This is a genomic window from Streptomyces sp. NPDC093252, from assembly GCF_040683675.1.
Classification (GTDB): domain Bacteria; phylum Actinomycetota; class Actinomycetes; order Streptomycetales; family Streptomycetaceae; genus Streptomyces.
This window is the reverse complement of the sequence record NZ_JBFBEM010000005.1, coordinates 286,869-398,488: the sequence shown is the minus strand read 5'-3', so window position 1 is coordinate 398,488 and position 111,620 is coordinate 286,869. Positions and strand designations below refer to the sequence as shown.

The window sequence follows — 111,620 nt, the reverse complement described above, 5'->3', positions numbered from 1 at the left end:
TCGCGATCCTCACCATGCTGGGCGGCGCCATCGTGGCCATCACCCAGACCGACATCAAGCGGCTGCTGGCCTACTCGTCCATCGCGCACGCCGGATTCATCCTCGCCGGTGTCATCGCGACCAACCCCGACGGCATCTCCTCGGTGCTGTTCTATCTGGCCGCGTACTCCTTCGTCACGGTCGGCGCCTTCGCCGTGGTGACCCTGGTGCGCGATGCGGGCGGCGAGGCCACGCACCTGTCCAAATGGGCGGGGCTGGGCCGGAGATCACCGCTGGTCGCGGCGGTCTTCGCGGTGTTCCTGCTGGCCTTCGCCGGTATCCCGCTGACCTCCGGCTTCGCCGGGAAGTTCGCCGTGTTCAAGGCGGCGGCGGAGGGCGGGGCCGCGCCGCTGGTGGTGGTCGGTGTGATCTCGTCGGCCATCGCCGCGTTCTTCTACATCCGGGTGATCGTGCTGATGTTCTTCAGCGAGCCGCGGCCCGAGGGCCCGACGGTCGCCGTCCCGTCGCCGCTGACCATGACGGCGATCGGGGTCGGGGTCGCGGTCACGGTGGTGCTGGGGGTGGCGCCGCAGTACTTCCTGGATCTGGCGGGGACCGCGGGGGTGTTCGTGCGCTGAGGCGCGGGGGCTCGGGGCGCGGGCGCACCTGAGGTGCGGCGGTGCCGAGGCGCGGGGACTCGAAGGCGCGGCCGTGCCGAGGTGCGGGAGCACTGAGATGCGGCGGCGCCGACCGGGTGGTTCGTGCGGGCGGGTCCCGGCCTCCGGTTTTGCGCGGGCAGGACCCGGCTTTCAGTTCCGTGCTGCGGGCGGGTCCCGGCTTCCAGGGGAGCCGGGACCCGCCCGTTTTTCGGCGTCCGGCGAGGGTGGCCGGTTCCGGCGGAGCCGGATGGCCGGAGTGGGTCTGTGGATAACTCCGGCGGTGTCAGTGCAGGGGCCTATCGTGGACGCAGTGGTCGAAGCACGACGTACGGGGGCACGGCGATGCGTGGGACGGGCGGGATCGGTGGTATGGCGGCGGTAGCCGACAGCGAGGCGCTGGAGACGCTCCGCAAGGTCTTCGGGTACGAGGCCTTCCGGGGCGAGCAGGAAGCCGTGATCGAGCATGTGGTGTCCGGCGGGGACGCCGTGGTGCTGATGCCGACCGGCGGCGGAAAATCCCTCTGCTATCAGATCCCCTCCCTGGTCAGAGAGGGCACGGGCATTGTCGTCTCCCCGCTGATCGCCCTGATGCAGGACCAGGTGGACGCGCTGCGGGCGCTGGGGGTGAACGCCGGGTTCATCAACTCCACGCAGGACTTCGACGAGCGGCGGGTGGTGGAGGCCGAGTACCTCGCCGGGGAGCTGGACCTGCTCTATCTGGCGCCGGAGCGGCTGCGGCTGGACGCCACGCTGAATCTGCTGTCGCGCGGCCGGATCTCCGTCTTCGCGATCGACGAGGCGCACTGCGTGGCGCAGTGGGGCCATGACTTCCGGCCCGACTATCTGGCGCTGTCGGTGCTCGGCGAGCGCTGGCCGGACGTCCCCCGCATCGCGCTCACGGCCACCGCGACCCGGGCCACCCACCAGGAGATCACCCAGCGCCTCGGCATGCCCGACGCGCGGCACTTCGAGGCCAGCTTCGACCGGCCCAACATCCAGTACCGGATCGTCCCCAAGGCCGACCCCAAGAAGCAGCTCCTGGGCTTTCTGCGGGAGGAGCACGCGGGCGACGCGGGCATCGTGTACTGCCTGTCGCGCAACTCGGTGGAGAAGACCGCCGAGTTCCTCTCCCGCAACGGCGTCGAGGCGGTGCCGTACCACGCGGGGCTGGACGCCGGGACCCGCGCGGCGCACCAGTCGCGGTTCCTGCGCGAGGACGGCCTCGTGGTGGTGGCGACCATCGCCTTCGGCATGGGCATCGACAAGCCGGACGTCCGGTTCGTGGCCCATCTGGACCTGCCGAAGTCGGTGGAGGGTTACTACCAGGAGACCGGCCGCGCGGGCCGCGACGGTCTGCCGTCCACGGCCTGGATGGCGTACGGGCTCAATGACGTCATCCAGCAGCGCAAGCTGATCCAGTCCGGCGAGGGCGACGAGGCGTTCCGGCGGCGCGCGCAGGCGCACCTGGACGCGATGCTCGCCCTGTGCGAGACGGCGGCCTGCCGGCGCGGGCAACTGCTCGCCTACTTCGGCCAGGAGCCCGGCGCGGTCGGCTGCGGCAACTGCGACACCTGTCTGACCCCGCCGGAGACCTGGGACGGCACGGTGGCGGCCCAGAAGGTGCTGTCGACGGTGGTGCGGTTGCAGCGGGAGCGGGGGCAGAAGTTCGGGGCCGTGCAGATCGTGGACATCCTGCTCGGCAAGCGGACGGCCAAGGTGATCCAGTTCGACCACGACCAGCTCTCGGTGTTCGGCATCGGCGAGGAGATGGAGGAGGGCGAGTGGCGGGGCGTGGTCCGGCAGCTCCTGGCCCAGGGCCTGCTGGCGGTCGAGGGCGACTACGGCACGCTGGTGCTGACCGAGGCGAGCGGCGAGGTGCTGCGGCGGGAGCGCGAGGTGCCGCTGCGCAAGGAGCCGAAGAAGGTACCAGCGGCCCGGTCCGGGGGCTCCCGGGGCGAGCGCAAGGGGAAGTCCTCGGCGGCGGCCGAACTGCCGCAGGCGCTGGCACCGGCGTTCGAGGCACTGCGCGCCTGGCGCGCCGAGCAGGCCAGGGAGCAGGGCGTTCCGGCGTACGTCATCTTCCATGACGCCACGCTGCGGGAGATCGCGACCCAGTGGCCCGGGTCGGTGCGGGAGCTGGGCGGGATCAGCGGGGTGGGCGAGAAGAAGCTCGCCACGTACGGGGAGGGTGTGCTGGAGGTATTGGGGGGGCTGGAGCGGCCGGGGGAGAGCGCGGGGGCGGATACCGGTGCCGGTGTGAGTGCCGGTGCTGCCGGTGTGGTGGCCGGTGCCGGTGGTGCGGCCGGTGCTGGGGCCGGGCGTGGCTCCAGACCCGCCTCCGGGGCCGGGGCTGCGTCCGGTGGGGACGAGCTGTGGCCCGACGAGGAGATGGAGCCGGAGCCGGACGACTGGGCGTAGGGCGGGTCCGACGGATCTTCGCGGGCGCCGCGACGCCCGGCACGCCCCAGGGGCCGGTCCGGTGGAGCTGCTGCTCGCCGCCCGGAGGGCTGACCCTTGTCGGCGGGCTCAGCCCAGGGCGTTCAGCCCCGGCAGGAACGTGATGATCAGGGGCAGGAGCGGGACCAGCGCGGCGGCGGTCGTGGTCAGGGCGCGGCGGCGGCGGTTCAGGCGGGGCTTCGGCTCCAGCAGCCGGTCGACGCGCTCGCCCAGCAGCCGGTGGCTGGAGGAGCAGGACAGCACACCCCGGTGCTGGTTCAGCTCGATCAGCGCGAGGGCGGTGGTGAGGTGGCCGCAGCGGCGTGAGGCGGTGTCGTCGGCGGCCAGCTCCACCAGTCGCCGGGTCTGGTCGCAGAAGTGGGCGAACAGCGGAACCCGGGGGAAGCCGGTGGCCAGCGCGGTGGACAGATGCAGCAGCCAGTCGTGGTGGGCGCGGGCGTGACCGCGCTCATGGGTGAGGACGGCGTCGAGCTGGTGGTCGGTGAGCTTGTGCAGGGCGCCGGTGGTCACCACGAGCTGGGGCGGATGGCCCGGCAGCCACCAGGCGTCCGGGTAGTCGTCCTCCAGCACCAGCAGCGGGCCTCGCGAGCGGGGCAGCCCGGCGGGCAGCTCGGGGGCGCGTTCGCGCAGATGGGCGCGGGTGGTGCCGCGCCGTCGGCGGACCTCGACCAGTTCCCGGGCGAGCATCGCGGTGGTCCAGGCCGCGCCGCAGGCCAGCAGCACGGTGAGGACCACGGCCCAGACCGGCGCGGCCGACAGATCGTAGGCGGCGGTGACGGCCGGGGGCGCCGGGGCGAAGACATGGTCGCGGACGGTCTGGAAGACGGCCGCCGCGCCCAGCGTCAGCGCGGTGAGACAGCTCAGCAGGACCGTGGCGACCAGGCACTGCCACACCCACAGCCCGACCACCGGCTCCCGCTCGGGCCACTCGGCCCGGGTCAGCGCACGGGGTGCCGGCACGGCGGCCATCAGGCCGACGACGGTCAGCAGGAGGAGGGTGACGGTCATCCCAGGGTCTCCGGATCCTGGTCGGGACGGGCGGCGGCTCGGGCGGGCGGGGCGGGGCGGACAGGGCGAGTGAGGGGCAGGCGATGAGATGGCGTGGATCATGAGGACGGAGCGGACGATGCGGAGCACCCCACACAGGTCACTCACATGCGCGCCGCCGCCCAGTATGACGGCCCCGGGCCCCTGGAGTCAGCCGTCGGAACGGGGAAACCCCTCACCCCCTCATGACCTCCCCGCGACCACCGCCCCCGCGGCCACCGTGCCGTCGACCACCGTTCCCTCGACCTCGCCCAGCCCCACCCGCAGACCGTTCTGCCCCGGGGCCCAGCCCGTCAGCGTCACCACGTCCCCGTCCTCCAGGAAGGTCCGTCCGCCGCCGGGCAGCTCCAGCCGGTCGCGGCCGTTCCAGGTCAGCTCCAGCAGACAGCCCCGCTCGCGCTCGCCGGGTCCGCTGACCGTGCCGGAGGCGTAGAGGTCGCCGGTGCGCAGCGAGGCCCCGTTCACCGTGAGGTGGGCGAGCTGCTGGGCGGCGGTCCAGTACATGGTGGAGAAGGGCGGCTCGGAGACGACATGGCCGTTGATCGCGACGGACAGCCGCAGGTCGTATCCGTTCGGCTCCTCGTCGCGGTCGTCGAGATACGGCAGCGGTGGATGGGTGCGCTCGGGCGGGGCGATCCGGGCCTGCTCCAGCGCGTCCAGCGGAGTGATCCACGCCGAGATCGACGTGGCGAAGGACTTGCCGAGGAACGGGCCCAGGGGCACGGTCTCCCAGGACTGGATGTCCCGGGCCGACCAGTCGTTGAGCAGGCAGAGCCCGAAGACGTGGTCGCGGAAGGCGCTCTGCGCCACCGGGCTGCCCAGGGCGCTCGGCACGCCCACCACGAAACCGACCTCGGCCTCGATGTCCAGGCGGGTGGTGGGGCCGAAGACCGGTGCCGGGTCGGCGGGGGACGTGTGCTGCCCCGACGGCCGTACGACGTCCGTGCCCGAGACGACGACCGTCCCGGCGCGGCCGTGGTAGCCGATGGGGAGGTGCTTCCAGTTCGGGGGGAGGGAGTCGGGGGCGCCGGGGCGGAAGATCCGGCCGACAGTGCGGGCGTGGTTCTCGGAGGAGTAGAAGTCGACGTAGTCGGCGACCTCGAAGGGCAGGTGCAGGCGCACCGAGGACAGCGGGTACAGCAGCGGGGCGATCACCTCGCGGTGCGCGGGCACGGTCACCCAGGCGGTCAGCGCCCGCCGCACGTCCGACCAGGTGGTACGTCCGGCGGCGAGCAGCGGGCCGAGGGTGGGGCGGGCGAGGAGCGCGGCGTAGGGGGAGCCCAGGGCGTGGGCGGCGGCCCCGGCGTCCAGGACCCGGTCACCGAGCCGGACCCCGACGCTCCGCCCACCCGCACCCGTACCCGTACCGGCACCCGTACCCGTACCTGTACCGGCACCCGTACCCGTACCGGCATCCGCCCCGGCCGGTGAGAAGACGCCGTAGGGGAGATTGTGCGGCCCGAAGGGGTGGCCCTCCGGGATGTCGAAGGGGTCGCCCCCATCCGCGCGGGAGGGGTCACTGTCGGGGACGCCGATGGGTGGCATGCGGTCTGCCTCGCTCTCGTCTGCCGGAAGGGGTGCCGAGCCGGTGCCGCGCCGGGCCACCGGCCACGGTACGTCGTCTCCCTACCCCCGCCCCTCATGATCTAGAACGCCCGAGAGATTCAGAAATGTCATGAAAGGAGCCCACTCCAGCGAATACCCGCCCACCCGGACACCCGCACACCCGGCATCCCTGCGGAGCGCGCCCCCCTTCGCAGAGCGCCCCTCACAGGGAGCACCTCCCCCCGAGCAACTCCTGAGTGCTCCCCGAGCACCCCCCCCCGAGGACCCCCAAGCACCCCCTGAACGTCTCCGGAACGCTCCGGGAACGCCCCGGGGACGCCCCCCGGCCCCTCGCGGAGCGACCCCCTCTGAGTGAAAAGCGGACCCGTTTTCAGCAGTCGTCCCGGGCGCCCGCCGAGTGAAAGGCCGCATGGTACAGGGGAGTTGACCGGGGCGGGCGGGTCGTCGGGGAAGCCGGCCGACGTCCGGTTCGGGCCGGGTCGGGGCCGCGCGATGTCCGTATTCTCTGATCATGGCCGCACCCACCGCATATGCCGCACGCACCGCGCGCATGACGTTCGCCCTTGTCGCCACCGACCTCGACGGCACTCTGCTGCGCGGTGACGACACCTTCTCCGACCGCTCGCTGGCCGCGCTGGCGCGGACCGCCGAGGCCGGTGCCCGGCATCTGGTGGTGACCGGTCGCCCGGCCCCCCGGGTGCGCCCGCTCCTGGAACGCCTGGGCAGCACCGGTCTCGCGGTGTGCGGCCAGGGCGCGCAACTGTACGACGCGGGCGCGGACCGCCTGCTGTGGTCGGTCACCCTGGACCGGGAACTGGCGGAGACCGCGATCGGCAAGATCGAGGCCGAGGTCGGGGAGGTGTACGCGGCGGTCGACCAGGACGGCGTGGACGGGCTCACCCTGATCGAGCCGGGCTATCTGATGCCGCACCCGACCCTGCCCGCCGTCCGCGTAGGGCGCCGGGCCGAGCTGTGGGCGGAGCCGATCAGCAAGGTGCTGCTGCGCCACCCGGACCTCACCGACGACGAGTTGGCGTCGGTGGCCCGCGCGGTGGTCGGTTCCCTGGCGACGGTCACCATGTCGGGTCCGGGGACCGTCGAACTCCAGCCGTGCGGGGTGACCAAGGCGACCGGGCTGGCGCTGGCGGCCGGGCGGCTGGGGGTGCGGGCGGAGCACACCATCGCGTTCGGGGACATGCCCAATGACATTCCGATGTTCGACTGGGCCGGATATGGCGTGGCGATGGCCAATGCCCATCCCGAACTGAAGGCGGTGGCCGACGAGGTCACCACATCGAACGAGGACGACGGCATCGCCGTCGTCCTCGAACGGGTCTTCCCCCGGCGGCTGCCCCAACAGTCGCCCGGGAATCCATGAATGCGTTGATCCCGAATCGCGAATGCCGCATGGGGAATTCAAGAATGCGGCATTCGGCCCGTCTGCGCTTTGCGGGCCCCAACCCGCAAAGCGCAGTGGATCAGTAGGCGCCGAAGACGTTGTCGATCGACCCGTACCGGTCCGCCGCGTAGTTGCAGGCGGCGACGATGTTCGCGATCGGGTCGTACGGGTCGTAGACCGTCCCGGAGACGTGGTACGCGGCGAAGGTCGGGTCGATCACCTGGAGCAGGCCCTTGGACGGGGTGCCGGCGGCGGCGTTGGAGTCCCAGTTGTTGACGGCGGCCGGGTTGCCGGACGACTCGCGCATCACATTGCGGTGGATGCCGTCGTAGCTGCCGGGGATGCCGTTCTGCCGCATGACGTCGAGGGCCTGGCGGATCCAGCCGTCGAGGGTGTTCGGGTAGGCCGAGGTGGCCGCCGAGACGACGGTCGGGGTGGCGGCGGTGGCGGTGGTGGCGCCGATGATCGGCAGGGCAAGCACGGCGGCGCCGGTACCGGCGACGGCCAGTCGGCGGGCGATGCGGCGGACCCGGGTGGAGCGGTGCGCGGACCCGGGAAGGGCGGACACGGGAGCGGACAGGGGAAGGGACATGGGAACGGTTCCTCTCCTACGCCTGCGAGGTGAGCTGTCGGGTTCGGGCGGGGAGGTGCCCGGCCGGCCCTTGCGGGCACGGCTTCACCCCGAGCCGCGCCAGGACGTCAAGACGTCCGGCCCGGCGACTTACCTGGGTCCCCCGCTCCTGCCGTGGATCTAGTGAGTTGGTGCGGGCGGTGGCAGGACTAGGCGTCCGCCCGACTGGCCGGGAACGTATGCGAGAGCGGATGTCCGAAACAAGTGGTGGAATCACAGATCGCCGCTTCTGATCTTTATCCCGCCATCTGCCGCACATGATCCTTTGCGGCTGGAAAGGTTCAACTCGTGCGATGGGGAAGGTGAATCGGGGTGCGGCGGCGGAACGGCTCCGGATCGGGGGGAGGTGGATGCGAGTGAGTCAAGTCACGCCCGTGCGCAAGAGTGGTAAATCGGGCAATGCTCCCAAGTCCCTATTAACCAGCGGTGCGTGGAATCCGACGTTCCCAGGTGCGGTGGAAGATCACCTCGCGGCCGAGGGTGCAAATCACCTCATTAACGGTCAAAAACTCCGTCGCCGTGCAGGTGATCTCCGACCGGGCCCGGACCCTGGTGTCCCAGGCCGCGTCCGGCCGGTGCAGCCGGATCGTCCGGTCCGACCGGGTCCGCGCCGACAGCGCGTCGCTGTCCCGGATCGTGTACGACTCCAGCGCCTCCTCCGTGACCTCCAGACCGTCCGGATGCACCTCGGTGCCGCCCGGCCCCGGTGCGACCTCCAGCCGCCACTCGCCCCGGGCCACGTCCCGCACCACCAGCCGCCCGGGGCGCGGCTCGTCCAGCGTGACCGGGGAGACCACCCCGAGCGGCCCCGCCTGCTCCGCCTCCCCCTCGGGCCCGCCGCCGCTCCCCGGCCCCCGCTCCGGCTCCCGCACCGGCAGCTCCAGCGCGCTGCCCGCCGGGTCCAGGACGAACCCGGCCTCGGAGCCGGGCTGCGGCCACACCCACGGCCAGTACGCGGACGAGACGGCCAGCCGCACCCGGTGCCCCGGCGCGAACACATGCCCCGCCGCCCCCAGCTCGAAGGCCACCTCCTCCGTCGTGCCCGGCGGCCACGGCACCGCCCGGTCCCGCCCCGCCCGCGCGCAGAGGTTCAGCACCCCCCGGGTCACCAGCACCGAGGAGCCGTCCGGGGCGACATCGCACAGCCGCGCGATCACCTGCCCCCGCTCCACCTCGCAGCGCAGCCGCAGCCGCACCCGGGGCCGCCCCAGGACCCGGATCCCGCTGCCGCCGGCCGGGAACTCGAAGCAGACCGACCGCCCGTCCTCCGCCCGCTGGTCCGGCGGCAGATCGGCATCGCCCCCGCGCGGCAGGAAGGCCCCCGCGTCGACCCCGGTGTGCATCGGGGACCGTACGGCCGCGGGGGCGCCCTGGAGGGCGTACACGACCGGGGTGATGTGCGGGGAGGGCCAGGCGGGCTCGGCGGTCCAGGGGCCCGGCAGGGACCCGCGGGAGGGGGTCAGGCAGGCGCGCAGGGGCGGATCGGCGCTGACGCCGGTGTCCCGGCCCTTGAGCCAGTGGTCCCACCAGCGCAGGGTCTCCTGGAGGAAGCCGATCGCCGGGCCGGGCGGGCGGCCCCGGTCGGGGTACTCGTGCGGCCAGGGCCCGAGCAGCCCGCGCACCCGGGCCGCCGGAAGGTGCTCCACCAGCCGCAGCACGGTGTCCCGGTACGGGTCGTGCAGCCCGCCGACCGCGAGGACCGCCGCCCGGATCGCGCCATAGTCCTCGCGCACCGCGCCGGCCGCCCTCCAGTACCCGTCACGGAGCTGATGGCCCAGCCAGGTGTGCAGGGGCGGCTCCAGGGCGTCCAGCCGGTACTGCCACAGGTCACGCCAGCCGTCCCCCAGGTACCGGGGGTCCGGCGGGCGGGCGGCGAGCGCCAGGGAGCGCGCCGCCCAGTGGGGCAGATCCGCCGCCTGGACGGAACCTCCCGCGTACTGCCCGTCGTTGTCGTAGTGGTCGTCCGTGGCGCAGACGCTGACGACCGCCTTGAGCGGTCCCGGTGCCAGGGCCGCCGTCCGCAGCGCGAGGGAGCCGCCCCACGAGATGCCGATCATGCCGACCCCGCCGTCGCACCACGGCCGCGCCGCCAGCCACTCCACCACCTCGGCGGCGTCCGCCGCGTCCGCCGAGGGCCCGTCCCCGGGTACGCCCCCGCTGTTGCCGTGCCCGCGCGCGTCGACCCGGACGCTCGCGTAGCCGTGGCCCGCGTACCAGGGGTGGCGCTGGGCGTCGCGGGCGGCGGTCGCGTCGGTCAGCCGGAAGGGAAGGTGTTCGAGCAGCGCCGGTACGGGGGCGGCGGTGACCGGCCGCCATACGCGCGCGTAGAGCAGCGTCCCGTCGCTTAGCGGGATCCGGAGGTCGTCGTGGGTCGTCTCGTAGGGGAAGGAGGTACGGATGCGCACCGGACCGGACATGGGACTGCCCTCGGCTGGACGGCAGCGCAGGAGGGAGAGGCTCAGCGGGGTGGCTGAAAATGATGCGGTCGGCTCTCGGTATCGAGGGGCAGTCCGCGACACTTCTCCCTATTGCTCTGCAATTCAATAAATATCCGCTCGTATCAGGTGATCAAAAACATACCGGGCCTGATCCGATACCGCCCGTGCTGCGCGGTGGGCGGCATCGGTGATCGAAACATGACCGGATACGCTGACGTGAGTGATGGCAGCGATCAATCGACATACCGGGTAATCGCCAGTAGGCACCAGTAGACACCAGCAGACAGGAGACCCTCGTGACCGTCGTCGGGCCGTTCGGGCTGAGCGTGCGGGACCAGGTTCTGGAAGCAGATGTCCAGGCCGGATTGGTGGCTGTCGAGGAAGGGCTGCTAGAGGCCACCAAGAGCGAGGTGCCGTTCATCACGGAGGCCGCGCAGCACCTGGTGCGGGCCGGTGGCAAAAGATTCCGGCCACTGCTGGTGATGCTCTCCGCCCAGTTCGGCGACCCCTATGCGCCCGGGGTCGTCCCCTCCGCCGTCGTCGTCGAACTGACCCATCTGGCCACGCTCTACCACGACGACGTGATGGACGAGGCCGCCGTCCGGCGCGGGGTGCCCAGCGCCAACACCCGCTGGGGCAACTCGGTCGCCGTGCTCACAGGTGACTTTCTCTTCGCGCGCGCGTCGCACATCCTCGCCGACCTCGGGCCGGAGGCCGTCCGGGTGCAGGCCGAGGCGTTCGAGCGACTGGTCACCGGCCAGATCCTGGAGACCGCGGGCCCCGCCGACGGCCGCGACCCGGTCGACCACTACCTCGATGTGCTCGGCGGCAAGACCGGCTCCCTGGTCGCCGTCTCCTGCCGGTTCGGCGCGATGATGTCCGGCGCCGACGACTCCGTCGTCGATGTCCTCACCCAGTACGGCGAGCGGCTCGGCGTCGCCTTCCAGCTCGCCGACGACGTCCTCGACATCGCCTCCGACAGCCATGAGTCGGGCAAGACCCCGGGCACCGATCTGCGCGAGGGCATCCCCACCATGCCGGTGCTGCGGCTGCGCGAACGCGCCCAGCGCCTGGGCCTCGCCGAGGACCTCGCCCTGTGCGCACTGCTCGACTCCGACCTCACCGACGACGCCCGCCACACCGAGGCGCTCACCGCGCTGCGCGCCCACCCGGCCCTGGAGCAGGCCCGGCGGGACACCGTCCGCTACGCCGAGGAGGCGCGGGCGGCCCTGGCACCGCTGCGGGAGTGCGACGCGCGGGGGGCGCTGGAGGAGTTGTGCGACGCGGTGGTGCATCGCGCGGGGTAGGGGAGTAGGGGGCGGGGCAGAGCGGCCGGTCGGCGGTGAGCCCTGTCCTCGGCGGTGCGCGGCCCTTGAGGCTGCCTCGGCCCTCACGCTGCCGCGACCTGCGGCAGCGCCCCGACCCTTACGGGTGGGAGTAGCCGTGGGCGCCCGGTGTCATACCGGGGCAGTACGCGGAGTTGGCTCTGGGGAGTGACGCCTCATCGCCGGTGATTTGGTCAGATGGTGAGTACGGAAACACACCACTCCTCACCGGTTCGGGTGAGAATGGCGGCTCAGGGTGGACGAGTGTACGGACGCGACAAGACGGAGAGCCGCCGCCGACACGGAGGTAGGGCACACATGGCACCGTACGAATCCGACGACAGCACGACCGGCGCGGGCATCGACGACCAGCGCGCGGGGCGGCGCAAGAAGGCCGCTCGGTACATCGTCCCGGTCGCGGTGACGGGGGTGGCGGCGGCGACCATCGGACTGGTTCCCGCCATCGCCGACTCCGGCAGCCCCGACCTCCCCGAGATCAGCGCGGAGCAGCTCATCCAGCGGATCGCCGAGTCGGACACCGAGCAGTTGTCCGGCACGGTGAAGATCACCACCGACCTCGGCCTGCCCAACCTCGGCGGGCTGGAGAGCGGTCTGCTCTCCGGCGCCACCGGCTCCGGCGGTGACGAGTCCGGCTCCTCGGCCGACCCGCAGTCCAAGCTCACCGCGCTGGCCGCCGGTACCCACACCCTGCGGGTCGCGGTGGACGGCCCCGACAGGCAGAAGCTGTCCCTGCTGGAGGACGCAGCGGAGTACAGCGTCATCCACAACGGCGACGACGTCTGGGGCTACGACAGCGCCTCCAACGAGGTCTACCACTCGGCGTCCGCCGAGGGTGCCGAGGACGGGAAGGACGTCCCGGCCACCCCGAAGGACTTCGCCGAGGAGGCCCTGAAGGCGGTCGACGACACCACCTCGGTCACCGTCGACGGCACCGCCCAGGTCGCCGGGCGCGACGCCTACAAGCTGGTCGTCAAGCCCCGCCAGTCCGGCTCGACGGTCGGCCAGATCACCATCGCGGTGGACTCGAAGACGTACACCCCGCTCAAGTTCACCCTCACCCCGGCCGCCGGTGGGGCGGCGGTGGTCGACGCCGGGTTCACCCAGGTCGACTTCGCCCGCCCGGCCGCCTCGACCTTCGACTTCACCCCGCCCGAGGGCGCGAAGGTCACCGAGGAGTCCGATCTGCCGGCGGCGGGGTCCGGGTCCGAGCAGCCGAAGTCCGAGGAGGACTTCGGCAAGGGCCTCGACGGGGCGAAGGTGCTCGGCGAGGGCTGGAACGCCATAGCGGTCCTGGACACCGGCGGCCAGGGCGTCCCGTCCGGCGCCGGGGCCGGCCAGTTCGGCGGCTTCCTGGACTCCCTCGGCGACCAGGTCAGCGGCAAGTTCGGGGAGGGCACGGTCTTCAAGACTCGGCTCATCAACGCCCTGATCACCGACGACGGCACGGTCTATGTGGGCGCGGTCACCCAGGACGCGCTGGTGAAGGCGGCCGATTCGGGGCAGTAAGCAGCAGCGGCGGCGATCGGGCGCGGTCGATAGGCAGCGGCAGCGGCGATCGGGCGGGTTCGATTCGGAGCGCGCCCGGTCGGGCGGGTCGGGCGCGGCGGGTCGGGCGAGGCCGGTCGTGAGGCGAGGACGAGCGGGGCCGGGTCCACGATCCCGGCCACGACGACGAGGACCGGCGAGGACTGACCAGGACCGGCGAGGACCGGCGAGGACAACCGGGGGAGGCCGGATGGCGGAGGCGTCCGCAAGGGGACCGCGGCGGGAGCGCGCAGGGGAGGGTGACCGGGGTGCCGGGGGCGTGCAGGGTGCTGTGCGTACGCAGGGTGCTGCCGGGACCGGTGCCCAAGGCGCCGAGGGGATCATCCAGACCCGCGCGCTGACCAAGCGCTACCGCGGCGGGCAGCTCGCCGTGGACGCCCTCGATCTGACCGTCCCGACGGGCAGCGTCTTCGGCTTCCTCGGCCCCAACGGCTCCGGCAAGACCACCACCATCCGCATGCTGATGGGCCTGATCGAGCCCACCTCGGGCACGGCGCGGATCCTGGGGCGGCCCATGCCCCGGGCCACCCGCGCCGTGCTCCCGCACGTCGGCGCCCTGATCGAGGGCCCCGCCCTCTACGGCTTCCTCTCCGGCCGCGACAACCTGCTCCGCTACGACGCCGCCGACCCGGCCGCCGACCCCCGCACCCGGCGGGCCCGGGTGGGCGCGGCGCTGGAGCGGGTCGGGCTCGCGGCGGCGGCCGGCAAGAAGGCCAAGGCGTACTCGCTCGGGATGAAACAGCGGCTCGGGCTGGCCGCCGCCCTGCTCCAGCCCCGCCGCCTGCTGGTGCTGGACGAGCCGACCAACGGGCTCGACCCCCAGGGCATGCGGGAGATCCGCGCCCTGATCCGCGAGCTGGCCTCCGACGGCACCACGGTCTTCCTCTCCTCCCACCTCCTGGACGAGATCGAGCAGGTCTGCACCCATGCCGCCGTGATGGCCCAGGGGCGGCTGATCACCCAGGGGCTGGTGGCCGATCTGTCCGCCGGGGCGCGGGGCCGACTGGTCGTCCTCACCCCGGACCCGGGGGACGCGGCCCGGGTGCTCAAGGAGCGGGGGGTGGGGGATGTGGTTGTGGAGGACGACAGGGTTTCGGGGGAGCCCCCTGAGGGGGAACTCGCCGATCTCAACGCCGCGCTGGTCGCGGCCGGGGTGCGGGTGCGCGGTTTCACCGTGGAGCGCGCCTCGCTGGAGGACGCGTTCGTGGCGCTGACGGGGGAGGGTTTCGATGTCGCGGGCTGAGACGGCCGCGGAGGGTGGCGGGGGTGATGCGGGAGTGGGGGCCGATGCCGGGGTCGGGGCCGACGCTGGGATGCAGGTCGACGCCGGGGTGGGGGCCGATGATGCCGGGGTGAAGGTCGATGGTGGGGTGAAGGCCGATGGTGGGATGAAGGCTCACGCCGGGGTCGGGGCCGACGCAGGGGTGCAGGCCGGCGCCGGAGGCGATGCCGGGAGGGTGGTGGCCGTGCGGGGGCCCGGTCCGTTGTGGACGTTCGGGTTGCTGCGCAGTGAGCTGGTCGTCACCTTTCGCCGGTGGCGCACGATCGCGCTGCTCGGCGTCCTGGCCGCCGTGCCGGTCCTCGTCGGGATCGCGGTCCGGATCGAGACCGGCGACGGGTCCTCGCTGGGCGGCGGGGGAGGCGGCGGCGAGGGACCCGCCTTCATCTCGCAGATCACCAACAACGGGCTCTTCCTGGTCTTCACCGCCCTGGCCGCCACCCTGCCGTTCTTTCTTCCGATGGCCGTGGGGGTGGTGGCGGGCGACGCCATCGCGGGCGAGGCGAGCGCCGGGACCCTGCGCTATCTGCTGGTCGCCCCGGCGGGCCGGACGAGACTCCTGCTCACCAAGTTCGCCACCGTGATCGCCTTCTGTCTGGCCGCGACCCTGACGGTGGCGGTGTCCGCGCTGGCCGTGGGGGCGCTGCTGTTCCCGATGGGGGAGCTGACGACGATCTCCGGGACCCGGATCGGTTTCGCCGAGGGGCTCGGGCGGGCTCTGCTGATCGCTCTGGTGGTCGCCGCGTCACTGGTGGGCGTGGCGGCGCTGGGGCTGTTCGTGTCCACGCTCACCGGCAGCGGGATCGCGGCGATGGCGACGACGGTCGGGCTGCTGATCACCGTGCAGATCCTCGGCCAGATACCGCAGCTCGACGCGCTCCACCCGTACTTCTTCTCCCACTACTGGCTGTCCTTCGCCGACCTCATGCGGGAACCGGTGTACTGGGACGAGCTGGTCAAGAACCTGGGCCTCCAGGCGCTGTACGCGGCGGTGTTCGGATCGGCGGCGTGGGCCCGGTTCGCGGCGAAGGACGTGACGTCGTGAGAGCGCGGGGCGGGCGGGAGGCGGCGGACGCGCCCTACGCCGCCCCCTCCTCGTAGGGGAAGCGGGCGAGCGGGGCCTCCTGGGCGAAGAAGGTCTTGGCCCGTGCCAGGGCCCCGGTGTCGGTGCGGACATCGCCCGGCTTGCTGCCGTTGCCCAGCAGGACCCCGCCGAACCGCATCCGCATATACGCCGCCGAGTGGTGCAGGGCGCCGATCAGCGGGTCCGCCACCTCGGACTCCTCGTGCGCCAGCACCGTCACACCCCACAGGGTGCGGTCGGCCATCGTCTCGTGGAAGTCGATACCGGGGGTGCGCAGCCAGCCCGACCAGTGGTCGAGGTAGCGCTTCATCGGCGCGGACAGGGTGTACCAGTACAGCGGGGAGGCGATCACGACGTCCGTCGCCGCGAGGGTGGCGTCCAGCAGGGTGGCGAGCGCGCCCTCGGCGGGGCGGGCGTGGTCGCTGTCGTGCCGCAGATCCTCGAACTCCGGGACATCGAGGTCGGCGAGGTCGATCCAGCGCTGCTCGACATCGGCGGGCAGTTGCGCGGCGGCCTCGCGGGCCAGCAGTTCGGTGTTGCCGTCGGCACGGCTGCTGCCGAGGACGAAGAGGAAGCGGCGGGCGGTCATGACGTCTCCCGGGTCGGCGGGGTCCCCGTGCGGCTGTCCACGGGGAACGGTCGTGGCGGCGAGCGGGCTCCGCGGTGATGCTCCAGGGCCCCTAATCCGCGTACGGCAATTAAGCGCATCTGCATTATGTGCATACGCATTCAGTGTCTGTCCACCGTCATGCCCTCCACTGCCGCGCCACCGCCAGCAGCAGGTCCTCCCGCCCGTGCGGTGCGACGAGTTGGAGCCCGGCCGGGCAGCCGTCGTCGTCGAACCCGGCCGGGAGGGTGATCGCCGGATGGCCGCTGAGGTTGAACGCCCAGGTCAGCTCGGTGGAGTAGCGGTCGCCGGGACCGTCGTGGCCGTGTGGGGCGAGGGGGACGGCCGGGGTGAGGAGCAGCTCCGTGCGGCTGAAGAGGGTGGCGAGGCGCCGGTCGTTGGTGGCGCGGAGGCGGTGCGCCGGGGCGGGGTCGGCGCCCGGGGTGCGCAGCGCCAGCCAGGCTGGGGCCGGATCGACCAGGCGCAGGGCGGCGGGCGGGGCGGTCAGCCGCAGGACGCCCAGGTCGGCGAGGCGGAGGGCGGCGGCACGGGCGAGGGCCAGGGGCTCGGGATCGGGCGTGGCGAACCCGAGGTCGGGGGACCAGAGGGCGGGGATGCCCGATGCCGGGTTCGGGGATGGGGGGCGGGGGGAGGGCGCGTGCGGCGCCGGGTCCGGGGGCTGGGGGGAAGGCGCGTCCGGCGCCGGGTCCGGGGGCGGGACGGTGGGTGCACGGGGTGCCGGGACTGGGGGGCGGAGGGTGGGTGCACCCGAGGCCGGGTTCGGGGAGTGGGGGGCGGGTGCACTCGGCGCCAGGTCCGGGGGCGGGGCTGCGGGAGCACGGGGCGCTGGGTCCGGGGAGTGGACGGCTGGTCCGCTCGGTGCAAGTCCCGTGGGCCGCAGGGCTGGTGCGTCCGAGGCGAGTCCCGCAGGACGGACGGTGGGTGTGTCCGAGGCAAGTCCCGGAGGCCGGACAGTCGGCGTACCCGGCGGGACCCGGAGTGGCAGCGGATCTCCCGGCGGGGCGCCGGACACCACCGACCAGTACAGCGCGGCGTCCCCCGGGCAGCGGGCCAGCACGCCCGGGGCGGTGAGGCCGGTGGGGTCGCTGACCGGGAGCCGTCCGTTGGTGGTCTTCAGGCCCAGCACCCCGCACCAGGCCGCCGGGATCCGGATCGACCCCGCCCCGTCGGCGCCGGTCGCCAGGGGTACCAGCCCCGCCGCCACCGCCGCCGCGGCCCCCGCCGACGAGCCGCCCGGCGTCCGGTCCGCCCGCCAGGGGTTGACCGTACGGCCGTACCGGCCGAGCCCCCAGGTCTGCCATGCCGTGCCCGGCCCGGGGACGGAGGTGGCACCCACCGGTATCGCCCCGGCACCGGCCAGCGCCCGCGCGTCCGCCGCGCGCAGCCCGCCGCGCCGCCCCTTCACCGCGAACGGCACCCCGGCCAGCGGTCCCGCCGATCCGGCGCGGGCCTCCGCGTCCACCTCCGCCGCCCGCCGCAGCGCCTCGTCCGCCCACACCTCGGTGAACGCGCTCAGCGCCGGGTCGGTCCGCTCGATCCGGTCGAGGGCCGCCGACACGGCGTCCACCGCGCGGGTGACACCGGAACGGACGGCCGCAGCGATCTCATGGGCGCAGTCCATGGTGCAGGTCATGGCGTGGTTCACGGGCTCCATGCGGCCCCTTCCTACCGGCACCGACGGCCCGGGGGCCAGTTCTTGGGACGAGGCTGTGACGCCCCGGTGACGCCTGCGGTCCGGCCGGGGCGGGACACTCGACACAGGTGTGCGCGGAAGGCTCGCGGACACATCCGAGTGAGGGAAGCGATGTCTCGACCCAGCCGCGAGCAGCAGCGGGAAACCCAGCACGCCGCCGACGAACCGGCCCCCGCCTCCACGGCGACCCCGATCGAGGTACGGGTACCCGGCCCCGGCGGCGACGGCGCCCTTGTCGGGGGAGTGCGGATCACCGCGGTACCCGGTCAGCCGCTCCAGCGGACCGTGCTCGACCATCTCCACCGCGCCGCGCGGGCCGCCGGCCACCCCGTCCTGGCGACCGTCCACGACGAGCGCACCGGCTATGTCATCCCGCTCCGGGTCGACCCCGACGGCACCAGCCAGCTCGCCGCAGACCCGGTCCCCCTGCCCCCGACGCCGCAGCCCTTCCCGCCGCCGACCCCGCTCGGCGAGAACACCCCGACCTTCCCGCTGCGCGCCGCGCCCGGCACCGTCGCGGCTCCGACGGGCGAGTTCGGACCACCCCCGGTCATGCCTCCGGTCATGCACCCGGTCATGTCCTCAGCCATGCCCCCAGCCATGCCACCGGCCACGCACCCGGAGCGGGACCGGGGCGCGAACGACGTACCGGCGCCCCCCGCTCCCCCCTCCGTGCCCCCCGCTCACCCCTCCGCGCCCCCGGCAACACCCACCGCCGCCCCCGCCACCCCCTCCACCCCCAAACACCCCCTCCGCCCCCTCCTCCCCCCGCACGATCTCGCGCTCGACCCCGACCCGGTGCCGACGCCGACGCCGCCGCGCGGGTTCGACGCGGTCGCCGAGGCGGTACTGGACGACCGGCCGCCCGCCGCCACCCCGCTCGCGGGGCCGATGACCCTGATCGGGGACGCGGTCAAGGAGGGCCGGGCGCAGGACGCGGCGACGCTGGCGGAGCGGGCGCTGACCGAGGCGTCCGCCACGCTCGGCGCCGACCACGCCGAGGTCCGCAGGCTCGCCGGGCTCGCCGCCTATGTTGCCTATCTGGCCGGGGAGCCCGAGCGGGCGTTCCGGCTCTCCCTGGACCTCGCGCGCGGCTACGCCGGTGCCGGGGAGGCGGAGTCCGCGTACGGGAACGTCCAGAGCGCGGCGACGGCGTGGCGGGCGGTGCGGGACGCCGGGCGCGGACTGGAGCTGGGGCGGGAACTGATCGCCGTATGGGCGGAGCTGGCGGCCGAGCCCGGGGGGCCGGCCGCCGTGGACGGGGAGGAACTGGACGGGGCGCGGGCGCGCATGGACCGGCTGACCGCCCGCGCGGCGGCAGCCGCCGCGAGCCGGTGACGGCCGCCGCCAGCCGGTGGCGGGCGCGCCGCGAGCCGGACACGGGCGCCGCGAGCCGGTGGCGGGCGCGCCGCGAGCCGGTGGCGGTGACGGGTGCCCCAGCCGGTAGCGGACGCGCCCGGCCGGTGACGGACGCGCCCGGTCGCTGACGCCCCGCCCGGTTCCGGTGGCCCCGGGTCAGTCCGAGAGGTCCCAGATCGCGTGGGCTATCGCGTCGGAGTTCCGGTTGAGCGCGGTGTCGTTGACGCTGGCGGTCGTGTCGCAGGACGAGTGGTAGCAACTGTCGAAGGCACGGCCCGCCGTACCACCCCACTTGGTGGCCTGGGCGGCGCTCTTGACCCGGCTGGCGCCGGTGAAGAGACCGCCGACCGGTATGCCCGCGTTCTTGAACGAGGCATGGTCGGAGCGGCCGTCACCCTCCGTCTCGATCTCGGTCGGGACCCCGAGACCGGCGAAGTACGTCTTGAAGCTCTGCTCGATCGCGGGGTCGTCGTCGTAGACGAAGTAGCCGGCGTTGGTCGAGGAGATCATGTCGAAGTTGAGATAGCCGTCGATGCGGGCGCGGTCGGCGGCCGTGAGGCTGTTGACGTAGTAACGCGAGCCGACCAGCCCGAGTTCCTCGGCGCCCCACCAGGCGAACCGCAGATGCTTCACCGGCTGGTACCCGGCGCGGGAGACGGCGAGGGCGGTCTCCAGGACGGCGGCCGAACCGGAGGCGTTGTCGTTGATCCCGGGCCCGGAGGTCACGCTGTCCAGATGGGCGCCGGCCATCACCACCTGCTCCGGGTCGCCGCCGGGCCAGTCCGCGATCAGGTTGTAGCCGGTCCGGCCGGACGAGGTGAACTGCTGGATCGTGGTGGTGAACCCGGCCGCGTCCAGCTTGGCCTTCACATAGTCCAGCGAGGCCCGGTAGCCGGTCCGGCCGTGCGCTCTGTTGCCGCCGTTGGCGGTGGCTATGGACTGGAACTGGGTGAGATGCGCCTTGACGTTCGCGAGGGGGATGTCCGGCGCGGCGAGCACCGAAGGCCCGGGGGAGGCGGGAGCGGCACCGGCGAGGGATCCACCGGTGAGCACGGTCGCGACCGCGACGACGGCAGCCGTGGCCGCCCGCCCGGAAACGGAGAGCTTCATGTGGGGGCTCCGAATTCCGTGGGGAACCCTGTGGGGTGACCACAGGGATTCCACAGTGAATGGGGTGCCTGGATGGTGAAGCTGAGGCTGATTCTCCGTCAAGGGACGTATTCGGCCATGCGTTTGAATGGGGCCCGGAGATCGACTCTCTGTCCACCCGGGGTCCGCCAAGCCACGCAGAACTCATTCCCCTCCCCGAGGTCCCCGAGGTCCTCCAGATCCCCCGAGGCCCCCAGATCCCCCGAGGTCCCCCAGGCCCCCCAGATCCCCCGGGATCAGCTAAGCCACGCAGAACTCATTCCCCTCCGGGTCCCGCATGAGCACCCACGTCCCCGCGGCCTCCCGTACCTCCCGCAGCACCCCCGCCCCCAGCTCCGTCAGCCGTGCCACCTCGGCGGTCCGCCGGTCGGGGCCGGGGTGCAGATCGAGATGGATCCGGTTCTTGCCGGACTTCTCCTCCGGCACGCGCTGGAAGAGGATCCGCCGACCGAGCCCGGTCCCCGACTCCCCGTCGTACGGATCGTCCGGATGCCGTACGGCGACCAGGTCCCGGAAGGCCAGCCGGCCGTGGAACTCCGCGGTGGCCTCGCGGGACAGCGCGCCCAGCTCCAGCAGGCGCCGGATGAGCGCGTCGTTGTCCTCCACGGTGTAGTGCAGGGCGGCGCCCCAGAAGTCGGCCTGGGCGTGGGGGTCGGCGCAGTCGACGACGAGTTTCCAGTGGATCGGCCCGGGGGCCTGCGGTGCGTCGGTCATGTGACCCTCTCTGCCTGGAGTTGCTGACGGCCGGCGGCCCCGGCGTCTTCGCCCGTTACGAGGTGCCGCGCGGCCCCGTCGGCCCGGGCGGCCCGCAGCCGCCTGCCGGAAGGGCTGGAACTCGCCGTCGCCGACGCCGAGCCGACCACCGTACGCGAGGTGCGCGACGCGCTCTTCCTGCTCACCGCCGACCGGGCGCACGGCCGCCCGGCCGCCCGGCGGATCCCGCGGGCACACCGGGCACACCGGGCACAGCGGGCAGTTGGCGGAGAGTAAGGGAAGGCAGCGGAAAGTATGGAGTCAGTGGGGGGAGGCGGCTGTCGTCGGGGTGGGGCGGGGGGACGCCGGTGCGGCGGTGGCGGGGCCCGTCTCCGCCGCCTCCCGGGCGTCGTACGCCGCCCGGGCCGTCGCCACCTCCTGCCGGTGCTCCTCGGTCCAGGTCACCAGGGACTGGATGGTGGCGTGCAGGGTCTTGCCGAGGGAGGTCAGCTCGTAGTCGACGCGCGGCGGCACCACCGGGTGGACCGTCCGCCGGACCAGGCCGTCGCGCTCCAGTTGGCGCAGGGTGACGGTCAGCATCCGCTGGCTGACCCCGTCGATCTCCCGGCGCAGTTCGGTGAAGCGCAGTCGCCGGTTGTCCAGCAGGGCGATCACCAGGAGCGACCACTTGTCGGCGATCCGGTCCAGGATCTGGCGTACCTCGCAGTCCTCGCGGGTGTCCCACTGGAACGGATCCGCGTCGCCGTAGTCCACGGTGCTGTCGCAGTAACTGGGTGACTTCGAAGTGCCTTCTTCCATGTCGCCCGATGATGCCGCATTCTGGCCATGGTTACAAGAGAGAACTGACCCTCACTCTCGTAACCGCCCTATTCCTTCTTCTCCTCATCAAGGAGTCCCCATGGGCACCCGTGCCTGGGCCCTGCTGCTCGTGCTCTGCGGAACGATCTTTCTGGAGGGCATCGATGTCGCCATGCTGGGGATCGCGATCCCCTCCATCCGGGCCGATCTCGGCCTGACCACCGGCGCCGCCGCCTGGGTGATGAGTGCCTATGTGCTCGGCTACGCCGGGTTCACCCTGCTCGGCGGCCGGTCCGCCGATCTGCTGGGGCGGCGCCGGATGTTCCTGGGCGGACTGGTCGTCTTCCTGGTCTTCTCCGGCCTCGGCGGCGTCGGCACCGAGGGCTGGATGCTGATCGTGTCCCGGTTCGTGACCGGCATGGCCGCCGCCTTCATGACCCCCGCCGCGCTCTCCCTGATCACCACCTCCTACCGCGAGGGCCCGGAGCGCAACAAGGCGCTGCTGATCTTCGCGGGTACCGGCGCGGGCGGCTTCTCGCTCGGTCTGGTGATCGGCGGACTGCTCACCCAGGTCGGCTGGCGCTGGGTCTTCTTCGCGCCGGTGCTCCTGGCGGCGGTGATCCTGGTGGCCGCGCTGCGCCTGGTACCGGCCGACAGCGCGACGACGGCCGAAGCCCGCCGGGGAGGCTTCGACATCGTCGGCGCGGTCACCGCCGCCGGGGCCATGCTGCTCGCCGCCTACACCGTCGTACGGCTGGAGCACGGGCTGGACGGCTGGCCGCTCACCCTGGCCGCCGGGCTCGGGGCGGTGGCGTTCGGGGTGGTGTTCACCGGGGTCGAGCGGCGGACCGGGACACCGCTGGTGCGGCTCGGCATCCTGCGCAACAAGGCGATGGTCCGGGCGGATCTGGGGGCGCTGCTGTTCCTCGGCGCGTTCTTCGGCTTCCAGTTCGTGGCGACGCTCTACCTCCAGGAACTGCGCGGCTGGTCCTCGCTCCAGACCGCCGTCGCCCTGGTCGCCATGGGCGTCGACGCGGTCCTCGCCCCGACCCTCACCCCGCGCCTGGTCAACCGCTACGGCAACGCCAAGGTCGTCCTCGGCGGCTTCCTGCTCGCGGTCGTCGCCTACGCGATGTTCCTGCCGGTGGGCATGGACTGGACGTACGCGGCCATGTTCCCGACCTTCATCCTCGCCGGGGTCGCCTTCGCGCTGGCCTACGGGCCGCTGACCATCGCGGCGACGGACGGGGTCGCCGAGCACGAACAGGGCCTCGCGGGCGGACTGCTCACCACGGCGACGCAGTTCGGCTCGGCGGTCGGGATCTCCGCGGTCACCGCCGTCTACGGCTTGGCGTCGGCCGGGGCGGACGCCGGATCGGCGGAGCGGCTGTCGGCGTTCCGGGTGGCGCTCTCGGTGCCGGTGGTGATGGTGGTGCTCGGGGCGCTGGTCGCGGCCCTGAGCGTGCGCGCCGCCCGCCGGGAGGTGCGCAGCGCGTCCCAGGTCAGCATGGACAGCGCCAGCCAGACCAGCGCGAACCCGGCCCAGCGCTCGGAGGGCATGGCCTCCCGGAAGTAGAGGACGCCCAGCAGGAACTGGAAGACCGGGGCGAGGTACTGGAGCAGGCCCAGGGTCGACAGGGGCACGCGGATCGCCGCCGCGCCGAAGCAGATCAGCGGCAGCGCGGTCACCACACCGGTCGCCGCGAGCAGCGCCGCGTGCCCCGCGCCCTCGGCGCCGAACGTCGACTCGCCCCGGCTGCCCAGCCAGAGCAGAAAGCCCAGCGCGGGCAGGAACTGCACGGCGGTCTCGGCGGCCAGCGACTCCAGGCCGCCGAGATTGACCTTCTTCTTCGCCAGTCCATAGGTGGCGAAGGAGAAGGCGAGGACCAGCGAGATCCAGGGCGGTCGCCCATAGCCGACGGCGAGCACGACGACCGCGGCGAAACCGACCCCGACCGCCGCCCACTGCACCGGGCGCAGCCGCTCCTTGAGCAGCAGCACCCCGATCGCGATGGTGACCAGCGGATTGATGAAGTAGCCGAGGGACGCCTCCACGACCTGGTCGTTGTTCACGGCCCAGATGTAGACGCCCCAGTTGACGCTGATGGTGGCGGCGGCGATGGCGACCAGCCCGAGCTTGCGGGGCTGGCGCACCAGTTCGACGGCCCATGCCCAGCGCCGTACGACCAGCAGCACCACCGCGACCACGCCCAGCGACCACACCATCCGGTGGGCCAGGATCTCCAGGGCGCCGGAGGGTTCCAGCAGCGGCCAGAAGAGGGGGACCAGCCCCCACATGCCATACGCGGCGAAACCGTTCAGCAGCCCTATGTGCCGCTCGCTCCGCCCGCTGCCGCTGCCGCTGCTGCTGCCCCCTGTGCCCTTCGGGTTCCCCGTCACGGGCCGCCTCCCTTGCGCCTCACCCGGCCGCCGGCCCGCTGTGCCCGGCCTGCTCTGTCGGCCCGGCCGCGCCGGGTCTCGGACGACGGTAGCGCCGGGCCGGGCCCGCTGTCATGTCTGTACCGGAATACGGTCATGACAGATGAGGGGGAGGGGGGTGGCCGGGGTGGTCCCGGGAGGGGGAGCGCGGGAGTGGGGAGTGCGGGAGTGCGGGAGTGCGGTAGTGGGGAGTGGGGAGTGCCGGAGTGGGTCAGTCCTTGAGCGCGGCGGCGACCCCCTTCGCCACCGCCTCCGCCAGCGGGGTCGTCGGGCGACCCGCCAGTCGGGACAGCTCCGTGCTCCCGCCCGCCAGCTCGCCCTTCCCGATGGACACATCCACCCCGGCCAGCATCGCCGCGAACGGCTCCGGCAGCCCGGCCCCGGTCAGGATGGAGGTCAGGGCATCGGGGGTGACGTTCGTGTACCCGATCTCCCGCCCGGTCGCCCGGCTCAGCTCGGCCGCGTACTCGGCCATGCTCCAGGCGGTGTCCCCGAAGAGTTCGTACGCCTTGCCCTCGTGCCCCTCGCCGGTCAGTACGGCGACCGCGGCGGCGGCGTAGTCGGCGCGGGCGGCGGAGGCGATCCGGCCGTCACCGGCGGCGGCGACCACGGCGTTGTGCGCCAGCACCGGGGCGAGGTTCTCGGTGTAGACCTCGTGGTACCAGCCGTTGCGCAGCAGGACATGGGGCAGGCCCGAGTCCCGGATGACCCGCTCGGTGCCGCGATGGTCGTCGGCGAGGGCGGCGGTCAGGCTCGCGGGGGCGCTGGTGTACGCCAGCAGCGCGACCCCGGCGCTCCGGGCGGCGTCCACGACGACCCTGTGCTGGGCGACCCGGCCCTTGTCGAACTCGTTGCCCGAGATCAGCAGCACCTTGTCGCCGGGGGAGAACAGGTGGTCGAAGGTCTCGGGGACGTTGTAGTCGGCGACGGCGAGGCGTACGCCGCGGGCCGCGAGGTCGGCGGCCCTGGCCTCGTCGCGCACGACGGCGGTGATCCGCCCGGCCGGCACCCGCTCCAGCAGTTGGGTGACGACGAGGCGGCCGAGGTGGCCGGTGGCTCCGGTGACGACGATGCTCATGGGGTGCTCCCGTGGGTCCCGTAGGGGGTGGTCGAACTGGTTCCGCTGCTCGCTCCTCACCCTAGGAAGGGCACTACCTTTTCGTAAGTACCCACCTTGAAGTAAGGTACCGGCGTGTCGGTAAGCAGGGTAAGCAAGGTGGGTGAGGTGAGGGCGGTGGGTGCCGTGGGCGCGGTGGGCGAGAGCGGGAAGGCGGCGTCGCGCGGCGCGGGCGAGGAGATGTGCCCGTACCGGCTGGTCCTGGAGCATGTGACCAGCCGCTGGGGCGTTCTGGTGCTGATCGCGCTGCTCGACCGCCCGCACCGCTTCAGCGAGTTGCGCCGGGCGATCGACGGGGTCCGGCGGGTCAGCGAGAAGATGCTGACCCAGACCCTCCAGACCCTGGAGCGGGACGGCCTCGTCCATCGCGACGCCCAGTTGGTGATCCCGCCCCGCGTCGACTACTCCCTCACCCCGCTGGGCCGCGAGGCCGCCGAACAGGTGCGGACGCTGGCGCTGTGGACGGAGCGGCGGATGGAGGCGGTGGAGGAGGCGCGGGAGCGGTACGACGGGGCGCGGGAGCAGCATGACGGGGCGCGGCACGGCGCCGGATAGGGCCGTGCCCGTGCCTGTGCCGGTGTGAGTCCGGGGCCGGGGGCGTGGGGTGGTCGGGTTTGGCTGCAAAGGGGCAAAGGGGCGGGCCCGGGTGCGCCGTACAGCACAGCAGCACCCGGGCCCGCCGCTTCATCGCCGGTCGGGTCGGCTACCCCACGACCGTCCAGGTGTCCCCGCCCGCCAGCAGTGCGGCGAGGTCGCCCTTGCCGTTCTGTTCGACGGCGGTGTCGAGCTGCTCGGTCATCTGGTCGTCGTAGACCGGCCGGTCCACGGAGCGCAGCACGCCGATGGGGGTGTGGTGCAGGGTGTCCGGGTCGGCGAGCCGGGACAGCGCGAACGCCGTCGTCGGCGACGCGGCATGCGCGTCATGGACCAGGATGTCCCCCTCGTTCTCCGGGGTGACATCGACGACCCGCAGATCACCGGTGAGCGGATCGCGGACGACCCCCCGTGCGCCGTCGGCCCCGAAGCGGATCGGACGGCCGTGCTCCAGCCGGATCACCGCCTCCTCGGCCCGCTGCTTGTCCTTGAGGGCGTCGAAGGCGCCGTCGTTGAAGATGTTGCAGTTCTGGTAGATCTCGATGAGGGCCGTGCCGGGGTGGGCGGCGGCCTCGCGCAGCACCTGGGTGAGGTGCTTGCGGTCGGAGTCGATGGTGCGGGCGACGAAGGACGCCTCGGCGCCGATCGCCAGCGACACCGGGTTGAAGGGCGCGTCCAGCGAGCCCATCGGCGTCGACTTGGTGATCTTCCCGACCTCGGAGGTGGGGGAGTACTGGCCCTTGGTCAGCCCGTAGATCCGGTTGTTGAAGAGCAGGATCTTGAGGTTGACGTTGCGCCGCAGGGCGTGGATGAGGTGGTTGCCGCCGATGGACAGGGCGTCGCCGTCGCCGGTGACGACCCAGACGGACAGATCGCGGCGCGAGGTGGCGAGCCCGGTGGCGATGGCGGGGGCGCGGCCGTGGATCGAGTGCATCCCGTAGGTGTTCATGTAGTACGGGAAGCGGGAGGAGCAGCCGATGCCGGAGACGAAGACGATGTTCTCCTTGGCGAGGCCCAGTTCGGGCATGAAGCCCTGCACGGCGGCGAGGATCGCGTAGTCACCGCAGCCGGGGCACCAGCGCACTTCCTGATCGGACTTGAAGTCCTTCATGGACTGTCTGGCCTCGGCCTTGGGGACGAGCGAGAGTGCCTCGATCGTGCCCGTGCCCGTGCCTTCCGTGGTCGTCTCAGCCATCGATGGCCTCCTTGAGCGCCGTGGCGAGCTGTTCGGCCTTGAACGGCATGCCGTTCACCTGGTTGTAGCTGTGCGCGTCGACCAGGTACTTCGCCCGGATCAGGGTGGCGAGCTGGCCGAGGTTCATCTCGGGGATCACGACCTTGTCGTAACGCTGGAGGACCTCGCCCAGGTTCCTCGGGAAGGGGTTGAGATGGCGCAGATGGGCCTGCGCGATCGGCAGCCCCGCGGTGCGCAGCCGTCGGACGGCGGCGGTGATCGGCCCGTACGTCGACCCCCAGCCCAGGACCAGGGTGCGGGCGCCGTCCGGGTCGTCGGTCTCGATGTCCGGGACCTCGATCCCGTCGATCTTCGCCTGCCGGGTGCGGACCATGAAGTCGTGGTTGGCGGGGTCGTACGAGATGTTGCCCGTGCCGTCCTGCTTCTCGATGCCGCCGATGCGGTGCTCCAGACCGGGCGTGCCGGGGACGGCCCAGGGGCGGGCCAGGGTCTGCGGGTCGCGCTTGTACGGCCAGAAGACGTCGGTGCCGTCGTCCAGGGTGTGGTTGGGGCCCTGGGCGAACTGCACCGTCAGATCCGGCAGTTCCTCCGGCTCCGGGATGCGCCAGGGCTCGGAGCCGTTGGCGAGGTAGCCGTCGCTGAGCAGCAGCACCGGGGTGCGGTAGGCCAGCGCGATCCGGGCGGCCTCGATGGCGGCGTCGAAGCAGTCGGCCGGGGTGCGCGGGGCGACGATCGGCACCGGCGCCTCGCCGTTGCGCCCGTACATCGCCTGGAGGAGGTCGGCCTGCTCGGTCTTGGTGGGCAGCCCGGTGGAGGGGCCGCCGCGCTGGATGTCCACGATCAGCAGCGGCAGCTCCATCGAGACCGCCAGCCCGATGGTCTCCGACTTCAGGGCGACGCCGGGACCGCTGGTGGTGGTGACGGCGAGAGAGCCGCCGAAGGCGGCTCCCAGGGCGGCTCCCACACCGGCGATCTCGTCCTCCGCCTGGAAGGTGCGCACCCCGAAGTTCTTGTGCCGGCTCAGCTCGTGCAGCACGTCCGAGGCCGGGGTGATCGGGTACGAGCCCAGATAGAGCGGCAGATCGGCCTGGCGGGACGCGGCGATGAGCCCGTAGGCCAGGGCGAGGTTGCCCGAGATGTTGCGGTAGGTGCCGGTGGGGAAGGCGGTGGAGGCGGGCGCGACCTCGTAGGAGACCGCGAAGTCCTCCGTCGTCTCCCCGAAGTTCCAGCCCGCGCGGAACGCCGCGATGTTCGCCGCCGCGATCTCCGGCTTCTTGGCGAACTTCGAGGTCAGGAACTGCTCGGTGCCCTCCGTCGGCCGGTGGTACATCCACGAGAGGAGCCCCAGCGCGAACATGTTCTTGCTGCGCTCGGCCTCCTTGCGGGACAGGGCGAAGTCCTTGAGGGCCTCCACGGTCAGCGTGGTCAGCGGCACCGGGTGCAGGTGGTAGCCGTCCAGCGAACCGTCCTCCAGCGGGTTGCTGGCGTAGCCGACCTTCTGCATGGCCCGCTTGGTGAACTCGTCCGTGTTGACGATGATCTCCGCGCCGCGCGGCAGATCCCCCACGTTCGCCTTCAGCGCCGCCGGATTCATGGCGACCAGGACATTGGGGGCGTCACCGGGGGTGAGGATGTCGTGGTCGGCGAAGTGGAGCTGGAAGGACGAGACACCGGGCAGGGTTCCGGCGGGCGCGCGGATCTCGGCCGGAAAGTTCGGCAGGGTGGACAGGTCGTTGCCGAAGGACGCGGTCTCCGAGGTGAACCGGTCGCCGGTGAGCTGCATGCCGTCACCGGAGTCCCCCGCGAACCTGATGATCACCCGGTCCAGCCGGCGGACGTCCTTCCCTCCCGCCGGTTTGCGCTGCTCTCCCACGACGGTTCCGTCGGCCTGTTCCTTCTCGCTACTGACCTGGCTGGTCACTGAACGGGACCTCCTTCGCGGCGGCTGTCGGGTACGGCCCTCCCGCAGGCCCACCCAGGATCAACCCTACGTCCGCCGGGGTCGCCCGCTCGGGGCCATTCGCATGATGAACACCCCTTTGAGCGCCCTATTGCGCCTCGGGGCGCGTCCGCCGCGCGGGAGCCGGGGGATTCGGGCGCTCTCAGGAATTGAGATACGTCAGCACGGCCAGCACCCGCCGATGGTCCCCCTCGCTCGGCGACAGGCCCAGCTTCAGAAAGATATTGCTGACGTGCTTCTCCACGGCACCGTCGCTCACCACGAGCTGCTTCGCGATGGCGGAGTTCGTCCGCCCCTCCGCCATCAGCCCCAGCACCTCCCGCTCCCGCGGCGTCAGCCCCGCGAGCACATCCTGCTTCCGGGACCGCCCGAGCAACTGCGCGACCACCTCCGGGTCCAGCGCCGTCCCGCCCTCCGCGACCCGCACCACCGCGTCGACGAACTCCCTGACCTCCGCCACCCGGTCCTTCAGCAGATACCCGACCCCCCGGCTCGACCCGGCCAGCAACTCCGTCGCGTACCGCTCCTCCACGTACTGCGACAGCACCAGCACCCCCAGCCCCGGGTGCGACTTCCGCAACCGCACGGCCGCCCGTACGCCCTCGTCGGTGTGCGTCGGCGGCATCCGCACGTCCGCCACCACGACGTCCGGCAGCCCGCCCTCCGCGTCCAGCTCGGTCACGGTCTTGATCAACGCCTCCGCGTCACCGACCCCGGCGACCACATCGTGCCCCCGGTCGGTCAGCAGCCGGGTCAGTCCCTCCCGCAGCAGTACCGAATCCTCGGCGATGACCACCCGCACTCTGTCCTCCACGATCCTCGGCCCCCCGCCCGCCCCCGCCGTTCCCCGGCGACCGGCTTCGTCTCCTGCATGAACAAGTCCAGCCAACTGGACGGGTCCAGCATTACAGAGTGCGGTGGGGTGGGGTGATCCCCGGTGGGGTGGTCTTGGGTGGGGGGTGGTGGTGGTTGGGTGCGGGTGGGTGGGGGCTGGTCGCGCAGTTCCTCCCCCAGGGGGGTACCCCCGGCGCCCCTGGGGGGTGGGTGGACCGGGGTGGGGTGGTACGAGGGGTTGGGTGGGGTGTCCGGGTGCCGCGGAGCGGGTCTCAGCGGCGCCAGGGGAGTTCCGCCGTGATCCGGGTGGGGCCGCCCTCGGGGGAGTCGACGACCAGGATTCCGTCCACCGCGTCGAGCCGCCCCGCGAGACCGGCGAGGCCGGAACCCGCGTCGGAGTCGGCGCCGCCCACCCCGTCGTCCGTGACCTGGAGCATCAGCCGGTTCTCCACCCGCCACACATCCACCCACGCCGACCTGGCCCGGGAGTGCTTGCTGATGTTCTGGAGCAGCTCGGACACCGTGAAGTACGCGATCCCCTCGATGGCCGGCGCCGGACGCTCCACCAGATCCACATCCACCCGCACCGGCACCGCGCACCGCGAGGCCACCGACGACAGCGCCGCGTCCAGCCCCCGGTCCGTCAGCACCGCCGGGTGGATGCCCCGGGCCAGATCCCGCAGCTCCTGCAACGCCGTCTTCACCTCACCGTGCGCCTCGTCCACCATCCGCGCCGCCGCCTGCGGGTCCTCGGACAGCTTCTCCTTCGCCAGCCCCAGATCCATCGCCAGATTGACGAGCCGGGCCTGCGCCCCGTCGTGCAGATCCCGCTCGATGCGCCGCAGATCGGCCGCCGCGGTGTCCACCACGACCCCGCGGTCCGACTCCAGCTCCACCACCCGTGTCGCCAGCCGCGACGCACCCAGCAGACCGTGCACCATCAGCCGGTCCACCGTCGTCAGTGCCCGCACGATCCACGGCGCCGCCAGCACGAACAGCAGCCCCACGGCCCCCGTCACCGCGATCTCGAAGGGGTTGTCCAGGTACACCTGGTGCGTGTCGTCGCCGTAGAGCTGGATGCCGTCCTGCCCGCCGTACATGGGCAGGACCCAGAACCACAGGGGATAGGTCACCAGGCTCCAGCCCGTCACCCACACCGTGAGCGCCACGCTGAACGAGAAGACCGCCCACGGGAGCTGGAGTACCGAGTACAGCAGCGCCCGCCACGACGCCCCGTCCTTCAGCGCGGCCCACATCCATCCCATCGCGCCGCCCTTGCGGACCCGCAGCGGCTCCGGCGCGGCCACCTCCAGCCGCAGCAGTCCCCGGGCCCGTACCCGCTCCAGCGCGCCCAGGCCCCGGGCGCCGGCCAGGGTCCCCGCCAGCACCGGGATGCCGAGGAACGTCACCAGCAGGCCCACCCCCAGCGAGAACATCGTCACCGCGTAGGTGAACAGCGCGATGCTGATCGGCAGGCTGAGCAGCACATAGAGGAACTCCCGCCAGGCCCGCCCCCCGAACGGCGCCCGCAGCCCGACCGGCACCCGCCCGCCCCGGCGTCCGTACCCGGCCCCGTACTCGTGCCCGTACTCCGTTGTGGTCATCGGTGTCGTCCCGTCCCGTTCCTTCGCTACCGATCTGGGCTTGCTCTCGTATCCGTTCCTGCGCCACCAGCCTCCTCTGCGCCCGGCCCCCGGACCATGGAGCGCGTCGGCCTCTTGAGAGGGGGGTTTTCCCTACCTTGGGGGCGGAGGCGGAGCGGAGGTGGGGCGGGCGCGGGGGCGGATGGTGGGGTGGGGGGACGGGCCTGGCCTCACTCCGTCCTCCCGGGTCTCACCCCGTCCTCCCGGGTCTCACTCCCTCCCCCCGGGTCTCACCCCGTCCCAGTGCCCGCCCGCGGCGCACCCACCCTCAGCCCTTCCGCTCCCGCCACGGCAGTTCCGCGGTGATCGTCGTGGGCCCGCCCTCGGGGGAGTCGATGATGAACAGCCCGTCCACCGCGCCCAGCCGCTCCGCCAGGCCCCGCATCCCCGTACCGCCGTCCAGGCTCGCGCCGCCCCGGCCGTCGTCCGTGACCTGGATGAGCAGCCGCTCCTCGGAACGCCACACCTCCACCGCCGCCGACCGCGCCGCGCTGTGCTTGCTGACGTTCTGGAGCAGCTCGGAGACCGTGAAGTAGGCGATGCCCTCGATGGCCTCGGCCGGTCTCGCCGTCAGATCGACCGTCACCTTCACCGGCACCGTGCACCGCGAGGCGACCGAGGACAGCGCCGCGTCCAGCCCCCGGTCGGTCAGCACCGCCGGATGGATGCCCCGGGCCAGATCCCGCAGCTCCTGGAGGGCGAGCTTCACCTCGCCGTGCGCCTCGGAGACCATCTCCGCCGCCGTGTCCGGGTCCTCCAGCAGCTTCTCCTTGGCCAGCCCCAGCCCCATCGCCAGATTGACGAGCCGGGCCTGTGCCCCGTCGTGCAGATCCCGCTCGATGCGCCGCAGATCGGCCGCCGCCGTGTCGACCACGACCCCGCGGTCCGACTCCAGCTCCGCGATCCGCCGCTCCAGCTCGTCCGAGGGCGACAGCAGCCCGCGCACCATCGCCCGGTCCACATTGGCCAGGCCCCGCGCGATGAACGGCAGCACCGGCCACAGCACGAACAGCGACACCAGGGTGATGACGAAGGTGAGGATGCCCCAGGGCAGCCGTATGACGTCGTAGAGGAAGGTCCGCCAGCCGACCGGGTCCTTGATCATCATCCACATCTGCGCGAGGAAGCCGCCCTCCCGCTGCCCGCGCCAGCGCAGCCGGCTCGGCTCCTCCACCCGCACACCGAGCAGGGCCCTGGCCCGCGCCCGCTCCAGTCTGCCGAGCCGGCGCGCGCCCATCAGCCCCACCGCGAGCAGCGGGAGGCCGACCACGGTGACGGTCAGCAGGGCGCCGGTGGACAGCACGGTGATCGTGTAGACGAAGCCGACGAGGGCCATGGGCAGGTTGATCAGGAGATGCGCGATCTCCTTCCAGGTGTGCTTGTCGTAGCCCAGGCGGGGCGGCGGCAGCCGGTTGCCCAGCTCTTTCCCGCCGCCCGCACCCCGGTCGACCCGGTCGGCCAGATTGGTCCGGTCGACCCGGTCGGTCCGGTCATCGGCGGCCCGGTCGGCCCGGTCGGCTCCATCGCTCCGGTCGCTCCGGTCGCTCCAGCCGGTCGCGGTGCTGTCGGCAGACGGGATTCGTTCGGTCATGACAGCCAGCGTGCCTGCCGGGCGACTCCCGCGCCATGAGGTGGGCCGCACGCTTGGACTGAGGAAAACCCCACCCCCGCGTCCCACCCTCACCACCCGACCCCCGACAGGCTGCTTACCGTGCCTTTAGCAGGGCCTAGACTCCCGTGCGTGCAGATCGTCGAACGGTGACGCACACAGTGTTCGTACAGCAGGACACGACCCACACCAGATCGAGCAGAAGTTCGAACAATGGGTCGATCGACAGCTCGATCAACAGGTCGAGCAACAGGCCGAGGCCAGGGAACAGCCGAGGCCAGGGAGCGAGGGACGGACGTGAGGCAACCGACCGTCGAACCGACCGAGGTCGTCGCGGCGGACTACTTCCAGTCCTACTCGGTCGTCGGACTGCTCGCCGCGGTCGGCGTGCTCTTCGTCGCCATCGCCTTCGGCGCCGGACGGCTGCTGCGCCCCGTCGTCCCGACGCCCGAGAAGCTGATGACGTACGAGTGTGGCGTCGACCCGGTCGGCGAGGGCTGGGCCCACACCCAGGTCCGCTACTACGTCTACGCCTTCCTCTACGTCATCTTCGCCGTCGACTCGATCTTCCTCTTCCCCTGGGCGACCGTCTTCGCCGATCCCGGCTACGGCGCGACCACGCTGGTCGAGATGTTCATCTTCCTCGGCTTCCTCGCCGTGGGACTGCTCTACGCCTACAAGAAGGGGGTCCTGACATGGACGTGACCCCACCTCCGGGGGAGCCGCGCGAACCGGCACCGGCACCAGTACCGGCACCAGTACCGGCACCAGTACTGGCACCAGTTCCGGCATCGGCACCGGCACCGGTACCGACTCCGGCGCTGTCACTGGAGCCCAAGCGCCTCGGCGCCCTCGCCCGGCTCGCCCCCGAGCCGATGAAGGTCGTCCTCAACTGGGGCCGCCGCTACTCCCTCTGGGTCTTCAACTTCGGCCTCGCCTGCTGCGCCATCGAGTTCATCGCCGCCTCCATGGCCCGGCACGACTTCATCCGGCTCGGCGTCATCCCCTTCGCGCCGGGCCCCCGCCAGGCCGACCTGATGGTCGTCTCCGGCACGGTCACCGACAAGATGGCCCCCGCCGTCAAACGCCTGTACGAGCAGATGCCCGAGCCCAAGTACGTCATCTCCTTCGGCGCCTGCTCCAACTGCGGCGGCCCCTACTGGGACTCCTACTCCGTCACCAAGGGCGTCGACCAGATCATCCCCGTCGACGTCTACGTCCCCGGCTGCCCGCCCCGCCCCGAGGCGCTCCTCCAGGGCATCCTCAAGCTCCAGGAGAAGATCGCCCGCGAGTCCTTGGGCGAGCGCTACGCGAACCCCGGAACCGGCGAGCCCTACGCGAACCCCGGAACCGGCCCCTCCGTCGCCGCCCTCCAGAGCGGCCTGGTCGCCCCGCCGACCGGCGCGGGAGCCCTGCCGACCGGCGAGGGGGAACCCCGGTGACCGCCGTCGGCTGGCTCCCGGCGGACACCGAGGACCTGTTCGGCCCGGACGCGACCGCCGAGGAGTCCTACGACCTCCTCACCGTCGACGTACCCCCCGCCACCTGGACCGAGGCCCTGCGCACCGCCCGCGACCAACTGGACTGCCGCTACTTCGACTGGCTCAGCGCCGTCGACGAGCCCGGCACCGGCTTCCGCGTCGCCGCCCATGTCGTCGCCCTGGCCCCCGTACGCCGACTGCTCCTGCGCACCACCGTCCCGCACGACGCGCCCACCCTCCCCACGGCCGTCGGCGTCTACGCGGGCGCCGCCTGGCACGAGCGCGAGACCCACGAGATGTTCGGCGTCGACTTCACCGACCACCCCGGCCTCGACCACCTCCTCCTCCCCGAGACCTTCGAGGGCCACCCCCTGCGCAAGGACTTCGTCCTCGCCGCCCGCGTCGCCAAGGCATGGCCCGGCGCCAAGGAACCGGGGGAGTCCGAGCACGGCGGCCCCAAACGCCGCCAGATGCTCCCCCCGGGCGTCCCCGACCCCAACGAATGGGGCCCCCTCAAGGGCCGGCTCCCCCCGGCCCCGACCCGCCCCGCCCGAGCAGCGGGCCGCAGCGCCACCGCCGGTACGCCCGCCCGCCCGGCCGCCGGAGACCGCCCGGTACGACGCTCCCGCACGGCCTCGGAGGGCTCGGCCTCCCAACAGCCCGCCACCCCACGCCGCGCCCGCACCGCCTCCGAAGGATCGGCGACCCAACGGGCACGACCCCCAGAGCCGACCGAGGCCACGGAGGGCACGAGGGCTGCGGAGACCTCGGAGACCCCGGGCGAGGCACAGAAGACGACCGCGCCCCCGTCCGACGAGACCCGCCCTCCCACACCCCCGCGCAGCCCGGACGCCCCCTGGCACCACGCCCGCCCGGCCCACGAGGACCACCACCCCCAGGACGCCGCTCCCCCCGCCCCCGAGCCCAAACCAGAAGCCCCCTCCACCCCCGAACCCCCCACCCCACCCACAGCCGAAACCGAAGCCACACCCGAACCCGAACCCACACCCGAAACCACACCCGAACCCGAATCCAGTGCCGAAGCCGACCCCCCGGAAGGAGGCCGCCAGTGAACGACGCCCTCGACATCGCCCTGCGACTCCTCATCGTCTTCGTCGCGTTCCTCGTCCTCCCCCTGCTCGTCGGCCAGACCGAGCACAAGGTGATGGCCCATATGCAGGGCCGCCTCGGCCCGATGTACGCGGGCGGCTTCCACGGCTGGGCCCAGCTCGTCGCCGACGGCGTGAAGTTCGCGCAGAAGGAAGACATCGTCCCCAACGGCGCCGACCGCCGTATCTTCCAGCTCGCCCCCGCCGTGGCCCTCCTCCCCTACCTCCTGGTCCTGCTCGCCATCCCGATCGGCCCCGGCGAGGGCGCGGTCGGCGAGGTGATCGACGCGGGTGTCTTCTTCGTGCTCGCCGTGATGGGCGTCGGCGTGCTCGGCTCGCTGATGGCCGGGTGGGCCTCCGCCAACAAGTTCTCCCTCCTCGGCGGCCTGCGCACCGCCGCCCAGCTCCTCGCCTACGAACTCCCCATGCTGCTCGCCGCCGCCTCCGTCGCCATGGCGGCCGGCACGGTCTCGCTGCCCGGCATCCTCGACGCCTTCGAGTGGTGGTGGCTGCCCTGGCAGATCGTCGGCGCGATCGTCTTCTTCGTGGCGGGCCTCGCCGAACTGCAACGTCCGCCGTTCGACATGCCGGTCGCCGACTCCGAGATCATCTTCGGCGCCTACACCGAGTACACCGGGCTGCGGTTCGCGCTCTTCCTCCTCGCCGAGTACGCCGGGATCGTCGTCCTGTGCGGACTGACCACCGTCCTCTTCCTGGGCGGCTGGCACGGCCCCTGGGGCGCCGACGGGTTCGGCTGGGTGTGGACCCTGCTGAAGACCGCCGTCCTCGCCTTCATCGTGATCTGGCTGCGCGTCACCTATCCCCGGATGCGTGAGGACCAGCTCCAGAGGTTCTCCTGGACCCTCCTCGTCCCCCTCTCCCTCGCCCAGATCGCCCTCACCGGCGTCGTCAAGGTGGTGATCCAGTAGCCATGGCCGAGTCCCCTCCGCCCACCCGCTCCCGCATCCCCGGCAGCGGCCTCGCCAAGGGCCTGGCCGTCACCCTGCGCACGATGACGAAGAAGTCGGTCACCGAGCAGTACCCGGACGTCCAGCCCGACCTCCCGCCCCGCACCCGCGGGGTCATCGGTCTGTTCGAGGAGAACTGCACGGTCTGCATGCTCTGCGCCCGCGAGTGCCCGGACTGGTGCATCTACATCGACTCCCACAAGGAGACCGTCCCCGCCGCGACCCCCGGCGGCCGTGAACGCAGCCGCAACGTCCTCGACCGCTTCGCCATCGACTTCTCCCTGTGCATGTACTGCGGTATCTGCATCGAGGTCTGTCCTTTCGACGCCCTGTTCTGGTCACCGGAGTTCGAGTACGCCGAGACCGACATCCGCGAACTCACCCACGAGCGCGACAAACTCCGCGAGTGGATGTGGACGGTCCCGGCCCCGCCCGCCCTCGACCCCGCCGCCGAGGAGCCCAAGGAGATCGCCGCGGCCCGCAAGACCGCCGAGAAACTGGCGGCCACCCCGCCCACGGCCTCCACGACCCACCCCCCGGAACCCCCCGCTGAGGCCGGACACCGCCCCACCCCGCCCCCGCCGGCCGACCCCGAGGGAGGCGACTCGTGACCCTCGCCGCAGCCGCCGCCACGGCGACGCACACCACCCTGACCACCCTCGCCACCACCCCCACCGCCGACACCCGCGGCTTCCTCTCCCCGACCGGCGTCGAGATCGCCTTCCTCCTGGTCGGCCTGGTCACCCTCGGCGCCGCGATCATCACCGTCACCACCCGGCAACTCGTCCACGCCGCCCTCTGGCTGGTCGTCGCCCTCGGCGGACTCGCCGTCGAGTACCTCCTCCTCACCGCCGAGTTCATCGCCTGGGTCCAGGTCCTCATCTACGTCGGTTCCGTCGTCGTCCTCCTGCTCTTCGGTCTCATGCTCACCAAGGCCCCCATCGGCCGCAGCCCCGACGCCGACTCCGGCAACCGCTGGGTCGCCCTCGGCGTGGCCGTGGTCGCCGCGCTCTGTCTGGTCTGGGTGGTCGTCGACGCCTTCCGCGCCACCTGGATCGACCTGGAGGGCGCCGCCGCCGGCTCCACCCGCGTCACCGGCGAGAGCCTCTTCCAGAACTGGGTCCTCCCCTTCGAGGCCCTCTCCGTCCTCCTCCTCTCCGCCCTGGTCGGCGCGATCGTCCTGTCCCGCAAGGCCAAGCCCCACCCCCCGACAGCCCCCGCACAGCCCCGCCCGGCCCCGCGCACCACCACGAGCCCCACCACCCCCACAGTCTCCGCAGCCCCCGCCGCCACCCCGGGCACCCCCACAGAACCCCCCGCCGACCCGGAAGGCGCCCGCTGATGCATCTCGCCTATCCCGCCGTGCTGTCGGCCCTCCTGTTCTGCACCGGCCTGTACGGCGTCCTCGCCCGCCGCAACGCGATCCTCGTGCTGATGTCGGTCGAGCTGATGCTCAACGCGGTCAACCTCAATCTCGTCGCCTTCGACGTCTGGCTCAGCAAGGCCGCCGAGGAGACCCTGCACTCCGGCCAGGCCCTCACCCTGTTCACCATCGCCATCGCCGCCGCCGAGATCGGTATCGGCCTGGCGATCGTCCTCGCCGTTCACCGCAACCGCGGCACCTCGGACATCGACAAGCTCCGCGACACCGCCGAGGGCCCGGACGGCGGCCCCGCCGACGGCCCGGAAGACGGCGACCCCGACCCCCACGGCCCCGATGACGACGGCCCCGGCTCCGCCGCCGCGCTCCCCGCGACCCACCGGCCCGCCGGCGCCGCCGAGAAGGCCGAGGCCACCGCGTGACCACCACCACCCTCGCCGCCCTCGTCCCCCTCCTTCCCTTCCTGGGGGCCGCCGCCGGTCTCTCCGTCGGCAGATCGGGCCCCGGCTACGTCCGCCCGCTCGCGGTCCTGCCCACCCTCGCCTCCCTCGTCCTCACCGTGCTCGTCGCCGTGCGCCAGGGCGGCGACGCCCCGATCGCCGCGGCCACCGAACTGACCCCCACCGGCTCCGTCCCCATCGAACTCGCCCTGTACATCGACGGCTTCGCCGCCCTCGTCGCCGTCCTGGTCGCGTTCATCGCCTGCTGTGTGCAGATCTACTCGACGGGCTATCTGCGCGACGACCCGCGCTACCCCTCCTACGCCGCCCTGGTCTCGCTGTTCACCTCCGCGATGCTGCTGGTGGTCTACTCCGGGGACCTGATGGTGCTGCTGGTCGGCTGGGAAATCATGGGCATCTGCTCCTACTTCCTCGTCGGCCACTACTGGGAGACCCCCGAGGCCCGCGCCGCCTCCCTGAAGGCGTTCCTGGTCACCAAGCTCGGCGACGTCCCCTTCCTCATCGGCCTGTTCGCCCTCGCCACCGACGCCGGCTCCTTCGGCATCACCGAGATCCTGCGCACCGTCGCCGACGGCGGCCTGGACCACCCCACCCTGATCGCCCTCCTTCTGCTCGCCGGTGTCGCGGGCAAGTCGGCGCAGTTCCCGCTGCACACCTGGCTCCCGGACGCGATGGCGGGCCCCACACCCGTCTCCGCGCTGATCCACGCCGCGACGATGGTCGCCGCCGGTGTCTACTTCGTCGCCCGGCTCCTGCCCGTCTTCCAGGCGTCCGGCGCCGCCCTGGTGGTCCTCGCCGTGATGGCCGCCGTCACCATGGCCGGCTCCGGCCTCGCCGCCCTCGCCCAGGACGACATCAAACGCGTCCTCGCCTACTCGACCATCGGCCAGCTCGGCTACATGACCGGCGCCCTCGCCGTCGCCGACCGCGGTGCCGCCGTCTTCCACCTCCTGTCCCACGGCGCCTTCAAGGCGCTGCTGTTCCTCGCCGCCGGCGTGATCATCCACGCCGCCGGCACCAACTCGCTGGCCGCCATGTCCCGCATGCGCGATCTGCGCGACCGCGTCCCCGACGCCTACTGGACGATGACCGTGGCCCTGCTCGCGCTCGCCGCGATCCCGCCGTTCAGCGGCTTCTTCTCCAAGGAGTCCGTCCTCGGCGCCGCCGAACAGGTCACCGCCGGCCACGGCGAGAACGTCCCCGCCACCGCGGGCTGGATCGTCCTGGTCGCCGGACTCGTCACCGCCGTCCTCACCGCCGCCTACGCGACCCGTCTGTGGCTGCTCGCCTTCCGCGGCCGGGGCGAGGAGGCCCCCGACCACGGCCGCCAGCCGCTCGCCATGACCCTGGTCCTCTGGGTCCTCGCCGCGCCCTCGCTCGCCTTCGGCGGATTCGCCTACCGCGGACTCCAGGGCTGGTTCGACGGCGGTGACCTCGGACCGACCCTGCTGACCTCGGTCCTCGGCACCGGCGCCGCCCTCACCGGCGGGATCGTCACCTACGCCGCCTGGCGCCACACCCGGGCCCGCGCCCGGAGCGCCCCGCTGGGTGCCGTCGCCGCCCATCCGGAGGCGGACGCGGCACGGGTGGAGGCCGAGGCCATCGCCACCCACACACCCGCCTACGGGGACATCGCCGACGCCCCCGACCCGGCCGACCCGGGACGGCTGCTGCTGGGCCCGCTGCACCGGCCCGCCGCCGCGGGCTTCCACCTCGACGCCCTGTACGCGGCGCTGTTCGTCCGCCCGGTCCAGGCGGCGGCCGGACTCGTCCGGTTCCTCGACCGCGAGGTCGTCGACACCTATGTCCAGGGAGCCGGGGCGCTACCGCGCTGGCTGGGGGCCGCCGTACGCCGGGCCCAGACCGGCAATGTGCAGACCTATGTGAGCGCGCTGCTCGCCGGCACCGTCGTTCTCGCGGTCGCCGCCGTCCTTGTCGCCACGGGAGCGTGAGCAGGCGTGATCGATATCAACGAGTCCGTGATGCAGTTCCTTCTGGCGTTCGTCGTCGTCGGCCCGCTCCTCGGCGCCGTCGCCGCTCTCCTCCCCGCCCCGCCCGGACTGAAGGGGAAGTCGCCCGAGCAGGCCGTGCTCCGCCACGGGGTGACCGTGACCGGTGTCGTCCTGGCCGCCACCGTCGTCCTGGCGCTGGGCTTCGACCACGACCAGCCGTCGAAGATGCAGGCCGGCACGGACATCAGGTGGATCCCCGCGCTCGATGTGCGCATCCACCTCGGCATCGACGGCATTTCCCTCCCCCTTCTGGTCATGACCGCGCTGCTGACCTTCCTCTGCGCGCTCTACTCCTACTTCAAGATGCCCGCGGGCCCGACCCCGAAGGCGTTCGTCGCCCTGCTGCTCGTGCTGGAGGGCGGCACCCTCGCCACCTTCGCCGTCCTCGACCTGCTGCTGTTCTTCCTCGCCTTCGAGATGGTCCTGATCCCGATGTACTTCCTCATCGCCCGCTGGGGCGGCGAGGGCCGGGCCGCGGCGGCCTGGAAATTCATCCTCTACACGCTGCTCGGCTCCGTCATCATGCTGCTCGGCCTGCTGCTGATCGGAATCACCGCGGGCACATTCGACATAGTCGCACTCGCCACTGACAACGGCCGGTCGCTGACCACATCCGTGCAGGTCATCGCGGTTTTGGCGATCGGTCTCGGGCTCGCCGTGAAGACGCCGATGTGGCCGCTGCACAGTTGGCTGCCCGACGCCCACACCGCCGCCCCGACCGTCGGCTCGGTCCTGCTGGCCGGCGTCATGCTGAAGATGGGTACGTACGGGTTCGTCCGGATTCTTCTGCCGGTCGCGCCCGAGGGGATGCGGACCTTCGCGCCCTACCTCGCCGCCTTCGCCGTCGTCGGGATCGTCTACGGCTCGCTGGCCTGTCTCGCCCTCGCCAAACAGGGCGCGAAGGGCGATCTGAAGCGGCTGATCGCCTACTCCTCCGTCGGCCACATGGGCTTCGTGCTGCTCGGCATCGCCACGATGACCCCGACCGGCGTGAACGGCGCCCTCTTCGCCAACATCGCCCACGGCCTCATCACCGGCCTGCTGTTCTTCCTGGTCGGAGCCCTCAAGGACCGCACCGGCACCACCGACCTCGACGCCCTCGCCGAGCAGACCGGCGCCGCCCTGTACGGCAGGGCCCCGCGCTTCGGCGGACTGCTCGCCTTCGCCGCCGTCGCCTCGCTCGGCCTGCCCGGTCTCGCCGGGTTCTGGGGCGAGATGCTCGCCCTGTTCGGCGCGTTCGACCCGGCCGAGGGACTCAGCCGCCCCGCCTTCCTCACCTTCATGTCCATCGGCGCCTTCGGCACCCTGCTCACGGCCGCGTACCTGCTGATCGTGGTCCGCCGCGTCTGCATGGGCGCGGTCCCGCAGGACGCACCCCGCCTCGCCGACGTCCAGACGTACGAGTACGCGGCCTGGGCCCCGCTCGTCGCCCTCACCGTCGTCGCCGGTCTCTGGCCGAGAACCCTCCTCGGTCTCACCGACCCGGCCGTGCAGCAGCTCCTCGCAGGAGGCAACCGATGAGCGCCCTCGCCCAGCCTGCCGCCGCCGCGTCCCTGGTGCAGTCCGTCGACTGGCTCGCCATCGCGCCGCCCACCATTGCCGCGGTCGTCGGCCTCGCCGTCCTGGTCGCCGACCTCTTCATCGGCGAGCACCGCAAAGCCGTCCTGGGCGGCATCTCCATCGCGGGCCTCGCCGCCTCGACCCTGATGCTGCTGCCCCTCCTCGACGGCGACCGCAGCACGTTCTGCCTCACCGGCGACCCGGACGTGTGCAGCTACACCGCCGACCGCTTCACCCTCGTCGTCCAGCTCCTCGTCCTCGGCGGCGCCCTGCTCACCGCCCTCCTCTCGGTCACCGCCCTCAAGGACTCCCACACGACACTGCCCGACGGCGAGTACTGGTTCCTGCTCCTGTGCTCCGCCGCCGGTGCCGCCCTGCTCCCCGCCTCCCGCGACCTGGCCACCCTGATCGTCGCCCTGGAGGTCGCCTCCCTGCCCGCCTTCGCGCTGGTCGGCCTCAAGTACGGCGACCGGAGGTCCTCCGAGGCGGCCCTGAAGTTCTTCCTCTCCTCGGTCACCGCCACCGCGGTCACCCTCCTGGGCGTGAGCTTCCTGTACGCCTCCACCGGCACCCTGTACCTCACCGAGATCGCCACCCGGATCCAGGACGTCGACGGCCAGCTCGCCACCCTCGCCGAAACCGGCGTGATCCTGACCCTCATCGGCTTCGCCTTCAAGACCGCCGCGGTCCCGTTCCACTTCTGGGTGCCCGACACCTACACAGGGGCCCCGCTCCCCATCGCCGCCTATCTCTCCGTCGTCGGCAAGGCGGTCGGCTTCTCCGGCCTGATCCTCGTCACCGTCATCGCCCTCCCGTCGTACGCCGACCTCTGGGGCCCCGCCCTGGCCGTGCTCGCCGCCCTCACCATGACCGTCGGCAACGTCGGCGCCCTGCGGCAGCGCCCCACGCGCGCGTACAGCGCCGTACGCCTGCTCGCCTGGTCCTCCGTCGGCCAGGCCGGCTACCTCCTCGTCCCGATCGCCGCCGCCGCGTACTCCGACGACCCCCGGCGCTCCGTCGGCTCCACCCTCGCCTACGCCCTGATGTACGCCGCCGTGAACCTCGGCGCGTTCGCCGTCGTCGCCCTGGTGGCCCGTACGAAGCCCCGCAACCGGGTCGGCGACTACCGGGGCCTGTACGCCACGAGCCCGCTCACCGCGCTCCTGATGGCCTTCTTCCTGCTCTGCCTCGCCGGACTGCCCCCGGGCATCATCGGCCTCTTCGCCAAGGTCACCGTGTTCGGCGCGGCCGTGGACGCGGGCCTCGGCTGGCTCGCCGTCGTGATGGCCGCCAACGTCGTGATCGCCCTGTACTACTACCTCCAGTGGACGGCGCTGCTCTTCCGCGCCCCCGCGGGTGCCCCCGCGGCCCTGCGGGCCCCCGCCCCCGCCCCCGTCACCGCCGCCCTCGCCCTCACGGCCGTCATCGGCATCGCCCTGTCGGGAGCCCCCCAGCTCGTCCTGCGCTTCGCGGACACGACCCTCTTCTGACCCCCGCCGAGCGGCCACCGCCCGCTCCATGTCCCCTTCCACGTGTCGGCACCCCGTCACCCGGACGGCCCACCCGTGCCCCGGCGAACAAAAGGGAACTAGTGGCCTTCGCCTGGCGTTGACCAGAGCGGGAGGGTCCACTGGACCGTGACAGGACGAGACACCACGGCACCAGTGGCATCGCACACCAGACAGCGCAGACCAGACAGCAAAGGGTTCCCCTGCCGCACCACTTGGAGGGCGTACCGTGCACCGCCGGCACAACGGGCTCAGGACCGCAGTACTCCTCGGGGGACTGTCCGCACTCATCATCGTCATCGGCAGCTTCTTCGGCCGCACGGGCCTGATCGTGGCGGTCCTGATCGCGCTGGGGACGAACGCGTACGCGTACTGGAACAGCGACAAGCTGGCGCTGCGCGCGATGCGGGCCCGTCCGGTCAGCGAGTTCGAGGCGCCCGCCCTCTACCGGATGGTGCGTGAGCTGTCCACGCAGGCCCGCCAGCCCATGCCCCGCCTCTACATCTCACCGACCGAGGCACCCAACGCCTTCGCGACCGGCCGCAACCCGCGCAACGCGGCGGTGTGCTGCACCGAAGGCATCCTCCGGCTCCTCGACGAGCGCGAGCTGCGCGGGGTCATCGGCCATGAGCTGAGCCATGTCTACAACCGGGACATCCTGATCTCGTCGGTGGCGGGCGCCCTGGCCTCCGTGATCATGTTCCTGGTCAATTTCGCCTGGCTCATCCCCATCGGCCGCTCCGATGACGACGACGGCCCCGGTCTGCTCGGGATGCTGCTGATCATGATCCTGGGCCCCCTCGCGGCCGGCCTCATCCAGATGGCCATCAGCAGATCCCGGGAGTACGAGGCGGACGCCTCCGGCGCCCAGCTCACGGGCGACCCGCTCGCCCTCGCCAGCGCCCTGCGCAAGCTGGAGACCGGCACCAAGCAGCTTCCGCTGCCCCCCGAGCCCCGGATCGAGACGGCGAGCCACATGATGATCGCGAACCCGTTCCGCCCCGGCCAGGGCCTGTCCAAGATGTTCTCCACCCACCCGCCGATGGCCGAGCGCATCGCCCGCCTTGAGCGGATGGCGGGTGGTGGCCGCGGACAGTGACCCGCGCGCGGGTCACCACCCGGCGAACCGCCGGTCGGTCGGGACGACCTCCTGCCCCAGCGGCATCAGCGACAGCGGAATCATCTTGAGATTGGCCCAGCCGAACGGAATCCCGATGATCGACAGGAACAGCGGGATGCTGGTGAGGATGTGCCCGATGGCGAGCCACCACCCGGCGAAGATGATCCAGATGACATTGCCGATCAGCGACCCCACCCCCGCCTCCGGCTTCACCACGGTCGTCCGCCCGAACGGCCAGAGCACATACCCGGCGATCCGCAGCGAGGCGATACCGAACGGAATCGTGATGATCAGGATGAAACAGATGATCGCCGCCAGCGTGTAGGCCAGTGCGAGCCAGATCCCGCTGAAGATCAACCACAGGATGTTGAGAACAAGGTTGATGATTTTCACAGTCACTGCCCCTTCGCGGATTCCGCCCCGGGCCCGGTCCTACCTGCCAGTATCCAGCGTGCCCCGCACAGGGGAAAACGCAGAGCCTCCACCTGGGCGGCAGTGACGCACGGGCCGCGATCCACGCAAGGGACGGGCCGCACACAGCCCCCAGTGACGGACAGCCACAGCCGCCAACCGGCACCAGAGGGGGACCGATGTCGAAAACGCCGAGCGGCCCACCGCCCCCCGAACCACCCTCCACTGCCCCGCCACCCCCGAAGTACGCCCTCCTCTCCTGCGACCGCCGAGCCGAGTACGAGGGCGAGCCGGGCTACGAGGAGCCCTGGGGCACCTGCACGGACGTCACGGGCCTCCTGGCCAAGGCCCCCACCCCCTCACGGGAGACATACACCCTCCTGGGCAGTGCCCCGGACGGTCCCCTGCGCGAAGCGGTGGCCCGCGCGCGTACCGACGGCTCGGCCCCACTCGGCGCACTGACCCTGGAGATCCTCGACCGCCGGGGACGAGCAGTGGGGGAGTGGTGGCTGGAGGACGTCCGCGTCCTCACCGCCCGCCCCTGCGCCCGCGACCTCTCCCTGACCGACATCACCGTCGAGGGCACCCCCGCCGAGGACAACCCCTGCGACTACCCCCAGTGCCCACCCCTCTCCCCGGGCTACCGCGCTCTGTCCCCGACGGGCGAGCCGTACGGCACCTGCCGCGACCTGGCCCGCACACCCACGCCCCCACCCGAACCGCAACCGCCCCCGGTACACCTGCTGGGCTGCTCCCCGAGAGGCACCCTGCGCTCCACTCTGAACGGAACGGCGAAGCAGAACGGAACGGCCGGCCTGGGCGAGGCGAAACTGCTGCGCATCGACACCTCCGGCCGCCCGGTGCAGTCAGCGGCCGAGGGCCGACTGCTGTCCTGGACACCATCAGCGCTCGCCCCCGACCTGGTCGACCTCCTCTTCGACCCCGGCGCGGACCGGCCCCCGCTCGTGGCCGAGCAGGTCTGGCGACTCTGGAGCGACGGCAGACCCGCCGAACCCGGCCGCTGGGCCGAATGCACCACCGAAGCCCGACATTTCTGGCTGGAGACGGCACTCTCCAACCACAACCACAACCAAGCGCACCCCCACCCCGACCACCCCACCCCCACCACCTACCACCTCGACGGCCGCCACATCACGGACGTCCCCGGCTTCTTCTGCGCCCTCGGCGAGGCCGTCAACGGCCCCGGCGGCTACTTCGGCTGGGGCCAGGACGCCCTCATCGACTGCCTCAGAGGAGACTGGGGCACGCCCCCGGGCTTCACCCTCGTCTGGCACCACTCCGCCACCGCCCGCACCTGCCTGGGCGTCACCCCCTACGCCCACCCCCGCACCGCAACCTTCGAGGAACTCCTCGCACTCCTCGCACAGAGCGGAGCAGCGGTACACCTCACCTGACCTTCCCGCCCCTCCGAAGCACCCCCGCCACGCGGCCTCCCGGCGAAGAAAGTTATCCACAATCTCACGGTTGTCCACAGGGCTGCCCGAATGTCAGTGGCACCCGGCACCATGAAGTCATGACCGCGAACGAGCAGTTGCTGAGCCAGGTGCGGACGAAGGCAGCCAACGACCACCCGTGGGGACACACCTCCCTCCCCGCCCCGGCAGCCCCGGACACCGTGTCCCGAGCCGAGGCCGCACTCGGCTTCCGCCTGCCCGAACTGCTCGCGGACCTGTATCTGCGGATAGCCGACGGCGGATTCGGCCCGGAGTACGGCCTGCTGCCCCTTCTCGACAACTCCCCGTCCGAGGAGTCGTCGGCGGTCGCCGAGTATCTGGACCGGCGCGGCTGGAGCAGCGACGACCCCGACTGGCTCTGGCCCGAGGGCGTCCTGCCGATATCCCACTGGGGCTGCGGCATGTTCGCCTGCGTCGACTGTCTCACCCCGCACTCCCCGGTCCTGCTCTACGAACCGAACGCGGACGACGCCGAACACGCCTGGTACGTGGACGCCCCGGGCCTGGATGACTGGCTGCGCACCTGGATAGCCGGCACGGGCTGGTACGAGGAGACCAACGAGGGCATGGACCTGACCCCCTGGGATTCCTTCCGCACCCGCACGACCAAGACCCCCACCCCGTAGCCACCTCCCCCAGCCCTAACCCTCCCCCCGGAGACCTCACGCCACAAATCACCACCCGGCCCTACACCCGCGCGGCCCCCCACCACTCCCGCACCCCATACGCGACCACACCCACCACCAGCACCCCCGCACCCACCAGCACGGACACCACCGGCAGGGCGAACGCCAGCACCACACACCCGACGAGACCCACCACCGGCACCAACCGCGCCCTCGCCGCCGGATCCAGCGTCCAGGCCGAGGCGTTGGCGACCGCGTAGTACGCCAGCACACCGAAGGAGGAGAAACCGATGGCACCGCGCACATCCACCGTGGCGGCCAGCACCGCGACCACCGCGCCGACCGCCAGCTCCGCCCGGTGCGGCACCTGGAACCGGGGATGGACTGAGGCGAGCGCGCCCGGCAGATACTGGTCCCGGGCCATGGCCAGCGTCGTCCGGGAGACGCCCAGGATCAGCGCGAGCAGCGAACCCAGCGCGGCCATGGCGGCGCCGACCCGCACCACAGGCGCCAGTTCCGGCATCCCGGCCGCCCGTACGGCCTCCGCCAGAGGCGCGCCCGCCCGCCCGAGACCCTCCGGCCCCAGCACGGAGAGCACGGCAACCGCCACACAGGCGTAAACCGCCAGTGTGATGCCCAGAGCCAGTGGGATCGCCCGGGGAATGGTCCGCGCCGGATCGCGCACCTCCTCGCCCAGGGTGGCGATCCGCGCGTACCCCGCGAACGCGAAGAACAGCAGCCCCGCCGCCTGGAGCACCCCACCCACCCCACCCGACGCCCCGATGCCGAGCCGCCCGGCCCCGGACGCGTCCGACCCCAGAGACACGACCACCACGAGAGCGAGGACCGCCAGCACGACCGCCACGATCACCCGGGTCACCCACGCGGACTTCTGGACCCCGCCGTAGTTCACCGCGGTCAGCGCCACTACGGCCGCCACCGCCACCGCATGCGCCTGCCCCGGCCACACGTAGGCCCCCACCGTAAGCGCCATCGCCGCACAGGAGGCCGTCTTACCGACCACGAAAGCCCAACCGGCCAGATACCCCCAGAAAGGGCCGAGCCGTTCGCGGCCGTACACATAGGTGCCGCCCGACCGCGGATACCGGGCGGCCAGCCGCGCCGACGAGGCGGCGTTGCAGTACGCGACCAGGGCGGCCAGCGCGAGCCCGAGCAGCAGACCCGACCCGGCCGCGCGGGCGGCGGGGGCCAGCGCGGCGAAGATCCCGGCGCCGATCATCGAGCTGAGCCCGATGACAACGGCGTCCCCGACCCCGAGGGTGCGTCGCAGTCCAGGACCGGCCGACTGTGTCATACGCCGCACCCTATTGACCGTTGCAACCACCACACACCGGGCAGACGTCCTTCCCACCAACACGACGCGAACGCCCAACCACCACCCACCTACTCACTCAACCCACCCACTCGCTCACAACGGCAAGACCACCACAGTGCGACGCACGGCCGGAGCGCACCCCGCCAAGAGACAAACAAGAGACAAGCAAGAGACAAGACGAATGTCACAGAGCGGGGACTGCACAGACGCCGTACGGAAGGGCAGGTTCACGACATGGGCATTATCAGTTGGATCATTCTGGGACTGTTGGCGGGAGCCATCGCCAAGTTCCTCCTGCCGGGCCGCGACCCCGGCGGCTTCATCGGGACGACCCTGATCGGAGTCGTGGGCGCGTTCCTCGGCGGCTGGATCTCGGCCCGGTTCCTGGACCAGCCGATCACCAAGGACTTCTACGACGGCGCCACCTGGCTCTCCGCGATAGGCGGCTCGCTGGTCCTGCTGATCATCTACCGCCTGCTGTTCGGCAACTCGCGAAGCTGAGGCCGGGAGAGCAGCGGGAGACGGAAGGAAGCGAAGGCCAGTTGGCGAGCAAAGCCCAGGCGGAGCAAGCCGAACCCCCTCCCCGAGCCGACCGAGCCCGCCTACCGGACCAAGCACGGCAATAGGAAAGGGCGGATGCCTCGGCCGCACCCGCCCCCTCACCTCACTCCTCGACCGCCCCCGCCCCGGCTCGCCCCATCCCGATCGGTCACCGCCAGGCGCGCGCCGGCCGGCCACCGCCCCCCGAAGCGATCACCGGCCGCTGACGATCACCGGTAGTTCACGAACTGAAGCGCGAAGTCGAAGTCCTTGCCCTTGAGGAGGGCGATGATGGCCTGAAGGTCGTCGCGGCTCTTCGACGTGACGCGCAGTTCGTCGCCCTGGACCTGGGCCTTCACACCCTTGGGACCCTCGTCGCGGATGATCTTCGCCACCTTCTTGGCGTTCTCCTGGGAGATGCCCTCCTCGATCGAGGCGAAGATCTTGTACTCCTTGCCCGAGAGCTGGGGCTCACCCGCGTCGAGCGCCTTCAGGGAGATACCGCGCTTGATCAGCTTGGACTGGAAGACGTCAAGGACAGCCTTCACCCGGTCCTCGGAGTTGGCCTCCATGAGGATCTTCTCGCCGGACCACGCGATGGAGGCGCCGACGCCCTTGAAGTCGTAGCGCTGCGAGATCTCCTTGGCGGCCTGGTTGAGGGCGTTGTCGACCTCCTGCCGCTCGACCTTCGAGACGATGTCGAAACTGGAGTCGGCCATGTCCTGTGGCTCCTTGTATCAGGGGGCGAACGGGTGCGTCACGACGTCCTGCGAGCGGGCGCCGAGCCCGGCACGAGACCGGGTCCGCATCCGCACAAGCCTAGCCACCCACCTGGCTCAGGGCGCCGATCAATCGGGTGGCGGAGCACCCCTCGGCATCGGGTATTGTTTACGTCGTTGCCAGCAAGGACCGCCAAAAAGCGGTACGAAAAGGCAGCAAAATCCCCGGCGGTGTGCCCGAGCGGCCAAAGGGAGCAGACTGTAAATCTGCCGGCTTCGCCTTCCCAGGTTCGAATCCTGGCGCCGCCACACGGAACAAAGGGTCCGTGACCTGTGATCACCACAGGTCACGGACCCTTTGTCATGCCGCCACCGCCCAGGTCATCGCGTCTCGTCGCGCACTCGCCTCGTACTTGCCCCGCAGTCGTCTTCTGCTCATCGCGCGTGTCGTCGGGCAGGGCGATGTCAGTGGGGGCGGGCAGACTGGGGGTATGTCGTCGCGTCGTAGGAAGTGCCCCGAGTGCCGTCGCGAGATCGCCGTCGTCGCCGGGCGGTACGCGCGGCACGACCCGCCCGGAGCACGGGAGAGCGGACGGCTCCTCTCGTGCCCGGGGTCGCGCAGTCAGGCGCAACTGGGGGCCGTGCAAGCGGGCTTGGACGGGTACGTGCTGCCCGACTTCCCCGGGCAACTGCCGCTCTTCTGACAGTGTGGACAGCCGATGCGCCCAGGAGCCGTCCCCTCCCGGGTGCCGATCTGCCGGGCGCGCGCCTGTTCGACCGACAGCCGCCGTCCGGAAGCCGCCCCTCCCGGGAGCCCCCCGGTGTCCGAGAGGCGTCCGGTCAGTTGCCCGCCACCGACTTGACCGCCACCGGTACCGGAGTCGAGCCGCCGATCAGCTCCAGGGTGAGGCCCGCCGTCGCCGGGGTCTCCAGCAGCTCCACCAGGACGGTAGCCACGTCGTCGCGGGAGATCGCCCCGCGTCCGGTGTGCGCCTCCAGCCGGACCAGGCCCTTGCCGGGGTCATTGGTCAGGGCGCCGGGCCGCAGGATCGTCCAGTCCAGCGCGTCCAGGCCCCGCACATACGCGTCGGCCGCGCCCTTGGCCCGCAGATAGATGTCGAAGACCTCGTCACCGGGGTGCCCGGGATCGGCGCCGTACGAGGAGACGACGACGAAGCGGCGTACGCCCGCGCGGACCGCCGCGTCCGCGAACAGCACCGCCGCGTCCTTGTCCACCGTGTCCTTGCGCGCCGCCCCGCTGCCCGGCCCCGCGCCCGCCGCGAACACCGCCGCGTCCGCGCCCCGAAGGTGCGCCGCGACCTCCTCCACCGAGGCCGACTCCAGGTCCATCAGCACCGGTTCGGCACCGGCCGCCCGCAGCGCCTCGCCCTGCTCGGCGCGGCGGATGAGCCCCGCCACCTCGTACCCGCGCGCGGAGAGCAAACGCTCCAGCCGCAGCGCGATCTGACCATGACCACCAGCAATCACCATGCGCATGCCTTTGACCGTACGCCCGGACGGCCGCGTTTGCCGCACGACGTCCTGGCGACCCTCGGACGCACCCCTCGCTCCCCCGGCGCACGCGCGGGAGCGCACTCTCCCCGCCTCACCACCTCGTCACGACAGCTCCCCCCTCCCCTGCCGCGGCAGCCCCAACTCCGCGGCCACCGCCGAATTGCAGTACTCCCGCACCGCGCTGGTGCGCGCCACCACCCGCCCCCGGTGCACCACGATCCGGCTGTACGCCAGCGACAGCGCGCCGGAGAGCCGCTCCCCGCGGACGGCGAGCAGCTCGGCCGGGAAACCGGCCTCCACCCGTACCTCGGGAAGCCCCAGCGCGGCCCGCGCGGCGGAGCTGACGCAGTCGTAGGCGTCCGCCGGGCGCAGACCCTCACGGGAGGCCAGCAGATAGGCGGCCTCCAGGGGGTCCCCGCGCCCGACCGGGTTCGACACGTCCCGCAGGGCACCGCTGCCCGCGGCCACCCGGACACCGGCCGCGCGCAGCAGCCGCACCGGAGCCGTCCCCGTCCCCGTGCCCTTCCCCGGCCGGTCGATGCCGCCGCAGCCGCCCTGCGGCAGACAGACGACGGTCACACCGGCCGCGGCGAGCTGGTCGGCGGTCCGGGACGCGAGTTCCGGGGGCAGGGCGCCCAGGCCGCCGCACGGGCCCAGGGTCACACCCGGCCGCAGACCACCGGCCATCGCCGCCAGCCGGGACAGCCGGGCCGGGTCGCCGGCGTCGGTGTGCAGATCGACCGGGCAGCCGTGTTCCGAGGCCACCTCCAGGACCGTCTGGGCATAGCCCGTCGGATCCGGGTCCAGGTCGGGGCAGCCGCCCACCACCGACGCGCCCATCTTCACCGCGTCCCGCAGCATCGCCAGCCCGTCGGCGCCGGCCAGCCCGGTCAGGACGCGCGGCACCGCCACCGTCGTCAGCTCCGCGAGCCCGCGCAGCGACCGCCGGGCCTGGAGCACCGCCTCCAGCACGCTCAGCCCCTGCACATCGCCCACCCGCACATGCGCGCGCAACGCGGTGGCCCCGTGCCCGAGCTGGAGCAGTGCCGCCTCCGTGGCCCTCCGCTGGACGTCCCCGGGGTCGTACGAGACCGGACCGTCCTCGTCGGCGGTGAGCGCGGTGTCGGAGTGCGCGTGCGGCTCCGCGGGCGCGGGCAGCAGCAGATAGCCGGACAGATCCACACGCGTGCCCGAGCCCCGGCCGACCCCCAGACTGCCCGCCGTACCGACCGCCTCGATCCGGCCGTGCCCCAGCCGTACGTCCACCTGCCGGCCGTCCGTGAGCCGGGCGCCGCACAGGAGCAGCGACGAAGCGGCGTCGGCCGCCCCCACGGCTCCGGACAACCCCGAGGCCCCCGAGGCCCCCGAGGACTCCGAAGAGCCGGAGGAACCCGAAGGCGTCCTCCCTGACGAGGACCCGGTGGACGACCCCGAGGAGGACGGCCCCGAGGACGACGACGGCGTTCCCGACGCGGAATCGGGCGAAGGGGGCGGCTGAGGCTGGCTGTCGGGCATCGCGCTCCAGGGACTCGGCGCTCGGACGGCGGAACTCGGTGAAACTTGGGGAAACTAGACAAAAATCACTGAGGCTCGGTGGGAATCGGTAGAGCTCGGCGGGGCCGTGCGGCATGGTGCGGGCGGGACGGCATCAAGGACAAGGCGGACGGTGTCGGTGAATGGGGAAGGGCAAGGGCGGCGCCGCGCGTGATCACACAGAGTGAGTCGAGCCTAGGGTGGCGATCCCTGCCCCACGGGGAGGAGCGCAATAGTCGTACCGGTGTGGTTGCCGAGGTGACGGAGGTCCCTGAGGCACCCGGTTCAGCGCCCGCGCCGGGGCCCACGTCGGCGCCCGGATCGACGCCCGGATCGGCACCCGAAACAGCGCCCCTGGTGACGCCCGCAACAGCCCCTGTAGCGGCACCCGCAACAGCCCCCGCAGGGCCCCCGCGGGGGCTCCGCAAGGCCCCCGGACGGGTGTGGACGGGCCCGGCGAAACGGATTTGGGTGAACGGCTGCCGAGCGTGTAATGTCTTCATCGCTCGCCCCAATAGCTCAGTCGGCAGAGCGTCTCCATGGTAAGGAGAAGGTCAACGGTTCGATTCCGTTTTGGGGCTCTGGTGTGTGAGGTTCCCGTCGAGAGGCGGGACCTGATCGCATCACAGCGGTGTAGCTCAGTCGGTAGAGCAAGCGGCTCATAATCGCTGTGTCACCGGTTCAAGTCCGGTCACCGCTACTGACAGTAGCCGATTGCGGGGTCGGTCCTCCGATCGGCTACTCTTTCTTGCGTTAAATCATCCCATCCGTTCGTCAAGGAGCACTCACGTGGCTGCCACCGACGTCCGCCCGAAGATCACGCTGGCCTGCGTGGAGTGCAAGGAGCGGAACTACATCACCAAGAAGAACCGGCGTAACAACCCGGACCGACTGGAGATGAAGAAGCACTGCCCGCGTTGCAACGCGCACACCGCGCACCGCGAGACGCGATAACTCAGGCTCGTTCACGAGGCCGCCCCCAGCCAGGGGGCGGCCTCGCGTCGTTTTCCGACCGTACGACGACGACAGACACCGTTCGACGACAGACACCAGGAGGTCCGCTGCCATGGCGCTCGACCAGTCCTTCGTGGGGCGCAGCTACGCGCCCACCGAGCCCTATGAGGTGGGGCGGGAGAAGATCCGGGAGTTCGCGGAGGCCGTGGGGGACGCCAATCCGGCCTACACGGACCCGGAGGCGGCCCAGGCGCTCGGGCATCCGGATGTGATCGCTCCGCCGACCTTTGTGTTCGCGATCACCTTCAAGGCGGCGGGCGAGGTCATCGCCGACCCGCAACTGGGCTTGGACTACAGCCGGGTGGTGCACGGCGACCAGAAGTTCTCGTACGTCCGTCCGGTTCGCGCGGGGGACCGGCTGACGGTGACCTCGACGATCGAGGCGATCAAGTCCCTGGCGGGCAACGACATCATCGACATCCGCGGCGAGGTGCACGACGAGGCCGGCGCGCCCGTCGTGACCGCCTACACCAAGCTCGTGGCCCGCGCGGCCGGGGAGGCGTGACCACCATGACCGCGAAGATCGCGTACGCCGACGTCGAGGTCGGCACGGAGCTTCCCGCGCAGAGCTTCCCTGTGACGCGCGCCACCCTCGTCCAGTACGCGGGAGCCTCCGGGGACTTCAACCCGATCCACTGGAACGAGACGTTCGCCAAGGAGGTCGGGCTGCCGGACGTCATCGCGCACGGCATGTTCACCATGGCCGAGGCGATCCGCGTGGTGACCGACTGGACCGGGGACCCGGCGGCGGTCGTCGAGTACGGGGTCCGCTTCACCAAGCCGGTCGTCGTCCCGAACGACGACAAGGGGGCCGTGATCGAGGTCTCCGGCAAGGTCGCCGCCAAGCTGGACGACAACACCGTGCGGGTGGATCTGACGGCCACCAGCGGCGGGCAGAAGGTGCTGGGCATGTCCCGGGCGGTTGTTCGCCTGGGGTGAGCGAAGGCAAGCAGGAGTGAGCAAGAAAGGGGGCGGGCAGCAGGTCCCGCTCCCTTCCCCTTGACTTAGTTAGTGATTGAGTACTAACTTACCTTCCATGGTCAGGATGAGCGCGGAAGAGCGACGCGACAGCGTCATCCGTGCCGCCGCGCGTGAGTTCGCCCGCGGCGGCTACTACGGCACCTCCACCGAGGCGATCGCCAAGCAGGTCGGCGTCTCGCAGCCGTACCTCTTCCGCCTTTTCCCGGGCAAGAGGGCGATCTTCCTGGCGACGGTCCAGTGGTGCATGAACGACCTCATCCGGGTCTTCGAGGAGGCGTCCGACGGGCTGGAGGGCGACGAGGCCCTGCACGCCATGGCGAACGCCTACATCCGGATCGTCACCGAGGATCCCGATCGGCTGCTGATGCAGATGCAGATGTATGTCACGGTCGCCGCCGCCGAGCAGGCCGGTGATCATGAACTGGGGGACGAAGTGCGGGCCGGCTGGATGCGGCTCTGGGACACCGTGCATCTGCCGCTCGGTGGCGACGCCGACGAGACGACCAATTTCATGGCGCGCGGCATGCTCATCAACTCGCTGGTCGCGATGGGGTTCCCACCCGGTCACCGGGTCTGGGAAGGGTGTTATCCGGCGGCGCTGAACAAGGGTCGGCCGAGCGCCTAGGACTCCGCCCGGAGTCTGCCTCCCACGCCCCCCCGGCCCCCCTCCCTTCTCCGTTCCCTCTCTCCCCTCTGTCCTCTCCTCGGTCTCCTCTGGTCCGGGTCCTTGCCTGTTGCTCATCGATCATCGCTCATCGCTGTCCGGTCAAGTTAGTCAGTGATGACTAACTTCTGCTCTCTGAAATTAGTAATGGATCACTAGATCTCCTTGGGGGAGTCATGTCACAGCACAGCGCGCCGGAACACGGCGGCAGCGCATCGGGCGCACGCCGTGGCGGCGTCGGGTGGGCCCTGGCGCTCACCGGCGCCGCCGGGTTCATGGCGGCCCTGGACAACCTCGTCGTCACCACCGCGCTGCCCTCCATCCGGGAGGACCTCGGCGGGGCGCTGCACGACCTGGAATGGACCGTGAGCGCCTACACGCTCACCTTCGCCGTGCTGCTGATGTTCGGCGCGGCACTGGGGGACCGGTTCGGGCGGCGGCGGATGTTCATCGCCGGGCTCGCCGTGTTCACCGCCGCCTCCGCCGCCGCGGCGCTCGCCCCCGGCCTCAACGAGCTGATCGCCGCCCGCGCGGTGCAGGGCGTCGGCGCGGCCGTGATGATGCCCCTGACACTGACCCTGCTCACGGCGGCCGTCCCGGCCGAGAAGCGCGGCATGGCGTACGGCGTCTGGGGCGCTGTGAACGGGCTCGCGGTGGCCTCCGGGCCGCTGATCGGCGGGACGCTGACCGAACACGTGTCCTGGCAGTGGATCTTCTGGCTGAACGTTCCGCTGGGGGTGGCCCTGCTGCCGCTGGCCCGGCTGCGGTTCGCCGAGTCCTACGGCACCGGCGCCCCGCTCGACATCCGCGGCACCCTGCTGGCCAGCGGCGGGCTCTTCGGGATCGTGTACGGGCTGGTGCGCGGGCCCGCCGACGGCTGGACCAGCACCTCCGTGCTGCTCGGACTGTTCACCGGGGGTGCGCTGCTCGCCGGGTTCGTCCTGCACGGCAGCCGCGCGGCCCACCCGATGCTGCCGATGCGGCTGTTCCGGTCCCGCGCGTTCGCCGGGATCAACGCGGCGAGCATGCTGATGTTCCTCGGGATGTTCGGGTCGATCTTCCTGCTCAGCCAGTATCTGCAAGGCGTCCTCGGCTACTCGCCCACCGAGGCGGGCCTCAGGATGCTGCCCTGGACCGCGATGCCGATCCTCGTCGCCCCCATCGCCGGGATCCTCTCCGACCGCGTCGGCGGGCGCCCCGTCGTCGCCACCGGGCTCTTCCTCCAGGCCGCCGGGCTCGGCTACCTCGCCGCCATCGTCACCCCGGACTCCTCCTACGCCGGACAGCTCCCCGGGCTGATCCTCAGCGGCGTCGGCATGGCCCTGTTCTTCGCACCCGCCTCCGCCCTCGTCATGGCCAGCGTCACCGCCAAGGAGCAGGGCATCGCCTCCGGCGCCAACAACGCGCTGCGCGAGGTCGGCGGCGCACTCGGTATCGCCATCATGTCCTCGATCTTCGCGTCCCGGGGCGGCTACGAGACCGGCCAGAGCTTTGTCGACGGACTCCGGCCCGCACTGGTCGTCGGTGCGGCGCTGGTCGCCGTCGCCGGTGCCGCGGCCCTGGCGATCCCGGCCCGGCGCCGGTCCCCGGGAGAGGCACCCGGTCCCGTTCCCGTTCCTGGTCCCGGTTCCGTGGGAGCGGCCCCCGCGCGCGTGCCGGACGACGACCACCTCGACGGCGCTCTCCTCGACACCGGTGCCCGCCCCTGAGGGACCGGCCCACCCGTAAACCCCTTGCGCCCCTTCCGGCTCTTCCGATGGAGTACGCCATGCCCACCCTTCCCTGGAGCACCCCCAACACCCCGCCCCCCGGCGCCGAGGTGCATGTCTTCGCCTCCCGGTTCGAGACCCGCACCCTGTGGGGCGCCCTGGTCTTCTTCGCCCGTACACCCCGCGTCTGGCGGCAGGTGCTGCGCGCGCCCGGCGTCTATGGGGCCGGGCTCAGGGCCGAGGTCCTGAAGCGGACGTTCTGGACGCTGTCCGCCTGGGAATCGCCCGAGGCCCTGCGGGAGTTCACCCGGTCCGGCGCCCACGGGCCGACCTCCCGCGGGCTCGCGCCCCGGATGCGGGACGCCGCCTTCGTGCGCTGGACGACCTCCGCCGATCAGTTGCCGGTCGACTGGGCGGAGGCCCGGCGGAGACTGACGGAACGGGAGTAGCGCCAAGGCAGCGGGAGCGCGGCGTTGTCAGTGCCGTCTCGTAGTCTTGGGCGCGTGCAGGAAATCCACGACGCCCCGCTCGCCCCGCTGACCACCTTCCGGCTGGGCGGCCCCGCGACCCGGCTGGTCACCGCGACGACGGACGCCGAGGTGATCGACACCGTCCGCGCGGCCGACGCCTCCGGTACGCCGCTGCTGCTGATCGGCGGCGGCTCCAACCTGGTCGTCTCGGACAAGGGCTTCGAGGGCACCGCCCTGCGCATCGCCACCCGGGGCTTCGAGCTGACCGGGACAGCGCTGGAGCTGGCCGCCGGCGAGGTGTGGACCGACGCGGTCGCCCGGGTGGTGGACGCCGGGCTCGCCGGGATCGAGTGCCTGGCCGGCATCCCCGGCTCGGCCGGCGCGACCCCGATCCAGAATGTGGGGGCGTACGGCCAGGAGGTCTCCACCACCCTCACCGAGGTCCTCGCCTACGACCGCCGCGCGGGCGAGACCGTCACCCTCACCAACGCCGACTGCGCCTTCTCCTACCGGCACAGCCGCTTCAAGGACGACCCCGAGCGCTATGTCGTGCTGCGCGTCCGCTTCCTCCTGGAGGACGCGGGCGGGCTGTCGGCCCCCCTGAGATACGCCGAGACCGCCCGCGTGCTGGGCGTCGAGGCGGGGGAGCGCGTCCCGCTGGCCGACGCGCGCGAGACCGTGCTGAAGCTGCGCGCCGGGAAGGGCATGGTCCTGGACCCCGAGGACCATGACACCTGGTCGGCCGGTTCCTTCTTCACCAACCCGATCCTCACCGACGCCGACTTCGCGGCGTTCCGGGCGCGGGCCGGCGAGCGGCTGGGCGAGGGCGCCGAACCGCCCGCCTACCCGGCGGGAAGCGGCCACACCAAGACCTCCGCGGCCTGGCTGATCGACAAGGCCGGTTTCACCAAGGGCTACGGCAGCGGTCCGGCCCGTATCTCCACCAAGCACACCCTGGCCCTCACCAACCGGGGCGAGGCCACCACCGAAGACCTCCTCGCCCTCGCCCGCGAGGTGGTCGCCGGGGTCCGGGACACCTTCGGCATCACGCTGGTCAACGAGCCGGTGACGGTGGGCGTGAGCCTGTAGCCCGCCCTCCGAGGCACCCCTCGGGGCCAGGGCGGCGGGGGCCCGGCGGCAACCCCCGGGCCCCGGGCCCCCGGGCCGGGGGCAAACCCCGCCGGGGGACCCCCTCCCGGGACGCCCACCGCCCCTGAGGCGCGGTGTCCTAGTACGCCACCCCCACCCCCTCCCTCACCGTCCCCTCGTCCCCCACCGCCGCCAGCATCGCGTGGGCCACGTCCGCGCGGCCCAGGAAGCGGCCCTTGGGCGGGAAACCGCCGATCACCCTGCGGTACACCCCGGTCAGCGGCTTGTCCTGGAGTCGCGGTGGGCGCACGGACGTCCAGTCCACGGCGCTGCGGGCCAGTTCCCCCTCCATCTCCCGCAGATCCGCGTAGATGTCCTTGAGCACGGCGGAGACGACCCCGAGGACCAGCCGGTCCACAGCGCCCTCGCCCTCGGCCGGCGGTCCGACCGGCGCCGCGCTGACCACCACCAGCCGCCGTACCCGCTCGGCCTCCATCGCCGCCAGCACCGTACGGGTCAGCCGGGTCGTCACCCCCTGGGCCTTGCGGGTCCTCGCCCCGAGCCCGGACAGCACGGCGTCCCGGCCCGCGACCGCCGCTCGTACCGCCCCCGGATCACCGAGGTCCGCGCGGACCACCTCCACCCCCGCGCCCGTCACCGGCAGCCGGGCGGGATCCCGTACCACCGCCGTGACCCGGTGGCCCGCCGACAGGGCCTGGCGGACGATCTCCCGGCCGACGCCGCCGGTCGCGCCGAAAACGGTGAGTTCCATGGCGTACTCCCACCACTTGGTCGATCCAGTGGGTGAGTATTCACTCACCCCTCACTCCACTAGGGTGGGTAAGTACTCACCCACCCGTCAAGGGCAGAACGAAGGGCCGCGATCCTTGGACGCCACAGACGCCACAGACGCCACACCGCAGACACGCCAGGCACCAGCACAGGCACAAGCACAGACACCGGCACCGGCACCGGCACAAAAGCAGGCACAGACACCGGCACCGGAGATACCGAGGAAACCGGCCCGTGGCCGCATCCTCGACGCCGCGCACGACCTGATGCTCACCGTGGGGCTCGCCCGCACCACCACCAAGGAGATCGCCCGCGCCGCCGACTGCTCCGAGGCCGCGCTCTACAAGTACTTCGGCAGCAAGGAGGAACTCTTCATCCAGGTGCTGTCCGAGCGGCTGCCCCGGCTCGGTGCCCTGCTGAGCGGCCTCGCCGCCGAGCCCGGCCGCGGCTCACTGGAGGAGAACCTGACGGACATCGCCCGCCAGGCGTCCCTGTTCTACGAGCAGAGCTTCCCGATCGCCGGATCGCTGTACGCCGAGACCCGGCTCAAGCGACGGCACGACGAGGTGCTGCGCGAGCTGGGGCGCGGGCCGCATCTGCCGATCCAGGCCCTGGAGACCTATCTGTGGGGCGAGCGGGAGGCGGGCCGGGTGCGCGCCGACGCCGACCCCTTCGCCGCGGCCTCCCTGCTGCTCGGCGCCTGCGCCCAGCGCGCCTTCGCCTACGACTCCACCCCGGACGGGCAGCGGCCCCCCGTCGACGATTTCGCCCGCCGCCTCGCCCACACCCTGATGGCCGCCATCGCCGCCCCGCGGGCCGAATGAACGGGCCGAATGAGCCAGCCTGACAAACAATCCTGACAAACAGTCCTGACAAAATTTCCTGATGAACCGGCCGGAGGAATCACCCTCACACCGGCGCCGCCAACCACTCGTCCACCCCCGCCAGCAGCCGCCCCTTCACCCCCTCCGGTGCCGCCGACGCCCGCAGCGACTGCCGGGCCAGCTCGGCCAGCTCGGCGTCCGAGAAACCGTGGTACTCGCGGGCCACCTCGTACTGTGCGGCCAGCCGCGCCCCGAACAGCAGCGGGTCGTCCGCGCCCAGCGCCATCGGCACCCCCGCCTCGAACAGCGCCCGCAGCGGCACGTCCTCCGGCTTCTCGTACACCCCCAGCGCCACATTGGACGTCGGGCACACCTCGCAGGTGATCTGCCGGTCCGCGAGCCGCTTCAGCAGCCGGGCGTCCTCCGCCGCGCGCACCCCGTGCCCCACCCGGTCCGCGTGCAGATCGTCCAGGCAGTCCCGCACCGACGCCGGACCGGTCAGCTCACCGCCGTGCGGAGCCGACAGCAGCCCGCCCTCGCGCGCGATGTGGAAGGCCCGGTCGAAGTCGCGGGCCATGCCCCGGCGCTCGTCGTTGGAGAGCCCGAACCCGACCACACCCCGGTCCGCGTAGCGCACCGCCAGCCGGGCCAGGGTGCGCGCGTCCAGGGGATGCTTCATCCGGTTCGCCGCCACCAGCACCCGCATCCCGAGCCCGGTCTCCCGGCTCGCCGAGTCCACCGCGTCCAGGATGATCTCCAGCGCCGGGATCAGCCCGCCCAGCCGGGGCGCGTACGAGGTCGGGTCGACCTGGATCTCCAGCCACCCCGAGCCGTCCCTCATATCCTCCTCGGCGGCCTCCCGCACCAGCCGCTGGATGTCCTCCGGCTCCCGCAGACACGACCGGGCGGCGTCGTACAGCCGCTGGAAGCGGAACCAGCCCCGCTCGTCCGTCGCCCGCAGCTTCGGCGGCTCGCCGCTGACCAGGGACTCGGTCAGCGCGTCGGGCAGCCGCACCCCGTGCTTGTCGGCCAGTTCCAGCAGGGTCGTCTGGCGCATCGAGCCGGTGAAGTGCAGGTGCAGATGGGCCTTCGGAAGAGCGGAGACATCACGTACACGTTCCATCCCAGGATCCTGCCGCACCGTCCTCGCGTGTCGGTACCGCTTTCCCCGTTCGTGGTCTTGCTCGCACAAACAAATGGTCTTTCACCATGAGCAATGGGTGCGGACCCGGCCACGGAGACGAAGAGGAGGGGCACCCCTGAATGACTGCCGATCGCTCCCGACAGATCTCGATCACTTCAAGGGTGCCCCTCCGGGGCGGAAACCGCTCGGCCGGCCTCGGCCGCGACTTCAGTCGCAACCTCCGTCGCAACCTCAGTCGCGCGCCTCCGCCAGCAGCTTCTGGATCCGGCTGACGCCCTCGACCAGGTCCTCGTCACCGAGCGCGTACGAGAGCCGCAGATAGCCCGGCGTGCCGAACGCCTCGCCGGGGACGACCGCGACCTCCACCTCCTCCAGGATCAGCGCGGCCAGCTCCACACTGCTCTGCGGACGCTTGCCGCGGATCTCCTTGCCGATCAGCGCCTTCACCGACGGGTACACATAGAACGCGCCCTCGGGCTCCGGGCAGACCACCCCGTCGATCTCGTTCAGCATCCGCACGATCGTCCGGCGGCGCCGGTCGAACGCCTCGCCCATCTTCGCCACGGCGGTCAGATCACCGGAGACGGCGGCCAGCGCGGCGGCCTGCGAGACATTGGCGACGTTCGAGGTGGCGTGCGACTGGAGGTTGGCCGCGGCCTTGACGACATCCTTCGGGCCGATGACCCACCCGACCCGCCAGCCGGTCATGGCGTACGTCTTGGCCACGCCGTTGACCACGATGCACTTGTCGCGCAGCTCGGGCAGCAGGGCCGGCAGCGAGGTGGCGACCGCGTCCCCGTAGACCAGGTGCTCGTAGATCTCGTCGGTCAGGACCCACAGACCGTGCTCCAGGGCCCAGCGGCCGATGGCCTCGGTGTCCTCGCGGGAGTAGACCGCGCCCGTGGGGTTGGAGGGGGAGACGAAGAGGACGACCTTGGTCCGCTCGGTACGGGCGGCCTCGAGCTGCTCGACGCTGACCCGGTAGCCGGTCGTCTCATCGGCGACCACCTCCACCGGGACCCCGCCGGCCAGCCGGATCGACTCGGGGTACGTCGTCCAGTACGGCGCCGGGACGATCACCTCGTCGCCCGGGTCGAGGATCGCGGCGAACGACTCGTAGATCGCCTGCTTGCCGCCATTGGTGACGAGGATCTCGGAGACCTCGGGCTCGTAGCCGGAGTCGCGCAGCGTCTTCGCGGCGATGGCGGCCTTCAGCTCGGGCAGACCACCGGCCGGCGTGTACCGGTGGTACTTGGGGTTCTTGCACGCCTCGACGGCGGCCTCGACGATGTAGTCCGGCGTCGGGAAGTCGGGCTCGCCCGCGCCGAAGCCGATGACCGGACGCCCGGCGGCCTTGAGGGCCTTGGCCTTGGCGTCCACGGCGAGGGTGGCGGACTCGGAGATCGCCCCGACGCGGGCGGAGACCCGGCGCTCGGTGGGAGGGGTTGCAGCGCTCATGGGACCCATGGTTTCAGACCGGAAACGAGGCGGGCACACGGGTTTCATCTACTGGAACGGGCCCGGCGCGCGGGTTCCGTCCACCGCGCGGTACAGGGGGGCGGCCAGAACACCCTTCCGGAACCTCCGCGTGGCCTGGTGATCTTCCGGTGATCTGTACCCGAACCCGTACGGACAGCGCTCCGACGGGCGCATTCTGTTCGACGCCCGGCCCCGGAGCACGTACACTCTCACCTCGTTGGCCGTCAGCGGGCCCGCACTCACCCGGTGCACACCGAGCACCCGGGCGGATGCGGTACGTTGGGGGGCACGCGAAGGGTCGTAGCTCAATTGGTAGAGCACTGGTCTCCAAAACCAGCGGTTGGGGGTTCGAGTCCCTCCGGCCCTGCTCCACACTCCGCCAGGATGTGTGTGCAGGTACGACAAGCAGGTACTACAGCTTTGCACCGCCGTGCGGCTCGGACCGGGCGCGGCACGGCCACGACCCCGGACCAGGTGAGGATGAAGTGACGGACGCCGTGGGCTCCATCGACACGCCTGATGCCCAGGATGAGACGCCGGAGTCGAAGAAGAAGACTCGTAAGGGCGGCAAGCGCGCGAAGAAGGGTCCGCTGAAGCGGCTCGCGCTGTTCTACCGCCAGGTCGTCGCCGAACTCCGCAAGGTCGTCTGGCCGACGCGCAATCAGCTCACCACGTACACCACCGTGGTGATCATCTTTGTCGTCATCATGATCGGCCTTGTGACCGTGATTGACTATGGGCTCGACAACGCCGCGAAGTACGTCTTCGGCTGAGCCTAGAGCGAAGGGCGCCCTGACCGGCGCCCCTTTCGCGTGTTCCACCCCTATGTATCCAGGAAGAAGCCGCCACCGTGTCTGACGCCAACCTGAACGAGTCCTATGAGTCCCACGAGCCGGACGACTCCGTGGACGACGAGGTAGAGATCGTTGAGGGCGCGGACGCGGATCTGGACGAGGCCGAGGCCGCCGACGCCGCCGCGGGCGAGGCCGCCGAGGAGGCCGCCCTCCACGCCGAGGACTCCGACGACACCGAGGACGAGGACTCCGAGGACGACGGTTCCGAGGCCGCGGACGACGCCGACGAGGCGACCGCCGAGGACGAGGACGACACCGAGTCCGAGGACGAGGCCGAGGAGCCCGGCGAGCCCGAGCCCCAGCTCGACCCGGTCACCGCGCTCCGCGAGGAACTGCGTGTCCTCCCCGGCGAGTGGTACGTGATCCACACCTACGCGGGTTACGAGAACCGGGTGAAGACCAACCTGGAGCAGCGCGCCGTCTCGCTGAACGTCGAGGACTACATCTTCCAGGCCGAGGTGCCGCAGGAAGAGGTCGTCCAGATCAAGAACGGCGACCGCAAGACGATCAAGCAGAACAAGCTCCCCGGCTACGTCCTGGTCCGGATGGATCTGACGAACGAGTCCTGGGGCGTCGTCCGCAACACCCCGGGTGTCACCGGCTTCGTGGGCAACGCCTACGACCCCTACCCGCTGACCCTGGACGAGATCGTCAAGATGCTCGCCCCGGAGGCCGAGGAGAAGGCCGCCCGCGAGGCCGCCGAGGCCGAGGGCAAGCCCGCCCCGCAGCGCAAGGTCGAGGTCCAGGTGCTGGACTTCGAGGTCGGCGACTCGGTCACCGTCACCGACGGCCCCTTCGCCACCCTCCAGGCCACGATCAACGAGATCAACGCCGACTCCAAGAAGGTCAAGGGTCTGGTGGAGATCTTCGGGCGCGAGACGCCGGTCGAGCTGTCGTTCGACCAGATCCAGAAGAACTGAGATCCCGCGCCCTTTCGGGCGCCGGGTGGACTTCCGAGTCAGGTCAGGGCCTCTCCCGGTTCCTGACCTGCTCGGTTTTTGGCCGCGCATCCATACCCGTTATCGTTGTGCGGTATGCCTGCATCCGGGTGGTCCTCGGATGGGGGCAGGACCCGAACTGAAAGGACCCGGAGAGCAATGCCTCCCAAGAAGAAGAAGGTCACGGGGCTGATCAAGCTCCAGATCCAGGCCGGTGCCGCCAACCCGGCCCCGCCGGTCGGCCCCGCGCTGGGTCAGCACGGCGTCAACATCATGGAGTTCTGCAAGGCGTACAACGCCGCGACCGAGTCGCAGCGCGGGTGGGTCATCCCGGTGGAGATCACGGTCTACGAGGACCGCTCCTTCACCTTCATCACCAAGACCCCCCCGGCCGCCAAGATGATCCTCAAGGCCGCGGGCGTGGACAAGGGCTCCGGCGAGCCGCACAAGACCAAGGTCGCGAAGATCACCCGCGACCAGGTCCGTGAGATCGCCACCACCAAGATGCCCGACCTCAACGCCAACGACCTGGACGCCGCCGAGAAGATCATCGCCGGCACCGCCCGTTCCATGGGCATCACGGTCGAGGGCTGATCCCACCCACCAGCAGAAGTGGCGGGGCCTGCTCGGCCCGTACCACGACTCCTACGCAAACCCAGGAGCAGTAGTGAGCAAGCGCAGCAAGTCTCTCCGCGCTGCGGACGCCAAGATCGACCGGGAGAAGCTGTACGCCCCGCTCGAGGCCGTCCGTCTCGCCAAGGAGACCTCCACGACCAAGTTCGACGGCACCGTCGAGGTCGCCTTCCGTCTGGGTGTCGACCCGCGCAAGGCCGACCAGATGGTCCGTGGCACCGTGAACCTCCCGCACGGCACCGGTAAGACCGCCCGGGTCCTGGTCTTCGCGACCGGTGACCGTGCCGAGGCCGCGACCGCCGCGGGCGCCGACATCGTCGGCTCCGACGAACTCATCGACGAGGTGGCGAAGGGCCGGCTGGACTTCGACGCCGTCGTCGCCACCCCGGACCTCATGGGCAAGGTCGGCCGCCTCGGCCGCGTCCTCGGCCCCCGTGGTCTGATGCCGAACCCCAAGACCGGCACCGTCACCCCGGACGTCGTCAAGGCTGTCAACGACATCAAGGGCGGCAAGATCGAGTTCCGCGTCGACAAGCACTCGAACCTGCACTTCATCATCGGCAAGGTGTCCTTCGACGACTCCAAGCTGGTGGAGAACTACGGCGCCGCGCTGGAGGAGATCCTCCGTCTGAAGCCGTCCGCCGCCAAGGGTCGCTACATCAAGAAGGCCGCCATCACCACCACGATGGGCCCCGGCGTTCCGGTCGACCCCAACCGCACCCGCAACCTCCTCACCGAGGAGGACCCGGCCGCCGTCTGATCCGACGGAGACCGCGCGTCTGCGCCACGCAGTGCACGACGGGCCCCGCAGCCTTCCCGGCGCGGGGCCCGTCGGGCGTTTCCGGGGCGGCCCCGCGGGGCTGTTCCGGGGCGGGCGGCTCCGCAGGGCGTTCCTGGGGGTTCTTCCGGGGCCTGTCCCGCCCGGGTGTCGGTGGCCTGAGCTACCGTGCGTCGACGGGGCCGATATCGGGGGTGCGGATGAAGCGGGCGATCGCCGGGGCCCTGGCCGCCCTCATCGGCCTCTGCGGCTGCACCGCCGAGAGGCCGCCCGCCCCCGGCCCCAGCACCGGCGACCGGGCCGCCCCGACCGTCCGGACGTCCCACCCGCCCGCCGACCGGGCCGCGCTGCGCGCCGCGGCCGACGCCACCGCGAAGGCCCGCTCCGCGCGCGTGGAGGCCGTCACGACCGTCGGCGGCTCCATCGACATGACCTCCGAGGGCGCCCTCGCCTGGGGCGACGGGCTGACCGGCACCCTGACCATCACCTACACCGGCGGCACCCTCGCCGACACCATGCGTGAGCTGGGCACCACCTCCATGGAGGCCCGCTACCTCCCCGACGCCTACTACGCGCGCATGGGCGACGCCTTCGCCGCGCAGGCCGGGGGCAAGCACTGGGTGCGCTACCCCTGGGGCGAGCTGGAGCAACTGGGCGGGGCCTCCGGGGCGTATGTGAGCGAGCAACTGCGGGGGGCCACCCCGGACCGGTCGGTGGACTTCCTGCTCGCCGCGGACGAGGTGCGCGAGCTGGGCCCGGAGCGGGTCCGCGGCACCCGGGCCACCCGCTACTCCGCCACCTCCGAGGTCTCCGACCTGGACGACCCGGAACTGCGCGCCCGACTGGAGCGGGCCGGGGTCACCGTCCAGACCGTCGACCTCTGGATCGACGGGCGGGACCTGGTCGTCAAGAAGGTGGAGCACGGCAGCGCCACCACCGGCGATCTGACCCAGACCGCCCACTACGACGACTACGGCACCGAGGTCCCCGTAGAGCCGCCGCCCGCCGCCGACACCCAGGACTTCCGGGAACTGCTGGCCTCTCCGGGCCCCTGAGGCCCTCGGGGAATTCCAGGGCCGCTGTCAGTGCCCTGGGATAGGCTCACGAGCCGGATCACTGTGTACCGGCCATGCATGGGCCATGAACGGTCCTGCCCGTTCCGTGATCTGTTCCAGTTCGTTCGTGTCCGATGTCGGTCGGATTTCTGTTTCCGTGGGGGGAACCATGGGTCTTTCTGTACGTAAGCGCGGCGGGGCGGCCGGTGCCGGGCTGGTGGCGCTGGTGCTCGCCGCCGGAGCGGCCGGCTGCGGCACCGAGAAGACGGTGGACATCGATCCGGCCGCCGCGGTCGCCAAGGCGGCGAAGAACACCGAGGAGATCACCTCCCTGAACTACCGGATGAAGGGCGAGGTCCCCGGCGAGGGCCAGATCGAGGGCACCGCCGCCATGAGCATGAAGCCCCTCGCCATGAGCATGAAGATGGAGGTCGCGCCGGGCGGCGCCTCCGCTCCGGAGGGCGGCGAGGTCGAGATCCGCCTCGTCGACCAGGCGATGTTCATCAACGGCGGCGAAGAGGCCGCCAAGGAGATGGACGGCAAGACCTGGATCAAGTTCGACCTGGCCGCCCTCGGCGCCGGTGACGAGCTGAGCGAGCTGGGCGCCGCCGGGCAGGCCGACAAGAACCCGGCCAGCGAGGCCGGTTTCATGGCCGACGCCGAGGGCGTCGAGGAGATCGGCACCGAGACCGTCGACGGGGTGGAGACCACCCACTACAAGGGCACCATCACCCTCGCCGACCTGCGCGAATCCCTCAAGGACGAGGACCAGGAGACCCGCGAGGCCCGCGAGACGACCCTGGAGCAGTACGAGGACCTGGGCATCGACAAGATGACCATGGACATGTGGGTCGACGGCGACGAGCGCGCCAAGCAGTTCCGGGTGCGCGCCGATGCCGAGGAGGGCCCGATGGACATGACGATCACCTTCTTCGACATCAACAAGCCCGTCGAGGTCAAGGTCCCGCCGGCCGCGGAGACCATGGACCTCGCCGAGATGATGAACGACCTCCAGGCGGGCTGACCCCCCGGTCTCCGGCCGCCCGGCAGGGCCCCGCGCCGATCCCCGTACGGGCGGATTTGCTCGACGGGGATCGGGTCACGTACTCTCCTTCAGAAGCCAAAGACCGCTGGTTGTTGCCGTGCGCTCGAACGAGGGTGCGGTGGCCGAAGGATCCGCAGAACTGCGGACGGCCCGCGCAGGTGACTGTGGAAGAGCTCCCGGAGTGCCTACACCTCGTATGCACAGCCGGTCGAGTCCGCCCCGTGCGCCTGCGCCGGGGCGTTTGTTTTTCCCGTCCTCCTTCGGGTCCGCGCGGTCCGAATCACCCGGAAGGAGGCCGAGGCTCTATGGCGACGCCCGACAAGGCTGCCGCAGTCGCAGAGTTGACGGAGCAGTTCCGCAACTCCAGCGCTGCCGTGCTGACCGAGTACCGCGGTCTCACCGTGGCGCAGCTCAAGACGCTGCGTCGATCGCTCGGTGAGAACGCCCAGTATGCCGTGGTGAAGAACACACTGACCAAGATTGCGGCCAACGAGGCCGGGATCACGACGCTGGACGACCTGTTCAACGGTCCGACGGCTGTCGCCTTCGTCACCGGTGACCCGGTGGAGTCGGCGAAGGGTCTGCGTGACTTTGCCAAGGACAACCCGAACCTCGTCATCAAGGGCGGTGTCCTTGACGGCAAGGCGCTGTCCGCCGACGAGATCAAGAAGCTTGCGGACCTCGAGTCCCGCGAGGTTCTGCTCGCCAAGCTGGCGGGTGCGCTGAAGGGCAAGCAGACGCAGGCTGCTCAGGTCTTCCAGGCGCTCCCCTCGAAGCTCGTCCGCACCGTGGACGCGCTCCGGGCCAAGCAGGACGAGCAGGGCGGTGCCGAGTAACTCGGCTCGCATCATGACCGCCGCCTGAGGCACTGAGCCGCAGGTCACGGTCGTAGCGGGCCGAACGTACGCCCGCCAGTCATGTACATACGGCACCCGCCGATTGAGTGGAAGGAAGCCATCGTGGCTCTCACCCAGGAAGAACTGCTCGCCGAGTTCGAGACCATGACCCTCATCCAGCTTTCCGAGTTCGTGAAGGCGTTCGAGGAGAAGTTCGACGTCACCGCCGCCGCCGCGGTCGCCGTCGCGGGTCCGGCCGGTCCGGCTGCCCCGGCCGACGCCGTCGAGGAGCAGGACGAGTTCGACGTCGTCCTCACCGGTGCCGGCGAGAAGAAGATCCAGGTCATCAAGGTCGTGCGTGAGCTGACCTCGCTGGGCCTGAAGGAGGCCAAGGACCTGGTCGACGGTGCGCCGAAGGCCGTCCTGGAGAAGGTCGCCAAGGACGCCGCGGAGAAGGCCAAGGAGTCCCTCGAGGCCGCCGGTGCCTCCGTCGAGGTCAAGTAAGACCCTCCGGGTACCCGCGGTGGTACCCGGCGCCCGGCGGGGCGGTCCGAGAGGGCTGTAACGCGGGCGCACCGAAGAGCGATCATCCATCCGGGTGGTCGCTCTTCGGCTTTCCCGGGGCCCGACCACGGCTGCCTTGCCCCTCGGTGAACGAAGGGTATGGTGATCTTCGTCGTGCCTTCGGCGGCCCGGGTTCGGGTCGGGGGGCCTTGACGAACCGCACGCAGCGCGCAATTCTCAGGACGCGTCGCCACAAGGATCCGAGAATCCGAGGCATGGATCGGCGACGAAGAGGGCAGGATCAACGTGCGTTGAGGGTGTCGCCTTGTCGCAGGGGTTGAGTACAACGAGGGCAACGAGGGTTCCGCGAAACCCGGACTGGACATCAGTGTGCCAAGTGGCTACACTGACCCTTTGCGCTGCCTGTTAGCTGTCCCCTGCCCGTCACCAGGGGCATGCCCTCGCTGGAGCACCGACGACCGGACCGTCCCTGACCTGGCCCTTTGGCTGGATCCAGGGAACCTGTCTCTGTGTATCGGTGAGGGGCCGGTACGCGCGTAGTGAGTCCGAGCCCTCGGAAGGACCCCCTCTTGGCCGCCTCGCGCAACGCCTCGACCGCGAATACGAACAACGGCGCCAGCACCGCCCCGCTGCGCATTTCCTTTGCAAAGATCAAGGAGCCTCTCGAGGTTCCGAACCTGCTTGCGCTCCAGACCGAGAGCTTTGACTGGCTGCTCGGCAACACCGCCTGGCAGAGTCGGGTCGAGGAGGCTCTGGAGAACGGTCAGGACGTCCCCACCAAGTCCGGTCTGGAGGAGATCTTCGAGGAGATCTCCCCGATCGAGGACTTCTCCGGGTCGATGTCCCTGACCTTCCGGGACCACCGCTTCGAGCCGCCGAAGAACTCCATCGACGAGTGCAAGGAGCGTGACTTCACCTACGCCGCTCCGCTCTTCGTCACCGCCGAGTTCACCAACAACGAGACCGGTGAGATCAAGTCCCAGACGGTCTTCATGGGCGACTTCCCGCTCATGACGAACAAGGGCACCTTCGTCATCAACGGCACCGAGCGTGTCGTCGTCTCGCAGCTCGTCCGCTCGCCGGGCGTCTACTTCGACTCCTCCATCGACAAGACCTCCGACAAGGACATCTTCTCCGCCAAGATCATCCCGTCCCGGGGTGCCTGGCTGGAGATGGAGATCGACAAGCGCGACATGGTCGGTGTGCGTATCGACCGCAAGCGCAAGCAGTCCGTCACCGTCCTGCTCAAGGCGCTCGGCTGGACCACCGAGCAGATCCTGGAGGAGTTCGGCGAGTACGAGTCGATGCGCGCCACCCTGGAGAAGGACCACACCCAGGGCCAGGACGACGCGCTGCTCGACATCTACCGCAAGCTCCGTCCGGGCGAGCCCCCCACGCGCGAGGCCGCGCAGACGCTGCTGGAGAACCTGTACTTCAACCCCAAGCGCTACGACCTGGCCAAGGTCGGCCGCTACAAGGTCAACAAGAAGCTGGGCACCGACGGGGGCCTCGACGCGGGTGTCCTGACCGTCGACGACATCCTCGCGACGATCAAGTACCTGGTGCGCCTGCACGCCGGTGAGACCGAGACCGTCGGTGAGAACGGCCGCTCGATCATGGTCGAGACCGACGACATCGACCACTTCGGCAACCGCCGTATCCGCAATGTCGGCGAGCTGATCCAGAACCAGGTCCGTACGGGTCTGGCGCGTATGGAGCGGGTCGTGCGCGAGCGCATGACCACCCAGGACGTCGAGGCGATCACCCCGCAGACGCTGATCAACATCCGGCCGGTCGTCGCCTCCATCAAGGAGTTCTTCGGCACCAGCCAGCTCTCCCAGTTCATGGACCAGAACAACCCGCTGTCGGGGCTGACGCACAAGCGTCGTCTGAACGCCCTCGGCCCGGGTGGTCTCTCCCGTGAGCGGGCCGGCTTCGAGGTCCGTGACGTGCACCCCTCGCACTACGGCCGGATGTGTCCCATCGAGACGCCAGAAGGCCCGAACATCGGTCTGATCGGCTCGCTCGCCTCGTACGGCCGGATCAACCCGTTCGGCTTCATCGAGACGCCGTACCGCAAGGTCGTCGAAGGTCAGGTCAGCGACGAGGTCGACTACCTGACCGCCGACGAGGAGGACCGCTTCGTCATCGCGCAGGCCAACGCCCCGCTGACCGACGAGTCCCGGTTCGCCGAGAACCGCGTGCTGGTCCGCCGCCGCGGCGGCGAGGTCGACTACGTCGCCGGCGGCGAGGTCGACTACATGGACGTCTCGCCGCGCCAGATGGTGTCGGTCGCGACCGCCATGATCCCCTTCCTGGAGCACGACGACGCCAACCGTGCGCTCATGGGCGCGAACATGATGCGTCAGGCCGTGCCCCTGATCCGCTCCGAGTCCCCGCTCGTCGGCACCGGCATGGAGTACCGCTCCGCCGTCGACGCCGGTGACGTGGTCAAGGCGGAGAAGGCCGGTGTGGTCCAGGAGGTCTCCGCCGACTACATCACCACCGCCAACGACGACGGCACGTACATCACGTACCGCCTGGCCAAGTTCGCCCGGTCCAACCAGGGCACCTCGGTCAACCAGAAGGTCATCGTCAACGAGGGCGACCGGATCATCGAGGGCCAGGTCCTCGCCGATGGTCCGGCCACCCAGAACGGCGAGATGGCGCTCGGCAAGAACCTGCTGGTCGCGTTCATGCCGTGGGAGGGCCACAACTACGAGGACGCGATCATCCTGTCGCAGCGCCTCGTCCAGGACGACGTCCTCTCCTCGATCCACATCGAGGAGCACGAGGTCGACGCCCGGGACACCAAGCTGGGCCCCGAGGAGATCACCCGGGACATCCCGAACGTCTCCGAGGAGGTCCTCGCCGACCTCGACGAGCGCGGCATCATCCGCATCGGCGCCGAGGTCGTCGCCGGAGACATCCTGGTCGGCAAGGTCACGCCCAAGGGCGAGACCGAGCTGACGCCGGAGGAGCGCCTGCTGCGCGCGATCTTCGGTGAGAAGGCCCGCGAGGTCCGTGACACCTCGCTGAAGGTCCCGCACGGCGAGATCGGCAAGATCATCGGCGTCCGGGTCTTCGACCGCGAGGAGGGCGACGAGCTGCCCCCCGGTGTCAACCAGCTCGTGCGCGTGTACGTGGCGCAGAAGCGGAAGATCACCGACGGTGACAAGCTCGCCGGCCGGCACGGCAACAAGGGCGTCATCTCCAAGATCCTGCCGATCGAGGACATGCCGTTCCTGGAGGACGGCACCCCGGTCGACATCATCCTCAACCCGCTCGGCGTCCCGTCCCGGATGAACCCGGGACAGGTCCTGGAGGTCCACCTCGGCTGGCTCGCCAGCCGCGGCTGGGACGTCTCCGGGCTCGCCGACGAGTGGGCCCAGCGGCTCCAGACCATCGGCGCCGACCAGGTCGTCCCCGGCACCAACGTCGCCACCCCGGTGTTCGACGGCGCCCGGGAGGACGAGCTGACGGGTCTGCTCCAGCACACCATCCCGAACCGCGACGGCGACCGCATGGTCCTCCCGTCCGGCAAGGCCCGGCTGTTCGACGGCCGCAGCGGCGAGCCGTTCCCGGAGCCGATCTCGGTCGGCTACATGTACATCCTCAAGCTCCACCACCTGGTCGACGACAAGCTGCACGCCCGGTCGACCGGTCCGTACTCGATGATCACCCAGCAGCCGCTGGGTGGTAAGGCCCAGTTCGGTGGCCAGCGGTTCGGCGAGATGGAGGTGTGGGCGCTGGAGGCATACGGCGCCGCGTACGCCCTCCAGGAGCTGCTGACCATCAAGTCCGACGACGTCACCGGCCGCGTGAAGGTCTACGAGGCCATCGTCAAGGGCGAGAACATCCCCGAGCCCGGCATCCCCGAGTCCTTCAAGGTGCTCATCAAGGAGATGCAGTCCCTGTGCCTCAACGTGGAGGTGCTGTCCTCGGACGGCATGTCCATCGAGATGCGCGACACCGACGAGGACGTCTTCCGCGCAGCGGAGGAGCTCGGCATCGACCTGTCCCGGCGCGAGCCGAGCAGCGTCGAAGAGGTCTGACGGGAGTCCGGCGGGGCCTCGCCAGCCGAGTCCCCGCCGACCCCCAGGCCCCCGATTCAGACCACAGACTTACAACCCTGAGAGGGATTGACGCATAGTGCTCGACGTCAACTTCTTCGACGAGCTCCGGATCGGTCTGGCCACCGCTGACGACATCCGTCAGTGGAGCCACGGCGAGGTCAAGAAGCCGGAGACCATCAACTACCGCACCCTCAAGCCCGAGAAGGACGGACTCTTCTGCGAGAAGATCTTCGGCCCCACCCGGGACTGGGAGTGCTACTGCGGCAAGTACAAGCGCGTCCGCTTCAAGGGCATCATCTGTGAGCGCTGCGGTGTCGAGGTCACCCGCGCCAAGGTGCGTCGCGAGCGGATGGGCCACATCGAGCTGGCCGCCCCCGTCACCCACATCTGGTACTTCAAGGGCGTCCCGTCCCGGCTCGGCTATCTGCTGGACCTCGCCCCGAAGGACCTGGAGAAGGTCATCTACTTCGCGGCGTACATGATCACGTACGTCGACGAGGAGCGCCGTACGCGCGATCTGCCCTCGCTGGAGGCGCATGTCTCCGTCGAGCGCCAGCAGATCGAGCAGCGCCGTGACGCCGACCTGGAAGGCCGCGCCAAGAAGCTCGAAGCCGACCTGGCCGAGCTGGAGGCCGAGGGCGCCAAGGCCGATGTCCGCCGCAAGGTGCGCGAGGGCGCCGAGCGCGAGATGAAGCAGCTCCGCGACCGTGCCCAGCGCGAGATCGACCGGCTGGACGAGGTCTGGTCCCGGTTCAAGAACCTCAAGGTCCAGGACCTGGAGGGCGACGAGCTGCTCTACCGCGAGCTGCGCGACCGCTTCGGCACCTACTTCGACGGCTCGATGGGCGCCGCCGCGCTCCAGAAGCGCCTGGAGTCCTTCGACCTCGACGAGGAGGCCGAGCGCCTCCGCGAGATCATCCGCACCGGCAAGGGCCAGAAGAAGACCCGCGCCCTGAAGCGGCTGAAGGTCGTCTCCGCGTTCCTCCAGACCAGCAACAGCCCCAAGGGCATGGTCCTGGACTGCGTCCCGGTCATCCCGCCGGACCTGCGTCCGATGGTGCAGTTGGACGGTGGCCGCTTCGCGACCTCCGACCTCAACGACCTGTACCGCCGTGTCATCAACCGGAACAACCGCCTGAAGCGGCTTCTCGACCTCGGCGCGCCCGAGATCATCGTCAACAACGAGAAGCGGATGCTCCAGGAGGCCGTCGACGCCCTGTTCGACAACGGCCGCCGCGGCCGTCCGGTCACCGGACCGGGCAACCGTCCGCTGAAGTCGCTGTCCGACATGCTCAAGGGCAAGCAGGGCCGCTTCCGGCAGAACCTGCTCGGCAAGCGCGTGGACTACTCCGCGCGGTCCGTGATCGTCGTCGGCCCGCAGCTCAAGCTGCACCAGTGCGGTCTGCCGAAGGCGATGGCGCTGGAGCTGTTCAAGCCGTTCGTGATGAAGCGCCTGGTCGACCTGAACCACGCGCAGAACATCAAGAGCGCCAAGCGCATGGTCGAGCGCGGCCGGACCGTGGTGTACGACGTCCTCGAAGAGGTCATCGCCGAGCACCCGGTCCTGCTGAACCGCGCGCCCACCCTGCACCGCCTCGGCATCCAGGCCTTCGAGCCGCAGCTCGTCGAGGGCAAGGCCATCCAGATCCACCCGCTCGTCTGCACCGCGTTCAACGCGGACTTCGACGGTGACCAGATGGCCGTCCACCTGCCGCTCTCCGCGGAGGCGCAGGCCGAGGCCCGCATCCTGATGCTGTCCTCGAACAACATCCTCAAGCCCGCCGACGGCCGCCCGGTGACGATGCCGACCCAGGACATGGTCCTCGGTCTGTACTTCCTCACCACGGACGGCGACGGCCGGGGCGTCAAGGGCACCGACCGGGTGTTCTCCTCCAGCGCCGAGGCCACCATGGCGTTCGACGCCGGGGAGCTGTCGCTCCAGGCGCCGGTCGACATCCGCTTCCCGGTGGGCACCATCCCGCCGCGGGGCTGGGAGCCGCCGGCCCGCGAGGAGGGCGAGCCCGAGTGGCAGCAGGGTGACACCTTCACCCTGCGGACCACGCTGGGCCGCGCGCTCTTCAACGAGCTGCTGCCCGAGGACTACCCGTTCGTCGACTACGAGGTCGGCAAGAAGCAGCTCTCCCAGATCGTCAACGACCTGGCCGAGCGCTACCCCAAGGTCATCGTGGCGGCGACGCTCGACAACCTGAAGGCGGCCGGCTTCTTCTGGGCGACCCGCTCCGGTGTCACCGTCGCCATCTCGGACGTCGTCGTCCCCGAGGCGAAGAAGGACATCGTCGCCGGGTACGAGCTCCAGGACGAGAAGGTCCAGAAGCAGTACGAGCGCGGTCTGATCACCAAGGACGAGCGCACCCAGGAGCTCATCACCATCTGGAACAAGGCGACCAACGAGGTCGCCGAGGCGATGAACGCCAACTTCCCGCGGACCAACCCGATCTTCATGATGGTCCACTCGGGCGCGCGCGGAAACATGATGCAGATGCGTCAGATCGCCGGTATGCGTGGTCTGGTGTCCAACGCCAAGAACGAGACGATCCCGCGTCCCATCAAGGCGTCCTTCCGCGAGGGCCTGTCCGTGCTGGAGTACTTCATCTCCACCCACGGTGCCCGTAAGGGTCTGGCGGACACCGCCCTGCGGACCGCCGACTCGGGTTACCTGACCCGTCGTCTGGTGGATGTCTCGCAGGACGTGATCATCCGTGAGGAGGACTGCGGCACCGACCGCGGTCTGCGTCTGGAGATCGCCGAGCGCCAGTCCGACGGCTCGCTGATCAAGGCGGAGAACGTCGAGACGTCCGTCTACGCCCGTGCCCTCGCCGAGGACATCGTGGTGGACGGCAAGGTGCTGGCCCCGGCCGGTACCGACCTCGGTGACGTCCTGATCGACGAGCTGATCCTGCACGGCGTCGGTGAGGTCAAGACCCGCTCGGTCCTGACCTGCGAGTCCGCCGTCGGCACCTGCGCCATGTGCTACGGCCGCTCGCTGGCCACCGGCAAGCTGGTCGACATCGGTGAGGCGGTCGGCATCATCGCCGCCCAGTCCATCGGTGAGCCCGGCACCCAGCTCACGATGCGTACCTTCCACACCGGTGGTGTGGCCGGTGACGACATCACCCAGGGTCTGCCGCGTGTCGTCGAGCTGTTCGAGGCGCGGACCCCGAAGGGTGTCGCCCCGATCTCCGAGGCCGCCGGCCGCGTCCGGATCGAGGAGACCGAGAAGACCAAGAAGATCGTCATCACCCCGGACGACGGCTCGGACGAGACGGCGTTCCCGATCTCCAAGCGCGCGCGCCTGGAGGTCGGCGAGGGCGACCACGTCGAGGTGGGCCAGAAGCTCACCGCGGGTGCCACCAACCCGCACGACGTGCTGCGCATCCTCGGCCAGCGGGCCGTGCAGGTCCACCTGGTCGGCGAGGTCCAGAAGGTCTACAACTCGCAGGGTGTGTCGATCCACGACAAGCACATCGAGATCATCATCCGGCAGATGCTCCGCCGGGTGACGATCATCGAGTCCGGCGACGCCGAGCTGCTGCCCGGTGAGCTGGTCGAGCGCTCGAAGTTCGAGACCGAGAACCGTCGCGTGGTGCAGGAGGGCGGTCACCCGGCCTCCGGTCGTCCGCAGCTCATGGGTATCACCAAGGCCTCGCTGGCGACCGAGTCCTGGCTGTCGGCGGCGTCCTTCCAGGAGACGACGCGAGTCCTCACGGACGCGGCGATCAACGCCAAGTCCGACTCGCTCATCGGCCTCAAGGAGAACGTCATCATCGGCAAGCTCATCCCGGCCGGTACGGGTCTGTCCCGCTACCGCAACATCCGGGTGGAGCCGACCGAGGAGGCCAAGGCCGCGATGTACTCGGCCGTCGGCTACGACGACATCGACTACTCGCCGTTCGGCACGGGCTCCGGCCAGGCGGTGCCGCTGGAGGACTATGACTACGGGCCTTACAACCAGTAGTCGGTAGGTGAGCAGTTGCTGTGAGAGGAAGGGCGGTCACCCTCGGGTGGCCGCCCTTCCGGCGTTCCGGCGTTCCGGTGTTCCCGCGGGCTCAGCGGGCTCGGGGGGCTCGGGGAATTCGGGGGGCTCGCTCAGCGCGCCGACAGCTCCCAGACGCCGAGGACGACGGCGGCCACGGCGGTCAGCGCGGCGATGCTGGTGAGCGGCCAGCGGGCCCGCTCCAGCGCGTCGAGCCGCTGCTCATGGTCGGCGAGCTGTTTGTCGCTCTGGTCGCTGCGCTGGACCAGCAGCGCGAGCTGTCCGTCGGCCCGGGCGAACCCGGCCTCCAGGGAACCGCGCAGCCGTTCCAGCTCCAGGGCGATGGTGAGCGGGTCGTTCGGATGATCGGGGTCGTTCATGGCGCCTCGGGGGAGTGGGTTCACGCGGTGTACGGGACTTTCAGGGCCGTCCAGGAGGTGGCGCCGGGCCAGCCGTCGGCGTCGGCGCCGGTGTAGCCGAGCCTGCGCTGCCACCGGGCGTACGAGGCGCGGTCGGCGTCGGTCCACTGCGGGCCGGGACCCTCGGTGTAGGCGGAGCAGCCGACGGCGACCAGGCGGGTGCCCATCGCGGTGACGACGGGGGAGGAGGGGCGCTCGCGGAACCAGGCGGTGCCGGGGAAGGGCTGGAGCGCGGGGGCCGGGACCGTCGGCTTCGGGGCCGGTCGCGGGGCGGGCTTCGGCTCCGGGGTGGTGGACAGACGGGCCGTGACCCGGGTGCGGAACGCGGTCATGGTGAAACCGCGGGGGTCGATCTTCGCCCGGGTCCACTCCTTGTGGCCGATCACCGACCGTGCGCTCCAGCCGTGCGCCCGGCACAGTGCGGCCGAGGCACGGGCCATCGCCTCCAGTTGGGCCTCGGGCCAGGGGTCCCTGCCGTCGCCGAGGTTGACGCACTCGAAGCCGTAGAAGTGGGTGTTGCCGTCGGTGCCGGACCGGTCCGGCGCGGGGGCGGCGGTCCCGGCGGCGACCGCCTTCAGTACGTCCGCGTCGCCACTGCCCGCGTGGTTGGCGCGGCCGTTGCCGACGAGGTGGACGGTGCCGTCCTTGGCGATCACGCCGTGGCACAGGGGGCCGGGGAGCGCCGAGTGGCCCTGGAAGCACAGGGCGACGCTGGCGGCGGTGCCGGTGGTGACCGTGTGGTGGATCATCACGCCGTGCACCGGGCCCCAACGGCCCTTGTGGTCGCGGTTGTTGGAGCGCCATCCGGGGTGCTCGACGACGGTGACGCCTTCGGTGCGCAGCGCGGTGAGGAGGGCGGTGGGGGAGAGAGGGGCGGACATGGGGTGCCTTTCGGTCGACGGGAGGGCCGGGGCGTCAGATCTCCTCGGCCGGGGGACCGGGCTCGGGTCCGGGGACCGGGGCCTGCACAGGCGGGTCGCCGTCCTCCGGCGGGTCCGTCGGCTCCGGCCCCGGCCCGGCGACGACCAGGCTCACGTCCGCCGGGGTCACCAGCACCGGCGGCGGCGCCAGATACTCGGCGAGCCCGGCGGTGACGGCCGCCGCCAACTGGGCGAGCTGGCGTTCATCGAGGACGACCGGGACGGCCAGGGCGGCCGGGACGACGGGGACGGGCTCGGCCGGGGTTTCGGTAGAGGTCTCGGAGGCGGTCTCGGAAGAGGTGTCGGAAGAGGTGTCGGGCGGGGTCTCGGGCGGGGTCTCAGACATGCGCGGACTCCTTGATCCCGCCCCAGGTCAGACCCGAGGCGGTGAGGGCGGCCAGGGTCGGGAAGGCGGCGGCGACCGAGGCGTACGTGGCGAGGGCGACCCGCGCCGGGTCCGCGGGCGGGTCGGGGGTGAGCCCGGCGTCGGCGGGGTTGCCGTTGGGCCGGGTGCCGCGCAGGGCGAGGGTCTGGCGGACGCCCCCGTCGGCGGCGGAGGTGCTGATGCCGATCACCCGGGCGAGGGTGTCGAGGCGGGTGCCGGTGCTGTCGATCAGCCGGATCACATCGCCGAGCTGCACCCGGGGGTCGTAGAGCACCTCCACGTCCCCGATGACGGGCACGGGCTGGACGCCGGCCGCGTACAGGGCGTCGGCGAGGGACTGGGCGGAGGCGAGGTCCTGGATCCAGTCGGTGGCCTCGCCGGTGTGTTCCTGGCGGCCGTGGAAGCGTTCGCTGGCGGTGCCCGGCACATAGGCGGTGGCGGACCGTTCGACCGGGTCGGTCTTCGGCTTGAGGTTCTCCAGGTAGACGGACGGGGAGCCGTCCTTCTTGGCGGTGTAGAGGGTCTGGCCGGTGCGGTTGCTGAACCGCATCACCAGATAGCCGTCCTCGCGGCGGGTCAGGACATCGACCGCGCCCTTCACCGCGGTGGTCCCGGCGCGGGTGGTGGCGAAGCGGACCTGGGAGCCGCCGGTCACCACCGAGTCGTCGTCCGTCGTCGGCGGGCCGATGTCGAACTCCTCGTCGGCCATCACGTACGACACGGTCAGCGTGCCGTTCGCGGGGACCGTCCGGACGGCGGTGTCGGTGTAGGTGACGCTGCGTTCATAGCCCTGGTTCTCCCGGACCCGGGCGGGCTGGGTGACGTAGTTGCGGCAGGCGTCGATCTCCTCGGTGAGGGTGAGCGAGGCGATGTCCCGGACCGAGGTGAGGGTGAGGTCGGGGGTGGTCGGGGTGGTGCCGAAGCGGGTGTGGTTGTGCCAGCGGAAGACGCCCCGCTCGTCGAACTCGGCGGTCGACAGCGCGGCCCTGGCGATCTGCCCGATGACCTCCCACTGCGAGCCGGAGATCCGGGGCACGGTGTGCAGCGGGAGGATCGCGTCGTCGAGTTCGACGGCCTTGGTCCAGGTGCCGGTCTGGTCGAAAACGGGGCGTGAGGGCATCTCGGGCAGTCCCGAGGTGAGCTGGACGCCTTCCACGGCGAGGTCCGTGGTGATCTTCAGTTCACGGAGTTCGGCGGCGCGCTGGAGGGCGTCGCCGTGCCCGAACTGCCACGCCGAGCCGAGCAGCGACGTGCCGTCCGGGCCGGTCAGCCGGGGCTGCACGGTCGGCTGCACCGTGCTGCCGGTGCCGGTGCCGGTCGTGTCGAAGAAGACCCCGATGTGCCACACGCCCTTGAGCGCCCGGACGGCGGGCCACATGTCCCACAGGAGCCAACTGGAATCGTCGTACGTGCCGGAGACGGTCCTGATGTGTCCCCTGGCGAAGTCGACCTCTATCCGCAGCAGTCCGGTGGCGCCGCCGGTGCGGTCGAGGACGAGGTCCATCCGGAACAGGTCGCCCGTGCCCACCCCGCTGTTCACCCATGCCTCGGCCAGCAGCCGGCTGCCGGGGACGGTGACCCGGGAGCGCGGGAACCAGCTCGCGGTGACCCCGGTGGCGCGGGGCAGCAGGGCCATCTCGTGCGGGGCGCCGTCGCGGGTCCAGGTGTAGTGGGCAGGGGAGGGCAGGATCTCCGGCTGGCCGAAGGGGGCGGCGAACCCGCCGTGCAGGGAGGCGTGGACGAGGGTGAGGGGCTGCCCCGCGACGAAGTCCGGGTAGCGGGGCGGCGGGGCGGAGTGCACCCCGGCCTGGCGCAGCAGCTCGTCCACGCACCAGGTGGCGGTGGCGACGGGCCGCCCCGTCAGGAAGCCGATGTACGGCTTCGGCAGCAGCGCCGGTCCGCGCAGCCGTTCGGCGCCGTCCAGGGCGGTGAGCTGGACGGAGTCGGTGCCGGCCTGGGCCGAGCGGGAGCGGACGGTGCCGCGGAACGCGGGCAGGGTGGTCGTACCGACGCCGCCGCGGTGCACGACGGACTGGCCGGGCCGGGTGGTGTCGCCGGTGGCCCGGGGTGCCCAGGGGGCGTACAGGCCGGGCGCGGTGGTGCCGCCGGTGCCGGAGATCTGGAGCTGGAGCTGGGCCGCGGAGGAACCGGAGAAGGCGCGCATCGCCGGTGGCAGATCCGTCGCGTAGGACCGCTCCAACTGCCAGGACTGCACCTGGGCGGAGCGGTCCTGGCCGCCGAGGCGGGTGGTGTGGGTGACGGTCCGTTCACCGGCGGCGAGGGCGGTGGTGGTGGGGTCATCGGACTGCTGCACGGGAGGGCACCTCCGCGGGGTTGGGGGTGGTCGTCCGGTGGTGGCGGGGTGGGCGTGCGGGGTGGTCCGCCGGGTGGCCGGGGGCGGCTGTCCGGTGGGCGGCGGGCCGTGCGGGGCGGTCAGCCGGTCGCACCGGACACCTCCACCAGGTCGAGGCTGATGCTGCGGTAGGGGAGCGGGCGGCCGGGGGCGTCGCTGTACGCGATGACCGACATGGGCGGCAGTCCGTCGCCGGGCACCCCGGCGGTGGCGGTCCCGCCGAAGGCCAGGCAGGCCCCGGCGAGGGAGTAGGTGCCGGGGGTGCCGGGACGGGCGGTGGGGGTGGCGTAGGCGGCGCCGGACGGGACGGTGGCGGTGACGGCGGGGCCGGTGGTGGTGCTGGAGCCGAGATAGGTACCGTCGAGCCGCTTGAAGTCGATGCCCACGGTCACCGTCGGGAGGGCGGCGAGGGCGGTGGGCGCGCGGAAGGAGAGCGGGAGGCCGGGGGCGACGGGGAAGTTGCCGACGGTTCCGGTGCAGCGCCAGGCGAGGGCGGCGGCGGTGTCGGGGGCGGTGAAGGCGAAGACGCCGGGGGTGCCGGGGGCGGTCTCGGTGAGGGTTCCGGTGGCCGAGGCGACGAACCACTGGGCGAGGCCGGTGATGTCGGTGGCGCCGGGGGTGCCGAGGCCGGCGGCCTGGGCGGGGGCGAGGACGTTCCCGGCGGCGGGGTCGATGACGAACACCGGTCCCGGGCTGTCGATCCGGCGGGCGATGCGGTCGAGGGCACGGGCGGGTGCGGGTGGGAGCAGGTCCCACGCCAGCTTCAGCCGGCGTACCGGCGACTGATGGCGGGTGACGGTGACCCGGCCGCCGAGCGACTTGAACTCGCTGACACCGAGGTCCGCGGTGCGGTCGAAGGACTTGGCTGCCTGATCGATCTCGGTGAGGGAGCCGGGGCGGCCGATCCAGAGGTTGGGCATGGGGGCTCCAGGGGAGGGGCGGGGCGGGCCGGGGTTCCGGGGCGCGGGCATGAAAAAAGCCGACGGGGAGTCCGTCGGCGTACGGGGGGCGGGGTCCGCTAGCGGCGGGCGAGCTGCCGCTGCCCCAGGAACACGGCTCGGGCGATCTCCTGTGAGTCGACCTGGACGACGACCGGCCGGTCCGCGAGTTTCTCGACGGCGGCGGTGAGGGTACGCAGTCCACCGCCCTGCCCGAGCATCCGTTCCAGCTTGGACAGCGGGAGGACGGCCTCGTGCTCGCCGCCCTCGCCGAGCAGCGCGAGGGTGCCGCCGGAGCGGGCCCGGACGACCCCGCCGGTCGCCAGGCGCGGGACGGGAACGCTGAACCGGGGGAAGGAGAAGCCGCGCCCGCCGTACCTCGGCACCCAGTCGGGGATGCTGATCCGGATGCCGGCGAGAACGCCGAACAGGGCGTTCAGGGCGACGGCGAGGCCGATGAAGGGGGCGAGGGCGCCGTTGCCGAGTCCGCGCAGGACGGGGCCGGTGGCCTTGGCCATGGAGCCGACGACCGCCCCGATGTGCTTCATGGCGATGTCGACGCCCTTGCGGAGCAGCGCGGTGACCTTGTCCATGGTGACGAACTGCGCGATGAGGGGGGTCAGCAGCGTCAGGACCAGCCCGAAGGGGCTGGCGGCCATGGCGAGATTGAGCCCCTTCTGAGCGAGGGAGGCGCCCTTGAGACCCTTGCCGAGATTGCCCATGGACTTGTCGCCCTTGTCGGCGGTCTTGGCGGTTCTGCCCACGGAGGATTCGGCTCCGTCCGTGGTCCGCTTGAACGCCTGGACCTCGCCACGGGCGCCCTTGAAGGAGTTCTTGACGCGGTCGATGGCGGCGCGGAGACGATCGGCTCCGCCGCGGACCCTGGTCAGGGTGGCCTCGGTCTGGCCCATGGCCGACTTCAGTTGCTGGACACCGCTGGTGCCGTTCTGCGCCGTGGACCTCAGTCGGCCGAACGATGCTCCAGTCGTGTCCAGACTGCTCTTCATCGAGGTGACGGCTCGGGAGGTGCCGTTCATCGACTGCTGGACACGCGTCAGACCGGCTTGGCTCTGGATGAACTCACTGGTCAGTCGTCTGATTTGACCGGCAGTTCCGGACAGGGAGGTCTTCAGTCCCATACGGGTTCACTCCTCATGTGCGGGGGTCAGGCGAGGGCGGCCACGAGCCTGTTCACTCGGTTCTCCAACTGGTTGATGGCGGTGGCGGCGTCGCGCAGTTCCCGAACCGAACCGACCGAGGTCGCGGGAGCCCGGCCCTCGCGCTGGACGCCGGTGGCCATGGTGTTGAGCTTGCGGTGGGCGTCGCGGGCCAAGGTGCCGGCGTTCTTCGCCTTCTCGTCCGCGCCGTCGGCGATCCGTCGGGCCTGGTCTGCGGTCTCCTGTGCCTTCTTTATCCGCCTTTCGTGGTCCGCTATGAACCCTCCGTCATCCGCACCGCTGTCCCCGAGGATCTTGTCGATGCGCTTCTTCAGCGTCAACGCATCGAGTCCTTTCTTTGCGTCGAGGTATTCGCCGACGTCGAAGAGCGTCTTCTCCATGTTGAAGAGCTTCAGGCCGAAATTCGCTGCGACGAACTCCGTGACCATGCCGTTGATTTCCGGTTTGACAATGTTGGTCGAGTGGGCGACGGTGACGAGTTCGGCTTTGATGGAGCTGATGTTCTCTTCCGCGTAGCCCAGCCGTTTCCCGAAATCTTCGTAGGCTCCCATGCGTCCTCTCCCTCATGACGGCAGCCCTTCACGAGGTTTCTCGTGAAGGGCTGTTCGGCTGGCTGTTCCTGCGATCAGTTGGCCTCGATCTTCCACCCCTGAACTGCCTGGATCCTGATGAAGCCCGGCCCGGGGATGACAGCGGTTCCGCGTGTGCTTCCCTCGCGATCGATGGAGATTCTCTCGCCGTTTTCGAAAGAGAAAAATTCCAGATTGCGGTGGCCGTGTTTGTAGGCTGGAAAATCAAATCGTATGCTGCGTTCTTCACCCCGCCAGGTGAGAACCTCTCCCCCGGTTCCGGCGACTCGTCCTCGCAGCGGGCGTAGGTCGTCTATGGCAACCCGATCCAGATGCCACCTGGCGAAGCCGTTTCCCTCGCTGCTTCCGCGTTGAATTTTCACATGGGTGTACTTGGCTGGCAGGACGAACTGAATGGGTGCGGTACCGGTGGTTTGGAGCAGCATCGGGTCTTCGTCGTATATACCGCGTGTATCGATGACCGGATGGACGAAGAATCCAGTGACCGGCCCCCGCGACCGGACGACGAGAACAGCCGGAGTGTTGGCAGGTCTGGCCACCGGGACCACTTTTCCGCGCCAGCCGCCTGTCGGAAATCCCTCAAATACCATCTGCGTCCTCCTGTGGGAGTCCAATCCGCTGTGGAGGATACCTAGTTGGACTTCCGGTGAAGCGGCTGTTCGGCAATTGGCCTGATGGCGATGTGGACCGGCCCGGTACGCAGGGGCCGACCGGGGCGAGGTCCTCCGGGGAGGGCGAGGTGGCCGGGAGATCGGCTGTCAGGGCTGGTCGTCGTCCGGATGCGGCCGAGCCGCCGACGGGGCGGACGGATGCGGGAACGGCAGCACCTTTGCATCCGTGGAGCTCGCGGCGGGCTGCGTCGCCGTCCGGTGGTTCCGGTCGTGCTCCCCCCGATCCCGCCACCCCTTCCCGTACGCCGAGAACTCCCGCTTCTCGATCTCCGACCGGGTCGTGATCACCAGGTCGGGCGGCAGCGGGCGCCCCTGGAAACGGGCGGCCAACTGCGCGCTGACCTCGGCCGCGGCCTCCGCGTACTCCGTGCCGCCCCACGCCCCGCCGTCGTCGTCGGTCACCCGGCCCCCATCCCTCGGTAACATCCGAGCCCACCTGTTCGAACGTTTGAGCGATTAACGTCCTCAGGGTACCGGACGGACCTGTGGTGCCCAGGGGAAATCGCCCGGACCGTCGCTTTTCGGCCGCCCCGTCCTCAGGCCACCTCGTACGTCCCGCTGATCCGGATGACACCGCTCGCCGACCACGCCGCACCGAGCAGCCCCGCACTGCCGACCTGCCCGAGAGCCGGCGACACCGCCGTCGGACCCCACAGCGTGTACCCGGTCGCCCCGGTGCTCGCCAGCGGCTGGCAGGCGAGCGCGCCCCGTCCCCCGGAGGACGTCGCCACCCCGTGGAACTGCGGCAGCCCGCCCAGCGCACCGGCCGTCACCGGCAGCCCGAGCACATAGGAGCCGCTGCCGAAGGTGGTCGTCGAGCCGAACGTCACCAGCGTCGTGAAGTGGCACACCTTGCCCACCACCGTGTACCGGCCGGTGAGGGTCCCGTCCCCGATCGATGGGTTCGTCGTCGTCGCCGTCCAGGCCGGGGAGTACGTGCTCCAGGCGCCCAGCGCGATCCACTGCGTACCGGTGTGGTAGCTCAGCGTCCCGGGCGTGGACAGCCACGCCACCATCCCCGCCACCGGTGTCGTCACCGCCGCGTCCCGGTCTGCGGCGTTCGGGTAGCGCAGGACCGTCCGGCTGTCGATGCCGGTCGCCAGGGACTGGAGGTGGAGGGGGAGATCGGCGGTGTCGGACGGCTGCGGGTACGGCAGCCCGTTGAGGGGGGTGTAGAGGGTCATCTGAGGATCACTCTCCTGTCTGTCGGATGCCCGACGGATGCCCGACGGCTGCCTGCCGGTGCCTGCCGGTGCCTGACGGGTGCCTGCCGGATGTACGTCGGAGGTTGGTGGGAGCTTGGTGGGAGGTCTGTCGGATCTCCCGGGCAGCCGTCCCGGCCGTCGGTCAGGCGGTGAAGAACCGGGCCAGCTCGGCGGGGGTGGGGTTGCGGGCGGGGGCGGGGGCAGTCCGGTCACGCGGGCCGGGCAGGCCGCCGGACGGGTCCGGCTCCGCCCCGGAACCGGAATCACCCCCGGAGTCACCACCCCCGGCCTCACCCCCAACCTCACCCCGGGACCCCGGCCTCGGTACCGGCCGCGGATACTCCAGCGGCTCCGCGTCCTCGTCCCGGTGGACCGTCGCGAACATCCAGTTGGCCTCAGCGAGTTGGTCGACGGCCGCGGCGAGCAGATGGTCGGTCGCCGACCAGTCCACGCTCTCGCCGTGCAGCGCGCGCAGCGTCGCGCTGCTTCGGGGCAGATGCCGCACCAGCACCGCGAGCCGGCGGGACGACAGCCGGCCGCGGCGCCAGTCGAGCAGGTCCACGCCGTAGTGGCGGAGCAGATCCGCCTCCAGCGCCTCGGCGTGCTCGTCGACGAACGCGCCGAGGCTCAGCCTTCCCCCAGGCCGAGCCCGGACTCCTTGCCGTACGTCTCCAGGATCGCGGCGATGTCCTGCAAGGTGACCTCGTGCCGGTCGAAGCGCGCGTACTGCGTCTCGCCCAGCAGCGCCCGCAGCAGCCCGTCCACGTCGTTGTCGTCCAGCTCGCGCAGGGCGCGGGCGGTCTTGCGGGTCAGTTCGGTCGGGAGCGTGAACGTGTCGCCGTCCAGGGTGAAGGACCAGTCGCGGCCGAGTGCCTCCAGCCGCTGGGCCCGGGCCGCGCCGACATCGAAGGGCGCCATCTGCGTCAACTCCATTCGGGAGTGGGGGAGTAAGGGAGTACGGGGGTGAGGGGGGTGAGGGGGTGCGGGTGGGCGGAGCAATCGGCGGGCCACCGGCGGGGGAGGGGCGGCCGGTCCCGCCCACCCGCTGCGGGGCGGGACCTGGATCAGACCGCCGTGGCCGCGTACGCCGGGTCCTTCATCAGGAACGTCGCCAGCGGCTTGGTGTTGTCCACGGCCAGCGCGGTGAAGGTGACGCCGAGCTTGATGGAGGCGGTCCGGGTCAGCGACAGTTCCTCGGTCTCGGTGACCTGGCCGCGCGGGACCACGAAGCGGTACGTGATGGTGCCGCCGTCGCTGAACTCGATGCCGAGCGACTTCTCGTTGAACTTCGGGTCGGCCGCCAGCTCGTACTTGAACAGGCCCGATCCGGCGGCGGTCTCCGTCACCGCGTCCCCGCCCATGAAGAACGGCAGGGTGTCCTCGTTCAACTGGAGGAGCTGGAACTTCACCGTCAGATCGCGGTCCGAGTAGATGAACCGCGCCGGGGACACCGACTGCCAGGTCTCGACCGGGTCGAGCTTGTCCTTCTTCGCCAGCTTGATGCCGTCCTGCGAGGTGTAGCCGAGGTCCTTCCACTCGCTCGACCAGGCCGAGGTGACGTCGGTCGGCGCGGGCGCCCCGAGCGAGGCGACCAGGATGCGGCCGGTACCGGCGACACGGATCTCATGGGCGTTGCTGCCAGCCATGCGGATTTCCCTTCGGAGGGGGTCAGTCACACAGAGAATTCACGCGCATTCACGCGCATACCTGCGCATTAACGGGCATTGGCGGGGGATTCACAGGAGTGCCCGGTCACGCCGGGCGGATGTGCAGCCGGGTCGTCGCCCAGTAGCGGTTCGCCGCCGAGCGGTTCCAGTCCGGCAGCCAGCGCGGCCCATCGGCCTCGACCACATCGGCGACGACCGCCGAGCCGTACGTCGTCCCGCGCAGCGCGAGCAGCGCGGAACGGACCGTCAGGGCCAGGGTGTGCGCGGTGGTCTTGTCGGGGCCGTAGACCTCGAAGTCCACCAGCGGCCGGTCCAGATGCTCGTCGTCGGCCCAGGCCCCGCCGGCCCGGGAGACCAGGACGACCCGCTGGGTGCCGTCGAAACCGGCCGGCGGGACGTTGTCCACGGTGGCGGCGGCGAGTTCGGTGCGGTCGGTCAGGAAATCGACGACGAGTCGCTCGACGTCGGGGAAGGTGACCGTCGGATCGGCCACGGAGGGCCTCCCTTCTGACGGGCCCGGAGGACACCGGCGGCTGAGAGGCTCACGGGCCCGGGAGCCTTCATGCGCGACGGCGGGGCCGTCCCCGTACTCCGAGGCACAGCTCCGCCGCTGCATCCACTGTGACATGTTGCGAGCGCGAGCGCAACAAGAGGGCTCTTGTGGGTGTGCCCGACCCCGCCCATCCGCCGCTATGTGCCCTGGTCAGGCCCCGGAATCGCGAATTGCCCCACCGCAACAAACCTGCGAGGGGCAACACGGGAAACGCCAGAGGCGCGAGGAGTCGGAGAGAGAGGGGGCGGCGTCCCGGCCGGGCCGGTCAGGCGCCCGTCCCCCCACCCCCCGCCCGCCCCTCGTCCGGCAGGAACTGCTGCACCACCCGGGCGAACATCTCCCGCCGGTCCGCCGGTACGCCCAGCAGGTCGGCGACCTCCTCCAGGCTCGGCCGCCCGTCTGTCCGCACCCCGGTCCCCGCCCCCGCCCCCGCCCCGGCCGTGCGCTCCCGCGGGTCGGCCAGTTCCTCCGCCGTCAGCCGGCCCGACCGGATCAGCATGTCCCGCACCGGTACGCCCAGCGCCCGCGCCAGTCGCCGGGTGGTCTCCAGATCGGGCATGCTCTGGCGTTGCAGCAGCCGGGTGACGGCCGCGCGGTGCACGCCCGCCTCGTCGGCGATCCGCGACCGGCCGCCGCCGCGCGGGCTGTCGATGTCGTAGCCGCGGTGGCGCATCAGGTCCTCGACCCACCCGGCGAACGCCTCCAGGTCCTGACTGGTCATCTCGCTGCTCGCTTCCCTAGTAAGGGCCGAGGGTCCCTCGGACGAAACCAGCCTAGCTTGCTTGCGCGCGCGGAATTATGTGCGCTCGCGCAAGTGCCGCGCGGAAAGCGGGTCGACGCCAGCGTTCCGTAGACGCTCCGTGGGCGCTGCGTAAGCGCCGATCGGCGGAGAGTGAGCGAGCTATGTTGCGGGCGCGCGCGCAATCTGTAAGGGTGAGGCCCCGCCTTCCCGCGGCGGCCCGCCCCGCCCCCACCCCAGGGAGCCTCCATGACCACCCCACCCGCCCTCTGGCTCAGCACCCTCGCCCGGCAGTTCCCCGAACTGACCGCCGAACTGGCCCCGAGCCGCCGCTCCGCACCCGGCCGCACCTCCACCCCGGCCTCCGGCCCCGGCCCCGGCGCCGCCCCCCTCCGCCTCCATGTCTCCGACACCCTCCGGGACATCACCGACGGCGTGGTCGAACTGGAGGAGGCCGTGCGCGACCGCCTCGGCCTGCCCCGCCCCCGCCGCGCCCCGGTCCCCGAGCGGCTCCGCCGGATCGCCGCCCTCCTCGACGACATCGGACGGGACGCCCTGCTCGCCGCCCATGTCCACGACGAGGCCCGCCGGATGGCCCGCCGGTGCGCCCGCGTCCTGGGCGACCCGGAGACCGTCGTACGGATGTCCGGACGCTGCCCGCACTGCGACTCGGTCTCCCTGCGCGCCTTCCCCGAGCGCGGCGCCGTGCTCTGCGTCAATCCCGGCTGCCGCTGTGCCGACCCGCGGTGCGGCTGCGCCGGCGACCCGGCCCACCGGCACACCTGGGACGAGGCGGAGTGGGTGCGCAGGGAGGGACGGTGACCGACCGTCATCGGACCCCCGCGCTCCCCTCACTCCCCGCCCTCGTCCCCGGCTCGCTCGCCGCCCGGGAGGCCGGGGTGGCGCCCGCCACCCTCCGCAAGTGGGTCCAACTCGGGCGCCTCGCCGCCGCGGGCCGGGTCGGCCGCGCCCATCTCTACCGGCTGGAGGACGTCTTCGCCGCCGAGCGCGCGACCCGGCGGGGCAACGGTCCCCGCCCACCTGCCCGGCCCTCCCCCTGAACCCGACGGTTTGTCATTGATGTCCGGATGGGGGAACCGCTGTCGTTCCGCGTGCGTTGGATGATGATGAAGGCGTTTCTCCGGCTGGGGAGGTGTGCTGTGTCCGATCCGACACCGTGGCAGAGGCAGCCGCAGTGGTACGGGCAGCCGCAGCCGTGGCAGGCCCAGACAGGACACTCCATGCTGGCCTCCCACGCCGACCGGGAGCGGGCCGTCGATGTGCTCAGAGCCGGATTCGGCGAGGGGCGCCTCCAGCAGGCCGAGCTGGAGAAGCGCATCGAGCGGGCGTACGCGGCGCGGACGGTGGGGGAGCTGGCGCTGCTGGTCGCCGATCTGCCCCAGGGGCCGGTACCGATGCAGGCCATGCCCCCGATGCAGCCGATGCCCATGATGCCGCCCCCGATGATGTACCAGGTACCGCGGACCTTCCTGCCCGCCCCGGCGCCGCCCACCAACGGCAAGGCGGTGGGCTCCATGGTGCTCGGCGTGCTCACCACGATGACGTTCGGGGTCACCGGCCTGCCCGCGGTGATCCTCGGCCACTCGGCGCGCGCCGAGATGCGGCGCACGGGGGAGAGCGGGGAGGGCTTCGCCATCACCGGGCTGGTGCTGGGGTGGCTGTCGATGGCCGGGTGGGCGATCTTCCTGGTCGCCCTGATCGCGGCGGCGGCCTCCGGATGACCCCGGCCCACCCGCCGTCCCGGGCTGCCGTCCCGGGCCGCCGCCTCCGACAGGCGGGGCCGGGCAGCCGTCTCCGGTCGCGGCGGTGGCGGGGCCGGGGTGGCGTCTCCGGTCGCCGGGGCTGACCTGCTGCGGAGCGTTCGCCGGCGTTGATTCGAAGGTCACCCGTCGTGCATGGCCTTGACATGCACCGCACGGTCATACGGGCGATGCCCAGTTGTTTTGACCGCAGCGAATGCGGTAGGTACGCTCAGACCTTGTGCCTGGGGTGTGCCCTGGCTCTCGTGCGTGCCTTGAAACCGCAACGCGAGCTGTGAGCGGCCACCGTGATCTGCGCCCTTTCCGCCTCCGGGCGGGAGTCTGCGGGATTCGACACACCCGACCGCGTGGGTCGGCGACGTTCCAGGTTAGCTGTACCCATCGGCACACAGAAACCGGAGAAGTAGTGCCTACGATCCAGCAGTTGGTCCGCAAGGGCCGGCAGGACAAGGTCGAGAAGAACAAGACGCCCGCACTGGATGGTTCGCCCCAGCGCCGCGGCGTCTGCACGCGTGTGTTCACGACCACCCCGAAGAAGCCGAACTCGGCCCTGCGTAAGGTCGCGCGTGTGCGTCTGACCAGCGGGATCGAGGTCACCGCTTACATTCCGGGTGAGGGACACAACCTGCAGGAGCACTCCATCGTGCTCGTGCGTGGTGGCCGTGTGAAGGACCTGCCGGGTGTTCGCTACAAGATCATCCGCGGCTCGCTCGACACCCAGGGTGTCAAGAACCGCAAGCAGGCCCGCAGCCGCTACGGCGCCAAGAAGGAGAAGTAAGAATGCCTCGTAAGGGCCCCGCCCCGAAGCGCCCGGTCATCATCGACCCGGTCTACGGCTCCCCTCTGGTGACCTCCCTGATCAACAAGGTGCTGCTGAACGGCAAGCGCTCGACTGCCGAGCGGATCGTTTACGGCGCCATGGAGGGTCTGCGCGACAAGACCGGCAACGACCCGGTCATCACGCTGAAGCGCGCTCTCGAGAACATCAAGCCGACCCTCGAGGTCAAGTCCCGCCGTGTCGGTGGCGCCACCTACCAGGTGCCGATCGAGGTCAAGCCCGGTCGTGCCAACACCCTGGCGCTGCGCTGGCTGGTCGGTTACTCCCGCGCCCGTCGCGAGAAGACCATGACCGAGCGTCTGCTCAACGAACTCCTCGACGCGTCCAACGGCCTGGGTGCCGCTGTGAAGAAGCGTGAGGACACGCACAAGATGGCCGAGTCCAACAAGGCCTTCGCGCACTACCGCTGGTAGTCGCAGTCCACATCGAGACCGAGAGAAGACTGAAGCCCTATGGCTACCACTTCACTTGACCTGGCCAGGGTGCGCAACATCGGCATCATGGCCCACATCGACGCGGGCAAGACGACCACCACCGAGCGGATCCTCTTCTACACCGGCGTCTCGTACAAGATCGGCGAGGTCCACGACGGCGCCGCGACCATGGACTGGATGGAGCAGGAGCAGGAGCGTGGCATCACGATCACCTCTGCTGCCACCACCTGTCACTGGCCGCTCGAAGAAGTCGACCACACCATCAACATCATCGACACCCCGGGGCACGTCGACTTCACCGTAGAGGTGGAGCGCTCCCTGCGCGTGCTCGACGGTGCCGTGACGGTGTTCGACGGCGTGGCCGGTGTCGAGCCGCAGTCCGAGACGGTGTGGCGTCAGGCCGACCGCTACGGCGTGCCGCGGATCTGCTTCGTCAACAAGCTCGACCGCACGGGCGCGGAGTTCCACCGCTGCGTGGACATGATCTCCGACCGCCTGGGCGCGCAGCCGCTGGTCATGCAGCTCCCGATCGGCGCCGAGGCGGACTTCAAGGGCGTCGTCGACCTGGTGACGATGAAGGCGTTCGTCTGGTCCGCCGAGGCCACCAAGGGCGAGATGTACGACACCGTCGACATCCCGGACACCCACACCGAGGCGGCCGAGGAGTGGCGCGGCAAGCTGCTCGAAGCCGTCGCGGAGAACGACGAAGAGCTGATGGAGCTGTACCTGGAGGGCCAGGAGCCCACCGTGGAGCAGCTCTACGCGGCGATCCGCCGGATCACCATCGCCTCCGGCAAGGGCGACGGCACCACCGTCACCCCCGTGTTCTGCGGCACCGCGTTCAAGAACAAGGGCGTCCAGCCCCTGCTCGACGCGGTCGTGCGCTACCTGCCGTCGCCGCTGGACGTCGAGGCCATCGAGGGCCATGACGTCAAGGACGCGGAGAAGGTCGTCAAGCGCAAGCCGTCCGACGACGAGCCGCTGGCCGCCCTGGCGTTCAAGATCATGAGCGACCCGCACCTCGGCAAGCTCACCTTCGTCCGGGTGTACTCCGGCCGCCTGGAGTCCGGCACCGCCGTGCTGAACTCCGTCAAGGGCCGCAAGGAGCGCATCGGCAAGATCTACCGCATGCACGCCAACAAGCGTGAGGAGATCGAGTCGGTGGGCGCCGGTGACATCGTCGCCGTCATGGGCCTGAAGCAGACCACCACCGGTGAGACGCTGTCCGACGACAAGAACCCGGTGATCCTGGAGTCCATGGACTTCCCGGCGCCGGTGATCCAGGTCGCCATCGAGCCCAAGTCGAAGGGCGACCAGGAGAAGCTGGGCATCGCGATCCAGCGCCTGGCCGAGGAGGACCCGTCCTTCCAGGTCCACTCGGACGAGGAGACCGGCCAGACCATCATCGGCGGTATGGGCGAGCTGCACCTCGAGGTGCTGGTCGACCGGATGCGCCGTGAGTTCAAGGTCGAGGCCAACGTCGGCAAGCCGCAGGTCGCGTACCGCGAGACCATCCGCAAGGGGGTCGAGAAGGTCGAGTTCACCCACAAGAAGCAGACGGGTGGCACCGGCCAGTTCGCGCGCGTGATCATCGCCATCGAGCCCATCGAGGGCGGCGACACGTCGTACGAGTTCGTGAACAAGGTCACCGGTGGCCGTATCCCGAAGGAGTACATCCCTTCGGTCGACGCCGGTGCCCAGGAGGCCATGCAGTTCGGCATCCTCGCCGGTTACGAGATGACCGGTGTCCGCATCACGCTGCTCGACGGCGCCTACCACGAGGTCGACTCCTCCGAGCTGGCCTTCAAGATCGCCGGTTCCCAGGCGTTCAAGGAGGCCGCGCGCAAGGCGTCCCCCGTGCTCCTGGAGCCGATGATGGCCGTCGAGGTCACCACGCCCGAGGACTACATGGGCGATGTCATCGGCGACATCAACTCCCGCCGTGGCCAGATCCAGGCCATGGAGGAGCGGGCCGGTGCCCGCGTCGTCAAGGGCCTCGTGCCCCTGTCGGAGATGTTCGGCTACGTCGGCGACCTCCGCAGCAAGACATCGGGTCGCGCGAGCTACTCGATGCAGTTCGACTCCTACGCCGAGGTTCCGCGGAACGTCGCCGAGGAGATCATCGCGAAGGCCAAGGGCGAGTAACGCACCGCGTTCACACGCCGTAGGCTTGACTCCGGAACCTCAGGGGCATTCCACCGTGAACCCGGTCGGAATGCCCCCGGGATCCGGGCCTTTACAGCAAAGATCACCTGGCGCCGATGAAGTAAGGCGTACAGAACCACTCCACAGGAGGACCCCAGTGGCGAAGGCGAAGTTCGAGCGGACTAAGCCGCACGTCAACATCGGCACCATCGGTCACATCGACCACGGTAAGACGACCCTCACGGCCGCCATTACCAAGGTGCTGCACGACGCGTACCCGGACCTGAACGAGGCCACCCCGTTCGACAACATCGACAAGGCGCCCGAGGAGCGCCAGCGCGGTATCACCATCTCCATCGCGCACGTCGAGTACCAGACCGAGGCGCGTCACTACGCCCACGTCGACTGCCCGGGTCACGCGGACTACATCAAGAACATGATCACCGGTGCCGCCCAGATGGACGGCGCGATCCTGGTCGTGGCCGCCACCGACGGCCCGATGCCGCAGACCAAGGAGCACGTGCTCCTGGCCCGCCAGGTCGGCGTGCCGTACATCGTGGTCGCCCTGAACAAGGCCGACATGGTGGACGACGAGGAGATCCTGGAGCTCGTCGAGCTCGAGGTCCGTGAGCTGCTCACCGAGTACGAGTTCCCGGGCGACGACCTGCCGGTCGTCAAGGTCTCCGCGCTGAAGGCCCTGGAGGGCGAGGCGGAGTGGGTGGAGTCCGTCCTCAACCTGATGAAGGCTGTCGACGAGTCCATCCCGCAGCCCGAGCGTGACATCGACAAGGCGTTCCTGATGCCGGTCGAGGACGTCTTCACGATCACCGGCCGCGGTACGGTCGTCACCGGCCGTATCGAGCGTGGTGTCCTGAAGGTCAACGAGACCGTCGACATCATCGGCATCAAGACCGAGAAGACCACCACCACGGTCACCGGCATCGAGATGTTCCGCAAGCTGCTCGACGAGGGCCAGGCCGGTGAGAACGTCGGTCTGCTGCTCCGCGGTGTCAAGCGCGAGGACGTCGAGCGCGGCCAGGTCATCATCAAGCCGGGTTCGGTCACGCCGCACACCGAGTTCGAGGCCACGGCCTACATCCTGTCGAAGGACGAGGGTGGTCGTCACACCCCGTTCTTCAACAACTACCGCCCGCAGTTCTACTTCCGTACCACGGACGTGACCGGCGTCGTGCACCTCCCCGAGGGCACCGAGATGGTCATGCCGGGCGACAACACCGACATGCGCGTGGAGCTGATCCAGCCCATCGCCATGGAGGAGGGCCTGAAGTTCGCCATCCGTGAGGGTGGCCGGACCGTCGGCGCCGGCCAGGTCACCAAGATCCTCAAGTAGGCATTTCTGCCTGAGGACCGGTTGACCCGGTAGGCTCCCCGCGAGCCACGGGAGGCCCGTACGACTGCGGTCGTACGGGCCTCTTCGCGTGCGTCGGGGTGGATCGAGGGGGTGTCGGGGTGGACCCGTGTTTGACCTGCGTCACCTTCGGGGTATTCTCTCCGGCTCGATTGGCGCGGGCCCCGGGCCATGTGGCAGACTGTCCGAGTTGCTCGGTCGAGTGTTGATGCTGCGCGCCTCCCGCCGGGAGGACCGGAAGCGAGTCCCACAGTACTCGTCAACCCCATGCGGGTTGGACGTACGGGAATCTTCCGGGAAGTGTAGGTGCGGCACCGGCCAGGCACCCGGTGGACCGTTCGGTTCCCGGCTCGCGGTTCCGGAAGGGCCGTGTGCAATCCCCGATGGGATGTTCGAACAAGGGGCATCCGTGTCAGCGGGACTGCGACACGCCCGACCGCGTGGGTCGGAGAGCAGGGCGATGGAACACCGGGTTCCAGAGCGTAAGAAGAGACAGGACTACTGAGTAGCCATGGCGGGACAGAAGATCCGCATTCGGCTCAAGGCCTACGACCACGAGGTCATCGACTCCTCGGCGAAGAAGATCGTCGAGACGGTGACGCGTACTGGTGCGTCGGTCGCGGGCCCGGTGCCGCTGCCCACTGAGAAGAACGTGTACTGCGTCATCAAGTCGCCGCACAAGTACAAGGACTCGCGCGAGCACTTCGAGATGCGCACGCACAAGCGTCTGATCGACATCCTCGACCCGACCCCCAAGACCGTTGACTCTCTGATGCGACTCGACCTCCCGGCCGGTGTCGACATCGAGATCAAGCTCTGAGGCCGGTGATCTGAGAGATGGCTAAGCAGATCAAGGGCATCCTGGGCGAGAAGCTCGGCATGACGCAGGTGTGGGACGAGAACAACCGCGTTGTTCCGGTCACCGTCGTCAAGGCCGGCCCCAATGTCGTCACCCAGGTGCGCACCAACGACGTCGACGGCTACGAGTCGGTCCAGATCGCCTTCGGCGAGATCGACCCGCGCAAGGTGAACAAGCCCCTCAAGGGCCACTTCGCCAAGGCCGATGTCACCCCCCGTCGCCACCTTGTCGAGATCCGTACGGCTGACGCCGCCGAGTACACCCTCGGCCAGGAAGTCACCGCCGAGGTCTTCGAGGCCGGCGTGAAGGTCGACGTCACCGGCAAGAGCAAGGGCAAGGGCTTCGCCGGTGTCATGAAGCGTCACAACTTCAAGGGCCTCGGCGCCGGTCACGGCACCCAGCGCAAGCACCGCTCCCCCGGCTCCATCGGTGGCTGCGCCACCCCGGGCCGTGTGTTCAAGGGCCTCCGCATGGCGGGTCGCATGGGCAACGAGCGGGTCACCACCCAGAACCTGACCGTCCACGCCGTTGACGCGGAGAAGGGTCTGCTGCTCATCAAGGGCGCGGTTCCCGGTCCGAACGGCGGCCTCGTCCTGGTCCGCACCGCGGCCAAGGGGGCCTGAGGTAACCGATGAGCACTGTTGACATCCTTTCGCCTGCCGGCGAGAAGACCGGTAGCGTCGAACTCCCCGCGGAGATCTTCGGCGTGGAGAAGGTCAGCATCCCGCTGATCCACCAGGTCGTCGTCGCGCAGAACGCGGCTGCCCGCCAGGGCACGCACAAGACCAAGACCCGCGGTGAAGTCCGTGGTGGCGGCAAGAAGCCGTACCGCCAGAAGGGCACCGGCCGCGCCCGTCAGGGCTCGACCCGCGCCCCGCAGTTCGCCGGCGGTGGCGTCGTGCACGGCCCGCAGCCCCGCGACTACTCGCAGCGCACCCCCAAGAAGATGAAGGCCGCCGCCCTGCGGCACGCCCTCACCGACCGGGCCCGCGCCAACCGCATCCACGTCGTCACCGGCGTGATCGAGGGCGAGACCCCCTCCACCAAGGCCGCCAAGGGGCTGTTCGGCAAGATCTCGGAGCGCAAGAACCTGCTCCTGGTCGTCGAGCGCGCCGACGAGGCCGCGTGGCTGTCCGCCCGCAACCTGCCCCAGGTCCACATCCTGGAGCCGGGCCAGCTCAACACGTACGACGTGATCGTCTCGGACGACGTGGTCTTCACCCAGGCCGCTCTGGAGTCCTTCGTCGCCGGCCCGAACAAGGCCAACGACACCGAAGGGACTGAGGTCTGATGGCCATCCGTCACCCCTCCATCGCCTCCAAGGCGGCCAAGGCCGCCAAGGCCGCGCGCGTCGCCAAGGCGCGCCGCCACGCCGCCGAGGGCAAGAACACCGTCGAGACCCCGCTGAGCAAGTCGTTCACGGACCCCCGTGACGTGCTGCTCAAGCCGGTCGTCTCCGAGAAGAGCTACGCGCTCCTGGACGAGAACAAGTACACGTTCATCGTCCACCCGCGCTCCAACAAGACCCAGATCAAGCAGGCCGTCGAGGCGGTCTTCGAGGTCAAGGTCACCGGGGTCAACACGATCAACCGCGTCGGCAAGCGCAAGCGGACCCGTACGGGCTTCGGCCAGCGCGCCGCGACCAAGCGCGCGATCGTGACCCTCGCCGAGGGCGACCGTATCGACATCTTCGGCGGTCCGACCTCCTGACGGAGGTCCGGATCGTCCGGAATCGGACGAGGACTGAGAAATGGGAATCCGCAAGTACAAGCCGACTACGCCGGGCCGTCGTGGCGCCAGCGTCGCCGACTTCGTCGAGGTCACGCGGTCCACGCCGGAGAAGTCGCTGGTTCGCCCCCTGCACAGCAAGGGTGGCCGTAACAACTCCGGTCGTGTGACCGTCCGCCACCAGGGCGGTGGCCACAAGCGCGCCTACCGCGTGATCGACTTCCGTCGGCACGACAAGGACGGCGTGCCGGCGAAGGTCGCGCACATCGAGTACGACCCCAACCGCACCGCGCGCATCGCGCTGCTGCACTACGCCGACGGCGAGAAGCGCTACATCCTCGCGCCGCGCGGCCTCGGGCAGGGCGACCGCGTCGAGAACGGCCCCGGCGCCGACATCAAGCCGGGCAACAACCTCGCGCTGCGCAACATCCCGGTCGGTACCACGCTGCACGCCATCGAGCTGCGGCCGGGCGGCGGCGCCAAGTTCGCCCGCTCCGCCGGCGCCTCGGTGCAGTTGCTCGCGAAGGAGGGCTCCATGGCCCACCTCCGCATGCCGTCCGGTGAGATCCGCCTGGTCGACGTGCGCTGCCGCGCCACCGTCGGCGAGGTCGGCAACGCCGAGCAGTCGAACATCAACTGGGGCAAGGCGGGCCGCAAGCGGTGGAAGGGCGTTCGCCCGACCGTCCGCGGTGTCGTGATGAACCCGGTCGACCACCCGCACGGTGGTGGTGAGGGCCGGACCTCCGGTGGCCGCCACCCCGTGTCCCCGTGGGGCAAGAAGGAAGGCCGTACTCGTTCGCCCAAGAAGGCGTCGAACAAGTACATCGTCCGCCGCCGCAAGACGAACAAGAAGCGCTAAGGACGGGTTGAGATGCCTCGTAGCCTGAAGAAGGGACCCTTCGTCGACGACCACCTGCTCAAGAAGGTGGACGCCCAGAACGAAGCCGGTTCCAAGAACGTCATCAAGACCTGGTCCCGACGCTCCATGATCGTGCCGGCGATGCTCGGCCACACGCTCGCGGTGCACAACGGCAAGACCCACATCCCGGTGTTCGTCACCGAGTCGATGGTCGGTCACAAGCTCGGCGAGTTCTCGCCGACCCGTACCTTCCGGGGTCACGTCAAGGACGACCGCAAGTCGAAGCGCCGCTAGCAGCGGATCGCATCAGACACGTAAGTAACTCTGAAGGGACAACCATGGAAGCCAGGGCCCAGGCGCGGTACATCCGCGTCACGCCCATGAAGGCCCGCCGTGTGGTGGACCTCATCCGTGGCATGGACGCCACGGAGGCCCAGGCTGTTCTGCGATTCGCTCCGCAGGCAGCCTCGGTTCCGGTCGGCAAGGTGCTCGACAGCGCCATTGCCAACGCCGCGCACAACTACGACCACACCGACGCCGGCACCCTCGTGATCTCCGAGGCGTACGTCGACGAGGGCCCGACCCTGAAGCGGTTCCGTCCGCGCGCCCAGGGCCGTGCCTACCGGATCCGCAAGCGGACCAGCCACATCACCGTGGTCGTCAGCAGCAAGGAAGGAACCCGGTAATGGGCCAGAAGGTAAACCCGCACGGGTTCCGGCTCGGTATCACCACCGACTTCAAGTCGCGCTGGTACGCCGACAAGCTGTACAAGGACTACGTCAAGGAGGACGTCGCCATCCGCCGGATGCTGACGTCCGGCATGGAGCGCGCCGGTATCTCCAAGGTGGAGATCGAGCGCACCCGTGACCGCGTCCGCGTCGACATCCACACCGCGCGTCCGGGCATCGTCATCGGCCGCCGCGGCGCGGAGGCCGACAAGATCCGCGGCCAGCTCGAGAAGCTGACCGGCAAGCAGGTCCAGCTCAACATCCTTGAGGTCAAGAACCCCGAGACGGACGCGCAGCTCGTGGCCCAGGCGGTCGCCGAGCAGCTCTCCTCCCGGGTCTCCTTCCGCCGTGCCATGCGCAAGAGCATGCAGTCGGCGATGAAGGCGGGCGCCAAGGGCATCAAGATCCAGTGCGGTGGCCGTCTCGGCGGCGCCGAGATGTCCCGCTCGGAGTTCTACCGCGAGGGCCGCGTGCCCCTGCACACGCTCCGCGCGAACGTCGACTACGGCTTCTTCGAGGCCAAGACGACCTTCGGCCGCATCGGTGTGAAGGTCTGGATCTACAAGGGCGACGTCAAGAACATCGCCGAGGTCCGCGCCGAGAACGCCGCCGCCCGTGCGGGCAACCGCCCGGCCCGCGGTGGCGGCAACGACCGCCCGGCCCGTGGTGGCCGCGGTGGCGAGCGGCGCGGTCGCAAGCCGCAGCAGGCCGGCGGTGCCGAGGCCCCCAAGGCCGACGCCCCCGCCGCCGCTCCGGCCGAGGCGCCGTCCTCTTCTAGCGGCGGAACGGAGGCCTGACCGACATGCTGATCCCCCGTAGGGTCAAGCACCGCAAGCAGCACCACCCCAAGCGCTCCGGCGCTGCCAAGGGCGGTACGCAGGTCGCGTTCGGCGAGTACGGCATCCAGGCGCTGACCCCGGCGTACGTCACGAACCGCCAGATCGAAGCGGCTCGTATCGCCATGACCCGCCACATCAAGCGTGGCGGCAAGGTCTGGATCAACATCTACCCGGACCGTCCCCTCACCAAGAAGCCGGCCGAGACCCGCATGGGTTCCGGTAAGGGTTCCCCGGAGTGGTGGATCGCCAACGTCAAGCCCGGACGCGTCATGTTCGAGCTGTCGTACCCCAACGAGAAGATCGCCCGTGAGGCGCTGACCCGTGCGGCCCACAAGCTGCCGATGAAGTGCCGGATCGTCAAGCGCGAGGCAGGTGAAGCGTGATGTCGGTCGGTACCAAGGCGTCCGAGCTGCGCGAGCTGGGCAACGAGGAGCTTCTGGCGAAGCTCCGCGAGGCCAAGGAAGAGCTGTTCAACCTCCGCTTCCAGGCGGCGACGGGTCAGCTTGAGAACCACGGCCGTCTGAAGGCGGTCCGCAAGGACATCGCGCGGATCTACACCCTGATGCGCGAGCGTGAGCTGGGCATCGAAACGGTGGAGAACGCCTGATGAGCGAGAACAACGTGACTGAGAACAGCGCCCCCCAGGCGCGTGGCTTCCGCAAGACCCGTGAGGGTCTCGTCGTCAGCGACAAGATGGACAAGACCGTCGTCGTCGCCGTCGAGGACCGCGTCAAGCACGCGCTGTACGGCAAGGTCATCCGCCGTACGAACAAGCTCAAGGCGCACGACGAGCAGAACGCTGCGGGCGTCGGCGACCGCGTCCTCCTGATGGAGACCCGTCCGCTGTCGGCGACCAAGCGCTGGCGCGTCGTCGAGATTCTCGAAAAGGCCAAGTAAACCTCCTGCGGGGCATCCCCCGCAGGGCAGTTCCGCCAGGCTCCGGGGACCGCTCACCGAGCGGCCCCCGGGGAACCGGCAGACAAACAGGAGATAGACGTGATCCAGCAGGAGTCGCGACTGCGTGTCGCCGACAACACGGGTGCGAAGGAAATCCTCTGCATCCGTGTGCTCGGTGGCTCCGGTCGCCGCTACGCGGGCATCGGTGACGTCATCGTCGCCACCGTCAAGGACGCGATCCCCGGTGGCAACGTGAAGAAGGGTGACGTCGTCAAGGCGGTCATCGTTCGCACCGTCAAGGAGCGCCGCCGTCCGGACGGCTCGTACATCCGCTTCGACGAGAACGCCGCCGTCATTCTGAAGAACGACGGCGACCCTCGCGGCACCCGTATCTTCGGCCCGGTCGGCCGTGAGCTGCGCGAGAAGAAGTTCATGAAGATCATCTCGCTCGCGCCGGAGGTGCTGTAAGCATGAAGATCAAGAAGGGCGACCTGGTCCAGGTCATCACCGGCAAGGACAAGGGCAAGCAGGGCAAGGTCATCGCCGCTTACCCGCGCGACGAGCGTGTCCTGGTCGAGGGTGTCAACCGGGTCAAGAAGCACACCAAGGCCGGTCCCACGGCTCGTGGGTCCCAGGCCGGCGGCATCGTGACGACCGAGGCCCCGATCCACATCTCCAACGTCCAGTTGGTCGTGGAGAAGGACGGCAAGAAGGTCGTGACCCGCGTCGGTTACCGCTTCGACGACGAGGGCAACAAGATCCGCGTTGCCAAGCGGACGGGTGAGGACATCTGATGGCTACCACCACCACTCCGCGTCTGAAGACGAAGTACCGCGAGGAGATCGCGGGCAAGCTGCGTGACGAGTTCAAGTACGAGAACGTCATGCAGGTCCCCGGCCTCGTCAAGATCGTGGTCAACATGGGTGTCGGCGACGCCGCCCGTGACTCGAAGCTGATCGAGGGGGCCATCAAGGACCTCACCACGATCACCGGTCAGAAGCCGGCCGTCACCAAGGCCCGCAAGTCCATCGCGCAGTTCAAGCTGCGTGAGGGCCAGCCGATCGGTGCCCACGTCACGCTCCGTGGCGACCGCATGTGGGAGTTCCTGGACCGCACCCTGTCGCTCGCGCTGCCGCGCATCCGCGACTTCCGCGGTCTGTCCCCCAAGCAGTTCGACGGCCGTGGCAACTACACCTTCGGTCTCACCGAGCAGGTCATGTTCCACGAGATCGACCAGGACAAGATCGACCGCGTCCGGGGTATGGACATCACCGTGGTCACCACGGCGACCAACGACGCTGAGGGCCGCGCGCTCCTTCGTCACCTCGGCTTCCCCTTCAAGGAGGCGTGAGCGAGATGGCGAAGAAGGCTCTGATCGCTAAGGCTGCTCGCAAGCCCAAGTTCGGGGTGCGTGGCTACACCCGCTGCCAGCGCTGTGGCCGCCCCCACTCCGTGTACCGCAAGTTCGGCCTGTGCCGCGTGTGCCTTCGTGAGATGGCTCACCGTGGCGAGCTGCCGGGCGTGACCAAGAGCTCCTGGTAGTCCCGGTAATCCCGGACTCCCAGGGCTCTCGGTAAGCAATGGGTGGACAGGGGCCCGCTCCACATGGCTTAGGCTTGTGGGGTTGGGCGCCTGTCGCGCCCGTCAGACTTACTACGCCGTAGGTCCACCGCGCCGCACCCGTCCCGTCCCGGATCGGGGAGAGGGATGGCGCATCAGGAAACCCCGGCGAGAGAGGCCGAAGGCCACTTCATGACCATGACTGATCCGATCGCAGACATGCTGACGCGTCTGCGGAACGCGAACTCGGCGTACCACGACTCGGTGTCGATGCCGCACTCCAAGATCAAGTCTCACATCGCGGAGATCCTCCAGCAGGAGGGCTTCATCACGGGCTGGAAGGTCGAGGACGCCGAGGTCGGCAAGAACCTCGTCCTGGAGCTGAAGTTCGGCCCCAACCGTGAGCGCTCCATCGCGGGCATCAAGCGCATCTCCAAGCCCGGTCTCCGGGTGTACGCGAAGTCCACCAACCTGCCGAAGGTGCTGGGCGGCCTCGGCGTGGCGATCATCTCCACGTCGCACGGGCTCCTCACCGACAAGCAGGCCGGCAAGAAGGGCGTGGGTGGGGAAGTCCTCGCCTACGTCTGGTAGCGGAAGGGAACGGAGGAAACAGCTATGTCGCGCATCGGCAAGCTCCCCATCGCGGTTCCCGCCGGCGTGGACGTCACCATCGACGGCCGTACGGTCAAGGTCAAGGGCCCCAAGGGCGAGCTGACCCACACCGTCGCCGCGCCGATCGATGTCGCCAAGGGTGAGGACGGCGTCCTGAGCGTCACCCGCCCGAACGACGAGCGTCAGAACAAGGCCCTGCACGGCCTGTCCCGCACGCTGGTGGCGAACATGATCACCGGCGTGACCCAGGGTTACGTGAAGAAGCTCGAAATCAGCGGTGTCGGTTACCGCGTGACCGCCAAGGGCTCGAACCTCGAGTTCGCGCTCGGTTACAGCCACCCGATCCTGGTCGAGGCCCCCGCGGGCATCACCTTCAAGGTCGAGGCCCCCACCCGGTTCTCGGTCGAGGGCATCGACAAGCAGAAGGTCGGCGAGGTCGCGGCCAACATCCGCAAGCTGCGCAAGCCCGACCCGTACAAGGCCAAGGGCGTCAAGTACGAGGGCGAAGTCATCCGCCGCAAGGTCGGAAAGGCGGGTAAGTAGGCCATGGCATACGGACAGAAGATCCTCAAGGGCGACGCCTACAAGCGCGCCGCGATCAAGCGCCGTCACATCCGGATCCGCAAGCGGATCAACGGTACGGCGGAGCGTCCCCGTCTGGTCGTGACCCGCTCCAACCGCCACATCGTGGCGCAGGTGATCGACGACCTGAAGGGTCACACCCTGGCGTCGGCGTCCACCCTGGACACCTCGATCCGCGGGGCCGAGGGCGACAAGTCCGCCCAGGCCAAGCAGGTCGGTGCCCTGGTCGCCGAGCGCGCCAAGGCCGCCGGTGTCGAGGCCGTGGTGTTCGACCGTGGTGGCAACCAGTACGCCGGGCGCATCGCCGCCCTGGCGGACGCCGCCCGCGAGGCCGGGCTCAAGTTCTGAGCCGCTTGTAGCTAGCGGAAAGAGAGAGGTAATCCAATGGCTGGACCCCAGCGCCGCGGAAGCGGTGCCGGTGGCGGCGAGCGGCGGGACCGGAAGGGCCGTGACGGCGGCGCTGCTGCCGCCGAGAAGACCGCGTACGTTGAGCGCGTTGTCGCGATCAACCGCGTCGCCAAGGTTGTGAAGGGTGGTCGTCGCTTCAGCTTCACCGCGCTGGTCGTGGTGGGTGACGGTGACGGCACCGTGGGTGTCGGTTACGGCAAGGCCAAGGAGGTGCCGGCCGCCATCGCCAAGGGTGTGGAGGAGGCCAAGAAGCACTTCTTCAAGGTCCCCCGGATCCAGGGCACCATCCCGCACCCCATCCAGGGTGAGAAGGCTGCCGGAGTCGTGCTCCTCAAGCCGGCGTCCCCGGGTACCGGCGTGATCGCCGGTGGTCCGGTGCGTGCCGTGCTGGAGTGCGCCGGTATCCACGACGTGCTGTCGAAGTCGCTCGGCTCCGACAACGCGATCAACATCGTGCACGCCACCGTGGCGGCCCTCAAGGGCCTCCAGCGTCCCGAGGAGATCGCGGCCCGCCGCGGTCTGCCCCTGGAGGACGTGGCCCCCGCGGCTCTGCTGCGCGCACGTGCCGGGGCGGGTGTGTGATCATGGCTCAGCTCAAGATCACGCAGGTCAAGTCCTACATCGGCAGCAAGCAGAACCACCGTGACACCCTGCGTTCCCTCGGTCTCAAAGGGATCAACACGCAGGTCGTCAAGGAGGACCGCCCCGAGTTCCGCGGCATGGTGCGCCATGTCCGTCACCTCGTGACGGTCGAGGAGGTCGACTGATCATGGCGGAGCAGAACCCGCTGAAGATCCACAACCTCCGTCCCGCCCCCGGTGCCAAGACCGCCAAGACCCGTGTCGGTCGTGGTGAGGCGTCCAAGGGCAAGACGGCCGGTCGTGGTACCAAGGGCACCAAGGCCCGCTACCAGGTTCCGGAGCGCTTCGAGGGCGGCCAGATGCCGCTGCACATGCGCCTCCCGAAGCTGAAGGGCTTCAAGAACCCGTTCAGGACCGAGTACCAGGTCGTGAACCTCGACAAGCTGGCCGCGCTCTACCCCGAGGGTGGCGAGGTCACGGTCGAGGGCCTCGTGGCCAAGGGTGCCGTGCGCAAGAACAGCCTCGTCAAGGTCCTCGGCCAGGGCGAGATCTCCGTGGCGCTCCAGGTGACGGTGGACGCCGTCTCCGGGTCCGCCAAGGAGAAGATCACCGCCGCCGGCGGTACCGTCACCGAGCTCGTCTGAACACCTCAGGCGTCTCGATGACTTGAGCGATCCCGACCGGGGATACCCCACAAATGGGGTATCCCCGGTTGGTCGTTCCAAGGGCGGTGGTGTCGCCGGTAAGGTGACCTACGCTGCCCACTTTCGCGGGGTGTCGCCTCCCCGAGGGGCACCTTGCGCGGCGGTCGGCCGTTACACAAGTCGTTCCATCAGTCGTAGTCGTACTGGACTCTCAAAACCGTCACCCTTGACGCAGACGCGCGGGGGTCGCAGGAGGCACCGTGCTCACCGCGTTCGCCCGAGCGTTTAAGACGCCCGACCTGCGCAAGAAGCTGCTCTTCACGCTCGGCATCATCGTGATCTACCGGATCGGCACGCACATCCCGATCCCGGGCGTCGACTATCGCAACGTGCAGACCTGTCTGGACCAGGCCAGCGCCAACCAGGGCCTCTTCGGCCTGGTGAACATGTTCAGCGGTGGCGCGCTGCTCCAGATCACGATCTTCGCGCTCGGCATCATGCCGTACATCACGGCGAGCATCATTCTCCAGCTCCTGACGGTGGTGATCCCCCGACTGGAGGCCCTGAAGAAGGAGGGCCAGGCCGGAACGGCGAAGATCACGCAGTACACCCGCTATCTGACCGTCGCGCTCGCCGTGCTCCAGGGCACCGGTCTGGTCGCCACCGCCCGCTCCGGCGCGCTGTTCAGCGGCTGCTCCGTGGCCGGTCAGATCGTGCCCGACCAGTCCATCTTCGTGACCATCACCATGGTCATCACCATGACCGCCGGTACGGCCGTCGTCATGTGGCTCGGTGAGCTGGTCACCGACCGCGGCATCGGCAACGGCATGTCGATCCTGATGTTCATCTCGATCGCCGCGACCTTCCCGTCCGCGCTGTGGGCCATCAAGCAGCAGGGCTCCCTGGCCGACGGCTGGATCGAGTTCGGCACGGTCATCCTCGTCGGCCTCTTCATGGTCGGCCTGGTCGTCTTCGTCGAGCAGGCGCAGCGCCGGATCCCGGTGCAGTACGCCAAGCGCATGATCGGCCGCCGTTCCTACGGTGGTACGTCTACGTACATCCCGCTCAAGGTGAACCAGGCCGGTGTGATTCCGGTCATCTTCGCCTCGTCGCTGCTCTACATCCCGGCCTTGATCGCGCAGTTCTCCAGCGGGACCTCGGGCTGGAAGACCTGGATCGAAGCGCACCTCGTCCAGGGTGACCACCCGTACTACATCACGCTGTACTTCCTGCTGATCGTGTTCTTCGCCTTCTTCTACGTGGCCATCACGTTCAACCCCGAAGAAGTCGCGGACAACATGAAGAAGTATGGTGGCTTCATCCCGGGCATCCGGGCTGGCCGACCGACCGCTGAGTACCTGAGCTACGTACTCAACCGGATCACCTGGCCGGGCTCGCTGTATCTGGGCCTGATCGCTCTCGTGCCGACAATGGCGTTGGCTGGTTTCGGGGCAAACCAGAACTTCCCCTTCGGCGGGACCAGCATCCTGATCATCGTGGGTGTCGGCCTGGAGACGGTGAAGCAGATCGAGAGCCAGCTCCAGCAGCGCAATTACGAAGGGTTCCTCCGCTGATGCGAATCGTCCTCGTGGGGCCGCCGGGTGCGGGCAAGGGCACCCAGGCCACGCGCCTTGCCGAGACGCTGCGAGTACCGCACATCTCCACCGGTGACCTGTTCCGCGCCAACATCAGCAAGCAGACCGAGCTCGGAAAACTCGCGAAGTCCTACATGGACGCCGGCAACCTCGTACCCGACGAGGTGACCATCGCGATGGCCAAGGACCGCATGGAGCAGCCGGACGCCGAGAACGGCTTCCTGCTCGACGGCTTTCCCCGCAATGTCTCGCAGGCCGAGGCGCTGGACGAGCTGCTGACGACCGAGAGCATCAAGCTGGACGCGGTGCTGGATCTCGAAGCGCCGGAGGAGGAGGTCGTGAAGCGGATCGCCGGCCGGCGGATCTGCCGCAACGACTCCTCGCACGTGTTCCATGTGACGTACAAGAAGCCGGCTGTCGAGGGCGTCTGCGATGTCTGCGGCGGCGAGCTGTACCAGCGGGACGACGACTCGGAGGAGACGGTCCGCAAGCGGCTGGAGGTCTACCACACGCAGACCGAGCCGATCATCGACTACTACAAGGCCCAGGGGCTCGTGGTGACGATCTCGGCGACGGGTGCGGTGGACGAAGTGACCGTGCGGGCGCTGGCGGCGCTGAAGCAGGGTTAGTTTTTGCACGGTGGTGAGGGCCGCGGTTCCCCGGGAAGGGGCCGCGGCTTTCGCTTTGGCCGGGGGCGTTCGACTGCCCGCAGCCAGGGGATGGCGCCGTAGGATTGCTGGCAGTCCGTTTTCCGGTGCAGGAAGGCCGTTGTTCTTATGGTGCAGATCAAGAATCCCGAGCAGATCGCCAAGATGCGGGCGGCGGGGCTGGTCGTGGCCGCCATTCACGCGGCGACTCGGGAGGCGGCTGTGCCGGGGGCGTCGACCAGGGATCTGGACGAGGTGGCCCGCAAGGTGCTCGCCGAGCACAACGCGACCTCGAACTTCCTCGGGTACGGCGGTTTCCCCGCCACCATCTGCACTTCCGCGAACGATGTCGTCGTCCATGGGATTCCGTCCGAGAGCGTGGTGCTGAAGGACGGGGACATCATCTCCATCGACGCCGGGGCGGTCGTGGACGGATGGCACGGGGACGCCGCCTTCACCGCTTTCGTGGGGTCCGGTCACGCTCCGGAGCTGGTCGAGCTGTCCCGGGTGACCGAGGAGTCCATGTGGGCCGGGATCGCCGCCATGAAGCAGGGCGCGCGGCTGATCGACATCTCGCGGGCCATCGAGACCTACATCCGCCGCCAGCCCAAGCCCGGCGGCGGCCGGTACGGGATCATCGAGGACTACGGCGGCCACGGCATCGGCACCGAGATGCACATGGACCCCCATCTGCTGAACTACGTCGACCGGCGGCGGGGCAAGGGGCCGAAGCTGGTGCCCGGGCTCTGCCTGGCCATCGAGCCGATGGTGTCGCTCGGCACCCCCCGGACCAAGGTGCTGGAGGACGACTGGACCGTCATCACGACGGACGGCACCTGGTCCTCGCACTGGGAGCACTCGGTCGCGCTGACCGAGGAGGGCCCGCTGGTGCTGACCGCTCCCGACGGGGGGCGGGCCAAGCTCGCCGAGTACGGGGTCACGGCCGCTCCCGATCCGCTGGCATAAGGATCTCCGTCCCCGGGCAGACTTCAGCGATTCGTCTTTACGGGTGTGCGTGGCGTAGACTGACTCGTCGGCTCTCGTGCGCCCGCATGTCTGTATGCGCCCCTCGGGAAACCAGGTGGAGAAGCGCCGGAGTCGATCAAGGTAGTCGATTCCGAAGGGCGAAGCGTGGCCAAGAAGCAAGGTGCCATCGAGATCGAGGGCACTGTCGTCGAGTCTCTGCCTAACGCGATGTTCAAGGTCGAGCTCCAGAACGGCCACCAGGTCCTGGCACACATCAGCGGCAAGATGCGTATGCACTACATCCGCATCCTCCCTGACGACCGGGTCGTGGTGGAGCTGTCTCCGTACGACCTGACGCGTGGCCGGATCGTCTACCGGTACAAGTAGATCTTGCCCAAGCCTTGTGAGCCTCTCCTTGTGAGTCGCTCCTGGGGCCGTCGGCAACTGACCCGGAGAACCTCAATCCCATGAAGGTCAAGCCGAGCGTCAAGAAGATCTGCGACAAGTGCAGGGTGATCCGCCGTCACGGCCGGGTCATGGTCATCTGCGAGAACCCGCGCCACAAGCAGCGCCAGGGCTGATCTCAGCGACCATCCCCTCTGCCTCCATCGCAGAGACTTCGCGCGACGCGAGCTGAATATGTTCATACGCAGGACCCGAGCCGTCGCAAGCGGCTCGATACCCCCGGCTCGGAGGCCGGGGACCCAGTCCGTACCAAATCACCCGGCTTCGGCACGGGGGAGGACGGCGGCTGGGAGTCGGTTCTGCGGAAGACCTCCGACGATCACCAGGAGCCATTGAATGGCACGCGTTTCCGGTGTTGACATCCCGCGCGAAAAGCGTGTGGAGGTCGCCCTCACCTATGTGTTCGGCATCGGCCGGACCCTCTCGCAGGAGACGCTGGCTGCGACCGGCGTCGACCCCAACACCCGCGTTCGCGACCTCTCCGAGGAGCAGCTCGTCGCGATCCGCGAGTACGTGGACAACAACATCAAGACCGAGGGTGACCTCCGTCGCGAGATCCAGGCCGACATCCGCCGCAAGGTGGAGATCGGCTGCTACCAGGGTCTCCGTCACCGTCGCGGTCTGCCCGTCCGCGGTCAGCGCACCAGCACCAACGCCCGCACCCGCAAGGGCCCGCGTCGCGCCATCGCCGGTAAGAAGAAGCCGGGCAAGAAGTAGTCCGCAGCGGACTCGCCGTCCAGCGGTCTTCGCTGTAGGACCGACCACCTCCCGTAGGAGTACAGATGCCCCCCAAGGGTCGTCAGGGCGCTGCCAAGAAGGTGCGCCGCAAGGAAAAGAAGAACGTCGCTCACGGCCACGCGCACATCAAGAGCACGTTCAACAACACGATCGTCTCCATCACGGACCCGTCCGGCAACGTGATCTCCTGGGCCTCCGCCGGCCACGTCGGCTTCAAGGGCTCCCGGAAGTCCACGCCGTTCGCCGCGCAGATGGCCGCCGAGTCGGCCGCCCGCCGCGCCCAGGAGCACGGCATGCGCAAGGTCGACGTGTTCGTGAAGGGTCCGGGGTCCGGTCGTGAGACCGCGATCCGCTCCCTCCAGGCCACCGGTCTTGAGGTCGGCTCCATCCAGGACGTCACCCCGACGCCGCACAACGGGTGCCGCCCGCCGAAGCGCCGCCGCGTCTGACGCCGGTTGCGTTTCCTGGGTTTTTCGGGCGGTACGGCTGCGTCTCGTGGCCGTATCGCCCGTACCCTTGCAGTACAAGTCGGGCGTCAAATAGCGGGCGCCCCTGACTGAAGGACACAGAAACATGCTGATCGCTCAGCGTCCCTCGTTGACCGAAGAGGTCGTCGACGAATTCCGCTCCCGGTTCGTGATCGAGCCGCTGGAGCCGGGCTTCGGCTACACCCTCGGCAACTCCCTCCGCCGGACCCTCCTCTCCTCGATCCCCGGTGCCGCTGTCACCAGCATCCGGATCGACGGCGTGCTGCACGAGTTCACCACCGTGCCGGGCGTCAAGGAGGACGTCACCGACCTGATCCTCAACATCAAGCAGCTCGTCGTGAGCAGTGAGCACGACGAGCCCGTGGTGATGTACCTGCGCAAGCAGGGCCCGGGTCTGGTCACCGCCGCCGACATCGCGCCCC

The 111,620-nt window shown here is 70.4% G+C and carries 118 protein-coding genes, 4 tRNA genes, 2 pseudogenes and 1 riboswitch (2 of these 125 cut by a window edge); of the genes and pseudogenes, 85 read left to right on the top strand and 39 right to left on the bottom strand.

The genetic code is table 11. From position 1 onward, the window contains the following. Positions 1-617 carry the 3' portion of an NADH-quinone oxidoreductase subunit NuoN gene (nuoN, locus tag AB0O01_RS13410; protein WP_365312939.1) on the top strand. The gene continues 1,033 nt to the left of window position 1, outside the view, so only the last 617 of its 1,650 coding nucleotides appear in the window; its start codon lies beyond the left edge, outside the window; the stop codon is at positions 615-617. Between the two features lie 363 nt (positions 618-980). Next, complete coding sequence (gene recQ / locus AB0O01_RS13405) at positions 981-3,056, top strand: DNA helicase RecQ (protein WP_365312937.1); 2,076 nt, start codon at positions 981-983, stop codon at positions 3,054-3,056. Between the two features lie 108 nt (positions 3,057-3,164). On the opposite strand, the gene AB0O01_RS13400 is transcribed toward recQ, so the two are convergent. Then, on the bottom strand, positions 3,165-4,103 hold the full coding sequence (locus AB0O01_RS13400; RefSeq protein WP_365312935.1) for a M56 family metallopeptidase: 939 nt from the start codon (positions 4,101-4,103) through the stop codon (positions 3,165-3,167). Positions 4,104-4,325: 222 nt separating this feature from the next. Continuing rightward, positions 4,326-5,687, bottom strand: a complete 1,362-nt coding sequence (locus AB0O01_RS13395; RefSeq protein WP_365312934.1) for a fumarylacetoacetate hydrolase family protein — start codon at positions 5,685-5,687, stop codon at positions 4,326-4,328. Between the two features lie 532 nt (positions 5,688-6,219). Between AB0O01_RS13395 and AB0O01_RS13390 the strand changes: the two genes are divergently transcribed. Continuing rightward, entirely contained in the window at positions 6,220-7,086 is an 867-nt protein-coding gene (locus tag AB0O01_RS13390; RefSeq protein ID WP_365312933.1) for an HAD family hydrolase, read from the top strand. Between the two features lie 100 nt (positions 7,087-7,186). Here the strand turns inward: AB0O01_RS13390 and AB0O01_RS13385 are convergent, their stop codons facing one another. Further along, complete coding sequence (locus AB0O01_RS13385) at positions 7,187-7,699, bottom strand: transglycosylase SLT domain-containing protein (protein ID WP_365312931.1); 513 nt, start codon at positions 7,697-7,699, stop codon at positions 7,187-7,189. Between the two features lie 4 nt (positions 7,700-7,703). Continuing rightward, a riboswitch (cyclic di-AMP (ydaO/yuaA leader) is annotated at positions 7,704-7,874 on the bottom strand. Positions 7,875-8,154: 280 nt separating this feature from the next. Further along, positions 8,155-10,143 (bottom strand): CocE/NonD family hydrolase, encoded by a 1,989-nt coding sequence (locus tag AB0O01_RS13380; RefSeq protein ID WP_365313146.1) that lies wholly within the window; start codon positions 10,141-10,143, stop codon positions 8,155-8,157. Positions 10,144-10,472: 329 nt separating this feature from the next. On the opposite strand from AB0O01_RS13380, the gene AB0O01_RS13375 reads away from it, so the two are divergent. From AB0O01_RS13375 to AB0O01_RS13360, 4 genes are all read left to right on the top strand, one after another. Further along, on the top strand, positions 10,473-11,483 hold the full coding sequence (locus AB0O01_RS13375; protein ID WP_365312928.1) for a polyprenyl synthetase family protein: 1,011 nt from the start codon (positions 10,473-10,475) through the stop codon (positions 11,481-11,483). Between the two features lie 336 nt (positions 11,484-11,819). Then, positions 11,820-13,028 (top strand): DUF2092 domain-containing protein, encoded by a 1,209-nt coding sequence (locus tag AB0O01_RS13370; protein WP_365312927.1) that lies wholly within the window; start codon positions 11,820-11,822, stop codon positions 13,026-13,028. Positions 13,029-13,338: 310 nt separating this feature from the next. Then, positions 13,339-14,310, top strand: coding sequence for an ABC transporter ATP-binding protein (locus AB0O01_RS13365; protein WP_365312926.1), 972 nt, complete (start codon positions 13,339-13,341; stop codon positions 14,308-14,310). Positions 14,311-14,524: 214 nt separating this feature from the next. Then, a complete protein-coding gene (locus AB0O01_RS13360; RefSeq protein WP_365313144.1) occupies positions 14,525-15,391 on the top strand; it encodes an ABC transporter permease in 867 nt (288 codons plus the stop codon). 34 nt (positions 15,392-15,425) lie between these two features. Here the strand turns inward: AB0O01_RS13360 and AB0O01_RS13355 are convergent, their stop codons facing one another. Next, complete coding sequence (locus AB0O01_RS13355) at positions 15,426-16,019, bottom strand: NAD(P)H-dependent oxidoreductase (protein ID WP_365312925.1); 594 nt, start codon at positions 16,017-16,019, stop codon at positions 15,426-15,428. A 157-nt stretch (positions 16,020-16,176) separates the two neighbouring features. Further along, positions 16,177-17,712, bottom strand: a complete 1,536-nt coding sequence (locus tag AB0O01_RS13350) for an amidase family protein (protein ID WP_365312923.1) — start codon at positions 17,710-17,712, stop codon at positions 16,177-16,179. Positions 17,713-17,862: 150 nt separating this feature from the next. Here AB0O01_RS13350 and AB0O01_RS13345 point away from each other — a divergent pair, with 150 nt between their 5' ends. Then, positions 17,863-19,089: a tetratricopeptide repeat protein gene (locus AB0O01_RS13345; protein ID WP_365312921.1), complete on the top strand. Its 1,227-nt coding sequence runs from the start codon at positions 17,863-17,865 to the stop codon at positions 19,087-19,089. A gap of 177 nt (positions 19,090-19,266) precedes the next feature. Here AB0O01_RS13345 and AB0O01_RS13340 read toward each other — a convergent pair whose 3' ends face one another. Together AB0O01_RS13340 and AB0O01_RS13335 are read right to left on the bottom strand one after the other, a co-directional pair. Then, positions 19,267-20,220, bottom strand: coding sequence for a M28 family metallopeptidase (locus AB0O01_RS13340; RefSeq protein WP_365312920.1), 954 nt, complete (start codon positions 20,218-20,220; stop codon positions 19,267-19,269). Between the two features lie 279 nt (positions 20,221-20,499). Further along, positions 20,500-20,973, bottom strand: coding sequence for a VOC family protein (locus AB0O01_RS13335; protein ID WP_365312919.1), 474 nt, complete (start codon positions 20,971-20,973; stop codon positions 20,500-20,502). Here AB0O01_RS13335 and AB0O01_RS13330 point away from each other — a divergent pair. Further along, positions 20,961-21,183: pseudogene (locus AB0O01_RS13330) on the top strand (zf-CGNR multi-domain protein); the annotation flags it as partial. The gene AB0O01_RS13335 and the pseudogene AB0O01_RS13330 sit on opposite strands and share 13 nt — an antisense overlap. A gap of 90 nt (positions 21,184-21,273) precedes the next feature. Here the strand turns inward: AB0O01_RS13330 and AB0O01_RS13325 are convergent. Further along, positions 21,274-21,771: a helix-turn-helix domain-containing protein gene (locus tag AB0O01_RS13325; RefSeq protein WP_365312917.1), complete on the bottom strand. Its 498-nt coding sequence runs from the start codon at positions 21,769-21,771 to the stop codon at positions 21,274-21,276. Between AB0O01_RS13325 and AB0O01_RS13320 the strand changes: the two are divergent. After that, positions 21,770-23,032 (top strand): annotated as a pseudogene (locus tag AB0O01_RS13320) (MFS transporter); the annotation flags it as partial. The gene AB0O01_RS13325 and the pseudogene AB0O01_RS13320 overlap by 2 nt on opposite strands. A gap of 80 nt (positions 23,033-23,112) precedes the next feature. Here the strand turns inward: AB0O01_RS13320 and rarD are convergent. Next, positions 23,113-24,102, bottom strand: coding sequence for an EamA family transporter RarD (rarD, locus tag AB0O01_RS13315; RefSeq protein WP_365313143.1), 990 nt, complete (start codon positions 24,100-24,102; stop codon positions 23,113-23,115). 319 nt (positions 24,103-24,421) lie between these two features. After that, complete coding sequence (locus AB0O01_RS13310) at positions 24,422-25,288, bottom strand: SDR family oxidoreductase (protein ID WP_365312915.1); 867 nt, start codon at positions 25,286-25,288, stop codon at positions 24,422-24,424. Positions 25,289-25,507: 219 nt separating this feature from the next. On the opposite strand from AB0O01_RS13310, the gene AB0O01_RS13305 reads away from it, so the two are divergent. Continuing rightward, a complete protein-coding gene (locus AB0O01_RS13305; RefSeq protein ID WP_365313142.1) occupies positions 25,508-25,882 on the top strand; it encodes a helix-turn-helix domain-containing protein in 375 nt (124 codons plus the stop codon). A gap of 148 nt (positions 25,883-26,030) precedes the next feature. On the opposite strand, the gene AB0O01_RS13300 is transcribed toward AB0O01_RS13305, so the two are convergent. The 5 genes from AB0O01_RS13300 to AB0O01_RS13280 all read right to left on the bottom strand — a co-directional run bounded on the left by AB0O01_RS13300 (position 26,031) and on the right by AB0O01_RS13280 (position 33,144). Beyond that, on the bottom strand, positions 26,031-27,116 hold the full coding sequence (locus AB0O01_RS13300) for a 2-oxoacid:ferredoxin oxidoreductase subunit beta (protein WP_365312914.1): 1,086 nt from the start codon (positions 27,114-27,116) through the stop codon (positions 26,031-26,033). Then, positions 27,109-29,037, bottom strand: coding sequence for a 2-oxoacid:acceptor oxidoreductase subunit alpha (locus AB0O01_RS13295; RefSeq protein WP_365312913.1), 1,929 nt, complete (start codon positions 29,035-29,037; stop codon positions 27,109-27,111). The genes AB0O01_RS13300 and AB0O01_RS13295 overlap by 8 nt, the downstream gene beginning before the upstream one ends. A gap of 181 nt (positions 29,038-29,218) precedes the next feature. Then, positions 29,219-29,878, bottom strand: a complete 660-nt coding sequence (locus AB0O01_RS13290; RefSeq protein ID WP_365313141.1) for a response regulator transcription factor — start codon at positions 29,876-29,878, stop codon at positions 29,219-29,221. A gap of 304 nt (positions 29,879-30,182) precedes the next feature. Then, complete coding sequence (locus tag AB0O01_RS13285; protein WP_365312912.1) at positions 30,183-31,514, bottom strand: sensor domain-containing protein; 1,332 nt, start codon at positions 31,512-31,514, stop codon at positions 30,183-30,185. A gap of 307 nt (positions 31,515-31,821) precedes the next feature. Then, complete coding sequence (locus AB0O01_RS13280) at positions 31,822-33,144, bottom strand: sensor domain-containing protein (protein WP_365312910.1); 1,323 nt, start codon at positions 33,142-33,144, stop codon at positions 31,822-31,824. A 315-nt stretch (positions 33,145-33,459) separates the two neighbouring features. On the opposite strand from AB0O01_RS13280, the gene AB0O01_RS13275 reads away from it, so the two are divergent. The 11 genes from AB0O01_RS13275 (at position 33,460) to htpX (ending at position 44,741) form a co-directional block, all read left to right on the top strand. After that, positions 33,460-33,867 carry an NADH-quinone oxidoreductase subunit A gene (locus AB0O01_RS13275; protein WP_365312908.1) on the top strand — a complete coding sequence of 136 codons (408 nt, stop codon included), beginning with the start codon at positions 33,460-33,462 and terminating at the stop codon, positions 33,865-33,867. Next, a complete protein-coding gene (locus AB0O01_RS13270) occupies positions 33,858-34,604 on the top strand; it encodes an NADH-quinone oxidoreductase subunit B family protein (protein WP_365312906.1) in 747 nt (248 codons plus the stop codon). The genes AB0O01_RS13275 and AB0O01_RS13270 overlap by 10 nt, the downstream gene beginning before the upstream one ends. Continuing rightward, positions 34,601-35,716 (top strand): NADH-quinone oxidoreductase subunit C, encoded by a 1,116-nt coding sequence (locus tag AB0O01_RS13265; protein ID WP_365312905.1) that lies wholly within the window; start codon positions 34,601-34,603, stop codon positions 35,714-35,716. The genes AB0O01_RS13270 and AB0O01_RS13265 overlap by 4 nt, the downstream gene beginning before the upstream one ends. Next, complete coding sequence (locus tag AB0O01_RS13260) at positions 35,713-36,681, top strand: complex I subunit 1 family protein (RefSeq protein ID WP_365312903.1); 969 nt, start codon at positions 35,713-35,715, stop codon at positions 36,679-36,681. Before AB0O01_RS13265 ends, AB0O01_RS13260 begins: the two co-directional genes overlap by 4 nt. Positions 36,682-36,683: 2 nt before the next feature. Beyond that, positions 36,684-37,331: an NADH-quinone oxidoreductase subunit I gene (locus tag AB0O01_RS13255; RefSeq protein ID WP_365312902.1), complete on the top strand. Its 648-nt coding sequence runs from the start codon at positions 36,684-36,686 to the stop codon at positions 37,329-37,331. A gap of 38 nt (positions 37,332-37,369) precedes the next feature. Next, a complete protein-coding gene (locus AB0O01_RS13250; RefSeq protein WP_365313139.1) occupies positions 37,370-38,062 on the top strand; it encodes an NADH-quinone oxidoreductase subunit J in 693 nt (230 codons plus the stop codon). Next, positions 38,062-38,523: an NADH-quinone oxidoreductase subunit NuoK gene (gene nuoK / locus AB0O01_RS13245; protein WP_365312901.1), complete on the top strand. Its 462-nt coding sequence runs from the start codon at positions 38,062-38,064 to the stop codon at positions 38,521-38,523. The genes AB0O01_RS13250 and nuoK overlap by 1 nt, the downstream gene beginning before the upstream one ends. After that, entirely contained in the window at positions 38,520-40,514 is a 1,995-nt protein-coding gene (locus AB0O01_RS13240; RefSeq protein WP_365312900.1) for an NADH-quinone oxidoreductase subunit L, read from the top strand. Before nuoK ends, AB0O01_RS13240 begins: the two co-directional genes overlap by 4 nt. A 6-nt stretch (positions 40,515-40,520) precedes the next feature. Further along, positions 40,521-42,095 (top strand): NADH-quinone oxidoreductase subunit M, encoded by a 1,575-nt coding sequence (locus AB0O01_RS13235; RefSeq protein WP_365312898.1) that lies wholly within the window; start codon positions 40,521-40,523, stop codon positions 42,093-42,095. After that, the gene (locus AB0O01_RS13230) at positions 42,092-43,624 is read left to right on the top strand and encodes an NADH-quinone oxidoreductase subunit N (RefSeq protein ID WP_365312897.1); all 1,533 of its coding nucleotides are present in this window, start codon (positions 42,092-42,094) and stop codon (positions 43,622-43,624) included. Before AB0O01_RS13235 ends, AB0O01_RS13230 begins: the two co-directional genes overlap by 4 nt. 247 nt (positions 43,625-43,871) lie before the next feature. Continuing rightward, positions 43,872-44,741 (top strand): zinc metalloprotease HtpX, encoded by an 870-nt coding sequence (htpX, locus tag AB0O01_RS13225; RefSeq protein WP_365312896.1) that lies wholly within the window; start codon positions 43,872-43,874, stop codon positions 44,739-44,741. A gap of 12 nt (positions 44,742-44,753) precedes the next feature. Here htpX and AB0O01_RS13220 read toward each other — a convergent pair whose 3' ends face one another. Beyond that, the gene (locus AB0O01_RS13220; RefSeq protein WP_365312895.1) at positions 44,754-45,155 is read right to left on the bottom strand and encodes a YccF domain-containing protein; all 402 of its coding nucleotides are present in this window, start codon (positions 45,153-45,155) and stop codon (positions 44,754-44,756) included. Positions 45,156-45,352: 197 nt separating this feature from the next. On the opposite strand from AB0O01_RS13220, the gene AB0O01_RS13215 reads away from it, so the two are divergent. Beyond that, entirely contained in the window at positions 45,353-46,588 is a 1,236-nt protein-coding gene (locus AB0O01_RS13215; protein ID WP_365312893.1) for a barstar family protein, read from the top strand. A gap of 119 nt (positions 46,589-46,707) precedes the next feature. Continuing rightward, positions 46,708-47,274, top strand: a complete 567-nt coding sequence (locus tag AB0O01_RS13210) for an SMI1/KNR4 family protein (RefSeq protein WP_365312892.1) — start codon at positions 46,708-46,710, stop codon at positions 47,272-47,274. A 61-nt stretch (positions 47,275-47,335) separates the two neighbouring features. Here AB0O01_RS13210 and AB0O01_RS13205 read toward each other — a convergent pair whose 3' ends face one another. After that, positions 47,336-48,589 carry an APC family permease gene (locus tag AB0O01_RS13205; RefSeq protein WP_365312891.1) on the bottom strand — a complete coding sequence of 418 codons (1,254 nt, stop codon included), beginning with the start codon at positions 48,587-48,589 and terminating at the stop codon, positions 47,336-47,338. A 255-nt stretch (positions 48,590-48,844) separates the two neighbouring features. Here AB0O01_RS13205 and AB0O01_RS13200 point away from each other — a divergent pair, with 255 nt between their 5' ends. Continuing rightward, the gene (locus AB0O01_RS13200; protein WP_365312889.1) at positions 48,845-49,111 is read left to right on the top strand and encodes a GlsB/YeaQ/YmgE family stress response membrane protein; all 267 of its coding nucleotides are present in this window, start codon (positions 48,845-48,847) and stop codon (positions 49,109-49,111) included. 269 nt (positions 49,112-49,380) lie between these two features. Here AB0O01_RS13200 and AB0O01_RS13195 read toward each other — a convergent pair whose 3' ends face one another. Continuing rightward, positions 49,381-49,869, bottom strand: a complete 489-nt coding sequence (locus AB0O01_RS13195; RefSeq protein WP_355741533.1) for a YajQ family cyclic di-GMP-binding protein — start codon at positions 49,867-49,869, stop codon at positions 49,381-49,383. A 227-nt stretch (positions 49,870-50,096) separates the two neighbouring features. Between AB0O01_RS13195 and AB0O01_RS13190 the strand changes: the two genes are divergently transcribed. Together AB0O01_RS13190 and AB0O01_RS13185 are read left to right on the top strand one after the other, a co-directional pair. Next, positions 50,097-50,178, top strand: a tRNA-Tyr gene (locus AB0O01_RS13190). 182 nt (positions 50,179-50,360) lie between these two features. After that, entirely contained in the window at positions 50,361-50,573 is a 213-nt protein-coding gene (locus AB0O01_RS13185) for a hypothetical protein (RefSeq protein ID WP_365312888.1), read from the top strand. A 136-nt stretch (positions 50,574-50,709) separates the two neighbouring features. Here AB0O01_RS13185 and AB0O01_RS13180 read toward each other — a convergent pair whose 3' ends face one another. Both AB0O01_RS13180 and AB0O01_RS13175 read right to left on the bottom strand, forming a co-directional pair. Beyond that, complete coding sequence (locus tag AB0O01_RS13180) at positions 50,710-51,366, bottom strand: SDR family oxidoreductase (RefSeq protein WP_365312887.1); 657 nt, start codon at positions 51,364-51,366, stop codon at positions 50,710-50,712. Between the two features lie 120 nt (positions 51,367-51,486). Further along, positions 51,487-52,716 (bottom strand): amidohydrolase family protein, encoded by a 1,230-nt coding sequence (locus tag AB0O01_RS13175; protein ID WP_365313137.1) that lies wholly within the window; start codon positions 52,714-52,716, stop codon positions 51,487-51,489. Between AB0O01_RS13175 and AB0O01_RS13170 the strand changes: the two genes are divergently transcribed. The 10 genes from AB0O01_RS13170 (at position 52,664) to AB0O01_RS13125 (ending at position 58,844) form a co-directional block, all read left to right on the top strand. Next, positions 52,664-52,882: a hypothetical protein gene (locus AB0O01_RS13170; protein ID WP_365313159.1), complete on the top strand. Its 219-nt coding sequence runs from the start codon at positions 52,664-52,666 to the stop codon at positions 52,880-52,882. The two genes, AB0O01_RS13175 and AB0O01_RS13170, sit on opposite strands and share 53 nt — an antisense overlap. 543 nt (positions 52,883-53,425) lie before the next feature. Beyond that, positions 53,426-53,498, top strand: a tRNA-Thr gene (locus AB0O01_RS13165). A gap of 46 nt (positions 53,499-53,544) precedes the next feature. After that, a tRNA-Met gene (locus AB0O01_RS13160) sits at positions 53,545-53,617 on the top strand. Between the two features lie 89 nt (positions 53,618-53,706). Further along, the gene (gene rpmG / locus AB0O01_RS13155) at positions 53,707-53,871 is read left to right on the top strand and encodes a 50S ribosomal protein L33 (protein ID WP_003948671.1); all 165 of its coding nucleotides are present in this window, start codon (positions 53,707-53,709) and stop codon (positions 53,869-53,871) included. A 112-nt stretch (positions 53,872-53,983) separates the two neighbouring features. After that, on the top strand, positions 53,984-54,436 hold the full coding sequence (locus AB0O01_RS13150; protein WP_365312886.1) for a MaoC family dehydratase N-terminal domain-containing protein: 453 nt from the start codon (positions 53,984-53,986) through the stop codon (positions 54,434-54,436). Positions 54,437-54,441: 5 nt separating this feature from the next. Next, the gene (locus AB0O01_RS13145) at positions 54,442-54,870 is read left to right on the top strand and encodes a MaoC family dehydratase (protein WP_365312885.1); all 429 of its coding nucleotides are present in this window, start codon (positions 54,442-54,444) and stop codon (positions 54,868-54,870) included. A gap of 97 nt (positions 54,871-54,967) precedes the next feature. Further along, positions 54,968-55,537 carry a helix-turn-helix domain-containing protein gene (locus AB0O01_RS13140; protein ID WP_365312884.1) on the top strand — a complete coding sequence of 190 codons (570 nt, stop codon included), beginning with the start codon at positions 54,968-54,970 and terminating at the stop codon, positions 55,535-55,537. Between the two features lie 215 nt (positions 55,538-55,752). Continuing rightward, positions 55,753-57,285 (top strand): DHA2 family efflux MFS transporter permease subunit, encoded by a 1,533-nt coding sequence (locus AB0O01_RS13135; RefSeq protein ID WP_365312883.1) that lies wholly within the window; start codon positions 55,753-55,755, stop codon positions 57,283-57,285. A gap of 59 nt (positions 57,286-57,344) precedes the next feature. Further along, a complete protein-coding gene (locus AB0O01_RS13130; RefSeq protein WP_365312881.1) occupies positions 57,345-57,734 on the top strand; it encodes a DUF3291 domain-containing protein in 390 nt (129 codons plus the stop codon). 54 nt (positions 57,735-57,788) lie between these two features. Continuing rightward, complete coding sequence (locus AB0O01_RS13125; RefSeq protein WP_365312879.1) at positions 57,789-58,844, top strand: UDP-N-acetylmuramate dehydrogenase; 1,056 nt, start codon at positions 57,789-57,791, stop codon at positions 58,842-58,844. Between the two features lie 139 nt (positions 58,845-58,983). Here the strand turns inward: AB0O01_RS13125 and AB0O01_RS13120 are convergent, their stop codons facing one another. Beyond that, the gene (locus AB0O01_RS13120; protein ID WP_365312877.1) at positions 58,984-59,616 is read right to left on the bottom strand and encodes an NAD(P)H-binding protein; all 633 of its coding nucleotides are present in this window, start codon (positions 59,614-59,616) and stop codon (positions 58,984-58,986) included. 235 nt (positions 59,617-59,851) lie between these two features. On the opposite strand from AB0O01_RS13120, the gene AB0O01_RS13115 reads away from it, so the two are divergent. Continuing rightward, positions 59,852-60,460: a helix-turn-helix domain-containing protein gene (locus AB0O01_RS13115; protein WP_365313136.1), complete on the top strand. Its 609-nt coding sequence runs from the start codon at positions 59,852-59,854 to the stop codon at positions 60,458-60,460. Between the two features lie 85 nt (positions 60,461-60,545). Here the strand turns inward: AB0O01_RS13115 and AB0O01_RS13110 are convergent, their stop codons facing one another. After that, positions 60,546-61,583: an adenosine deaminase gene (locus AB0O01_RS13110; RefSeq protein ID WP_365312876.1), complete on the bottom strand. Its 1,038-nt coding sequence runs from the start codon at positions 61,581-61,583 to the stop codon at positions 60,546-60,548. Positions 61,584-61,835: 252 nt separating this feature from the next. Next, positions 61,836-63,062, bottom strand: coding sequence for a pyridoxal phosphate-dependent aminotransferase (locus AB0O01_RS13105; protein ID WP_365312874.1), 1,227 nt, complete (start codon positions 63,060-63,062; stop codon positions 61,836-61,838). A gap of 315 nt (positions 63,063-63,377) precedes the next feature. Between AB0O01_RS13105 and AB0O01_RS13100 the strand changes: the two genes are divergently transcribed. The 11 genes from AB0O01_RS13100 (at position 63,378) to AB0O01_RS13050 (ending at position 77,799) form a co-directional block, all read left to right on the top strand. Beyond that, positions 63,378-63,450, top strand: a tRNA-Trp gene (locus tag AB0O01_RS13100). A 118-nt stretch (positions 63,451-63,568) separates the two neighbouring features. Further along, complete coding sequence (secE, locus tag AB0O01_RS13095; protein ID WP_355741723.1) at positions 63,569-63,856, top strand: preprotein translocase subunit SecE; 288 nt, start codon at positions 63,569-63,571, stop codon at positions 63,854-63,856. Positions 63,857-63,933: 77 nt separating this feature from the next. Beyond that, positions 63,934-64,857, top strand: coding sequence for a transcription termination/antitermination protein NusG (nusG, locus tag AB0O01_RS13090; RefSeq protein WP_365312873.1), 924 nt, complete (start codon positions 63,934-63,936; stop codon positions 64,855-64,857). A gap of 177 nt (positions 64,858-65,034) precedes the next feature. Beyond that, a complete protein-coding gene (gene rplK / locus AB0O01_RS13085) occupies positions 65,035-65,469 on the top strand; it encodes a 50S ribosomal protein L11 (RefSeq protein WP_355741559.1) in 435 nt (144 codons plus the stop codon). 73 nt (positions 65,470-65,542) lie between these two features. After that, a complete protein-coding gene (gene rplA, locus AB0O01_RS13080) occupies positions 65,543-66,268 on the top strand; it encodes a 50S ribosomal protein L1 (protein ID WP_365312872.1) in 726 nt (241 codons plus the stop codon). Between the two features lie 218 nt (positions 66,269-66,486). After that, a complete protein-coding gene (locus AB0O01_RS13075; RefSeq protein ID WP_365312871.1) occupies positions 66,487-67,341 on the top strand; it encodes a hypothetical protein in 855 nt (284 codons plus the stop codon). Between the two features lie 169 nt (positions 67,342-67,510). Then, positions 67,511-68,365, top strand: a complete 855-nt coding sequence (locus AB0O01_RS13070) for a DUF1396 domain-containing protein (protein ID WP_365312870.1) — start codon at positions 67,511-67,513, stop codon at positions 68,363-68,365. A gap of 326 nt (positions 68,366-68,691) precedes the next feature. Further along, positions 68,692-69,222: a 50S ribosomal protein L10 gene (gene rplJ, locus AB0O01_RS13065; RefSeq protein ID WP_355741566.1), complete on the top strand. Its 531-nt coding sequence runs from the start codon at positions 68,692-68,694 to the stop codon at positions 69,220-69,222. Positions 69,223-69,342: 120 nt separating this feature from the next. After that, positions 69,343-69,726 (top strand): 50S ribosomal protein L7/L12, encoded by a 384-nt coding sequence (gene rplL, locus AB0O01_RS13060; RefSeq protein WP_365313135.1) that lies wholly within the window; start codon positions 69,343-69,345, stop codon positions 69,724-69,726. Between the two features lie 590 nt (positions 69,727-70,316). Next, on the top strand, positions 70,317-73,802 hold the full coding sequence (gene rpoB / locus AB0O01_RS13055; RefSeq protein ID WP_365312868.1) for a DNA-directed RNA polymerase subunit beta: 3,486 nt from the start codon (positions 70,317-70,319) through the stop codon (positions 73,800-73,802). 97 nt (positions 73,803-73,899) lie between these two features. Further along, positions 73,900-77,799, top strand: a complete 3,900-nt coding sequence (locus AB0O01_RS13050) for a DNA-directed RNA polymerase subunit beta' (RefSeq protein WP_365312866.1) — start codon at positions 73,900-73,902, stop codon at positions 77,797-77,799. Positions 77,800-77,930: 131 nt separating this feature from the next. Here AB0O01_RS13050 and AB0O01_RS13045 read toward each other — a convergent pair whose 3' ends face one another. The 15 genes from AB0O01_RS13045 to AB0O01_RS12975 form a co-directional block, all read right to left on the bottom strand. Next, positions 77,931-78,197: a hypothetical protein gene (locus AB0O01_RS13045; RefSeq protein WP_365312864.1), complete on the bottom strand. Its 267-nt coding sequence runs from the start codon at positions 78,195-78,197 to the stop codon at positions 77,931-77,933. Positions 78,198-78,217: 20 nt separating this feature from the next. Then, positions 78,218-79,117 carry a peptidoglycan-binding protein gene (locus AB0O01_RS13040; protein ID WP_365312863.1) on the bottom strand — a complete coding sequence of 300 codons (900 nt, stop codon included), beginning with the start codon at positions 79,115-79,117 and terminating at the stop codon, positions 78,218-78,220. Between the two features lie 34 nt (positions 79,118-79,151). Further along, complete coding sequence (locus AB0O01_RS13035; protein ID WP_365312862.1) at positions 79,152-79,502, bottom strand: hypothetical protein; 351 nt, start codon at positions 79,500-79,502, stop codon at positions 79,152-79,154. Further along, complete coding sequence (locus AB0O01_RS13030) at positions 79,495-81,855, bottom strand: hypothetical protein (protein ID WP_365312861.1); 2,361 nt, start codon at positions 81,853-81,855, stop codon at positions 79,495-79,497. Before AB0O01_RS13030 ends, AB0O01_RS13035 begins: the two co-directional genes overlap by 8 nt. A gap of 119 nt (positions 81,856-81,974) precedes the next feature. Then, positions 81,975-82,814, bottom strand: coding sequence for a hypothetical protein (locus AB0O01_RS13025; RefSeq protein ID WP_365312860.1), 840 nt, complete (start codon positions 82,812-82,814; stop codon positions 81,975-81,977). A 98-nt stretch (positions 82,815-82,912) separates the two neighbouring features. Continuing rightward, complete coding sequence (locus AB0O01_RS13020; RefSeq protein WP_365312858.1) at positions 82,913-83,971, bottom strand: hypothetical protein; 1,059 nt, start codon at positions 83,969-83,971, stop codon at positions 82,913-82,915. 26 nt (positions 83,972-83,997) lie between these two features. After that, positions 83,998-84,561, bottom strand: a complete 564-nt coding sequence (locus tag AB0O01_RS13015; protein ID WP_365312857.1) for a hypothetical protein — start codon at positions 84,559-84,561, stop codon at positions 83,998-84,000. A 74-nt stretch (positions 84,562-84,635) separates the two neighbouring features. Continuing rightward, positions 84,636-85,139: a hypothetical protein gene (locus AB0O01_RS13010; RefSeq protein ID WP_365312855.1), complete on the bottom strand. Its 504-nt coding sequence runs from the start codon at positions 85,137-85,139 to the stop codon at positions 84,636-84,638. A gap of 219 nt (positions 85,140-85,358) precedes the next feature. Beyond that, positions 85,359-85,673 (bottom strand): hypothetical protein, encoded by a 315-nt coding sequence (locus AB0O01_RS13005; RefSeq protein WP_365312854.1) that lies wholly within the window; start codon positions 85,671-85,673, stop codon positions 85,359-85,361. A gap of 134 nt (positions 85,674-85,807) precedes the next feature. Continuing rightward, on the bottom strand, positions 85,808-86,455 hold the full coding sequence (locus AB0O01_RS13000) for a hypothetical protein (RefSeq protein ID WP_365312852.1): 648 nt from the start codon (positions 86,453-86,455) through the stop codon (positions 85,808-85,810). Positions 86,456-86,618: 163 nt separating this feature from the next. Continuing rightward, positions 86,619-87,038, bottom strand: a complete 420-nt coding sequence (locus tag AB0O01_RS12995; protein ID WP_365312850.1) for a hypothetical protein — start codon at positions 87,036-87,038, stop codon at positions 86,619-86,621. A 65-nt stretch (positions 87,039-87,103) separates the two neighbouring features. Further along, positions 87,104-87,394, bottom strand: a complete 291-nt coding sequence (locus tag AB0O01_RS12990; protein WP_365312849.1) for a hypothetical protein — start codon at positions 87,392-87,394, stop codon at positions 87,104-87,106. 146 nt (positions 87,395-87,540) lie between these two features. Continuing rightward, positions 87,541-88,122: a phage tail protein gene (locus tag AB0O01_RS12985; RefSeq protein WP_365312848.1), complete on the bottom strand. Its 582-nt coding sequence runs from the start codon at positions 88,120-88,122 to the stop codon at positions 87,541-87,543. Between the two features lie 106 nt (positions 88,123-88,228). Continuing rightward, entirely contained in the window at positions 88,229-88,636 is a 408-nt protein-coding gene (locus AB0O01_RS12980; protein ID WP_365312847.1) for a hypothetical protein, read from the bottom strand. Between the two features lie 325 nt (positions 88,637-88,961). After that, positions 88,962-89,417 carry a helix-turn-helix transcriptional regulator gene (locus tag AB0O01_RS12975; RefSeq protein WP_365312845.1) on the bottom strand — a complete coding sequence of 152 codons (456 nt, stop codon included), beginning with the start codon at positions 89,415-89,417 and terminating at the stop codon, positions 88,962-88,964. 267 nt (positions 89,418-89,684) lie between these two features. Between AB0O01_RS12975 and AB0O01_RS12970 the strand changes: the two genes are divergently transcribed. The 36 genes from AB0O01_RS12970 to AB0O01_RS12795 all read left to right on the top strand — a co-directional run. Further along, on the top strand, positions 89,685-90,257 hold the full coding sequence (locus AB0O01_RS12970) for a hypothetical protein (RefSeq protein ID WP_365312842.1): 573 nt from the start codon (positions 89,685-89,687) through the stop codon (positions 90,255-90,257). Continuing rightward, positions 90,254-90,496: a hypothetical protein gene (locus AB0O01_RS12965; protein WP_365312841.1), complete on the top strand. Its 243-nt coding sequence runs from the start codon at positions 90,254-90,256 to the stop codon at positions 90,494-90,496. The genes AB0O01_RS12970 and AB0O01_RS12965 overlap by 4 nt, the downstream gene beginning before the upstream one ends. Before the next feature lie 180 nt (positions 90,497-90,676). Then, on the top strand, positions 90,677-91,177 hold the full coding sequence (locus AB0O01_RS12960) for a DUF1707 and DUF4190 domain-containing protein (RefSeq protein ID WP_365312838.1): 501 nt from the start codon (positions 90,677-90,679) through the stop codon (positions 91,175-91,177). A 445-nt stretch (positions 91,178-91,622) separates the two neighbouring features. Continuing rightward, positions 91,623-91,994 carry a 30S ribosomal protein S12 gene (gene rpsL, locus AB0O01_RS12955; protein ID WP_007823146.1) on the top strand — a complete coding sequence of 124 codons (372 nt, stop codon included), beginning with the start codon at positions 91,623-91,625 and terminating at the stop codon, positions 91,992-91,994. 2 nt (positions 91,995-91,996) lie between these two features. Beyond that, complete coding sequence (gene rpsG / locus AB0O01_RS12950; protein WP_073792897.1) at positions 91,997-92,467, top strand: 30S ribosomal protein S7; 471 nt, start codon at positions 91,997-91,999, stop codon at positions 92,465-92,467. A 39-nt stretch (positions 92,468-92,506) separates the two neighbouring features. Next, the gene (gene fusA, locus AB0O01_RS12945) at positions 92,507-94,633 is read left to right on the top strand and encodes an elongation factor G (RefSeq protein WP_365312837.1); all 2,127 of its coding nucleotides are present in this window, start codon (positions 92,507-92,509) and stop codon (positions 94,631-94,633) included. 157 nt (positions 94,634-94,790) lie between these two features. Next, positions 94,791-95,984 carry an elongation factor Tu gene (gene tuf / locus AB0O01_RS12940; RefSeq protein WP_365312836.1) on the top strand — a complete coding sequence of 398 codons (1,194 nt, stop codon included), beginning with the start codon at positions 94,791-94,793 and terminating at the stop codon, positions 95,982-95,984. A 529-nt stretch (positions 95,985-96,513) separates the two neighbouring features. Continuing rightward, positions 96,514-96,822, top strand: a complete 309-nt coding sequence (rpsJ, locus tag AB0O01_RS12935) for a 30S ribosomal protein S10 (protein ID WP_003948644.1) — start codon at positions 96,514-96,516, stop codon at positions 96,820-96,822. 17 nt (positions 96,823-96,839) lie between these two features. Then, positions 96,840-97,484 (top strand): 50S ribosomal protein L3, encoded by a 645-nt coding sequence (rplC, locus tag AB0O01_RS12930; RefSeq protein WP_046732368.1) that lies wholly within the window; start codon positions 96,840-96,842, stop codon positions 97,482-97,484. 8 nt (positions 97,485-97,492) lie between these two features. Then, a complete protein-coding gene (gene rplD / locus AB0O01_RS12925) occupies positions 97,493-98,152 on the top strand; it encodes a 50S ribosomal protein L4 (RefSeq protein WP_355741583.1) in 660 nt (219 codons plus the stop codon). Next, positions 98,152-98,571: a 50S ribosomal protein L23 gene (gene rplW / locus AB0O01_RS12920; RefSeq protein WP_365312835.1), complete on the top strand. Its 420-nt coding sequence runs from the start codon at positions 98,152-98,154 to the stop codon at positions 98,569-98,571. Before rplD ends, rplW begins: the two co-directional genes overlap by 1 nt. A 40-nt stretch (positions 98,572-98,611) precedes the next feature. Then, complete coding sequence (gene rplB / locus AB0O01_RS12915; RefSeq protein ID WP_365312833.1) at positions 98,612-99,448, top strand: 50S ribosomal protein L2; 837 nt, start codon at positions 98,612-98,614, stop codon at positions 99,446-99,448. Between the two features lie 12 nt (positions 99,449-99,460). After that, positions 99,461-99,742: a 30S ribosomal protein S19 gene (gene rpsS / locus AB0O01_RS12910; protein ID WP_355741589.1), complete on the top strand. Its 282-nt coding sequence runs from the start codon at positions 99,461-99,463 to the stop codon at positions 99,740-99,742. A 44-nt stretch (positions 99,743-99,786) separates the two neighbouring features. Then, on the top strand, positions 99,787-100,134 hold the full coding sequence (rplV, locus tag AB0O01_RS12905) for a 50S ribosomal protein L22 (RefSeq protein WP_355167612.1): 348 nt from the start codon (positions 99,787-99,789) through the stop codon (positions 100,132-100,134). After that, positions 100,134-100,973 carry a 30S ribosomal protein S3 gene (rpsC, locus tag AB0O01_RS12900; protein WP_365312831.1) on the top strand — a complete coding sequence of 280 codons (840 nt, stop codon included), beginning with the start codon at positions 100,134-100,136 and terminating at the stop codon, positions 100,971-100,973. The genes rplV and rpsC overlap by 1 nt, the downstream gene beginning before the upstream one ends. A 5-nt stretch (positions 100,974-100,978) precedes the next feature. Continuing rightward, complete coding sequence (rplP, locus tag AB0O01_RS12895; RefSeq protein WP_009327094.1) at positions 100,979-101,398, top strand: 50S ribosomal protein L16; 420 nt, start codon at positions 100,979-100,981, stop codon at positions 101,396-101,398. Continuing rightward, positions 101,398-101,622 (top strand): 50S ribosomal protein L29, encoded by a 225-nt coding sequence (gene rpmC / locus AB0O01_RS12890; protein ID WP_023547377.1) that lies wholly within the window; start codon positions 101,398-101,400, stop codon positions 101,620-101,622. Before rplP ends, rpmC begins: the two co-directional genes overlap by 1 nt. After that, complete coding sequence (gene rpsQ / locus AB0O01_RS12885) at positions 101,622-101,912, top strand: 30S ribosomal protein S17 (RefSeq protein ID WP_355741595.1); 291 nt, start codon at positions 101,622-101,624, stop codon at positions 101,910-101,912. Before rpmC ends, rpsQ begins: the two co-directional genes overlap by 1 nt. A gap of 99 nt (positions 101,913-102,011) precedes the next feature. Next, positions 102,012-102,380, top strand: a complete 369-nt coding sequence (gene rplN / locus AB0O01_RS12880; RefSeq protein WP_003998823.1) for a 50S ribosomal protein L14 — start codon at positions 102,012-102,014, stop codon at positions 102,378-102,380. A gap of 2 nt (positions 102,381-102,382) precedes the next feature. Next, positions 102,383-102,706 carry a 50S ribosomal protein L24 gene (gene rplX / locus AB0O01_RS12875; RefSeq protein ID WP_362749494.1) on the top strand — a complete coding sequence of 108 codons (324 nt, stop codon included), beginning with the start codon at positions 102,383-102,385 and terminating at the stop codon, positions 102,704-102,706. Beyond that, on the top strand, positions 102,706-103,263 hold the full coding sequence (rplE, locus tag AB0O01_RS12870) for a 50S ribosomal protein L5 (protein WP_355741599.1): 558 nt from the start codon (positions 102,706-102,708) through the stop codon (positions 103,261-103,263). The genes rplX and rplE overlap by 1 nt, the downstream gene beginning before the upstream one ends. A 5-nt stretch (positions 103,264-103,268) precedes the next feature. Then, positions 103,269-103,454 (top strand): type Z 30S ribosomal protein S14, encoded by a 186-nt coding sequence (locus AB0O01_RS12865; RefSeq protein ID WP_003948630.1) that lies wholly within the window; start codon positions 103,269-103,271, stop codon positions 103,452-103,454. Positions 103,455-103,664: 210 nt separating this feature from the next. Then, the gene (gene rpsH, locus AB0O01_RS12860; RefSeq protein ID WP_014674378.1) at positions 103,665-104,063 is read left to right on the top strand and encodes a 30S ribosomal protein S8; all 399 of its coding nucleotides are present in this window, start codon (positions 103,665-103,667) and stop codon (positions 104,061-104,063) included. Between the two features lie 24 nt (positions 104,064-104,087). Beyond that, positions 104,088-104,627 (top strand): 50S ribosomal protein L6, encoded by a 540-nt coding sequence (gene rplF, locus AB0O01_RS12855; RefSeq protein ID WP_365312828.1) that lies wholly within the window; start codon positions 104,088-104,090, stop codon positions 104,625-104,627. A gap of 3 nt (positions 104,628-104,630) precedes the next feature. Next, the gene (gene rplR, locus AB0O01_RS12850) at positions 104,631-105,014 is read left to right on the top strand and encodes a 50S ribosomal protein L18 (RefSeq protein WP_095748088.1); all 384 of its coding nucleotides are present in this window, start codon (positions 104,631-104,633) and stop codon (positions 105,012-105,014) included. A gap of 36 nt (positions 105,015-105,050) precedes the next feature. Beyond that, entirely contained in the window at positions 105,051-105,656 is a 606-nt protein-coding gene (gene rpsE, locus AB0O01_RS12845) for a 30S ribosomal protein S5 (RefSeq protein ID WP_094054455.1), read from the top strand. Between the two features lie 2 nt (positions 105,657-105,658). Next, the gene (gene rpmD / locus AB0O01_RS12840) at positions 105,659-105,841 is read left to right on the top strand and encodes a 50S ribosomal protein L30 (RefSeq protein ID WP_129307387.1); all 183 of its coding nucleotides are present in this window, start codon (positions 105,659-105,661) and stop codon (positions 105,839-105,841) included. A 2-nt stretch (positions 105,842-105,843) separates the two neighbouring features. After that, positions 105,844-106,299 carry a 50S ribosomal protein L15 gene (gene rplO / locus AB0O01_RS12835; RefSeq protein WP_365312825.1) on the top strand — a complete coding sequence of 152 codons (456 nt, stop codon included), beginning with the start codon at positions 105,844-105,846 and terminating at the stop codon, positions 106,297-106,299. Positions 106,300-106,559: 260 nt separating this feature from the next. Beyond that, positions 106,560-107,873, top strand: a complete 1,314-nt coding sequence (gene secY, locus AB0O01_RS12830; protein ID WP_365312823.1) for a preprotein translocase subunit SecY — start codon at positions 106,560-106,562, stop codon at positions 107,871-107,873. Continuing rightward, positions 107,873-108,523: an adenylate kinase gene (locus AB0O01_RS12825; protein ID WP_355741610.1), complete on the top strand. Its 651-nt coding sequence runs from the start codon at positions 107,873-107,875 to the stop codon at positions 108,521-108,523. The genes secY and AB0O01_RS12825 overlap by 1 nt, the downstream gene beginning before the upstream one ends. Positions 108,524-108,670: 147 nt before the next feature. Continuing rightward, positions 108,671-109,507: a type I methionyl aminopeptidase gene (gene map / locus AB0O01_RS12820; RefSeq protein ID WP_365312821.1), complete on the top strand. Its 837-nt coding sequence runs from the start codon at positions 108,671-108,673 to the stop codon at positions 109,505-109,507. Between the two features lie 165 nt (positions 109,508-109,672). Then, entirely contained in the window at positions 109,673-109,894 is a 222-nt protein-coding gene (gene infA, locus AB0O01_RS12815) for a translation initiation factor IF-1 (protein ID WP_003948620.1), read from the top strand. Between the two features lie 80 nt (positions 109,895-109,974). Further along, positions 109,975-110,088: a 50S ribosomal protein L36 gene (gene rpmJ / locus AB0O01_RS12810; protein ID WP_003998809.1), complete on the top strand. Its 114-nt coding sequence runs from the start codon at positions 109,975-109,977 to the stop codon at positions 110,086-110,088. Between the two features lie 220 nt (positions 110,089-110,308). Further along, positions 110,309-110,689: a 30S ribosomal protein S13 gene (rpsM, locus tag AB0O01_RS12805; RefSeq protein WP_030811707.1), complete on the top strand. Its 381-nt coding sequence runs from the start codon at positions 110,309-110,311 to the stop codon at positions 110,687-110,689. Between the two features lie 65 nt (positions 110,690-110,754). Further along, positions 110,755-111,159: a 30S ribosomal protein S11 gene (gene rpsK, locus AB0O01_RS12800; protein WP_003956432.1), complete on the top strand. Its 405-nt coding sequence runs from the start codon at positions 110,755-110,757 to the stop codon at positions 111,157-111,159. A 124-nt stretch (positions 111,160-111,283) separates the two neighbouring features. Then, positions 111,284-111,620 carry the beginning of a DNA-directed RNA polymerase subunit alpha gene (locus AB0O01_RS12795; protein ID WP_003966937.1) on the top strand. 686 nt of this gene lie beyond the right edge of the window, so only the first 337 of its 1,023 coding nucleotides appear in the window; the start codon lies at positions 111,284-111,286; the stop codon falls past the right edge of the window.

Bases quoted from the DNA above. Each gene is read 5' to 3' on its own strand.
- rpmC (WP_023547377.1), top strand. From the start codon at position 101,398: ATGTCGGTCGGTACCAAGGCGTCCGAGCTGCGCGAGCTGGGCAACGAG.
- AB0O01_RS13180 (WP_365312887.1), bottom strand. From the start codon at position 51,366: ATGCGCATGGTGATTGCTGGTGGTCATGGTCAGATCGCGCTGCGGCTG.
- AB0O01_RS12825 (WP_355741610.1), top strand. From the start codon at position 107,873: ATGCGAATCGTCCTCGTGGGGCCGCCGGGTGCGGGCAAGGGCACCCAG.
- AB0O01_RS13000 (WP_365312852.1), bottom strand. From the start codon at position 86,455: ATGACCCTCTACACCCCCCTCAACGGGCTGCCGTACCCGCAGCCGTCC.
- AB0O01_RS13075 (WP_365312871.1), top strand. From the start codon at position 66,487: ATGAAGCGGGCGATCGCCGGGGCCCTGGCCGCCCTCATCGGCCTCTGC.
- rpsK (WP_003956432.1), top strand. From the start codon at position 110,755: ATGCCCCCCAAGGGTCGTCAGGGCGCTGCCAAGAAGGTGCGCCGCAAG.
- rpsC (WP_365312831.1), top strand. From the start codon at position 100,134: ATGGGCCAGAAGGTAAACCCGCACGGGTTCCGGCTCGGTATCACCACC.
- rpsQ (WP_355741595.1), top strand. From the start codon at position 101,622: ATGAGCGAGAACAACGTGACTGAGAACAGCGCCCCCCAGGCGCGTGGC.
- AB0O01_RS12975 (WP_365312845.1), bottom strand. From the start codon at position 89,417: ATGACCAGTCAGGACCTGGAGGCGTTCGCCGGGTGGGTCGAGGACCTG.
- AB0O01_RS12960 (WP_365312838.1), top strand. From the start codon at position 90,677: ATGCTGGCCTCCCACGCCGACCGGGAGCGGGCCGTCGATGTGCTCAGA.
- AB0O01_RS13135 (WP_365312883.1), top strand. From the start codon at position 55,753: ATGTCACAGCACAGCGCGCCGGAACACGGCGGCAGCGCATCGGGCGCA.
- AB0O01_RS13230 (WP_365312897.1), top strand. From the start codon at position 42,092: ATGAGCGCCCTCGCCCAGCCTGCCGCCGCCGCGTCCCTGGTGCAGTCC.
- rplB (WP_365312833.1), top strand. From the start codon at position 98,612: ATGGGAATCCGCAAGTACAAGCCGACTACGCCGGGCCGTCGTGGCGCC.
- rpsS (WP_355741589.1), top strand. From the start codon at position 99,461: ATGCCTCGTAGCCTGAAGAAGGGACCCTTCGTCGACGACCACCTGCTC.
- AB0O01_RS13070 (WP_365312870.1), top strand. From the start codon at position 67,511: ATGGGTCTTTCTGTACGTAAGCGCGGCGGGGCGGCCGGTGCCGGGCTG.
- AB0O01_RS13105 (WP_365312874.1), bottom strand. From the start codon at position 63,062: ATGAGCGCTGCAACCCCTCCCACCGAGCGCCGGGTCTCCGCCCGCGTC.
- AB0O01_RS13205 (WP_365312891.1), bottom strand. From the start codon at position 48,589: ATGACACAGTCGGCCGGTCCTGGACTGCGACGCACCCTCGGGGTCGGG.
- rplK (WP_355741559.1), top strand. From the start codon at position 65,035: ATGCCTCCCAAGAAGAAGAAGGTCACGGGGCTGATCAAGCTCCAGATC.
- AB0O01_RS13385 (WP_365312931.1), bottom strand. From the start codon at position 7,699: ATGTCCCTTCCCCTGTCCGCTCCCGTGTCCGCCCTTCCCGGGTCCGCG.
- rplD (WP_355741583.1), top strand. From the start codon at position 97,493: ATGAGCACTGTTGACATCCTTTCGCCTGCCGGCGAGAAGACCGGTAGC.
- rplF (WP_365312828.1), top strand. From the start codon at position 104,088: ATGTCGCGCATCGGCAAGCTCCCCATCGCGGTTCCCGCCGGCGTGGAC.
- rpsG (WP_073792897.1), top strand. From the start codon at position 91,997: ATGCCTCGTAAGGGCCCCGCCCCGAAGCGCCCGGTCATCATCGACCCG.
- AB0O01_RS13255 (WP_365312902.1), top strand. From the start codon at position 36,684: ATGGCCGAGTCCCCTCCGCCCACCCGCTCCCGCATCCCCGGCAGCGGC.
- AB0O01_RS13395 (WP_365312934.1), bottom strand. From the start codon at position 5,687: ATGCCACCCATCGGCGTCCCCGACAGTGACCCCTCCCGCGCGGATGGG.
- rplP (WP_009327094.1), top strand. From the start codon at position 100,979: ATGCTGATCCCCCGTAGGGTCAAGCACCGCAAGCAGCACCACCCCAAG.
- rplW (WP_365312835.1), top strand. From the start codon at position 98,152: ATGGCCATCCGTCACCCCTCCATCGCCTCCAAGGCGGCCAAGGCCGCC.
- nuoK (WP_365312901.1), top strand. From the start codon at position 38,062: ATGCATCTCGCCTATCCCGCCGTGCTGTCGGCCCTCCTGTTCTGCACC.
- rplX (WP_362749494.1), top strand. From the start codon at position 102,383: ATGAAGATCAAGAAGGGCGACCTGGTCCAGGTCATCACCGGCAAGGAC.
- AB0O01_RS13305 (WP_365313142.1), top strand. From the start codon at position 25,508: ATGTGCCCGTACCGGCTGGTCCTGGAGCATGTGACCAGCCGCTGGGGC.
- rpsE (WP_094054455.1), top strand. From the start codon at position 105,051: ATGGCTGGACCCCAGCGCCGCGGAAGCGGTGCCGGTGGCGGCGAGCGG.
- AB0O01_RS13300 (WP_365312914.1), bottom strand. From the start codon at position 27,116: ATGGCTGAGACGACCACGGAAGGCACGGGCACGGGCACGATCGAGGCA.
- AB0O01_RS13285 (WP_365312912.1), bottom strand. From the start codon at position 31,514: ATGACCACAACGGAGTACGGGCACGAGTACGGGGCCGGGTACGGACGC.
- AB0O01_RS13185 (WP_365312888.1), top strand. From the start codon at position 50,361: ATGTCGTCGCGTCGTAGGAAGTGCCCCGAGTGCCGTCGCGAGATCGCC.
- AB0O01_RS13040 (WP_365312863.1), bottom strand. From the start codon at position 79,117: ATGTCCGCCCCTCTCTCCCCCACCGCCCTCCTCACCGCGCTGCGCACC.
- rplC (WP_046732368.1), top strand. From the start codon at position 96,840: ATGGCTAAGCAGATCAAGGGCATCCTGGGCGAGAAGCTCGGCATGACG.
- AB0O01_RS13130 (WP_365312881.1), top strand. From the start codon at position 57,345: ATGCCCACCCTTCCCTGGAGCACCCCCAACACCCCGCCCCCCGGCGCC.
- AB0O01_RS13035 (WP_365312862.1), bottom strand. From the start codon at position 79,502: ATGTCTGAGACCCCGCCCGAGACCCCGCCCGACACCTCTTCCGACACC.
- AB0O01_RS13200 (WP_365312889.1), top strand. From the start codon at position 48,845: ATGGGCATTATCAGTTGGATCATTCTGGGACTGTTGGCGGGAGCCATC.
- AB0O01_RS13325 (WP_365312917.1), bottom strand. From the start codon at position 21,771: ATGGAAGAAGGCACTTCGAAGTCACCCAGTTACTGCGACAGCACCGTG.
- AB0O01_RS13335 (WP_365312919.1), bottom strand. From the start codon at position 20,973: ATGACCGACGCACCGCAGGCCCCCGGGCCGATCCACTGGAAACTCGTC.
- AB0O01_RS13350 (WP_365312923.1), bottom strand. From the start codon at position 17,712: ATGGAGCCCGTGAACCACGCCATGACCTGCACCATGGACTGCGCCCAT.
- AB0O01_RS13195 (WP_355741533.1), bottom strand. From the start codon at position 49,869: ATGGCCGACTCCAGTTTCGACATCGTCTCGAAGGTCGAGCGGCAGGAG.
- AB0O01_RS13020 (WP_365312858.1), bottom strand. From the start codon at position 83,971: ATGGGACTGAAGACCTCCCTGTCCGGAACTGCCGGTCAAATCAGACGA.
- AB0O01_RS13210 (WP_365312892.1), top strand. From the start codon at position 46,708: ATGACCGCGAACGAGCAGTTGCTGAGCCAGGTGCGGACGAAGGCAGCC.
- AB0O01_RS13045 (WP_365312864.1), bottom strand. From the start codon at position 78,197: ATGAACGACCCCGATCATCCGAACGACCCGCTCACCATCGCCCTGGAG.
- AB0O01_RS12985 (WP_365312848.1), bottom strand. From the start codon at position 88,122: ATGGCTGGCAGCAACGCCCATGAGATCCGTGTCGCCGGTACCGGCCGC.
- AB0O01_RS13150 (WP_365312886.1), top strand. From the start codon at position 53,984: ATGGCGCTCGACCAGTCCTTCGTGGGGCGCAGCTACGCGCCCACCGAG.
- AB0O01_RS13370 (WP_365312927.1), top strand. From the start codon at position 11,820: ATGGCACCGTACGAATCCGACGACAGCACGACCGGCGCGGGCATCGAC.
- AB0O01_RS13345 (WP_365312921.1), top strand. From the start codon at position 17,863: ATGTCTCGACCCAGCCGCGAGCAGCAGCGGGAAACCCAGCACGCCGCC.
- rplE (WP_355741599.1), top strand. From the start codon at position 102,706: ATGGCTACCACCACCACTCCGCGTCTGAAGACGAAGTACCGCGAGGAG.
- rpsJ (WP_003948644.1), top strand. From the start codon at position 96,514: ATGGCGGGACAGAAGATCCGCATTCGGCTCAAGGCCTACGACCACGAG.
- rplV (WP_355167612.1), top strand. From the start codon at position 99,787: ATGGAAGCCAGGGCCCAGGCGCGGTACATCCGCGTCACGCCCATGAAG.
- recQ (WP_365312937.1), top strand. From the start codon at position 981: ATGCGTGGGACGGGCGGGATCGGTGGTATGGCGGCGGTAGCCGACAGC.
- rpsM (WP_030811707.1), top strand. From the start codon at position 110,309: ATGGCACGCGTTTCCGGTGTTGACATCCCGCGCGAAAAGCGTGTGGAG.
- rplJ (WP_355741566.1), top strand. From the start codon at position 68,692: ATGGCGACGCCCGACAAGGCTGCCGCAGTCGCAGAGTTGACGGAGCAG.
- AB0O01_RS13140 (WP_365312884.1), top strand. From the start codon at position 54,968: ATGGTCAGGATGAGCGCGGAAGAGCGACGCGACAGCGTCATCCGTGCC.
- AB0O01_RS13015 (WP_365312857.1), bottom strand. From the start codon at position 84,561: ATGGGAGCCTACGAAGATTTCGGGAAACGGCTGGGCTACGCGGAAGAG.
- rpsH (WP_014674378.1), top strand. From the start codon at position 103,665: ATGACCATGACTGATCCGATCGCAGACATGCTGACGCGTCTGCGGAAC.
- AB0O01_RS13390 (WP_365312933.1), top strand. From the start codon at position 6,220: ATGGCCGCACCCACCGCATATGCCGCACGCACCGCGCGCATGACGTTC.
- AB0O01_RS13400 (WP_365312935.1), bottom strand. From the start codon at position 4,103: ATGACCGTCACCCTCCTCCTGCTGACCGTCGTCGGCCTGATGGCCGCC.
- rpmJ (WP_003998809.1), top strand. From the start codon at position 109,975: ATGAAGGTCAAGCCGAGCGTCAAGAAGATCTGCGACAAGTGCAGGGTG.
- map (WP_365312821.1), top strand. From the start codon at position 108,671: ATGGTGCAGATCAAGAATCCCGAGCAGATCGCCAAGATGCGGGCGGCG.
- AB0O01_RS13310 (WP_365312915.1), bottom strand. From the start codon at position 25,288: ATGAGCATCGTCGTCACCGGAGCCACCGGCCACCTCGGCCGCCTCGTC.
- AB0O01_RS13110 (WP_365312876.1), bottom strand. From the start codon at position 61,583: ATGGAACGTGTACGTGATGTCTCCGCTCTTCCGAAGGCCCATCTGCAC.
- AB0O01_RS13120 (WP_365312877.1), bottom strand. From the start codon at position 59,616: ATGGAACTCACCGTTTTCGGCGCGACCGGCGGCGTCGGCCGGGAGATC.
- AB0O01_RS13270 (WP_365312906.1), top strand. From the start codon at position 33,858: ATGGACGTGACCCCACCTCCGGGGGAGCCGCGCGAACCGGCACCGGCA.
- fusA (WP_365312837.1), top strand. From the start codon at position 92,507: ATGGCTACCACTTCACTTGACCTGGCCAGGGTGCGCAACATCGGCATC.
- AB0O01_RS13145 (WP_365312885.1), top strand. From the start codon at position 54,442: ATGACCGCGAAGATCGCGTACGCCGACGTCGAGGTCGGCACGGAGCTT.
- AB0O01_RS13355 (WP_365312925.1), bottom strand. From the start codon at position 16,019: ATGACCGCCCGCCGCTTCCTCTTCGTCCTCGGCAGCAGCCGTGCCGAC.
- AB0O01_RS13280 (WP_365312910.1), bottom strand. From the start codon at position 33,144: ATGACCGAACGAATCCCGTCTGCCGACAGCACCGCGACCGGCTGGAGC.
- AB0O01_RS13025 (WP_365312860.1), bottom strand. From the start codon at position 82,814: ATGCCCAACCTCTGGATCGGCCGCCCCGGCTCCCTCACCGAGATCGAT.
- rplO (WP_365312825.1), top strand. From the start codon at position 105,844: ATGGCGGAGCAGAACCCGCTGAAGATCCACAACCTCCGTCCCGCCCCC.
- AB0O01_RS13340 (WP_365312920.1), bottom strand. From the start codon at position 20,220: ATGAAGCTCTCCGTTTCCGGGCGGGCGGCCACGGCTGCCGTCGTCGCG.
- AB0O01_RS13215 (WP_365312893.1), top strand. From the start codon at position 45,353: ATGTCGAAAACGCCGAGCGGCCCACCGCCCCCCGAACCACCCTCCACT.
- AB0O01_RS12990 (WP_365312849.1), bottom strand. From the start codon at position 87,394: ATGGCGCCCTTCGATGTCGGCGCGGCCCGGGCCCAGCGGCTGGAGGCA.
- AB0O01_RS12865 (WP_003948630.1), top strand. From the start codon at position 103,269: ATGGCGAAGAAGGCTCTGATCGCTAAGGCTGCTCGCAAGCCCAAGTTC.
- AB0O01_RS12970 (WP_365312842.1), top strand. From the start codon at position 89,685: ATGACCACCCCACCCGCCCTCTGGCTCAGCACCCTCGCCCGGCAGTTC.
- rplR (WP_095748088.1), top strand. From the start codon at position 104,631: ATGGCATACGGACAGAAGATCCTCAAGGGCGACGCCTACAAGCGCGCC.
- rpmD (WP_129307387.1), top strand. From the start codon at position 105,659: ATGGCTCAGCTCAAGATCACGCAGGTCAAGTCCTACATCGGCAGCAAG.